The following is a 102293-nucleotide window of genomic DNA, read 5'->3' on the forward strand; positions in this document are numbered from 1 at the left end:
AGCTTTTGAGGCATCTCATGAATTTGTTAGAATTGCACAAGAGATTTCAAAACAAAAACTGAACTCGACTTTTTCTCTCGATCTTTCGCACATCGGATTATCATTATCAAAAGATCTGTGTTTAAACAACTTAGATTTGATCTGTAAAGAAGCTAAAAAAGAGAATATTGAAGTAACAATTAGTGCCGAAAATATCGAAGTAACAGATGCTGTTATCGATGTATACAAAACTGCTTCTAAAATGTATGATAACGTTTCTATTACTTTACAGGCCTATTTGCACAGATCGAAAGATGATTTTGAAGATTTGGTCCAGCAAAACGGCAGAATAAGAATCGTAAAAGGAGCTTTTGCTACACCCGAAGGCGTTTCGATTGCCAGAGGTCACGCACTGGATGAACGATATTTATATTATATAGATCAACTGTTTTCAAGAAAACATAAATGTGCTATTGCCACTCACCATGATTTAATTCAGAAAGAAGTTGTCGCACTGATCGAAAACTACAAGCCCAACAAAGATTTATATGAATTTGAAAGTTTGTACGGCATTCAAAATGAGCAATTAAGAATATTAAAAGACCAAGGTTATCCAACAAAAATTTATTTTGTATATGGCAAAGAATGGTATTTGTACCTTTGCAACAGAATTGCCGAATATCCTTTGAATATATTTCAGGCTTTACACGATATTGTCAACTAAGATTCTTATTATCAATACATTCCGATAATATTAATCGCTTTTATAAATTTCAGAAAAACAAAAAATCCTATTTNNAAATAGGATTTTTTGTTTTTCAACTGTAAAAAACAGAAGGTATTTATTCTTCAGGAAGTAAATCATCTAAGTCTGATAACTTATAAAACTTAAGATCATTCTGTTTCATATACTTACAAATAAACTCTAAGGTTTCAATTTTTGTCTGATAATTTTCGGTTACATTTTTTACCGGTTTATGACCGCAAAGAAGTAAAATTTTATGGTGTTTTTTAGCATAATCCAACAATTCTAAAACATACGGAATACTAAAATGAATGTGACTGTTGTCTATATCAAAAGCAAAAACAATTTTCGAATTATTAAAGAAACTATCTTGTTTTTCAGGTGCTTCGCCTCCAAAAGCTCTTCCTCTTATTATTTTAAAATCTTTGGATAATTCTTTATCCAATGCCTGAGATCTTTCGCCATAAGGATAGGCAAATGAGGTAACATTAAATGATAATCTTTTCATAGAAACAATCATAGGATCTATTTCCTGTTTCATATAAGCATCGATTCCATGTTGCTGAACAAACTTAACGGCATTATAATGATGGTATCCATGACCTGCAATTTCATGGCCTTCTTTTTGCATTTCAAGAAGTTTTTTTATTTGTGGAGCTCCAATAGAATCTATTCTGCACACATTAAAAGTAGCTTTCCATCCGTATTTTTTCAAGGCCTGATCCGCTTCATACCATTCATCGACATAAGCATCATCAAATGATAAAAGCACACCCGCTTTATAAGGTTTTGATTCTGGCAGTTGCTTTTTAGTTTCGCAGGAAAAAAAGGTTAAGAACATTAAAAAAAGTATTGCTTTTGTGTAGAATAGCTTCATATAGTACTTGTAGTTAATAGTTTTGGCTCTTAAAAAAATATATTTCTACTTCAAATATATAACATTCCAACACAGCATTTATTCTTGTTTCCGTAATTTTTATATAAACTGTTATTATATTCCTGTATCATTTTTTTGCAATAGCGATTACTTTTTAATTACTTTTATAACGACAAAATTTGACCCAATGCTCTGGGTTTAGACACGATTTTGCAAATGGTAGAAAAATGTACTTTTAGAATAAAATAAAAAAAGTAATCCCATTACAAAATACTGCTAACTACTGCATTACTTACTGTACACTATAAAGTTTTCTATTATAACTCGTTATGAATAAAGTATTATTAGTTGAGGACGATCCCAGAGTAGCTTCTTTTATTACAAGAGGACTTGAGGAACATCTCTATGAAGTCAAAACGATTGCAAAAGGTTTTGAGGCTATAAAAGAAGTTATGGAAAATGACTATAATATCATTATTCTTGATATTATGCTTCCGGATATAACAGGATTTGAAGTTTGCGAAGTGTTAAGAAGCAGAAAAATAATCGTTCCAATATTAATTTTGAGCGCTCTCGATACGCCACACGAGAAAGTAAAAGGTTTACAAGCCGGCGCTGACGATTATTTAGCAAAGCCTTTTTTGTTTGAAGAATTACTGGCCAGAATAAACGCTCAGCTTCGCCGTGCAGAATTCAGTACCGGAATTCTGGATTTTCAGTCCTATGCCGGAATCCAAATTAACATGAAAGAACAAAGCGCCACAAGAGATGGAAAAGAACTTAATTTATCTTCCAGAGAATTAAAGCTTTTGATTTTTTTTATGAAAAACCGCGAAAAGGCATTATCCCGAATCGCTATCGCACAAGCGGTTTGGAATATCGATTTTGATACTACATCAAATACAGTTGATGTCTATATTAATTATTTACGCAACAAAATAGATAAAAATTTCCCTACTCCGCTTATTCATACTATAAAAGGAACAGGATATATGCTCAAACAAAAGAGTTATGAATCTTAAAAACAAATTAGCGGTTAATTCTACTTTGCTGTTTGCTTTTATAGTGGGACTGCTTATGGCGGGTTCTTTCCTTTTTTTCAGAAGTCATATGAAGGACCTTTATTTTGACAATCTGGAAGATCATGCGATGATAACGGCGTTATTTTATTTTGAAAAAGATGAGATAAAAGAAATGAACAGCACTCGTTACAACCAAATTGAACTTCAGTACAAACGAATAAACAACGAATCGATACGGGTTTATGATGCTAAAACCAATAAACTTTATATACACGATCATATTGATTTTGATTTAAGCGAAAAAGACTTAAAAAATATCGCCAAAGAAAAACTGCAAACTTTTACAAGGGGCAAAAGACAATTTGTAGCATTATTTTATAAAGACAATCAGGGTGATTTTATAATTGTAGTTTCAGGAATCGATCGCGCGGGTAACCGACAACTTGAGATTCTTGGATTTATGTTTATTCTGTTTTATCTGGCAGGAATTCCATTAAATTATCTTTTAGGAACATTCCTGGCAAAGCAAACTTTTCGTCCGTTTACAGATGTGATCGAAAAAGTAAACACCATAACTACAGAAAATCTCCATTCCAGATTAGATGTCCCTAATAAAAATGGTAAAGATGAAATTAAAGAACTCGTTACCACTTTTAATTATCTTCTTGAAAGATTAGAAAGCGGCATAATGATCCAGAATAATTTTCTAAAAAATGCGTCGCACGAATTAAAAACTCCGCTTACTATTATTATTGGAGACATCGATGTATCACTCCAGCAGCCCAGAACAAACGAGCAATACGAGCAAATATTAAAATCCCTCAGAAAAGATACGTTACATCTTAAGGCAACTCTCGAAGGACTTTTGGTATTATCAGGACTTGAACTCTCTGAACCTCAGCAAATGGAAATCGTTAGAATCGATGAGATCTTATGGAATGTTCTCGAAAAGAAAGCGATAGAATATCCGGAATCCAAAATCTCTGTAAATCTTGATGCTATTGCTGATCATGAAGATTTACTTTCTGTATCTGCCAATAAACACATGCTTTTTATTGCGCTGTACAATATTGTAGATAATGCTGTAAAATTCTCCTCTCCTAAACCCGTAGAAATATTTGCACTTTCAGACCAAAATAAACTTGTGATTAAAATTTCAGATCATGGTTCCGGAATTTCAGAAAGTGACCAGAAATCTATTTTCGATCTTTTTTACAGGAGCGATAATACACGACATATTCAGGGACAGGGATTAGGTCTTTTTATCACGATGCAAATACTCAAACTTCATCATATTAATCTAATAGTAGATTCTGAACTTGGCAAAGGAACTTCATTTTCTTTAGTGTTTCCTTGAGTTATCGGGAAAAATGGTTAAATGATTTTTTCTCTCGCAGATTCCGCAGATTGAGCAGATCTAATTTTTTTAATTAAGCTCCAGCGGAGCAAAATATCTATAGAGAATATATTATGCTATTTGCATCAAAGCTCCAGCAGAGCGAAATATCTATAGAAAATATATCCGTTATCCGCATCAAAGCTCCAGCGGAGCGAAATATCTATAGAAAATATATCCGTTGTGACATCAAAGCTCCAGCGGAGCGAAATCTATATTATACCTAATTATTAAATATATCGCCCCGATGGGGCTTTTCGAAATATGGAAATTAAATTTCTATAAATATAGCGTCCCGCTGGGACTTATTTCCCCGCAAGCTTAAAGAATTTAATAGAATTAAAGTTATGTCTCTATGTTTTAAATAATAGCTGCTAATTATAAAATAAAAATCTACCCAATCTGCAAGAGCTGTGTGAAAAAAATTCAACACATAGAAATATAGATCGTTATATTCTTCATAAAGATAATTTCAAAAAAATCTAGATTTTCACACATAGCTTTGTCAATGCTGTTATGTGATAATATTAAAATTGAACGTCGTTTTTAAAGCTCCAGCGGAGCGAAATATCTATAGAAAATATATCCGTTGTGACATCAAAGCTCCAGCGGAGCGAAATCTATATTATACCTAATTATTAAATATATCGCCCCGATGGGGCTTTTCGAAATATGGAAATTAAATTTCTATAAATATAGCGTCCCGCTGGGACTTATTTCCCCGCAAGCTTAATGAATTAATAGAATTAAAGCTATGTCTATGTTTTAAATAATAGCTACCAATTATAAAATAAAAATCTGCCTAATCAGCAAGATCTGTGTGAAAAAAATTCAACACATAGAAACATAGATCGTTATATTCTTCATAAAGATAATTTCAAAAAAATCTAGATTTTCACACATAGCTTTGTCAATGCTGTTATGTGGTAATATTAAAAGTGAACGTCGTTTTTAAAGCTCCAGAGGAGCAAAATATCTATAGAAAATATATCCGTTGTGACATCAAAGCTCCAGCGGAGCGAAATCTATATTATGTCTAATTATTAAATAGGTCACCCCGATGGGGCTTTTCGAAATATGGAAATTAAATTTCTATAAATATAGCGTCCCGCTGGGACTTATTTCCCCGCAAGCTTAATGAATTAATAGAATTAAAGCTATGTCTATGTTTTAAATAATAGCTACCAATTATAAAATAAAAATCTGCCTAATCAGCAAGATCTGTGTGAAAAAAATTCAACACATAGAAACATAGATCGTTATATTCTTCATAAAGATAATTTCAAAAAAATCTAGATTTTCACACATAGCTTGGTCAATGCTGTTATGTGATAATATTAAAAGTGAACGTCGTTTTTAAAGCTCCAGAGGAGCAAAATATCTATAGAAAAATATTACGTTATTCGCATCAAGCTCCAGCGGAGCGAAATTTATGTTATATCTAATTATTAAATAGGTCACCCCGATGGTGCTTTTCGAAATATGGAAATTAAATTTCTATAAATATAGCGTCCCGCTGGGACTTATTATCTGAAATCTAAAAGAGTTTAAATAGAAATAAAGCTTATGTTTCTATGTGTTTAACAATAGCCAATTCCACTTTAAGATTATCCGTTTTTTGTGATCGGTAACATTTGCTTAACACTCTAATCTTTTTCTAATCTACTTTAAATCCAGCTTTAATCTACTTGTTTTTAGCTTTTTACTCAAGTAGTTGATTTTAAAGAGCTAATTGATTTCTTATGAAATAACATCTTGATAATCCTTAGTTAACAATGAATTGTTTTATGATTTTAAGTTAACAAAAGCGTTAAATCTGATCGAAACAAACCGAGTTTCTTTGTCAAATAAAAACTAAACAACAATGACAAAACTAAAACTCTTTTTTTCGGCAGTGATGCTTCTCGTAATGGGAAACATTTTTGCCCAAATTACAACCTCATCCTTATCTGCAAAAGTAAATGATGGTACAAGCCCTCTTAACGGAGCTGAGGTTACATTAACACATTTACCTACCAATTCAGTTTACAGAGCGGTAACTGATAAGCAAGGCAGGTTTAGTTTCGAAAATTTAAATGCCGGCGGTCCTTACGAATTAGAAATTAAAAGTCCGGGCGCAAAAGATTACTCTAACGCACAAATACACTTAGCACTTGGCGATAACGATTTGCCAACAATTGTGGTTAGTAAAGCAGACGACAATGTATTAGACGAAGTGGTAATAACAAGTTCTAAACCTTCATCTAAAAATAACGGTACAAGTATTAATGAGAAAAAAATTAATGGTTTACCATTAATCAACAGAGGAATTCAGGATGTTACAAAACTGGTTCCTCAAAGTTCTAACAATTCGTTTGCAGGAACCAATTTTAGATATAATAACGTAACAATTGACGGTTCTATCAACAATGATGCAATTGGTTTTAGCCCGTCTTTAGGAGGACAATCCGGAACATCAGGAATGCCGGGAAGCAGTACACGTTCAAACTCTATAAGTTTAGATGCAATACAGGATATTCAGGTTTATATCGCTCCTTATGATATTAAATTAGGTAACTTTTTAGGAGGAAGTGTAAATGCAGTAACCCGCAGCGGTACAAATGAAGTAACAGGATCTATTTACAGTTATGGCAGAAGTGCTGCTATCACAGGTCCTAATAATGCCGGCGATGGTTCTAAAATGCCAAGTTCTTTTGGTGATTATCAAGTTGGTTTCAGATTAGGTTTACCAATCATCAAAGATAAATTGTTCTTTTTTACCAATATGGAATATGCAGAGCGAACAGATCCTTTGTTTTATAATGCAGGACAAACAGATTCTAACGGAAAATTAACTTCGTTAGTTGATAACGCCACTGCTGAACAAATTTCAAACTTCGTAAAAACAAACTACGGATTTGATCCGGGAAGTTATGGTGCATACAACAACTTTGCAAAGAGCCAGAAATTCTTCAATAAATTAGATTGGAAAATTAATGACAAACATTCCCTTTCGTTAAGAAACAATACCGTTATATCTCAAGCTTCAAACTTAGAGCGCGATGCAGCAAATTTCAGGTTTTCAAGCATGGATTTTACTCAGAAAAACCAATCTGTTAGTACGGTTTTAGAATTAAAAAGCCATTTTAACAGCCAATGGTCCAACTCCTTTATTGCAAGTTATTCAGCCATTAAAGATTATCGTGATCCAAAATCAGGAAATGCTATGTTTCCTCAAGCAGAAATTGGCTATAACGGAGGAACAATTTTCTTAGGAAACGATCGTGAGGCAACTGTTTTTAATATGAAACAAAACACAGCCGAAATTACAGACAACCTTACTTACAAAACAGGAAACCATACTTTGTTGTTTGGTACGCACAACGAATTCTATGATATTAATTACGGATTTGTAAACGCCCTTAACGGAAGAGTTTCATACAAATCCCTGGCAGATTTTTACAGCAAAACTCCTACCCGCGTTCGTGGAACATATCCTTTTGACGGTTCTACTAGAGATGAGATTTTTAATAATCCATATGCTAAATTCAAAGTAAATCTTTATAGCGTTTATGTACAGGACGAAATTAGAATTGGCAACAAATTAAAAGTTACTCCGGGTGTCAGAGTTGATTATACAGATTTGCCAAATAAACCAAAATTAAGCCCGCAGGTTCAAAATTCTCCAGCTGACCCAAATTACGGAACAACATATAATTATACTCCGTTAAATCAAATTAGCAACAACTTTTTTACTACTGCATTAGTTTCTCCAAGAGTAGGATTTACGTATAATGTAGACGAAGATAAAACGCTTGTTTTAAGAGGCGGATCCGGAGTATTTACAGGCAGAATTCCGTTTGCATGGTTAGGATATGCGTATTATAATGATGGTGTAGGTTACGGAAGTTATGATAAAAACAACCTTACTCCTGCTCAGGTTGCAGCAGCTGGTGATCCTTTAGCAAACAACGGTTTAAACGGATATCACGATGCAACGCCAAAAGTTCAGGCAGATTTAGTAGACAATAAATTTAAAATGCCGGCAGTTTTAAGAAACTCATTGGCTATCGATAAAATTATAGACGGATATAAATTTACAACAGAAGGTATTTATACAAAAGTAATTCGTGATCTTGAATTTCAACAAGTAAATAAACTGGATAACCCAACTTATTTCTCTTATGACACGAATCACCAAATGCCAATTTATGCTGCAAACATTAATCCGGCTTTCTCAAATGCTTACTTGCTTTCTAACACAAGCAAAGGTTACAGATACAGTATTACTGAGATGATCTCAAAAACATATGATTTTGGTGTAAACTTTATGGTGGCATATACTTATGGAGATTCTCGTGACGTTACAAACGGAATTCGTAACTCTATGGAAAGTAACTTCCAGATGAACCAGTCCCTGACACCTAATGATCCTCAATTGGCAACTTCTAACTTTAATATCAAACACAGAATTGTTTCTAATGTAGGATATGCAGTAAAATTAGCTGATAACAATACTTTCTCTGCTAATGTATATTTTAATGCCCAATCAGGAAATCCGTTTTCATGGGGATTTGTAAACTCTACAATTGCAGGAACAGGACAAGCAGCAGGTTTGGCATACATTTTTAAAGATGCAGCAGAAGCAGCTAAATATATTGGAGTAAATGCTGCAGGTGTACCATCAGCTACAGCAGCTCAGCAAGTTGCAGATTACGAAGCTTTTATTAATGGAAATGATTATTTAAAAAGCAGAAGAGGAACATTTACACAAAGAAATGGCGATACGACTCCATGGAATATTCAGGCAGATTTGAAATTAATGGATGAAATCAAAGTTACAAAAGTAGGTACATTTCAAGTTTCATTTAGTATGGCAAATATTGGAAACCTTATCAACAAAGATTGGGGAAGAAGTTACTCTGTTCCAAACACTTACAATTCAACAGCAAACCTTGGTTTAACAAAATCAGGAAACTTAGGCGGAGTTGCTACTGGCGACCCAACATATACTTTCCAGAAACCAACGGCTACACCTTATACGATAGATCAATTAGCATCAAGATTTCAAGGACAGCTTGGTGTTAGGTATTCGTTCTAAAGATTGTGTTTTTATTTTTTTATTATCCCCCAGTTTCATGCGGTTTGAAACTGGGGGATTTTTCATGAATTTTACTCCGGAATCTTTCTGATATCACAAAAAAAAGATACCATTTATGATATCTCTCTTTTTGCGACTATTCAATTTTTATTGATTTGATTTCTATTTTATTATACTGGGCAATAGATTTTGGTTTGCTCCAGTATTCTATAATCGTCTTGATTACCTGCTTGAACTTATCATAGTCAAAAGGCTTCACAAAATAGCTGTGAGTAGGCAGCGAATAAGGATCGATTACAAAACTCTGCTCAAATAGTGTTGTAAAAAACAAATACGGACAGTTAAACATCGTTCCTACCCCATTGTCAGGATTTGTTTCCATAACCTTGTAATTCATAACATTCAACAATACAATATCAGAGAAAACCAAAAAAGGTTTTATTTTGTTGCGCAACATATAACTGCAAGCTGCTTCGGCAGTATTAAAATATATAATCGAGTTGGTGTAATTTAACTCCATAAAAACCTCAATAAATAATTTACGGTCTTCCTGCTTATTCTCGATTACTACTATAGGTCCTTTTTTATTCATAGTAATAAGTTTAAATTCTTATTTAAATGGGCGATAATTACACGCACAAATTCTATGTAAATATTTTAAAATAAGCTCAAAAAAACTTACAAAATCCTTTGTTCAAATTATATAATTTTCATTCTGACAGTTTTCACCTTCACTTTACTTAATATGCTGAAAATTATATAATTACTGCGTATAATCGTATAATTAAAAAACTATGGGTTGCTAGTAATTTTGGATTAACCTTTTAGTATTCAACAAAATGAAATAAAAGGAAATTTATATACATATTAATTTAACATCTAACATTATGAACACTTCAAACCACAAAAACAGCAGTACTTCAAGTACAAAATCAACAGATAAAAAAACAGGTACTTCAAAAAGTACTACAAAATCTGCTGATACTAAAAAGTCTCCAATGACTAAAAAGTAAAAACCTTTAAATCATTATAATATGATAATAGGAAATAGTGAGAATTACGGTCGGGATGACCGTAATTTTTATCATTCAGAAGATGATATCCGTCAGAATCCTGATAAACAAGAAAACGGCCTTTATGCTGTAAGTCACAATAACGACGAAAGTTATGTCGATGAATATCAAAAAAGAAACGATGAAGAGTATGAAGACGATGAGGAAATCTTTAATCAGACTGAAGATGAAAATCAGGATGATTTAGATCAAAATTTCTCTAATGCTCTTGACAGGGAAAACGAAGATGATGAATATTCTGATGATGATCTCGATGAAGACGATGAAGACCTTGATGAAAGCGATTTAGATGATGATCTTATAGAAGATTATGATGAAAATGATCGTGATCCTGAAAGTTTTGCTACAGATAACCTGAAGCAGGATGAACTGGATCAGGAATACGACATTGATCAGGATCTTGAAGAAAAAGATCCTGTAAATAATCCCAGAAAATTTTAAGCAGTATGCTTTAAAAATAAACCATTCGCGACGAATGGTTTATTTTATTTTACCCAATTACAGACTACAATTTGAATTTGCAAATTATCAATGTATAAATCAACTTACCATGGATATTTATATTTTTTTACAATTAATAATAGTTTCGATCGCAGCCACATCGGCCATGACATTATTTAGCTATGCAGCATCAGCAAGCTTTCGGGAATTGTATAAAGAACCCGTTTTACTGACATTTATGCTAACCAGACTTCATCTGGAATTAGCTCCTCAGACAAAATCAATATTAGCCTGGTTACTTCATTATTTTATAGGCTTTCTATTCGTGCTGGCGTATCATTTTTTATGGGTCAGGGATATTTTACCCATTTCATTTCTAAGCGCCTTTTTACTGGGATTTATAAGTGGGGTCATTGGCATTCTGGGCTGGATAATTATGTTTAAGCTGAGTGATCATAAACCTGAAATTGATTTTAAAGGATATTATTTTCAGCTGCTGCTTGCACACATCATTTTCGGTTTTATTGCAACCGCAGTTTACTCCCTTTCAATAACGATATTAATATTAGCAAAATCATATGTCACTGTCTAAATACAATCAAAAAAGAGATTTTAAACAAACCAAAGAACCTAAAGGTAAAGTCGAGAAATCAGCAAGCGAATTGATTTTTGTAGTTCAAAAACATGCCGCTTCCCATTTGCATTATGATTTCAGGCTCGAGATGAACGGCGTTCTTAAAAGCTGGGCAATCCCGAAAGGTCCGTCGATGAATCCTGATGATAAACGGCTGGCGATGATGGTAGAAGATCATCCCTACAGTTATAAGGATTTTGAAGGAACAATTCCTGCCGGAAATTACGGTGCCGGAAATGTTATCGTTTGGGATAATGGTACGTATACACCAGATGAAAAAACGACAAATCCCGAAAAAACATTAGTAGCTGATCTTAAAAAAGGGCATTTAAGTTTTATTCTAAAAGGAAAAAAACTCAAAGGAGAATTCTCTTTAATAAAACTCAAAGGAAAACAGGAAAATGCCTGGTTACTTATTAAAAAAAGTGATCCGCATGCTTCTGAAAATGATGTATTGAATAAAAACAAATCGGTACTTTCTGAGAGAACATTAGAAGAACTCGAAAAGAATTCAAAAAAATTAAATGAAGATATCAGCGAAAAGAAAAGCGTAAAAAAAGAAAGCATTTCAACAAAAGAGAAGCATTCATCTCAAAAACCAGCAGTTTTTATCAAACCCATGCTGGCCACGATACGAGAAAAAGCATTTGATGATGCTCAATGGATTTTCGAAAACAAATATGATGGTTACAGGGCAATAGCTGTAATTAATCCTGATGATGTACAATTATTTAGCCGAAATGAATTGTCGTTTAATCTAAATTTTAAACCCGTTGCAGATGAATTACATAAAATAGATCATATTGCGGTTTTAGACGGCGAAATTGTTGTTGAAGATGAAAACGGAAAAGCCAATTTTCAGTTGCTTCAGAATTATCTAAAAACAGGCTTGGGTACTTTGAAATATTATGTTTTTGATTTACTGAATTTAGATGGAAATCTAATTACGGATTTATCTCTGCTGGAAAGAAAAGAATTGCTTAAAATCTTGTTTAATAAATATGATTTCAAAAACATTTTTTACTCGGAACATACCGTCGAAAAAGGTCTTAATCAATTTGAGCTTTCGATAAAAAGCAAAGGCGAAGGTATAATTGCAAAAAAAGCAGACAGCACTTATATATCTAATAAAAGAAGTAATGACTGGCTTAAAATTAAAACTTCGAATGCAGAAGAAGCTATAATTATTGGAATTACGGAACCTAAGAAATCCAGAAAATATTTTGGCGCCATTTTACTGGGGCAATATTATGGAAAAAGACTTGAGTTTATTGGAAAATGCGGAACAGGTTTTACAGATTCTACGCTTAAGGAATTGTATACAAGCTTAAAACCTTATTTTGTAAATGAATCTCCGCTTAACGAAAAAATTGCGCTAAAAGATGAAATTCAATGGGTTAAACCTAAATTAGTCTGCCAGGTTAAATTCTCAGAATGGACCAATGACAAACATTTGAGACATCCTGTGTATTTGGGATTACGAATTGATAAAAAACCAAATGAGGTTTTTGTGCCTTCGAACATTAAATCAGATGTTAAACCGGAAACGAAATTAAAAGAAGATACAATGAAAGAAAAACCAACTCAAAAAACAGAAAACGATTATGATTTAAAAATAGGAAAAACCACTTTGCATCTTACCAATCAAAACAAAATTTATTTTCCTGATGATGGTATTACCAAAGGAGAAATTGTGCAATATTACAACGAAGTGGCTGATTTGATCCTTCCGTATCTCAAAGATCGTCCGCAATCTATGAATCGCTTTCCTAACGGAATTGAAGGTTCGAGTTTTTACCAAAAAGATGTCGATGTAGATAAAGTGCCAACGTGGTTAAAAACAGAAAAAGTTTTTTCTGAATCGAATGAAGAATTTCTCGATTATTTGCTTTGCAATGATAAAGCGACGTTACTTTATATGGCAAATTTAGGCTGTATCGAAATGAATCCGTGGAATTCTACTATAAAACACATCGAAAATCCGGATTGGCTTGTTATAGATATCGATCCTGAAAAAGATAATTTTGAAGAAGTGGTAAAAACCGCTTTAATGGTAAAAGAAGTTCTGGATGAACTGGAAACCGAATGTTACTGCAAAACTTCGGGCGCAACCGGATTGCATGTATATATTCCGCTTGCAGCGCAATATGACTATGATTCTATTAAAATTTTAGGAGAATTACTGGCAACAGAAATACAATCGCGTTTGCCAAAAACAACTTCTCTCGAGCGAAGTATCAAGAAAAGAAACCATAAAATATATATCGACTATTTACAAAACCGACGCGGACAAACGCTCGCAGCGCCTTATTCTGTAAGACCAAAACCGGGAGCAACAGTCTCAACACCATTAGAATGGAGCGAAGTAAACCTGCAACTGCATCCTTCACAGTTTACGATTAAAAATGTGATGAAACGCTTTGAGAAAAAAGGGGATTTATGGAAACCTGTTTTAGGAAAAGGTGCCAATATTAAAAAGATACTACACAAACTCGAAAATAGAAATCCTCCTGATTAAGAGGATTTCTTTTTTTCCAGACTTGCTTTTAGCATTGCCATTAAATCATCGTTTTGTTTATGAACGACTTTTAATTTTGGCGCAGTTTGTTTTTTGCCTTTTGCTTTGTTTTTTATAATTTGCAAAAGCTTGGCGGTATATTCGTCTTTATAAGCGCTGATATCAAATTTTTCTGTAAGCTGATCGATTAATTTTTCGGCCATATCCATTTCCTTGGTGGCTTTTTTTGAAGCTGCAGGAAGTTTTAAGTCAGATGTATCCCTGATTTCCTGTTCAAACCTGATTCTGTTTAATAAAATCACGTTTTTATAAGGTTTTAAAATCGCCAGACTTTCTTTGTTGCGCAAAACAAAACTCGTTACCCCTACTTTACCGGATGCTTCAAGCGCATCACGAAGCAAAGCATATGCATTCATGGCACCTTTATCAGGCTCAAGATAATACGGTTGTTCGTAGTAAATACTATTGATTTCGCTTTCTAAAGCAAAACTCTGAATATTGATAGTCTTTGTTTTTTCGGCATCGGCAGCTTCAAAATCAGCATCTTCCAGAATGACATATTTATCATCGATTTTGTAGCCTTTTACAATATTGGCATAAGCAACTTCTTTGCCTGTATTTTCATTTACCCTTTTGAATTTAATGTTGGCATGATCCTTTTCATCCAGCATATCCATATCGATACTGCTTTCCTGCACGGCAGAAAATATTTTAATGGGAATATTAATTAACCCAAAACTAATTGATCCTGTCCATATTGCTCTCATAACCTTATTTTATAAAATTGAATTTCCTTCGACCCATTTCAGGGCTTTATTGAAAGCTAATTTTTTAAAACCACGTAATTCACCGGTACTGTTAAATGTAAATCCGTCATTAAAATTAATTTCTTCAGAGTCAGAAACAATAGCAACCCTGTTCCAGTTGTCAAATTGCTGTAATCCCAGAACGGCATCCTGAAACCATACATTTTCAGTAAAATTCTGAACATCAGTATCCAGCGCAAACAAAAAATTAATTTCATTTGATTGTTTCGATAATCCTTCTAATTCAGGCAAAATGACGCTTTTAAAATCATCTGTTGTAACCTGACCAAGTGCTCTAAAAGCAATTAAATTATTTGCTGTTTCTATTTTATGTATCATAATGATTATAGTTTGTTTTGTTCTTCTAATATTTTCTTTTACAGAGGGTTAAAATTAATTCACAACCTGTCAGAAAATCTTACACGATTATGGGCAGAGATTACAAAACTTCAATAATGTATTTATCAGTTAAAAACAGTGCAAGATTTTTTCACGCAGATATAGCAGATTAAAGCAGATTTTATTTAAATAATAATCCGCGGGAATCTGCATAAATCTCATTTTAAATCTGCGTGAAACTTTTATTTAAAAAAACACTCCGAAATAAAACTTCATAAAAAAAGCTCCAAATCAAAATGACCGGAGCTTATAATTAACTTAAAAAAATTATTTCTTTGCAGTAGCTGCTTCTTCAATAATACGCAATACTTCTGTTGGGTGCGAAAGCATTACTACGTGACTTGCTTCGATTTCTGTAGTTTTAGAGTGCGCTCTTTTTGCCATAAATCTTTCTAATTCCGGGCTTATTGCTTTATCGCTTTTTGCCAGAATATACCAGCTTGGTTTTGTTTTCCAGGCAGGTTCGCCACTTTTGTCAGCAAATACACCTTGCGCTGCAGGAGTTTGGGTTGCATGAATCAGGTTTTGGTCTTTTTCTTTAAGATCTTGTGCAAAAACGGTTTTTACTCCTTCTTTAGACAAGTACATAAAACCATCAACCGGTTCCAGATAATTACTTAAAGTCACTGCAGGACCTTGCGCAGATAATGATGGAAGTGTTTCTCCTAAATCAGGAACCAAAGCTGCTACAAAAACCAAACCTTTTACTTTAGGATCGTTTCCGGCTTGTGTAATGACAAAACCTCCCCAGGAATGCCCTACTAAAATCACATTTCCTTTTGCCTGGGCAATGGCTCTTTTGGTAGCCGCAACATCATCTGCTAATGAAGTAATCGGGTTTTGAACTGAAATTACCGGATATCCTTTTGCCTGCAAAGCGACAATCTGGTTCGTGAAAGAAGATCCGTCTGCCCAGATTCCGTGAACAAAAATGATAGTTGGTTTATTAGAAACTGTTTCTTGTGAATACATTTTAATAGTACTAAAAGAGACCAAAAGTGCGAAAGCTAAAATTTTAATTGTTTTCATTTTTATAATATTTAGTGTTTAATACACTGCAAATGAACAACTGTTTACCGCATGAAATCAAAGAAAACTGTGCGAAAGGGAAAAAATGAACTTAAAAGGGAATAAAAAGAGGGGAACAGAAATTGGCTTAATTTAAAAAATAATAATTCGTAAAATTTTAATCTCTAATTTGAAATTTTTGCTGCTTTTTTTGCCTTAAAAATAATTGCATCCAACCCATTATTATTAATTAAATTTGGCTGTCGAATACAAAACTTTCACATGAAAAAAGACAAGCTTTATCTTTTTACTTTTTTATCCTTACTCGTTGTCGTTTATATCTGCGGCTATTTTAGCATGAACTATCTCGTGGGTTTAAGTACAGAGCAATTTTTGAAAATACAAATCGAATCCAGTAAAAGAGAAGCCAAAGAAATGGCAAACCTTATTTCGTATCAGGCAGAACAAAACAAAGACAAACAAGTTATCATCAATAACGTTCAGAAAAGTATTGAGAAAACCGATACCCAAACCGGTTTTATCTGTATGTTCGACCAGAATGGCAAAGAGATTTGTCATCCTGATCCGGCAAGAATTGGCGCCATGACATTGCCTAATGAATCTTATATTTCGAAAACACATAACGAAGTAAACTCAGAAGACTTTTATACTTATTTAAAAAACAAAACAGAAGGTGGCGGCGTTCGGAATTTTAATAATCCTGAGATCGATTCTGAAATTATATATCTCTATCCGGTTAAAAACACAGATTGGATTATCGCCTCGCATGCCAATCTGCAAAGTATCAACAAACAGGTTCAGGATTTAAAATTCTACTTTATCATCGTTTATATCAGTACAGGAGCTTTGATTGTTTTACTTTCTTTTTTTATGATCCGACTTTTTGGAAGCCGTTATGAGAGAAAACTGGAACAGAAAAACGAAACACTCTTTAATGAAGTATTAAGTCTTTCGAAACTGAATTATGACCTGACCAGTTACAAATCGAAATTAGAATCGAACGAGCAATTAAAAAATACGGATGTCTCTGCTCCTGCTTTAAATAAAAAACGGATTTTAACGAACCTGAAAAACGAAATCGTCACACTCGAAATAGAACAAATCGCCTATATCTACATGGAAAACACGATCACTTACGTGAAAGATATAAACGGGAAAATATCAACCAGCAATAATAGTCTGGAAGAAATATACAGTGAACTAGACAACACGATCTTTTTTAGGGCAAACAGACAATTTATTCTGGCTATAAAATCAATCGACAAGATTTTAAAATACGGCAACAACCAACTCAAAATTGAAGTCATACCAAAATCTGCCATCGATGTAATTATCAGTAAAAACAAAGCCGCCGAATTTAAAGCGTGGTTGAATAAATAGAAAAAATGTAGATCATTTTTTCGCTTAAAAACACAATACACTATGCGGTAATATTATAAGTGAAACGCCTTTTTTGAGCAATCCTAAAAGCTATGTTTCTATGTGTTTAAAACCTCACAGAGATTAAGCAAAACCCACTACCCTTTCCTGCCGTAAAGCAAAATCCTCTTAAATGAATAAATCGCCGGAAGCTTTGGGAAATGCGCTGCAATTCGCTCTTTGTAAATCTGGATAAAAAGTGCTTTCTGCTCGCCTTCTAAACGTTCTATGTACGGAATCAAAGCTGAACCCGAAATAAAATTGTAAAGCTTTTCGTGATCGTTCGCGATTATAGGATATACTTTTTGCAGGATCTGCAGTTCTTCGAGTCCGCCATCAAAGAGAATTTGTGCATAATTGTCGATACTTAAAACCGGGGAATCTCTTTTGTAACCTTTGAGATAAGATTTAAAAGGTTCTTCATCAACCAAATCTGCCAGTATTTTATTGAGTATATTTTCCGGCTGAACAGGCATTTGAACTGCAAATTGTCCTTTTGGGTTAACCAGTTTTATCAATTCTGTAAACAACGTTTCATGATCGTTCGACCATTGCAAAGCGGCGTTACTAAAAATTAAATCCCATTTTTCGCCAGATGCTATTGTTTCTTCTGTAGTTGCTTTTCTAAAATGCAAATTATCTGTTTCTAAAGCCTTTGATTGTTCCAGCATTTCTACCGAAGAATCAACGCCCAGAAAATCTGCATCTTTAAATTTATCAGCCAAAATAGCTGTTTGTTCGCCCGTTCCGCAACCCAAATCAATTGCTTTCATTCCGTTTATTGGCTCAATAAATTCGGCCAAATCATAAAATGGCTGATAACGAATATTTTTAAACTTATTATATATTTCAGGATTCCAAGGCATTTGTCTCTATTTATATTTTATTTTGATCTGATAAAAGTTCTGGATCAAAGCAAAATTGGGTTAATATGACTAAGATACAAAATTATTATGGGTTTTATTTGGAGCTTTATCCAGCCATTCGCTTTATCTTTTTCTTGCTAAAGAAGCAAGAAAAAGGATAATTTATTGAATTTCTTATCTGATTTTAAATTAGTTTGATCAGGATATTTTTTTGCTTTTAACCATTTCATGTCTCAAAAATCGTACTTTTGTTTAGCAGAAAATGGTGATTATACCAAATGATTTTGCTTGTATCGTACCCGGCAAAATATGTTTTTTATATATTGCCTGTTATTACCCTTAATATTATCTTTGAATTATGAGCACACTAACAAAACAAAATCATATAGGGCGAAAAATTAGCCGTATTCGTGAACTTCGTGATATGAAACAAGAAGCTTTGGCACAGGCTTTAGGAACAAACCAGCAAACGATATCTGCTCTGGAAAACAGCGAAACCATAGACGATGATAAACTTGTAGATGTAGCAAAAGCTTTGGGAGTAAGTGTTGAAGCGATTAAGAATTTTTCTGATGAAGGCATAATTAATTATTTCAATAGCTTTAATAACTTTAATGATAATACTTCTGCAACCTTCAATAATCATTGTACATTCAATCCTTTAGATAAGTTGGTTGAATCTTACGAAGAAAATAAAAAACTTTACGAACGTTTAGTTCAGGCTGAAAAAGACAAAGTTGAATTTTTACAAAATATAATAAACAATAAATAATACTTTGTAAAAAACATATATAAAAGAAAAAAGAGACTTGTAGGTCTCTTTTTTTATGCGGGATTTGTTTGATATAGTTTGTTGGGATGGATTGTAAACGTGGGTTTTCGGGTTCATAATCTGTCTATATATTTAGCTCACATTTAAATATTTATCAATGGCAGAATAAGCAATGTGTTTACTCTTCTTAATCTGTTTTTTAAAAGAATCTGTTCCAAATTCTTTACAACAGCGTTTGATATAACTGTGATAATTAGCTTGTTTTTTATTATTTCGTTCAGTAAATTTAAATTCGTAAAATCCTCTTTCATTTAAAATAAGATTATATCTCATTTTCTTATTTACCTTTTTTTCAGTCAAATCTCCATCTTTAAATTTTACTGGTAAATTATAAATTTTTCTAACTTGATTTATAAAAATCGCCTTCTTTGTATGGGGATTCACTTCAAGTAAGTTTAAAGTTCTTTTACTCTTTCTTTTAACAGTTGAAATAATCTTTCTATAATATTTTGCAAGATTTGTAGATTTTATACCAGTATGATAACCCCTAAATTCAAAACCTAAATAAGACATAGCTGATGAAATCTCCTTCCCATCTTTTAAAACTCTAAAACATTCTAGTCTTTCGCTATTTTTATAATTTACATTTCGAAAAAGAAATTTCTCAGTTTTATCTGTACTAATTTTTATTTTATATTTTTTAATTAAGTCATGAATGTCTTTTTCAATTTCATCGCAGAGACCTTTTTCACACACAATAAATATATCATCTGAATATCTTCTATAATAAACATTTTTAAGTTTTACCCAACGATTAACAATGTCTAAATCGAAATCAAAAAGATAGAGATTAGCTAGTACAGCACTAATAGGTAAACCTTGTGGAATTCCTTCTTTGACGGTTTTACCATTATCCAATTTTTTCGAGAATGGATTTGAATAAATAGGTAATTTCCCTTCCTTTATATATTCTCTGAAATCTTCATTTGATTCGAAAAAACATCTAAATCCTTTTGTTTTACGAATGTTAGCTAGTTTACTTTCGTCGTAAGGTGCTTTTTTACCATTTTTCTTTTTTTTTATTCTTAAATCATCTAATAAAACATATTTAAAATTTGTACATGCTTTGAAAACATTATAATGATCTTTAGGTAAATTATCGGTTTCTAAAATCTTTATCCATTGTGTTTTTAAAATTTTATGATCTAAAGTAGAAAAGAAACTTTTTAAATCGATTGCTAAAACAGCAACTTCTTCATTATTTTGTGTTCTATTTTTAATTTCTTCAAAACATTCCTTTGCAAAATGAATATTAGACTTACCTATACCTGAACTTTCAGATGTCTCAATTTTTCTATATGCTATTACTGCATCATCTTGTAAAGGTTCTCTTTTTAATAAATATTCATATTTATCCCTTAATATACTTGCATAATATCCATATACTAAAGCATCTGTATGACTTGCATAATGTAATGGTCTATCTTTTGAATTCCTAACAGGATGAAAAGTTTTTATGCGATAATGCGTATGCTTTCTCTCACCAGTGGTGAATTTTTCAAAATTCCCTTTTTTAAATTTTCTATCGGAAAGTATAGTATGGATTAAAGGATAAAAAGCATAGCTTTCAATATACTTTTTGTTAGTAATTTTTTTTTCGGTTTTATACCAATTATTTCCTAATTCTAATGATGGAGATAAGTGTACATATCCTTTTTCTTTTAGCCAGCTTGGTTTATTATCCATAATTAAAAATTAAAAAAGAATCTGCGAGAAGCAATAGCGCAAATAATTACATACCTCATAAATATGAGTTGGATCGGTACCCAATTACTGAGTCATTGGTGTTGCGAATAAATATAAAAGAACAATTATGAAATCAACTATATTAATACTACCTTTAATGAAATCATGCATTACACATGATGTATTTGGCATATTTATTGATGTTATTACTCTTCTATTACAGGCGGGTTTATTATTAGTAAACAGCCCGAAATTTAATAAATCTTTCTTCCTCAAATATCTTAATATATAAGAGTAAAACAGAAGAAAATTCTGTTTTATGATCCACTCAGCTGTAATTTACTCTTCACGCAGATTCTATTCAAATTTAACATTAAAATTCATATATTCGTTATCTTAACTATAAAAAAGATAATATGTCTGAAATTAAACTAGGAGATTTAATCTCATTTAAAACACATCCATTTGTAAAAAAATTAACTAATGTTAAAATTTCAGCTTATGCTGATTATACTTCGCCAATTTTAGTAGTTAAAGAAATAAAAGAAAAAACATTTGATAAAGTAACTGGAACTGATGTCGGACAACAATTACATTGTATCTATTATAATTCAAAAGATGGTAAATTTTTAGATAAATGGATTAACAGTAATTTAGTTAACAAAATTTTTTTTTCCATAATAGATAATAAATTTCTTTATGAATTTAATTTTCAAAAAAAAACAGAAGAGAATAATAAAGATCTTTCTGTTAAAAATTACGAGAGTCTAATCAAAGAAAATTATTTAAATAAAAAGGTAGTTCTAAAAAGTGTTGATGTTGAATTATATAAAAAAAAAATAAATCGTACTGCTGAAAATGGAGAATTAGTAGAAACAAATCATTTAGAATTTTTGCCTCCTATAATGACAGTAATTGGATATAAAATTGAAGACATTAAAAATAAGTTTTGTGAAAAAACAGGTGTAGCCTTAAAACCCCAAATTGAATTAAAATGCAAGTGGTATAATTCAAACTCTAAATCCTTTTCAGAATCTTCATTCCCGCATGAGATATTATATCTAGTTAAAGATATACAAGATTTATTTTTAGAAAGAGATTTATTATCCGATATAGCTGAATCGATTGAAGAAAATGCCTTCTTTAATTTACCTTTAAGTAATACTTTTCTTTTAGAAGGAAATATAAATATAGCTATAACCCATACTATAGGACATTCGGAATCAACTATCTACAAACATTATTTTTATCAGATGAATTATTTTGACTATATATCGCAAAATAAAGCTGTAATTACTATTGATAGTGACTTCTCGAAAAAAACTGAAAACAGTATTTTTGGAAGAAAATATCCTGACTATCACAATGGATTTAGATTAAAAATAACTGATTGTAAATTTAATATTGATGCATACTATTTAATTGTTTACAGAGACACATATAAAAATATTACTAAGCGAATTGTAAAAATCACTGGTTTATATATGTATGTTAAAGATTTCAATGAATTTAAAGATACTTACACAAACTTAAGGTCTTGGACTCTTGATCACAATCCTTCTTTTATTAATTATAATTATCATGATGATGGTAATATATTTATTCATGTTGACGGTGAAATAATTCCTGATAATACCTTACCAAAAACAATTTTTGAAGATCAAAATGTTGAAATAATATTAAAAACAAATTGCCTTTTAAGAAAAGGAAAAATTCGTAATTTCAAAATCAGTAATATATTAGAAGTACGAGAAATAATTAATGGAAATTTTCTTTTTGAAGAATTATTCTAAAAAAACATTCTAGATAGCTTGATTTTATAAATCTGAGCTATTTAGAATTGTTAATTCATAATGCCATAAATTAATTTGTATATGATTTTGTAAGCAATAATAAATATCACCAATTCCCTAAGTTTACGGAAACCCATAATCCATTAAACTAAATTTAATGGATTATAATAACTAAATAAAATCCAACAATACGGGTTTTAAAAGAAACTCGAAAAACAGAATTAAACCATTATTTTTGTTCCACTAAAAGCGTTTAGAAACTCTAAAATGGAAAAAGCGATATCTACGGTTTATTTTTACATTCCCAGGCAAGTTACTTTACTTGATTTGAGTGGCGTTTTGCAGGTATTTCAGGAAGCGATACTTTTAGGATTCGAATATAAGTTGCAGTTTATCAGTAGTCAATCATCTGTAATTTGTTCTTCGGGATTAGAATTGGCATCCCTTACTCACTTTTCTAAAACGAAACCGCAGAAAGAGGATATTATTTTTATTTCGGGATTTAGCACGCACCAAATCGATTTGAATCATGAAGATCCTTCTTTTTTTGAATGGCTTCAGGAAGTAAATGCGAATCAAATCACGATTTGCAGTATTTGTTCCGGAGCGTTTCTTTTGGCGAAAGCCGGACTTTTAGATCACAAACAATCTACAACGCACTGGAAACTGGTTGATAAACTCCAGAAAGATTTTCCGCTTACGCAAACGCAAAGCAATACTTTGTTCTCACAATCCGGAAATATTTATACCAGTGCCGGAATCACAACCGGAATCGATCTCGCTTTGCATATTATTGAAGAACGCCACGGCAAACAAACTGCCGCTGTAATTGCAAAAGAATTGGTGGTCTATAAACGACGAAACGGAAATGACGAACAAGAAAGTGTTTATTTGCAAAACAGAAACCATCATGACGAAAAAATTCATATTGTTCAGGACTGGATTATTTCGAATATCGATAAAACGTCGACAATTGATTTTCTTGCTGATTTAATACATATTGGTCCCAGAAACCTGACTCGCATTTTCAAGAAACAAACCGGAATTACAATCGCCGAATATCGAACAAAACTAAGAATCGAAAAAGCCAAAAGCCTACTCACTAATACTGATTATAAAATAGAACATATCGCACATTTATGCGGTTACAAAACCTCTAAACAATTGCGCATTGTTCTCGAAAACCATCTGGATGCTTTGCCTACAACAATAAAAAACAGATTGTCTTAAAACGACTATTGTTTGTCCTTTTTTGATTGGGAATACAAAAGTAAATTTGCGTCTAACAATCTAATTTATAAAAAGATGAAGCTTAGAGACCAAAATACTGCCTTGCTTTTAATTGACGTTCAAAAAGGTTTTAATGAAGAGGATTATTGGGGCGGAAATCGAAATAATAAAAATGCCGAAACGAAAATGTACCAGATTCTCGAACAATGGAGAAAGGTTAAACTGCCTGTTTTTCATATTGTTCACAGTTCTGTGCATCCGGATTCGAGATTGCACAATTCAAATCCCGGATTCGAAATAAAAGACGAAGTAAAACCTATTATTGGCGAACCTGTGATTACAAAAAATGTCAACAGCGCATTTATAGGAACGGATCTAAAAGAGCAATTAGACGCATTGGGAATTCAGAAACTGGTTATTGTGGGTCTTACCACCAATCATTGCGTTTCTACGACCACCAGAATGGCGGGAAATTTTGGGTTTGACGTTTATTTAATTGCTGATGCAACTGCAACCTTTGACCGAATTGGAATCAACGGCGAAAAATATGATTCTGAACTTGTGCATCAAATATCGCTTGCGAGTTTGCATAACGAGTTTGCAGAAGTTATGAATACGCAAACGCTGCTTGAATTAGTTTAAAACCAAAAAAATCCTCTAAATAAGATTATTTAGAGGATTTTAGTTTTTGTAATTTTATTTAGGATAAAACTTAAATTACGGTAAATTCAAATCTTTAAATCCGGAAACTTCGGTAGAAACTTCTCCTAACCAGCCTCCATCAGCGTTGTTAGAGTTGTATACTTTTATAAAATTAATACCTTTAAGTTTCACTGATTCTCCTTTTGCATTTACAGCCCAGCTAAGATCAATTTGTCCTCTTACATCAGCATTTGCCCAGTTGTCTGTGTATCCCCAATCATAAGCAGGATTTGCCCAATTGCTTCCTGTTCCAGATTTATCATAGATATTCGATTTAAGAAAAGTTCCTTTAAAAGTGATGGTATTTGCCCCTTTCCACATTGGGTAATACGTTTGTTTATGATACGTATTTTTAGCAATATAACCGCTTTGTCCCTGATTATCTGTCCAGCGAATGTAGTTACGCTCATTTGCATTTGCCGGTTCTGCATCTGGTTTATAATACGTTATTTCGTAGTTTTTGATCGTTGTTGCTTTTCCATGTTCTGATCCCGCAATTTCGAACCATTCATCATCCGCTTTTCCGTTACCGTTTGCATCGTATGAAACCATTACAATTCCAGGTTCTGACCAATCTGCAAAAGCGTTTCCTAAAACCACAAAATCATTACCTTCTTTGTTGATAATCGTATGGTCAAAACCAAATTGCACATAACCGCCAAATCCTCCAAGACTTACCATGCTTCCTGATGTTAAAGCTGTTTCGGCTTTTACGCGCATTGTTTCGTCAGTATCTGCAGCTGTTGCAGCCGGTAATGAATTTGTAAATTGTCCCGGTGCCGGAAGAAAGTCAAATACCTGCGTGATTCTGTTCAGGTACGTTTTATCTGTTACCACAACAGTAAACGTTTTTGTGTTTTCTCCTACTCCGTTTTTTGCTTTAAACTCAACATTATAAGTTCCCGGCGTTGCAAACACAGAAAATAAATCTGTCGTTGTACCCGCTTCTTCTTTGTTAATGAACCATTTGTAAGTCGCTCCCGCAGCATTTGTTAATTGAGGCTGAACTCTGAACCACTGCATTTTATCGATCGTAAAACCACCTGTTGGTATTGCAATTGCAATTTCTGGCGCACTGGCAACAATACTAATCGTACGGCCATCAGCAAAAGTAAAAGTCATAATACCATTTGCTATTGCTACAGCGGTAATTTCTGCAGCATCTTTTCCTTTTTGGCCAGAAGCCGATATTCCGCTGTCTACATCGTTTATAATCCAGTTTCCGTTGCTTCCAATAGCGATTTTTGGAGTATCACCTTTTGCTCCGTCGGCTCCGTTTGCGCCATTTTGACCGTTACTTCCGTTTTCGCCGTTTGCTCCTTTATCACCTTTTGCAGGATTTCCGGTATCAACGCCATCGATCCACCAATTGCCATTTTCTCCAATTTTTATAAATGACGAAGTATTGCGAACAGAAAGTTTCGTCCCGTCGCTCATTGTAATAACGTAGCTGCCATCTTTTGTTTCATAACCTGTTACATATAGGCGTTTATTAAGTACATCAAGCAAGTTTTCGTATTGTGCCATTCGGTTTTTCAAGTCGTTGACATCATTTTTCAGGTCATTAATATCATCTTTATAACAGGCTGACAAAAGCAGGACAACCGACAATACAAGTAAAATTTTCTTCATTTTAGAATTTTTAAGGGTTAATTAGTTTTGATTATTTTTCTGTTTAAAAGGCATAATGCAACTACTCAGATTACAATCATTTGTAATCTGATGCATAAATGCCGATATTAAAAAATCTGACTCTTTAATAACTCCATAAAAGGCTTTTCTATAAAACAAGGTATCATACACGAATGCAGCAGAAAATAATGCTTACATATGCGCACAACAAAATACCCTATTTATTAAATAGCGATTTAAGGAAAATTAAAATCAAATGTTAATTTGATAACTGTATTGTTTCAAAACTCTGGTCCACGAAAGTTTGAAATTATTTGCATTGGCAGGTCTCCTGACTTATTCCCATTTTGATCGGCCTTCCCACATTTTAAAATGCAGTGGCAAAAGATTAGATTGTAATACTTTAAAGTATTTAAATCTGCCAAAATGTTGCATGGAACTTACAGTAACGGGCTTGCTCAGGATTTGCACCTGATTCCCTCTTCGTTGACTACATTCGAAAAAATGCAGCCAAACCATTGCGGGGCAAATGTAAAACAACAAAGACTTTAAAAAAAATCAAAAACTTGTTTTATTGACCTATATCAAACTTTTGCGTTTGAAACAACTTTAGATTTGTCGCTTATTAATTTCAAAAGCATTTAGAATAAAATGATCAGCACACTAACATATCCACTAGAAAAATTTGGTTTAACCAGCTTAGAACGTGTAGAAAACGCACTAAGACATTTACAAAACGGAAAAGGAATTTTATTAACCGATGATGAAAACCGCGAAAACGAAGGCGACTTGATTTTTTCTGCGCAACATATAAGTGTTTCCAATATGGCAATGATGATACGCGAATGCAGCGGAATTGTTTGCCTTTGCCTGACGAACGAAAAAGCAGATGAGCTCGAATTGCCGTATATGGTCAAAGAAAATACAAGCAGTTTCCAAACGCCATTTACCATTACAATCGAAGCAAAAAATGGCGTTACAACCGGAGTTTCGGCAGCAGATCGAATTACGACTATCAAAACGGCATCAGCAGTAAATGCAAAAGCATCTGACTTGGCAAGACCGGGACATATTTTTCCGTTACGTGCCAAAAATAATGGTGTTCTGGAACGCAACGGACATACAGAAGGCAGCGTTGATTTAATGAAATTAGCCGGTTTAAAACCCGAAGCTGTTTTATGTGAGTTAATGAATGAAGACGGCAGTATGGCTAAACTTGACAAAATCATTAGCTTTGCAGAACAACAGGATTTGGTAGTATTGTCTATAGAAGATATTATTTATTACCGCAAATTTGTGAGAGATTATAAATAGCAAATGATATACGAGCAACTTGGTGATTATATAAAAAATCGTATTGAGGTTTCTGATGAAAACCTCAATACGATTTTATCTTATTTTAAGCCTTTAAAACACGATAAAAACGAATTATTGGTTTCGGCTGGACAAACCAGTCAGAATACTTATTTTGTGGGTAAAGGCTGTTTAAGGATTTATTATATTAATGAAGAAGGAAAAGATGTAACCCGATATATTGCTTTCGAAAACCAGATTGCTACAGCATTGGTGAGTTTTATTACTAAAGAACCTTCGGCAGAATACATTCAGGTGATCGAAAAATCGGAACTTTTGTATATTAGTCACGAAGATTTTAATCACTTACTGCAAACCATTCCGGAATGGATGCAGTTTTATTGTCGCTATTTAGAAAGGGCTTATGTCAATAATACCAACAGACTCATGTCGTTTACCACAATGGATGCCTTAGAACGATATCAGTTATTACTCAAAATAAATCCAACTATTGTAAAGCGTTTGCCTAATAAAATTGTGGCTTCGTATATTAATGTCTCACAGGAAACGTTGAGCAGATTAAAATCTAAAGTTTGAGTTTAAATCAAACTTAATTCAAGCGAATCAAAAGTTGGAATGTGCCTTTAGGCACTCAATATTGGTAGAAAAGAGAATAAGAGCAAATACAGCGTGCCGTAGGTACGCAATAGTTAGTTTGATTGCGTACCTACGGCACGCAAAATTTATTTGAAGATAATTTTTACCAATATTATGTGCCTAATGCACGAATTTCAAACTTTCAACTCTCGATAATTAAATTCAGAATATTTTTAATGAAACAATGTTGCATTTATAAATAAGAATTTTATATTTGCAACAACATTGCATTATCAATGTCAATTCATCAGAATGAAAAAGAAATTTAAATTCCTTAATATCTTTATGCCGCTAATAGTAGTATTTGCTATACTATTTCCGGTGCTGCATTCATATGAACACATACAAAGTCATAATGTTTCGCACAAAAGTATAAAACAGGTTCACCATTCTGATAAAAGCGAATTTAAAATACTGGATCATTCAAACGAAGAATGTGCCATTTGTCATTTTAAATTTAGCGCCGTTGGAACTTTTTCTTTCGAAACTTTTCAATTCTATAAAAACAGTACACTAATTCATTCTGTACATTTTTACTCAAAATCACTTTCTGAGTTTTTCAAAGGTTCCTTATTTTCCCTTAGAGCACCTCCAATTTTCTAAAACCATAAAAGTAAATCAATTCAATTTTGGCTTGATGTGTATTTATATGTTTTAGATTGAATAATGTCGAAAAAGCAATTCGTTTTTTCCAGATTCTTTACTATTTATTTTTCTCGCAATTATAGTCTGAAAAACAGCTTTTTCTTTTTGTGATCCTGAAAGTTTTTCCCTTTTCGGAATAAAACTATTGTGCTCAAAATCAGATCAAAAAGCTTTAGTATTATACATTATCTTCTATCGCTATTAATTTCAATATCAACAAATTGAACCTTGCCGAATGCCGTTTCTAATCGGTTAGTATTTTACTTTTTACATTTTACAACTTTCAGTATTTACTTTCTAAAAATCGATAAAAGAAAATCTCTTTTACGTCCTGTTGCTATGGCGTAAAGTCAACATTCTTTTTCTTTTTCCTGTGAAGAAGATTCCTGTTCCGTAACTCAATTTTTATACATACGAACCTTTAAAATCAAACAAAATGAAAAGAACCAACTTTCTCGTCGCTGTTTTTATATGCGTCATTGTGCTTGCATCTTGCAGCAGTGACAATAACGACATCGACACGGAATATCCGGTAATAGATATCTCGGCAGCAAACGTATTTCCTATACAATGCAGTGAAATTACACGAGGACAAAAAATAACGTTCAGGGCAAAATTCACAGATAATACTGCTTTAGGATCCTACAGTCTGGACATTCACCACAATTTTGACCATCATACACACAGCACCGAAGTGAATAATTGTACATCAGATCCTGTCAAAAAACCTGTGAATCCGTTGTTGTACATTAATTCGGTTATGATTGCAAGCGGACAAAAAAGTTACGAAGCGGTTCAGGAAATTACTATTCCTGCAGATATTGATCCGGGTGATTATCATTTTATGATTCGCTTAACAGATAAAGAAGGCTGGCAAACGATTAAAGGTTTAAGTATTAAAATTTTATAGTTGATTTGATGAACAAAAACAAATCGAATCGATTACGGATTTTTTGTCTGTTACTATCTTGTTTTGCTATAATTACAAAAGTTTCGGCACAATCTGATGCAAAAGAATTGCAGGAAGTAGTGATTAAAGAGGACTATGAAAAACGTCGTAAAAAAGAAGAATCTCTTAATATAGAAACCGTCAACAGTAGTTTTATCCAGCGGAATCTTGGCGGAAGCCTGATGCAATCGCTGCAAAGACTTCCGGGAGTTAAAACTATTTCTATAGGTTCTGGAGGTTCAAAGCCTTTAATTAGAGGATTGAGTTTTAATCAGGTTATTGTTGTAGAAAATGGTATCAAACACGAAGGTCAGCAATGGGGCGCAGATCATGGTCTTGAAATCGATCAATATGCTGTAAATCGTGTAGAAATTATCAAAGGCCCGGCTTCGTTTATGTACGGATCTGATGCAATTGGCGGCGCAATCAATATAAAACCAGTGCCTTTTCCTGCTCAAAATATTTTAGGCGGAAGCCTTGATTTTACAGGCAAAAGCAATAACGAGCAATATGGAGGATCATTTAATTTATTTGGTCGAAATAAAAAATGGTTTTTCGATTCCAGAATTACCGCTATGGAATACGGCGATTATCGTGTTCCCACAAATATTGTACAGGTTTACAATTACGCCGTTCCGTTATACAAAAATCATTTGCGCAATACCGCAGGAAAAGAACTGGATTTGCATGGAAGTTTGGGTTATATTACAGATCGGTTTAAATCGGTTTTTTATGTAAGTTCTGTTTACACCAAAAGTGGCTTTTTTGCCAATGCGCATGGACTTGAACCCAGAAATGTAGATACAGGACTTCATGATAAATCAAGTCGTGATATTCTGATGCCTTTTCAGGAAGTTACGCATACTAAAATTAGCAATACAACGTCATTTTCTTTAGGAAATCATACACTGGAAACACAATTGGGTTTTCAGAAAAACTTCCGTCGTGAATGGAGCCATTATGTCAATCATGGTTATATGCCGCCTGTTTATCCTGACGATATGTATGCACCACAAGATTTAGAAAGACAGTACGATAAAGAAGTTTTTTCAGTAGCGGTTAAAGATGTGTTTTCAATAGGTCAGCATCAATTTACTGCAGGTTTAAATACTGAGCAACAGCAAAATGCAATTAATGGCTGGAGTTTTTTGATTCCTGCTTTTAAACAATCGAACGCCGGATTATTTGTGTATGATAAATTTCAGCTCAATGATTTATGGTTACTTCATGGCGCAATTCGGCTGGATCATGGTCGAATCGAAATGAAACAATATACAGATTGGTTTCAAAGCGAAATCACAGAAAACGGACAAACGACACAACAATACTTAAAACGATCTGAAGAACTTACCAGAACATTCGATAGTTTCAACTGGTCAGCGGGCGTAAATTATACTCCGGGACAATGGTCGCTTAAAGCCAATATGGGGACGAGTTTTAGAATGCCAATTGCCAAAGAACTGGCTTCAAACGGGGTGAATTACCATTATTTCAGGTTCGAAAAAGGAGATCCAAATTTAGCAGCAGAACGTTCGTATCAATTAGATCTGGGTATCGATTGGCAGCAAAATAAATGGTTTGTGCAACTGAGTCCGTTTTTTAATTATTTCCCCAATTATATTTACCTCAATCCCACTTCGCAACATGATATTTATTACGGCGCAGGCAATCAGGTATTTGAATACGAGCAAAGTAAAGTCATGCGTTATGGCGGCGAACTGCAAACGCGTTATCAGTTTCTGAAGAATTTAAGCGGTGAGATTCTGGCTGAATATCTGTATTCGGAACAATTATCAGGAAGCAAAAAGGGTTATACACTCCCCTTTTCTCCGCCTGCTTCGGTTTTATTTGGTTTAACCTATAATCCGGAAATAAAACATCTAAAAAATACTTATTTCTCGCTTGATTATCGGTATACGGCTGAGCAAAATCAAATCGTTCCGCCAGAAAAGAAAACCGCCAGCAGTAATGTGTTCAACATTGCTTTGGGTACAAAAGTAAAAGCCGGACAACAGGATTTTATCATAAGTATGCAGGTTCAGAATTTGTTTAATACAAAATACCTCAATCATACCAGTTTTTACAGATTGATCGAACTCCCTGAAGCAAGCCGAAACATTATCGTATCTGTAAAAATTCCCTTTTTAATACATCAATAAATTTAATATGAATTCAATTAACAAACCCAAATCCCTTATGAAAAGAACAAAATTATTTCTGCTGTTTTTTGTTGTCGCCGCTGCATTTACGGCTTGTGATAACGATGACAACAACGAAGTTTTGAAACCAACCGCTACCAATGTAGAAATTGGAACCGCCAATAACAAACGAGCCTTAATTGGTCGTGATTTTCATTTTAATGCCGATGTAATTGCCGGAGATAAAATCGCCGATGTACAACTCAAAATATTACCTAAAAAAGGGGAAACTTATACCAAAGACTGGAAATTTGAATTGTCATGGATTGAATATAAAGGCGCAAAAAACACCAATGTGCACAAACATTTTAATATTCCTGCCGATGCTCCGGAAGGTAAATATGATTTCTCTTTTATTGTTTTGGATGAAAACGGATCCCAGCTCGAAATCAAGGAAGAAATTACCATTACAGATCCCGCAAATATGCCTGCTGATCCGTTAATTGGTCGTGATATGCTTTCGCGAAATGATGACTTGATTTATTATATGGAAACCTGGACAGAACCGGAATTAATCTTTAAAAAGAATGATAAGATTACGGCTCACGCGCAAGTAAGCCAGATTGTGGGCGACGGAATCCTGTATTCTGTATTAATAAAAAAGAGCCTTAATTATCATCCGGAAAGCATTGATAACCTTGATTTAAAGAAAGTTATCGTGATCACAAAAGTAGAACACAAAGGACTTGCACCAGCGTCTAAAATTGCTACGTTACAAAAGATCAATGAGGTTTGGGGAGGTGAAAGTATCGTTGTTGGAGCAGACAAAGACGCAGACGGAAACCCAACAACTGCAGACAAATCGTGGCAATCCGGACAATACAATTGGGTGATTCTCTATAAAAACACGACGTATAATATGAGTGTTTACAAATCAATGCCTATTACTATTAATTATTAATCAGTACGCTTTCTCCTGCCGGGAATTCAAAAATCTGATAAAAAGAGTTTGATTATGAAAACAAAAAAAATGATTCCGTTTTATTTTAAAGCGATAATTCTTTTGTTATTGCTGAGTTCAAAACAAAGCTTTGGACAGCAGCAAACACAAGAAACGAATATAAAAATATTGCCTGTTTTATGGCAACAAACATCAGCAGAATATCGGGCATTATGTTATCAGGCATTTAATTTAGCTTCGCTTCGTCTTAAAGAAATTCCCAACCAACAAATTAAAAAACGAAACTTAGCCATTATCACTGATCTGGATGAAACTATACTGGATAATAGTGGTTTTGAAGCGCATTTGATTAAAGAAAAAATACAAATCAGCGACCGTGAATGGAATCTCTGGACAGATCAATCAAGAGCATTAGCGGTACCCGGAGCTGTATCTTTTTTGCAGGAAGCCAACAAAATGGGGATTACTATTTTCTATGTTTCAAATAGAGATACAAGTGCAGTAGAGAGTACTATAATTAATTTACAAAAACTCAAATTACCAAATGCAGATGCCCAACATTGCCTCTTTAAAAAAGAATCATCTTCTAAAGAAGAACGACGATTGGCAGTTGAAAAAAACTATAATCTTATCATGCTTCTTGGTGATAATTTAAATGATTTTACCGCTGCTTTTGAAAAAAAGAATATTCCGCAACGCCTTACTGAAACGGATAAGGAACAAAATCAATGGGGCAAAAAATTTATTGTGCTTCCAAATCCTGTTTATGGTGAATGGGAAAATGCACTTTATAATTATGTCCAAAATAAAACAGAACACGAAAGAGAACAAGATCTTCTGAATCTTCTTGTAGAATAATTCGGCATTTAAAGTATTGTTTTCGAAACAATATCCATATTTTTTTAACCATTAATCCCAATTTACAATGAAAAACAATTATTTCAAACTGATTTTCCTATTTGCTTTAGCAACTTTTACAGTATCGTGTAGTAATGACGACGATAATACTGCTGAAACGCCCGAAGAAGCTCTCGCCGAATATAAATATTTAAGAGTATTGCTTTCTGATGAAAAAACAACTGAGCTTACGCTTGTAAATCCGGTTGATGCAACAACAGCTTCTTTTAATGCAAAATTTGCCAAATCTGCTCTTTACACTACAGAATCAGGTCGATATGCGGGAATTATACACCGGGCAGACAATACGGTTGAAACTTTTGACAGCGGATTCGAAGGTCACGGTGATCACGTTGACGTAGACGGAATTCCGAAATTTGGTGCTTTAACAGGACAATCGCTTTTGCCGACTCATTTTAAAAGTAAAATAGGAGAATTATTGACTTTTAATGACGGAGACGGAACTTTATCCGTAGCAAAAGAATCTGAAATTAATACCGCCGGAGCAAAATTTAAAACTATAAATGCCGGTTTATTAGCGCATCACGGTGCTATGGCAACTTTTTCTAACGGAACTTATGCCATTACCCAAAAAGACAATTCTGTTGCAGGAACATTGCCTGAAAAAGTAAAAATTATCGATAATTCCGGTAAAACACTTTTCGAATCTACTGTTGTAACAAAAGGAATCCACGGAAATGCTTCTGACGGAACATACGCTGTTTTTGGTTCTGCAAGCGGTGTTCTTGTTGTAGAAAGTTCCGGAAAACAAAAACTAATTGCACTTCCTGAAGATTTTGGAACTGCTTGGTTTGGAAGTATTTTAGAAACAAAAGCCAAAGGAAAATTTATAGGATTCACTGCCGCAAAAGGAGCTTATTTAATTGATGTTGTAAATGCAACCATAAAACCAATTTTGCAAAGCACTACAATTACACAATGCAAAGTAAGTTACAACGCCAGTAAATTAGGAATTTTATTGCTTTCAGGTGATTTTAAAGTTTTCAATTTAACCAGTTTACAAGTAGAAAAAGAAGCGAAAGTAATTCCTGAAACAGCAAGCGATGCTACTTCGAAACCGCAAATTCAGCTAACAGAGAATTTTGCTTATATCACTTCGCCAACTACAGGAGAATTATTACAGTTAAACTTATCTACAATGACAATTGCAAAGAAAATCAAGGTTTCGAACACGCCACATATGATTACTATTCTGGGTTTTGAGAATAGTAAAAGTCATTAAAATTTAGGGAGGTTGTTTATGAAGAGGCTGCCCCTAAAAAGGCAGTCTTTTTTTAGTTCGAATTGTAAGTATAATGTTTGTCATCTCGACCGAAGGCAGAGATCGCACACTAAGCTCGACAAAGATTGGCGATTTTCTTTACGGCATTTCTTGTGTGATCTCTCCCTCTGGTCGACATGACAAGATTGTGTTAAGCTACTTTCGGAGATCTCTCCTTCGTCAACATGACAAGATTGCGCATAACAACTTTAACAAAGATGCCAGTACATTAAAAAAAACCAGCGAAAACCCGTTTAATCCGTATAATCCGCGGGCAAAAAATACTGCATAAAAAAGCCGGATAAAATCCGGCTTTCCTTTTTATGATTCGCAACTACTGCAAGTAACCAAACTCGTAACTAGTTCTTTAGATACACTCTGGCTTCGTTGGTAATATAAACTTTTGATTCCTAATTGCCATGCTTCTATAAGCAAACGGTTTACTTCTTTAATTGGTAAATCCGACGGAATATTCAGGTTGATACTTTGTCCCTGATCGACATATTTCTGACGAATAGATGCTTGCTGTACAATCTCTAACTGACTGATTTCTTTAAAGGTTTTAAAAACATCTTTCTCATTTTGGCTCAATTGGCTCATGTGTTGAACACTTCCTCCGTTAAGCATAATTTCTCTCCAAACCTCTTCATTATCAAGACCTTTTTCTTCTAATAATGTTTTTAGGTATTTGTTTTTACGCATAAAGTTACCTTTGCTCAAACCCGCTTTATAGTAATTACTGCTAAAAGGTTCAATTCCAGGTGAAGTTTGTCCCAAAATAGCCGATGATGACGTTGTTGGAGCAATTGCCATTGTGGTTGTATTACGTCTTCCGTATCCTTTTAGCAATTCTGGTTCACCATAAATTCGGGCAAGATCCTGCGTTGCTTTATCCGCTTTGTCACTAATATGTTTGAATATTTCTGTCGTTTTCATTTTGGCTTCAAGCCCTTCAAACGGAATCATATTTTTTTGCAAATACGAATGCCATCCTAAAACTCCAAGTCCAAGTGCACGGTGTCTTTTTGCAAAACGATTTGCAGCAGACAAGTAATAATTACCTTCTGTTTTTTCTATGAATTCCTGTAATACAGCGTCCAGGAAAAAAATTGCCAGTTTTACAGCTTCAGTATCTTTCCATTCTTCATAAAGTTCCAGGTTCATTGATGATAAACAGCAAATAAACGATTCATCGATACTTGATGGCAACATGATTTCGCTGCAAAGATTACTCGCGTTAATACGCAGGTTTTTATCTTTATAAACTTGTGGTTTGTTCTTGTTTACGTTGTCACTAAAAAAGATATAAGGTAATCCTTTTTGCTGACGGCTTTCGAGAACTTTTGCCCAAATTTGTCTTTTATCACTATCTCCGTCAATCATTTCCTGCATCCAGTAATCCGGTACACAAATTCCGGTAAACAGGTTCTGAATTGGGTTTCCTATGCTTTTTATCTTCAAAAACTCCTCGATATCCGGATGATCGACGTCTAAATAAGCTGCAAAAGCTCCACGACGAACTCCACCTTGAGAAATGGTATCCATTGTAGTATCAAAAAGTTTCATGAAACTTACTGCTCCACTACTCTTTCCATTATCGGTTACGGCGCTTCCTCTTTCTCTTAATTCTCCAAAATATCCTGACGTTCCGCCACCAATTTTGGTTTGCATGATTACCTCACCCAATTTATGTGTGATTCCTTCGATTTCATCCGGAACGTGAACATTAAAACACGAAATTGGCAATCCGCGTTCTGTTCCCATATTCGCCCAAACCGGTGAACTGATACTCATCCAGCCACGTTCGATCATTTCTACAAAAGAATCTTTCAATTCAGGTTTATACAATCTTTTTGCTGCGGCAGTACAAATTCTGTCAATTGCGCCTTCTACAGTTTCCCCTTTTAAAAGGTATCCACGATTTAAAATTTGCTCACTTTCAGAGTTTTTCCACCACATTTTATTATCTGCTTCGCTCAAAGGAGCGCTATTTCCTGAAATTGTATCTATTGTATTCATAATTGTAATTTGCTGTTTAGAAAAGGTCGTTTGCGGTAATACTTTTGTCGTGTTTGGTATATTCTACAGGTCTTTTCGCAAAGAAATCATCCAGACTATTGGCAAAAACTTCTTCTTCAAACCATGCCATGGCTTTATAGTCATCGGCAGGAACATTAAATACGGTTTCAATGCCTATTTGAGTTAAACTTTCGTCTAATCTAAATTTCATAAAATTCACCAAATCTGCTTTTTTGATACTTTCGATTTCACCTTCTTCAAATATCCAGTCTAATATATCTGCTTCTACGGCAATAGAATGCTTAACGGTTTCTCTGATAAGAGCCAACGTTTCTTCATCAAAAAAATCAGGGAATTCTTCTCGTATTTTATTGATGATATAAATTCCGCCATTCGCATGAATTTGTTCGTCTATTGAGGTCCATGCAATAATGTTGCTTACATTTTTCATGTATCCTTTAAATCTTGTAAAAGACAATAAGATCGCAAACTGACTAAAAAGAGATACATTTTCGATCAGGATACTGAATAATATCAAGGAAACCACATACTTTTTATTGTCCTGTGATTTTGTATCCTTAAGCACATCAGACAAATAATCAACACGCTTGCGGATTACCGGAATGTCCATTAATTTTTCGAATTCATCATTATATCCTAAAACCTCCAAAAGGCGTGAATAAGCCTCAGAATGCCTGAACTCACATTCGGCAAAAGTGCTTCCTAAACCGTTGAATTCCGGTTTTGGAAAATGCTCGTAAATATTACCCCAAAAACTTTTTACAGCTACTTCTATTTGTGCAATTGCCAATAAACTATTTTTGATAGCCGTTTTTTCAGCAGCATTCAGATGCGAATGAAAATCCTGAGTATCAGCCGTAAAGTCAACCTCAGTATGCACCCAATAAGCTTTATTTATGGCTTCTGTAAATTGTAATACCTCTGGATATTCAAAAGGTTTATAATTGATTCTTTTATCGAAAATAGACATATGTATAGTATTAAATGGTGACTTATTCTGAATAAAAATGATTCGATAATTGGGGGATTTTAGCGACATTTCTATAAGTGCAAAATTAACCCACAGTTCTTCTTTTGACCAAGATTTGATGTTAAAAAACCATGCAATTATCAACAGGTTACAGACTGTTAAAATCAATCTGAAATCCGTTTTTATCAACAGCACTATAATATTCTGTAATCATCGACGCATCAGCTATTTGTACTAAATCTAAATAGAGTTATCAACATAAAAAAGCACTCAAATGTCCGTTTGCAAAAAAACAGTTATCAACAGGTAAGTTTAAAAAAGTACTCTTTTTACTATAAAATCTTCCAAATTAAAAAAATAATTATAGTCTGATTACTCATTTTCAAAATTTAGCTGTAAGACACAAAACTGATTTATTTTTTACTTTCATAATTAAATAACAGACTGATTTAAAGACATTTAACTCGTAAATAAAATCACTTTCAATTGCTCTCATTTTGATTAAAATCTAAAAAAAGCTACTATTTTCAGCATTATCTCAATGAAAATCGCTCATAATTAAAAGTTACCGTAATTTTGCACAACTTAAAAAGAGAAATCATGATTATCAGAAAAGCAACAATTGAAGATTCAGAATCAATAGCCGCACTTTTATTGTTAGCGATGGAAGAAATTATCTATAAATTTATTGGCGAAAGAGATCCTAAAACGGCTTATTATTTTGTGCTTCATTTTGTTGAAACCGAAAAAAACCAATACTCGTATCAAAACTGTTTTGTGGCAGAAGATAATGACGAAATTGTAGGCGCAGTTTCTATTTATGAGGGAGGAAAATTACAGGAATTGCGACAACCAATTGTAAATTATGTACAACTAAATTTTAATCCTGATTTTGATCCTGAAAACGAAACCCAAAGTGGTGAATTTTATATTGATTCATTGGGCGTTAGCCAAAATCATCAGGGAAAAGGAATTGGTTCTAAACTATTGCAATTTTTGATTGAAGAATTCGTGACCCAAAATAACCTGACTTTGGGTTTATTGGTCGAAGAGGAAAATCCAAATGCTAAAAAATTATATCTAAAATTAGGTTTTAAAGTTGTTGGAGTGAAAACGCTGGTTGGGAAAAAACTTGAACACCTTCAGATTTCTTAAAGTTTTTTTTGTTTCAGGTTTCAAGTTTCAGGTTTGAAATGAGAATTACTTTATGGTTTTTACCGCAAAGAGCGAAGATTTACGCAAAGTTCGCAAAGTTTAAATACAAAGCTTTGCGAGCTTTGTGTTTTCTAAGCATACAGTAAAATAAAAATCTTTGTATTCTTTGCGGTAAAATTATTAAGTCTACAAAGTTCGCAAAGCTTTGTGTTGAACCAGCTTTGCGAACTTTGTGTTTTCTAAGCGTACAACAAAATAAAAATCTTTGTGTTCTTTGCGGTAAAATTATTAAGTCTACAAAGTTCGCAAAGCTTTGTGTTGAACCAGCTTTGCGAACTTTGTGTTTTCTAAGCGTACAGCAAAATAAAAATCTTTGTATTCTTTGCGGTAAAATGACATAGAAATTCTATTCTCATTTCAAACCTGAAACTTTAAACCTGAAACTTTAAAATCTGAAACAAAAAAACTATTCTTCTTTTAATTGGGCTCTTATGATTTGAATCATAAAACAGAGCTTTAGACGAGGTTTAAATTTGTGAAAAATAAATTCTGAAAGAGTTTATAGACACTTAAAAATTTAAATCCAAATAAATGAATCCACATCAAAAAGAGCTTATTAAAGCCACTATTCCTATTTTAAGATCAAACGGCGAAGATCTTACCACTTATTTTTATGCCCGAATGTTTAAGAATCATCCTGAATTGAAAAACATATTCAATATGGGAAATCAGGCAAACGGAAGACAGAAATCTGCTTTGGCGAATGCTGTTTTGGCTTACGCCGAAAATATCGACAATCCAGGTGTTTTGATTCCTGTTTTAAAAGGAATTGGTACCAAACACAGAAGTTTAAATATACAACCGGAACAATATAAAATAGTAGGTACACAATTGCTCGCGTCTATTGCAGAAGTCATTGGAGAAACTGCAACACCTGAAATTCTAGAAGCGTGGACGGTTGCTTATTATGAGCTTGCACAAATTATGATTGATATCGAAAAAGAAATGTATCAGGAAAATGCCGCGAAACCCGGAAGCTGGAATGGCTGGAGAAACTTTATAATCAAAAAAATAGTTACGGAATCAAACGAGATCAAATCGTTTTACCTGTATCCGGAAGACGGAAAAGAAATCACCAATTTTTATCCGGGGCAATTTATAAGTCTTCAGATTTTTGTTAAAGAATTAGGTCTATTACAACCAAGACAATATAGTTTATCAAGTGCTTTTAATCCGGAATATTACAGAATCTCGGTTAAAAAAGAAACCGGAATGGCTTCAAACCCATCCGGATTGGTTTCGAATACACTTCATGCAAAATCTGAAGGTGATGTTGTTGCAATTTCTGCTCCGGCAGGATTGTTTCACTTAGAAAAAGATGCTGAAAATCCGTTGGTATTAATTAGTGGCGGTGTTGGTTTTACGCCAATGTTGAGTATGTTAGAAACAAATCTAAATACGATCAGAAATAAAAAAACAATTTGGGTTCACGGCTGCAGAAATGAATCTGTTCATGCTTTTAAAGATCAGATTGCTGCCTTAAAAAACGAAGTAAAATGGCTTGAAACATTTACTTTTTATGATACAATAGAAAATTCAGGTAATTCGTCAAACCAAATTATAGAAGGCCGCGTTGATCTTTCCAAATGCAAAGATTCGATTTTATTAGAAGATGCCAAATTTTATATCTGTGGACCGGAAGTGTTTATAAAAACGCAATATGATGCTCTTATCGATCTAAAAGTAAATCAGAAAAATATATTTTATGAAGAATTTGGTCCACAGCTTATTCAATTGAACTGATTTTTTGTTTGAAGTTTCAGGTTTCATGTTTCAAGTTGAAATGTGAGTAGAAGCACTTTGTAATTTTACCGCAAAGTCCGCAAAGATTTTTCGCAAAGCTTAATTTAATACAAAGCTTTGCGAACTTTGTGTTTTTATAAAATACTTGCTTAATAAAATCTTTGCGGACTTTGCGGTAAAATGTAGGTAATCTTTTAAGTTCATTTCAAACCTGAAACCTGAAACTTGAAACAAATTTTAAACCCTTTTCCTCCTTAACAAGATTTTTACTAAACGAACCTGCGAAATTTGCGCTATATTTTCATAACTAAAAGGGTATCAGACAAAAAGTTTTATATTTGCACACAAAAAAAACGAATACCATATTGCAATAAGGATTTAAATTTTTCCTTATTTTTTAAAAATTACCCTTGAAATTTACTTTTAAAAATACCTTTTCCGGCAGGAACTTTTTCATTTTAGGAATCATTTTCGTTTTTCTTACGCTGCTTTCAATTTATATATTGAGTGGATTAATGACTCAGGTTACCGAAAAATCGAATGCAGAAACCTCACAACGCAGTTTTGTAAAAAAACAAGAAGTAATTGCTCAGGAATTATCGCGCTTTTTGGAGACGAAAAATGAACTAAAACGAATTGTAGATATTAGCAACACTAAAAACCTATCTGATAATTTAAAAGTTCTAAGTAATATTCATGCCAATGATAGTCTGGTAAAAAATAACTGGTTTCAGATCAACAATCAAAAGATAGCATTTACCGTTTCTAAAAGTAATAGCCATCTGGAAAGTTCTATAAAAGATTTTGTGGCTAAAAACAGAGATCTTAATCAATCTAATAGGATTGTCGAAGATCCTGAAAACTTTTTTTGGCGCATTTATTATAAATATACCGCCGCAAATGGTACTGTAGTACGATACGGTTATGATATCGATTTGAAATCACTTCAGACTTATTTCTCAACGATTGATCAAAAAGCGCCTAACTATGCTTTTGTCTTTGATAAAAAAGGAACTATCATTTATCATCCTGAAGTAAAATTACTTAAAAAGAACATTTTTAAACTCACAAATATAGCGCCTCAGGATACTACTTTTACTAAAAGAGAAGGTTTTAGTAAGAGAATTGCAACATCAGAATATTTGCTTTTAGATATTGTAAGATATACCAAACGGTTGAACGTAAAGGGAACACACTGGTATATAGCAGTAAATTTTCCCAGGGAAATTTCGAATGAGGATGTAAATGCGGTAAAACAATACGCTTATCTCATTTATATTATTACAACAGCAATTTTGATTGTGTTCTTTTATTTGTTTACCATTTTTACCCGAAGAACTTTTCAGGAAAAAGAAATCTTGTCGCAGGAAAAAAACAAGCTTCTGCTAGAAAATGAAATGATTAATAAAGAGAAAGCGCTAATCCAACTGCAACAATTAAAGGAGCAGATAAATCCGCATTTTCTTTTTAATTCGCTCAATTCGCTTTATATGCTTATTGAGAATAATACCGGAGTTGCCAGAAAATTTACATTGAACCTTTCTAAAATTTACAGATATCTTATTAATCCACCGCTAAACAATATTGTTACGGTTCAGGAAGAACTGCTTTTTATCGAGAAATACATTTTTCTGCAGCAAACCCGATTTACAGAAGAATTTGTTTTTACTATTAGTATAGAAAACGAGAGCATTCTGGCGAAAAAAGTGCCTTATCTCGCTTTTCAGATTGCGGTAGAAAATGCCATAAAACACAATATTGCTTCGGAAGAAAGTCCTTTAAAAATCACAATCGACATTAAAGAAAACGTTGTAATTATTACCAATAATTTAAACGAAAAGCAAAACTTCGAGAAAGAATCCAAGTTTGGTCACAAATACTTAGAAAGTATCTATAAATACTACTCTAAAAACAACTTTAAAGCTTATAAAAAAGACGGTGATTTTACTTGCATTTTACCATTAATTGGATAAAAAAAAACATTCACTCCCGAAAAAAAGCCACTCACTCCATTTTGCTTTTTTTAACGTAATCCCTGCAATATTTTTAGCGAAAAATTAACCTAAACTTAACTTTCTATGAGAGAAAAGGCAATGTTGAGAAGTCTAAAAAATATCGCTTTATTGATATTGGTACTGAATACGAGTACTGTGATTTCTCAAAAAAAGAACAAAAAGAATAAAGAAGACAAAACAGAACAAGTAAAGGATTCCATAAAAAATTCGAAAGGACAAAAATACGACGATCTTATAAAAAAAGGAACTTTCAAAAAAGGGTTGTTCAATACGATTCAGGTAAAAACAGATCTGTATCTGGAAATTAATGATTCGCTTTTTCAGAGAGAATTTCTGGTTGTCAATAAAATTTCAAATGTTCCTTTGCCGGTTAATGATGCGGGATTAAATAAAGGAATGAATTATGAAAATAAAATCATCACATTTCATAAAGATCTTGTTGCTAAAAAAGTTTGGGTAAAATCATCTGTACCAAAGGTTTCATCTCCAATTGGCGATGCTATTACAGCCTCTGTAAACAGTAACTTTTCTGAATCTATTATTGAAGTCTTTGATATCGAAACCAAAAATAATGATTCGACATCTGTAGTAATCAAAGCCAATAAGGTTTTTGACGGAAAACAAAAAAGTTTCAATGATGTTTTGAGCAACATTGGTTTTGGAGGATCTGTAAAATCGGAACTTTCGTATATAGAAGGTGTGAAAACTTTTCCTAAAAATATTGTTGTTAAATCTCAGCTTACCACATCTGTTAGTGAAGGCGGACCTTCGTTATCGGTTACGCTTGGGGTAACTTCAAATATTATTTTACTGGATAAAGTACCAATGCAGGCTCGTTTTGCGGACAAACGTGTTGGATATTTCTCTGAAAAACACTGGTATTTTAGCGACAGTCAGCATGCAATGCTTGAAAAAGAATTAATTACCCGTTGGAGATTAGAGCCTAAAAAAGAAGATATCGAAAAATATAAAAATGGTGAATTAGTAGAACCTAAAAAACCTATTGTTTATTATATCGATCCATCGACACCCAAACAATGGCGCTCATATATTATAGAAGGTGTTCGCGATTGGCAGGCCGCTTTTGAAAAAGCAGGATTTAAAAATGCTGTAATTGCAAAAGAACCTACTGAAGAAGATACAGATTTTGATATTGACGATGTTCGTTACTCGGTTATTACTTATGTGGCTTCACAAAAATCAAATGCTATGGGACCTGCGGTTGTAGACCCAAGAAGTGGTGAAATCATTGAATCAGATATTATCTGGTGGCACAATGTAATGACTTCATTACAAAGCTGGATGCGTATTCAGACCGGAGCAATTGACCCAAAAGCTAGAGGAAACAAATTTAGTGATGAACATATGGGAGAAGCAATTCGTTTTGTTTCGTCGCATGAAGTGGGACATACTTTTGGTTTAAAACACAACATGGGCGCTTCATTTGCTTATCCGGTAGAATCACTTCGATCTGCGGCTTTTACGGCAAAAATGGGCGGAACAGCTCCGTCAATAATGGATTATGCGCGTTACAATTATATTGCCCAGCCGGAAGATAATGTAGAAGCAATTACGCCAAAAATTGGTGAATATGATAAATATGCTATCGAATGGGGTTACAAATGGTACGCTGACCAAACCGAAGAGCATAATGCATTAAACGCATTGATTGCAAAACACCAAAATGATCCCATTTATTTTTATGGAGAACAACAAGATGGTGACAGTACGATAGATCCGCGTTCACAATCTGAAGATTTGGGAGATGATGCCATGAAAGCCAGCGAATATGGACTTAAAAATTTAAAAAGAGTTGTTGCGAAAATCCTGGAATGGACGTATGATAAAGACGAATCTTATTACCAAACCGGTAAACTTTATATTGGCGCAATTGGGCAATGGAATCTTTACAATTACCATGTTTTAAGCAATGTTGGTGGTATTTACCTCAACAATACGGTTCACGGTGATAACAAACAAAGTTATGTGGCGGTTCCGGCTGCAATCCAGAAAAGAGCGGTTTCGTACTTATTAAACAATAGTATCAAACTTCCGGAATGGTTGTTTTTTAATCCAATTCTGGATAAGACAAATCCGTTGAAAGATTCTCCTCTTGGACCTTACGAGTACACACCTTATACACTTGCGAGAGAATTACAATATGGGGTTTTATATAGTTTATTAAGCGATGACCGTTTGCTGAGAATTACTGAAAACGAGTTATTTCAGCGTAACGAAGCTAAAGAAAATGTATATACAGTAACACAGCTTTTCAAAACGATTCACCAAAGCATTTTTGCTGCTACAATCCAGAACAAATCACTTACGATTATGGAACGTATGACTCAGAAAAATTATGTGGATATATTGATTGTTTCTACCAATAAACTTTTTGAAAAAACAGATATTAAGAAAACTATTCAGCTAGAAGAAACCTTGAGCATGCCACATTTATGCGATTATCTCGAAGAATCTAAAATGGCGCGTAACATTAATCAGTCGTCTTTAAAAAGAGTTTCTGAAGTTACTTCTGACAAAAAAGGAGAATTGAATCAGATTTTGCAATTATTGAAAACGAAGAGAAACGTGGGTAATCAGGAAACGAAAAACCATTATTTCGATTTGATCCAGCGTATTGAAAAAGCCTTAAACAACACATTATAATTAACACAAATCCAAAAACAACCCAATGAAGAATTTATTTTACATGCTGAGTTTCCTTCTTACCCTGTCCGGGTATGCGCAGGAAAGGACTATTAAAGGAAAAGTACTCGATGCCAAAGACGGACTGCCAATCCCGGGAGTTACCGTTTTTCTTGAGAACTCTTCTGTATCAAACAACACACAACAAAAAGGAGTTATTCAAAGTGCCAGCTTAGGAACCGTTACTGATTTTGATGGTGCATTCGAATTTAAAATAAACAATAATATCAAAAGTCTGCGCGTAACTTATATAGGTTACTTACCATACACAATCGATATTACGGCACAAAATAATTATACTATTTCTTTGAAATCTGATGTAAGTGAACTTAAAGAAATTGTAGTAACAGGTTACCAAAAGATCGAAAAAAGAAAACTGACATCGGCTGTTGCACAAGTTGAAATGGCAGATATCAAACAAGCGGGTGTTGCGAGTTTAGATCAAATGTTAATTGGTCAGGTTGCGGGTGTTGCGGTAACACAGCAAACGGGAGCTCCGGGAACAATCTCAAAAATCAGGATTCGTGGTACTGCATCTCTTAATGGTGCTCAGGATCCGTTATGGGTTCTTGATGGTTTACCTCTTGAAGGAAATGATGTTCCTCAAAACTACGACAAAGACAATATTGATGTATTAAACAATTTTTCTATTGCGGGATTAAATCCTGAGGATATCAAAGATATTACCATATTAAAAGATGCCGCTGCAACTGCAATTTACGGAGCAAGAGCTGCAAACGGAGTTATTGTGGTAACGACTAAAAAAGGAAGAAAAGGAAGTATGAAAGTAGATTTTAATGTGAATACTTTCGTAACCCAAAAACCTGATTTTTCTAAATTAAACCTTATGAATTCTTCTCAAAAAGTAGATTTTGAACTTTCGCTGGCTTCAAGAGAAGATTTGACTTACAGAGACGCAAACGGAGAAATTTCCCGTATTCTTAATCAGGCTAATGAATTAGGAGCCTATAGATCGGGAGGTTTTTCGTCTCTAAGTTCAACAACACAAAATTCTATCAACGCTTTAAGAAACAATAATACCAATTGGGGTGATTTATTGTACCAAAGTGCCATCAACAAACAATATTCATTAAGCTTATCCGGTGGTGGAGAAAGGTCTGATTATTATTTCTCTTTAGGCGCATATGATGAAGAAGGTGCAACTATTGGAACTGGTTTTAAAAGATACAATCTTACCTTAAAAAACAACTATGATGTAACAGATAAATTGCATGTAGGTGTTGGTATTTTTGGTACACAAAGCAAAAAACAATCTTATATTACAGATGCTGATGCTTATACAAATCCATCGAATTATTCTAGAAACGTAAACCCATATTTAACGCCGCTAAATGCTGACGGAAGTTATAATTATGACAAGGATATTAGCGGATATGCCGGTAATTATGTTCCTTTTAATATTTTGGAAGAAAGAGCTAATACCAATTATGAATTAACGACAAGATCTATAAAAGCTTTACTTGATATTGATTACAATATTACCAAAGGCTTAAAAGCAAGTACACAAATTGGTTTACAGTTTGACAACAACTCATCTGAAAAATATGCGGGTCAGGAAACGTATTTTACAAGAAAAGAAAGAGAAAAATCACGTGTATTTATTGATGATGTTGATACTTATTTCCTTCCTGCAGGCGGAATTATTCAAAATTCAAACACAGACTTTTTTCAGTACAACTGGAAAACCATGGTAAACTATAACACTACTCTTGGCGGAAAACATGAGATAGAAGTTATGGTGGGTAATGAGTTAAGAAGAAACAACAGTACTTCGATTGCTACAAAAGGTTTTGGTTTTGACCCAAAAACACTGACTACAACTCAAATCATTTTTCCAAATGCAAATACAGCTGCAAGTGCAAACTGGAGAACTTATTTGAAAAGTGAAAATGAAAATGCATTTGCTTCCTTTTTTGCAACAGCATCTTATACCTATGACAGAAAATATACTTTCTTTGGAAGTGTTCGTTACGACGGATCAGATTTATTTGGTGTAGACCCTAAATACAAATACTTGCCATTATGGGCTGCTTCAGGTTCATGGTTAGTCTCTGAAGAAGATTTCTTAAAAGACAGCTCTGTAATTTCTAATTTAAGACTACGTGCTTCTTACGGATTACAAGGAAATATCGATAAAAATACTTCTCCCTATGTAGTTGGGGTAAATCAGACAACGGTTATTTTACCGGGACAAACAGAGCCTGTTATTTCAGTAAGTTCTCCTCCTAATGATAAATTAAGATGGGAGAAAACAACAAATACCAACTTTGGGATGGATCTTGGTTTGTTCAACAATCGTGTAAACATTGTAACCGATGTTTATGGCAGAAAAAGTACAGACTTAATTGGTTTACAATCGCTTCCTCTTGAAAACGGATTTGAATTTACAAATGCTAACTGGGCGCAGGTAACTAATAAAGGTTATGAAATTGCTTTGTCTACACGAAACATTGATCATCCAAATTTTAAATGGAATACAACGATTAATTTCTCTCACAATAAAAGTAATGTTGATCGTATCGAGATAAGATCAAACAGTTATTTGCCTTCAAGACAAGGACTCCCGGTTAATGCGGTATTCGCATTAAAAACTGCAGGAATTGATGAAAATGGCTATCCTTTATTTGTAAATAAAAAAGGAGAAACCGTAAACTCACAAACCTTTTTTGCCCTTTATGACCCATATGCAGAATTATTTCCGGGAGTACTTTCTACAACAAAACTTACTGATGCTGAGACAAGAGATTTGTTTACTTATGCAGGAGATTTAGATCCTAAATTTACTGGAGGTTTTACAAACACATTCAAAGTTCATAATTTTGATCTTACAATTGCGACAACTTTCAACATCAAGCAAACTGTTGTAGAAAAACCAACTTTTAACGGTACAATTTTAGACCGTGGTCAAAACTATACTACAGATGCACTTAATGTATGGTCACCAACAAATACAAGTTCAAATATTCCCGGAATCACAAGTGAGACTTCAGGAACGGGAGATTCATGGATGGCATACCAATGGTATTCTGGCGGAAACCAAATTCAAATGTATAACTACTTAGATACATGGGTTCACGAAATGAGTTTTATGCGTTTAAGCAGTGTTCGTTTAGGATATTCGTTACCTAAAAAAGCAACAAATACCTTGTTTATGGATACTGTAAGATTTAGTATTGAAGGTAGAAACCTATTCGTAATCAGCTCTGATTACAAAGGCTATTTTGATCCTGAAACATACGGAAATATCTATGCACAACCAATCCCAAGATCAATTTCTTTAGGATGTAACCTAACTTTTTAAACTGATTCAAAATGAAAAATATATTAAAATACGTATTCTTTGCCAGCGTTGCCATCACGACTGTAAGCTGCGATCATTATCTTGATGTTCAGCCGGTGGGTAAAGTAATTCCGGAAACCTTAACAGATTACAGAGCTGTATTAACAAAAGGATATTCTGCTTATCAGGCTCATAAATCATTATCAGCTTTAAGAGCCGATGAATTATTCCTGAATGAAGACAATGATAATTCTGTTTTCTATAAAGATATTTTTATCTGGAAAGATGCCAATCCTGATAAGCTTACAAACGTTTTTCCATATGCGGGATTGTACACCAGGATTTTCTATACGAATGTAGTTATCAATGAAGCAAGCCAAAAACTGCCTCCTTCTGCAGAGAAAGATCAGTTAATTGGAGAAGCTTATGCCTTAAGAGCCTTAACTTATTTTGATTTGATTAACCTTTTTGGAAAACCTTATAATGCCGCAACAGCTGCAACAGACAAAGGTGTTCCGTTAGCTTTAAAAATAGATTTAGAACAAGCTTATGTTCCGGAAAGTGTCGCTGTAATTTATGATCAGATTCTTTCTGACAATCAGGAAGCACTAAAATTGCTAAACCTGGACACTCAGGCAGCCGGTATGAATTATCGTTTTTCGAAAGTTGCCTTATATACAATGGAATCCCGCATTTTCCTCTACAAAAAAGAATGGGCTAAAGCAATTGAAGCGGCAGATAAAGCCATGACCTACAAGAATACGTTAACCAACCTGAACACAACAGCGGTTTTACCTAACTTGTATAATGGTGCAGAATCGATATTAGCGCTTGAAGATACTTTTATCAATCTTCTAAAAGGAACTTCATATGTATCACCAGCATTAATTGGTGCATATGATAAAACAAACGATTTGCGTTTTGCATTGTATTTTCAGGCAAGCGGAAGCAGGTTCAGATTTAAAAAAGGTGGTGATATCAATCAGAAATGTACGTTTAGAACCTCTGAATTATACCTGACAAAAGCAGAAGCATCGGCTCAGTTAAGTGATCTTCCAACGGCAAGAACAACCGTATTGGCTTTTATCAAAAATAGATATAAAGCTACAGCTTTTAACACTTTAAGCACATCGATTGCTGCAATGACACAAACCCAAATTCTTGATTTTATAGCTCAGGAAAGACAACGTGAGTTTGTTATCGAAGGTCAGCGTTGGTTTGATTTAAGAAGAAATAATCAAAAACAAATCATTCATACCTTCAAAGGTGAAGATTTCACCCTGACAGAAAATGATCCGCGTTATACGCTGCCATTTCCCCAAGAGGCACGTTTAAACAATCCTGAATTGTGATTGAATCAGCTCCGTTTTTTAACGGAGCTTTTTTTTAACTTTACCGAAAATTAAATGCCATGAAAATAGTTATTATTGAAGACGAACATCTTGCTTCAAGCTATCTCAAATCAATACTGGAACAACAAAATATACTTTCAATACGTGAAATAACAGTGCTGAAATCCGTAAAAGATTCCGTTGCTTTTTTTACAGAAAACAATGTTGATCTTGCTTTTATGGATATTCATTTAGGAGACGGTAAAAGTCTTGATATATTTGAGCAGGCAACCATTTCATGTCCGGTTATTTTTATTACTGCCTATGATTCTTATGCCGTAAAAGTATTCAAACATTTTACCATAGATTATCTTCTAAAACCTTATGAAGAAGAAGAATTATTAGAAGCTTTAAAGAAATACAAAAACATCAAAGAAACCTTTAATACAAATCTTATTGTAGAATCTCTGGTCGAAATCGAAAATCAAAGCAGCATCCAGCATCATTTTTTAGTGAATCACAGAGATAAACTCATATCTGTAAACGATACTTCGATTACGTACTTTTTTGCCACAGGAAAGCATATGTTTATTTACACCAATTCCGGAAGCAGCTATTTATACAACAGTAACTTAACAGATTTAATCAACAAACTTAATCCTGTTATCTTTTTTAAAATAAACAGAAAATATATTATTAACCGTCATCATATTCAGGAAATTATCAAACATTCGAGCCAGAAAATAGAGGTTTTATTAAATGTCGCAATTCCAGATACAGAACCAATTATTTTAAGCAAAAAGGAAATTAATAATTTCAAGAATTGGCTGGATTCTTAAAATCTTTTGTGTTTGATCTATTTTAAAATATAAAATATCAATAAATATATCGCTCCGCTGGAGCTTTGGCTACAATTGTATTTTTATTTTTGCTATAGATATATCGCTCCGCTGGAGCTTTGGCTATGATAACGAATATATTTGCTATAAATATAATACTCCTCCGGAGCTTTCTTTTTTATGTTTCTAGGTTAATGATAATAGAGTCCCAGCGGCACATAATATTTATAGAAAATCAGAAATTTGTGAAGTAAAGTCCCAGCGGGATGTAATATTTATAGAAAAAGCCCCAACGGGGTGAAATATTTATAGAAATCAAAAATCCGTGAAATAAAGCCCCAGCGGGGTGAAATATATCTCAACTATTTCTCTATTTTTTAATTTTTTTTCTCGCAGATCTGGCAGATTGAGCAGATTTTAAAAAATCATTTTAATCTTTTAATCTGCAGCAATTATTTATCATACAGCTTCGCAATTATACTATGCGGTAATATTCTAAGTGAAACGACTTTTATACAATCCTAAAAACTATGTCTCTATTGTTTAATTTTTTTTACGCAGATCTGTCAGATTGAGCAGATTTAAAAAAAATGTTTTAATCTTTTAATCTGTGGCTATTAGTTTTTCTTCAATCCTAATTAAAATTTATTGATATTTGTAAAAGCACTTCTCTCCTACTTTCAAAACAAATGAAAAAAATAATCTTAATTTCCGTTATCAGTTTAATCGTTTTTTATCTCATTCGAGAAAAGGTTTACAAACCCTACATGTGGAAAAAAGCAATCCAGACAAAAGAACATCAACTGCAATTAGGAAGTTTTATTTTTAGTAAAGAAACCGGCATTAACGGAAGCCAGAGTTACCAGAAATATTATTTTGTATTTAAAGTTATCGAAATCGACGGCGATTATGTCCGACTTTCGGTTATCAGGCAATTGTCAGAAAAAGATAATCTAAAAGAATCTGATTTTTCTATAACTTCAGATCAATACAAAAGTTTAAAACAAAATATTAAAAGTCTGACCATAACCCCCATTTTGTCTGAAGATTTATATAAAGGCGATGGTGATTCATTTACGTTAAATGATTATTTATTGAATAAATATCCGGTTTTAAAGCAATCCCGATATTATTATGAAGATATTCCTCAAGAATCAAAAAATAAGGGTATACCCAAAAAACCTGATGATTATGAAATGTATTTCAGCATGGTTTATTCTAAAAAAGAAATCATAGAAAAAGGACAACTTATTCCGTGGACAATGACCAATAGTTTTAATAACAAACCTTTACTATCTAACTATTCAAAAGATATAGATTTAATTATAAACTGAAAACCCTTGTAAAATCAAGGCTTTTAAAAATAATTGAAAAAATTTAATATTTTTTTTCAAAATTTTGTCCAATCTCGAAAGTTCAGTTGTCATTAGGGTATAACATTTAAAATTATACATTATGGAAACTAGAATCAATGCATTCGAAAAAGGACAAAAAGCTTTAAGCACATTATTTGCTATTACAGGTTATATCAAAAAATCAGGACTTGAAAAATCATTATTGGATTTAGTCGATTTTAGAGTATCACAAATCAACAGCTGTGCATATTGCTTAGACATGCACTCAAAAGAAGCTTTGGCAACCGGTGAAACCACGCAGCGTTTATTTGGTTTAAGCGCCTGGAGAGAAACTCCTTATTACACTCAAAGAGAAAGAGCTGCTCTTGCCTGGGCTGAAGCCGTTACCGCTTGTGAGGTTCATGATGAAGTTTACGCCCTTGTAAAAACCGAATTCTCTGATGAAGAGCTTATCGATCTTACACTAGTAATTACAACTATCAATACCTGGAATCGTTTTAATCTTGCTTTTCCTAATACTCCGGGAACTTACAGAGTGGGACAATTTGGATAAATAATTCAGGCTGTTTTTTGTCTGAGGTAAAACACTAAATTTATATCTCAGATAAAAAATGGCTTTTTTTATTAAAATAAATAGCAATCAATAATTTTTAAGATATAAAATAATGAACGAATTCATATTAATTTTCAGAAGGGATTTTACGACCAAAGAAAATCAGCCTTCACCTGAAGAATTGCAGCAGCATTTACAACAATGGCAAAACTGGTTTGGCGGTCTGGCGGCACAAGACAAACTCGCAAGACCTTTGCAACGCTGGGATGGTCAGGGAAAACTAGTCAGCAAAGCCAAAGGAGTTACTGATGGACCTTTTGTAGAAATAAAAGAATCTATTGGCGGATTAATAATCATAAAAGCCAAAGATTACGACGAAGCTGCCGAAATTGCACAAGGATGTCCGGTTTTAAATTTAGGCGGGAATGTAGAGATACGTCAGGCAATGTAGAAAGTTAGAGAATAGAGGGAAGAATATAGAGTATAGAAAAAAGAAGCAAGAAGCAAGAAGCAAGAGTCAAGATTTCAGATTATGGATTATGGATTTTAATTTTTTTATGAACTATTTATTATAAATCTTATCTCTATACTCCATATTCTATGTTCTAAAATCTTGCTTCTATTCTCTATATTCTATGCTCTAAAATCTATATTATATGTTCTAAAATCTTGCTTCTTGACTCTTGCTTCTATTCTCTCTATTCTATTCTCTAAAATCTTGACTCTTGCTTCTTTCCTCTATATTCTAAACTCTAAAATCTAAACTCAATTTATGAACCAGGAACTAATCCCCAACTTATTCAGGACCGAGTATCAGAAAATCGTTTCGGTTTTATGCAATCTTTTTGGTATTCATCATATTGAAATTGCCGAGGATATTGTGAGTGATACTTTTTTGACAGCATCAGAAACCTGGGCGATTAAAGGGATTCCTGAAAATCCAACAGCTTGGCTTTATACAGTAGCTAAAAACAAAACCAAAAACTATTTTAAACGAAATGATGTTTTTGAAAAGAAAATTGTAACCGAGATAAAATACAATTCTACATTAAACAATCCCGAGATTGAACTTGATTTATCTGATAAAAATATTACAGATAGCCAGTTGGCGATGATATTTACGGTTTGCAATCCCTGTAATTCTGACGAAGCACAAATTGCACTTGCCTTAAATTTATTATGCGGTTTTGGAATCAATGAGATTGCCGATGCTTTTTTATCGAATAAGGAAGTTATTTATAAAAGAATAAACCGTGCCAAGGACAAACTCAAAGAGGAAAACATTAGAATTCAAAATCCAAATGCAACAGAAATAAAAGAACGAATCGATACGGTTCTTAAAACCATTTATCTTTTATATTCTGAAGGCTACTACTCTACTTCTCAAAACACGACTTTACGAAAAGACCTTTGTGCAGAAGCGATGCGTCTTGCCTATTTATTGATTCAAAATCAAACGACAAATTTACCCGCAACAAATGCATTAATGGCTTTAATGTGTTTTCACTCGTCGAGATTTGAAGCCCGAACAACTCAAAACGGTGAAATTATTTTATATCAGGATCAGGATGAATCTCTTTGGAATCGGGAATTAATAGACAAAGGAACGTATTTCCTGAGTCAGTCTTCAACAGGAAACACACTTTCTAAATACCATCTTGAAGCCGGAATTGCCTATTGGCATACCCAAAAAAAGGATACGCCTGAAAAATGGCAGCATATTTTAGAATTGTATAATAATCTGATTATTTTAGAATACTCTCCAATCGTGGCTTTAAACAGAACTTATGCCTTATCTAAAGTAAAAGGCAAACAGGAATCAATCGCTGAAGCCGAAAAACTGAACCTTACAAACAATCATTTTTATTACTCTTTACTCGGCAATTTATATTCCGGTTATGACAATAAAAAAGCCCTTCAGCACTTTCAAACAGCACTTGGCTTAGCCAAAACTATTTCAGATAAAAACGTTATAACTAAAAATATGAAGCAGCTTTGTTTAAAGAATTAAGAACTCTTTGGTTATACCCCAAAACAGCTATTTATTTTTTTTGTCTTTATTTATCAATATTATGCTGTTTAGCTACAAAATCTTTCAAAAAAAGATTTAAAATTTATTTGAACAGCTGTTAAATCTTTAATAAATATTAATTGTTAATATTCTAGGAAAACGTATATTTGAGTGAACAGAATATTAAATAGCGTGCAAGAACAATCAAAATCACATAGTTTTATATTTCCCAAAACTCCTACAGGAGTAGACGGCCTAGATGAGATTACTGATGGCGGATTTCCGAAAGGACGGCCTACATTAATCTGCGGCGGTGCCGGCTGCGGAAAAACATTGTTATCAATGCAATTCCTTATTAAAGGTATTACAGAATATAACGAACCCGGAGTTTTCATGTCATTTGAAGAACCTTCGGATGATCTTACTTTAAATGTAAAATCCCTTGGCTTTGACCTCGAAAAACTCAAAAAAGACAAAAAACTGGTCGTAGATCACGTAAGAGTAGAAAGATCTGAAATTGAAGAAGCTGGAGAATATGACCTCGAAGGTTTATTTATCAGGTTAGGACATGCAATAGATTCAATAAAAGCGAAACGTGTCGTACTTGATACCATAGAATCTCTTTTTGCAGGTTTGGATAATCAGGCAATTCTTAGAGCAGAGTTGCGCAGGTTATTTCACTGGCTTAAATCAAAAGGAGTAACAGCAATAATTACAGGAGAACGCGGCGAAGCAACGTTAACCCGTCAGGGATTAGAAGAATATGTTTCTGATTGTGTTATCGTTCTGGATCATAGAGTTATAGAACAGGTTTCTACAAGAAGACTTCGAATTGTAAAATACAGAGGATCTACTCATGGCACAAACGAATACCCATTTCTTATTGATGAAGACGGTATTTCGGTATTGCCCATTACCTCATTAAAATTGGATAATGAAGTTTCTTCGGATGTAATTTCGACCGGAGTTCCCGGATTAAACGAAATGTTTCAGGGTGGCGGATTTTATCGCGGAAGCAATATTTTAGTTTCCGGAACAGCAGGAACTGCCAAAACCACTATTGCGTGTTATTTTGCAAATGAACAATGCGAAAAAAAGGAAAAAACAATCTATTTTGCGTTTGAAGAATCACCACAGCAATTGGTTCGAAACATGAAATCTATAAATGTTAATCTTCAAAAACACATCGATAATGGTACTTTACAAATACATTCATCACGTCCGTCATTAAACGGTCTGGAGCTGCATTTGCTAACGCTTCGCAAGTTAATCAGGGAATTTAAACCTACTACAATCATCATTGATCCTATTAGTAATCTGATTACAGTAGGAAGCGAACACGAAGTGCGTTCGATGCTTGTAAGACTTATTGATATGCTGAAAGCAAACAATATTACGGCACTTTTTACGTCTTTAAACAAACAAACAGATAATCTTAGACCTGATCTTGCAGAAGAATCTGTATCATCATTGGTAGATACCTGGATTACGGTTCGTGATATGGAAGGAATTGGCGAAAGAAACCGTGGGATATTTATTGTAAAAGCCAGAGGAATGGGACATTCTAACCAGGTTCGAGAATTTGTAATTACAGATAACGGGATAGCATTGCTGGATGTAGAATTAGGACCACAGGGAATCCTTACCGGTGCTGCAAGAAAAACATATCAGTTCAAGAAAACAATTTCGGATATTAAGCTTCAAAATGAAATTAGCAGAAAAGACAGGGAAATTGAGCGTAAACGAAAAGTTCTTGAAGCAAATATAGAAGCACTTAAAAATGAATTTGAATCTGCAGAGGAAGAATTAAGTATCCTGAAAGCTACAGAAGAATTACAGGAAAAACTGTCTTCTAAAAAAAATTAGAATAAAATGAAAAAAGAAGCTGTAGCCGAATGGCAATTACGATTGTATATTGCAGGCCAAACGCCAAAATCAATAACGGCGCTTGAAAATATAAAAAAATATGCCGAGGAACATTTAAAAGGAATTTATAGTATTGAAATTGTAGATTTGCTTAAAAATCCGCAATTGGCAGAAGGGGATCAAATTTTTGCTGTACCTACATTAGTTAGAAAATTTCCAGAACCTATCCGTAAGATCATTGGTGATCTTTCGAATGAGGAACGAGTACTTGTCGGGCTTAATATAAAACCCTTAAACTCTTAAAAAAATGGATGACTCATCTGATGGCTCAAGTACAACCAAACATAAATTTATGCTTTTTGTTTCGGGTATGTCTGTTAAATCGGGTCATGCTATCGAAAACCTGCGTAAAATCTGCGATCAGTATCTGAAGGATAATTATGAATTAGAAATTATAGATATTAGCCGGGATACAGAACAGGCTGCGATACATCAAATAGTGGCAATACCCACATTGATAAAAACAGATCCTGCTCCAAGGAGGATTATTCTGGGCGATTTATCAGACAAGGAAAAGGTATTAAGAATCCTAAACATACGCAAATAATTTGAAGGACAATAATACAAATATAGAATCCCTAAAAGCTGAAATAGCTTCCTTAAAAGAGCAACTTTACGAATCTAATAGTATTGTTGATGCTATAAAAGAGGGAGATGTTGACGCATTGGTAGTAAATGCAAACGGAACGCCGCAGCTTTATTCGCTTGAAACCGCAGATTATACGTTTAGGCTCCTGATCGAAAAATTTGGACAAGGGGCATTGAGTATTTCCAGAAATGGACTTATACTATATTGTAATGATTATTTTTCAAAACTTATAGGTATACCTGCCGAAAAAATAATTGGAAATTACCTGTATCAATACTTTAATAGTATGGACAATTTTGTGCCAATTATAGAAGCTTTGAAATATGGCATTACCACGCACGAAATTGTATTTAAAACACAAACGTACAGAAAAACTTTTCCTGCCTATATCGCCGTTACTGATCTTGAGCCTGCCGTTCAGGGAATTGGAATCGTAATTACGGATCTTACAGAGAAGAAAAAACACGAAGATGCATTAATACAGCATCAAAAGGAACTCGAAGAAAAAATTCATGAGTTAAATAGAATAAACGCTAATCTGGAGGAATTTATTCATGTAATATCACATGACCTTAAAGAACCGCTTAGAAAAATTGTGATGTATAACGGAAGAATAGATGCAAGTTATCTTTCTGAAGCTGATGCCAAATCTATGAATGTGATGAAATCAGCAGCTTTAAGATTAAATTCACTTGTAGATGATCTCGTTAGTTATTCATCGCATACGGCACAGGAAGAACGTACAGAAATTAACCTGGTGGATGTAATTAGAGAAGTTACGGATGATTTGGAAATTATAATATCCGATAAAAAAGCAGAAATCAAAATAGGAAAACTGCCTACATTAAAAGCTTCAAGAGTACAAATGCGCCAGCTTTTTTCTAACCTTATTTCAAACGCCATAAAATACAGCAAGAAAGATAGTTTTCCTCTTATACAAATTTCTCAAATTGATAATTTTGAGACTGAGATTTCAAATCAAAATCATCAGTTTATTAAAATTCAGGTAAAAGATAACGGTATCGGGATGGAACAAAATCATCTTCTTAAAATTTTTACCATATTTCAGCGCCTGCATGCCAAAAATGAATATTCCGGTAACGGAATTGGCCTTGCGATTTGTAAAAAAATCATGGAAAATCATTCCGGAAATATTACTGTGGAAAGTAAACCGAATGAGGGCACTACGTTTAACCTTTATTTCCCAATATTATAATGCCACACTTAAATAATCTACATATTATTATTGCCGAAGATGATATCGATGATGCTGATATAATCTGTCACACTTTTACTAAAAACCCGGATTTTGCAAAAGTAAGTCTTGTGGCTAATGGTGAAGAACTTTTAAATTATTTAGAAGATGCGTCAAATGAAACTCCGGACATTATCCTTACAGATATCAATATGCCTATATTGGACGGCATTGAAGCATTACAGCAAATTTTGAATAACAACGACTTAAAAACAATTCCGTGTTTTGTATATTCAACAAGTATAAATCCTGTTTATAAAGAAAAATGCGACATGCTGGGTGTAAAAGCATATCTTATTAAACCATATTCTATTGAAGGTTTTGACGAAATTCCTAAAAGTATACTTTCGATTATCGAACAATAATACTGAAATAATAACTACATAATAGCAAAAGAGCTGGTCTAACGATCAGCTTTTTTTTATACCTTATCAATTTTTAGTTATTCTATACTAAAACTACAATTTCATTCTGTTTTCTTCAAAATCCAATCTCGAAGAATTTACTATGCTAACATAGGAAATTACTTAAATAATTGTTTACTATTTTAAAATAAATAAGAATTTTTTCAATATATTTAGTAAAACATCTTACTTATACTACAATGTTGATTTGTTAAAATATTGCGGAATATTCAATTTTAATACAATTCACTAGGTAAAATTTGTAACATTATTTTATGATTTAACACATTGTTCTATTATTATTTCGAAGCTAAAAAATTTCATATCAACCTCATTTCCATCAAAATACAATATTAAAATGATACGTTCTTATATTTTATAAAATTATTCTTACCTGATTATTTTTCAGTATCGTAAGAATAACATCGTTTTATGAATTTTTATTCCCCAATCTAAAATTATCATATGAAAATCAGAAAGTTAAAATTACTATTAGCCTTATTTCTTTGCATGGCTTTTAAAAGTTATGCCGCTCCTTCCCCTCCACGACCACAAGCAATTCCTCCACCGGTAGGTGATCCGGCCCCTATAGACAGCGAAATTTGGATATTATTCGCAAGTGGTCTTTTGCTTGGCATATTTTTTCTGTTTAGAAATTCAAAATCGACAGTATAACTATCACAAATGTAAATCAAGATGAACCGCAAAAATCCAAATCTATTACTACTCTAAAAAGTGAAAGTTATGAAAAAAACAACATTACTTATTTTGATACTGGCCACTACAAAATGTATCTCACAAATTTATTTTAGTCCTAACGCAAACATGTACGTAAAAAACGAGGTTTTATATGTACAGCAAAATATAAATTTAGACGCGACTTCAAATTTATATTTACGAAATAACGCGCAATTGCTGCAAGGATCTGCCGGAAATTCAACCAATCTTGGTGTAGGTTTACTCTCTGTTTATCAAGAAGGCACATCAGACAACTTTGATTATAATTATTGGTGTTCTCCTGTTGGAAATGCCTCCGTAACTCCTGGAAATGAAAACTTTGGTATTGCAATGTTAAGCAGACCAACAAGTTCAACTGTTTCTACAACGGCAACCATTTTACCTGCAACCAATTCAAACGGAACTTCAAACCCGCTTGCAATTGCTTCAAAGTGGATCTATAAATTAATTAATGCCAATAATTATTCGCAATGGCTTTTTGTTGGCGGAGCAGCAACTCTGGCTCCCGGCGAAGGTTTTTCTATGAAAGGAACGAGCGGCACTGATGCTGTCGATCCGGAAGGAACCGGTGTAACAAACAATCCCGGAAGTGCCCAGAGATATGATTTTAGAGGAAAACCAAATGATGGCAACATCACCATTACTTTAGGTATCAATAATGCCACATTAACCGGAAACCCGTATCCGTCAGCTTTACACTTAAACGCTTTTCTTTTAGATGGTTCTAACACTGCAACCGGAGGCGTCGCCTATTTTTGGCAACAGGATAAAACAGTAAATTCTCATACTCTTATAAGTTATAGAGGAGGCTACGGATCTTATTCTCCTGTAGATCTCGTTTCCCCGGGTGTATATGTACCTGCATTTTTTAGTTCTTATAATGCAGATGGCTCCGTAAACAATACCGGATCATCATCCGGAATTGTAATAAACAGACAATATTCTCCTATAGGACAAGGTTTTGTTATTAGTGCCACCGCCACCGGAACAGCAACTTTTAAAAATAGCCACAGGATATTCATGAAAGAAGGTTCAGGATCATCACAATTTGAAAGACAGGTTCCAAAAGAAAAAACGACTCAAAAAGAAGATTCTGCTCAGGAAACTACCGAAGAAGTTGTAGAAGAAGTTCCACATTTTAAATTCAATACGATCATTAACAATGAATTTACCAGACAATTAGCACTGGCTTTTGTATCACAAGCGACAGATGGTATCGATATAGGTATTGATGCCCTAAACATGGATGATTCAGTGCCTAATGATGTGACTTTCTGGTTAGAAAACGGCAGTTATGTAATTCAGGGCGTTAATTTTGATGAAACAAAGAAAATTGCGCTTACTGCAAAAGTCGCTACAAATACTACTTTTAAATTTTATATTCCTGAAGTGGTAAATTTCGATAACTCCCAAATGATTTACCTGTATAATGCTCTTGATAACTCTTATCATGATATAAAAAACGGATCATATGAAATTAGCGTTGCTCCGGGCGTTTATCCTGACCGATTTAAAATTGCATTTAAAAACGAACAAACTCTTGGTACCGGCAGCGAAACATCTAAACAATTCTTTATAATCCAGGATAATACCAATAGTAAATTAAGAGCTGAAAATCCTAATAATCTAGCCCTTAAATCATTTAAATTATACGATGTTTTAGGCAAAACAGTATTATCCAAAAAAGACCTTGGAACAGATCAAAATTATACTTTTTCGACTAGCGGGTTAAGTAACGGAATTTACATTGCAGAATTCTTAACCACCAATAACGAAAGACTTACTGAGAAAATTGTAATCTCAAATTCAGGCAAATAATTATATCCTTTAAATAAAAATATACACCAAACTAATATTAGAAATTATGATCAACAAACCTACTCTTCAAAATCATAAAAAATTACTATTGCTATTTTTAATCCTTTTAAGCTTAACAGTAAATGCACAAATAGGAATTGGGACAACAACACCAAATGCAAGTTCTATTTTGGATGTTACCTCAACAACAAAAGGAATGCTAACACCCAGAATGACTACTGCCCAAAGAAACGCCATTACTACACCCGCTGACGGATTAATGGTGTATGACACTGATTTAAAAGTATTTTACTATTACTCTGCAGGTACCTCAACATGGTTGCCAATTGTGAGCGGTTCACCAGGAAGAATCAATTTTAAGCGTATAAAATCTACAGATGTTTTGGCGACGGTTTTAGCTGCTGAACTTGCTGCAGGCGGCGGATCAAAATATCTTTTAAGTTCTACTACTTTATATGAAATTAATGGTACGGTATCTTTTAATTTTCCTATTGATTTAAATAATGCTTATGTACAAGGATTAGATGCAAATGATGATATCATAATCAGACCTTCAGGAAATATTTTTGAAGGTGCGACCGGAGGAAGTATTCGAGGTGTAACTCTTATTGCTACAGCCGGAAATGTGTTTAACCTTAGCGGAGCAGCAACTCAAAACTTAATATTTAGAGATTGTATTGTAGCTAATTCTAATACGGTGGGTTCAATATCAGGTTTTGGATTAGTATTTCTAAGCATTATTCAATTTTCAGGAAATACAAACGGAATAACCTATAACAACATTACACAGTTATTATTAAGCAATTTAGGATGGTTTGGTAATAATACAGGAACCTACGAAAAACTAACGGGAACTTTTATGTTGGTAGAAAAACAAGGCGGTTTTAGTCAGGTTGATGGCTCTGCTATAGGTTTTGATGTATCCGGAAACCCTACTGTAAGTGGCGATGCAGTATTAGAATCAGTTGTCTTTACTGGTACAAATGCTACAGGTTATGTGAAACCTTATACCGCAGGAGGAATTTATACAGGATATAATTTTACCAATAGCTGGAATGTGCGATCTGCCGGAATACCAACAGAAGCAGATGCAAGTGCTGTTGGAGATTTTTCTATGGATTATATCGTTGGTTCTGGTGCCAGTACTGTATTTAACACCTCTAATCCTAGTAATATTACAAAAGTACTTGGAACTTCAGCATCGTATAATTTATTTAGATTTGCGCTTGATGCAATTCCAAACGCCAATAACAGATTACGATATATGGGTAAAAAGAAAAGAATTTTTCAGCTAGCAGGTTCTATCTCTTTTCAGGTTACAAACGCAGGAACTTATATCATTTATGTTGCTAAAAACGGAACTCCTTTAACACAATATAAAATTTACGGAAAAGGTTTGCAGGCACTTGATATTGTTGTACTTCCGTTGAATGCATCATTTGAATTATCAAATAATGATTATATCGAAGTATATGCACAGCGTTATACCGGAGGTATTACAGATGGTATTATAACGCCAAATATGACTGTGACTATCAAATAAATAAATAAATAAATAAATAAATAAAGCAGCCGTATCGATAAAGAGACGGCTGCTTTTATTTAAAATACAAACTAAATTGTTTATTATAACTTAATTGCAATTTTTCCAATCGTTTTGCCAGATTCAAGCAATTCATGCGCTTTTTTAAAATTATCTGCTGTAAGCCCAATAAAAGTTTCTTTTAAAGTTGTTTTTAGCGTTCCATCATCCAGAAGATCAGCAATTTTATTCAGGATATTGTGTTGTTCCTGAATATCATCAGTTTCAAACATAGAACGTGTGTACATTAACTCCCAGGAAAATGAGGCGCTTTTGTTTTTTAGTTTATTTAGAGCCACAGGATCACTGCTTCCGGTAATCGATGCAATATGTCCCTGAGGTTTAATTAATTCGACCATTGCATCCCAATACGAATTTGTATCTACAAAGTCCAGAATAAAATCTACGTATTCAAATCCGGCTTCTCTCACTGAGCTAATTAAATCTTTGTGATTCACTACAAAATCAGCACCTTGCTGTTTGCACCAATCCATAGTTTCCGGACGCGAAGCAGTTGCAATAACCGTTAATCCGGCAACTTTTTTTGCCAGTTGAATTGCGATTGAACCCACTCCTCCGGCACCGCCAATGATTAAAATAGATTTACCTTTGTCTTTTTCAGGATCGATCCTAATACGATCAAATAATATTTCCCAGGCCGTTAAACCTGTCAAAGGTATTGCTGCAGCTTCTTCAATACTTAGCGATGTTGGTTTTTTGCCCACAATTCGTTCATCAATAATCTGATATTCAGCATTGCTTCCTTGTTTTGTAATATCTCCTGCATAAAATACGGGATCACCTACCTCGAACAAACGCACCTTTTCTCCTACTGCTTCGACAATTCCTACTGCATCCCAGCCAATAATTTTTGGAGTATCGAGTATCGTATCTTTTGCACTATTCTGGCGAATTTTATAATCAACCGGATTAACAGATACAGCACTAATTTTTACCAATAAATCACCTGCGCCCGGAATTGGCTTTTGAGTTTCAAATTCTATAAAACTCTCTTTTTCAGTTATGGACAATGATGTTTTGAATCCTATAGCTTTCATATTTATAATTTTTAAGGTTGTAATATTACAAAGATAACAGCTCATTGAATTTTATAAATGGTATAAGTTGATCGTATATCTGTATAATTTTGTCAACGTGAAATCATTTACTTTTAGAAACAAAAAAAAAGCTGATTTTACAATCAGCTTTTTTTATAAAAATTAGAATTTAGCAGCAAATTCCTTTGCAAAATCTTCCAGTTTAATCTTGCCTTCAACAGAGAAAGTATTGCTTAAAAAGTGTGCCTGAATTTTACCGCTTCTTAAACCTGAACCCATTTCCTGATATAATCCAGCAATTTCTTCCGGTAATCCGGCTTGTTTCATTCCGCCAAGAGATTGCTCATCAGTAAATTCAATCCAAGGTAATTCCGGTTTATCAATTGCTTCCCCTAAAACTTTTGCCACATCACTTGCCGTGCGAACGTCACTTATAATGTAACGTACATTTTTACCTGAAGGTGTTTTTTGCAATTCTTCAGCAACCGCATCGGCAATATCTTCCGGATGTACAAAAGGAATCGTTGCTGTCGCTGGATAATTAGACCCAATAATTCCCCCACCTTTTATCATAGGCACATCATTATACAAATTCGTGAAGAAAAATCCGGCACGTAAAAAAGTAATCGATACGTTTTCTAGTGTTTCGTATATTTTCTCGATATTATAAAGCCCTGCAATTGGACCATTCCCTGTTGGTAAATCTGCACCAATACTACTTAGCATTACCACACGCTTTACTCCTGCTCCTTTTATAGCTTCTGCTAAAGCTTTACCGGCAGTTGTTGTATTGGCAATAATATTCGATCCTCCTAAATTTGGCGGAGTCATAGCAAAAATAGCATCAGCTTCTGCAAAGGCATTTTTTAAAAAAGCAACATCATTTACAGAACCTATTACTGCTTTTGCGCCTAAAGCTTCGATAGCTTCAACTCTGTCTTTATTGCTGCTAATTACCGTTACATCGTGTCCTGATGCGATTAATTTTGTGGTTAAAGGTTTTCCAATATTTCCTAATGAACCTGAGATTGTAATTTTCATATCTAATTTATTTTTTTATTATCTGTAACAAAGGTATATTTGTACTTACTTTTATACAAGTACTTACCCTAAAGTATGCGCAAATGACAGCAATCAAAGAATCATCGACAATACAGGAAAATAAGCAATATGCTTTAGAAAAATGCCCTGTAACATATGTAATGGAAAAAATTGGAGGATACTGGAAACCCATTATTATCTACCATCTTTCTGGCGGAAGCAAACGTTATAGCGAACTAAAAAGAGCGATTCCTGCGGTAACAGAAAAAATGCTGATTCAGCATTTAAAACAACTCGAAGCAGACAATCTTGTTATTAGAGAAGCAAAACCTGTTGTACCTCCTTATGTAACCTATAGATTAAGCAATGCCGGAAATGGTTTGATGCCGGTTATTGAAGCCATGGCAACCTGGGCTTTTAAAGATAAAGAAAACGGATTTACCCAATCTTCGCAAAATCATGAATAAGCGACATTATAATTTTAAAACATAATGAAGCCCTTCACGGCAAATTCTCTGAGATCTTTCTATTTTTATGTAAAAATACATCCACATGAAAAACATATCAATACCACAAGCAGGTTTAATTTTACGAATAGTACTGGGAATCACAATGCTTTCAGCCGTTGCAGATCGTTTTGGACTTTGGGGCGCTCCAGGTGATCCGGGAGTAGCATGGGGAAACTGGGAAAATTTTATTGCCTACACCCAAACCCTGAACCCTTTTGTAAGCAAACCTATTGCCGGAATATTAGGCATTTTAGCAACATCGTTTGAAATTGTATTTGGTATTTTATTAATCATAGGATTCAAAACCAGAATCATAGCTCTAGGAACTTCGGCATTAATGTTCCTTTTTGCACTTAGCATGGCAATTTCAGTTTCGATAAAAGCACCTTTTGATTATTCGGTTTTAACAAGTTCTGCCGCCGCATTATTGCTTGCTGCAATTGGTAAAACTTCTTTTTCTGTAGACAATAAATAAATTGGAATATTTTTTTGATTAGAAGCTAATCCGGCCATCCGCTATATCTTTTCCTGCCTAAAGAAGGCAGCAAAAGGATGTCGCTCCTGTCCGGGCTAGGAAATATATTTTCATAACATATTTTGGAATTAAGAAAGACCAATTACTACAAAGAACTATCAATGAGTATTTTATAAAAAAAAATTGAGAATAATGTAAATGATTAAAATCTTAAACGGCTAATTTTGAAGTAATTAATTATTAACGAAATAATAAAAATTATGAAAACTCTATTCAAAACCAAAATTGCATTTCTTTTTATTTTAATTGGACTTGCGTTTTCCTGCAAGAAAAACGAACCCGTTCCGGCAGATACAGATACTTATGTGGATTCGACTGAAACAGCCATTGACAGCGTAAATACCACTGTAGACAGTAGCGCAGTACTTGTTGATACAGCAACTGTAAAAAAAGATTCGATCACAAAGATTAAAAAATAGATTTGAATGCTGTATTGTATAATACAGATCATTATTTTATAAAACTCTGTCATATGTTTATGATGGAGTTTTTTATTTTATCTAGATTAAAAAGAAAGATTTAACTTATTAAAATTGTATTTTCGTTAATTAATTTTAATTGATGGATTATCCAAAATATGATTTAAAGGCAAATTCAAATTCTACGATTTTTGAATTTATAAGCTCAGGGACACAAGGAGATATTCTTAAAGTAATTAAATATACTTTAATGCAAAATCCCGAAATTGTAAATCTGGGTTTTGGAGATAAAATTAATATCAATGAGAATATGGGAACTTTTGATATTGATGATGTTAATATAACTGATAATGGTGATCGGAATATTATATTAGCAACCGTTGCAAATGCAACTTATATTTTTACAGAACTCTATCCTGATAAATTTATTTTTTTCTCAGGTAGTTGCAAGATTAGAACCAGACTATATAGAATTGCAATTTCAAGCAATTATACTGAATTAGTAAAAACTTTCTTTATCTTTGGTATATTACAAAATTCTCATACAGGAAAATATTATAATGTATCTTTTAGAAAAGATATAAATTTTATTGGATTTTTAATTAAAAGGAAATGATAATGAAAAATTTAGATAAAAAAATAACTGGAAATAAAAATCTTTCAAAGATTAACTCGACTGTATCCACTGACAAAAAATTAGATCAAATTAAAAACGTAAATTTTGTTTCAAATAAAATAGAAGAAGTAAATAAGATCGTAAATAAATTGGAATTAACTTTTTAAATAACATATAAAAGGAGCTTTAAGCTCCTTTTATATGTATCCTACTTCTTCAAGATTTCTCCGTTTTATAGCCTGAGAAATTATTATAAAACTATCCTAATCTTTTTCTAATCCTGCTAAGCGACTGACTCGTAATCCCCAGGTAAGAAGCAATATGATACAAAGCAATGCGATTTAAAATTTCAGGCTGTTCTGTTTGCAATTTAGTATAACGCTGTTCTACCGTATTAAAAAGAAGCGCTTCCATTCTGGATTGCGCGTAGATAAAAAATAATTCTGCTAAAACCCTTCCTGTATTTGCCCAGCCTTTATTGACATCATATAAGTTCTGAAGGTCTTTATATTTTATAGCATACAACTCTGAATCCTCCAGGGCTTCGACATAATAAACACAAGGATATTGATATACAAAACTGGCAAAAGACACAATAAATTGACCTTCTGAAAAGAAAAACATATTTCGATCTTCCATTGCTTTTTCATCATAATAATAGATTCTAAAAATACCTTTCCGTATAAAACCTAGATCAGAACATACAAAATTTTGCATATTAAAAAACTCCCCTTTTTTAATTGTTCTCGTATACCAATATTGATTTCCCTTTTCAAAATCCGGTGTAGAAAGATTGGAGAAATTATGCAAAAAATCAAATAATACTTTTTTATCATCCATAGAGAAACAGGTAAACCCAGCTTTAGTAAACCGGGTTTAAAAGTATGTAATAAAGTATTACTTTGCTTGTTTTAAAAAATCCAATACTTCTTTTGCATGTGCAGCGCCTTTGAAAAAATCCCTGAATTTATAAATTACAATTCCCTCGCTGTTTAGAACAAAAGTTTCTCTACCCGTTAAAAACAATGCCTTTTTTACTCCAAATTGCCTGATTACTTTATTTCCGGGGTCACTTAATAATTTAAAGGGTAATCTGTTTTTTTCGGCAAAAGTTTTATGGCTTTCTATACTTGCTCCATTAATTCCTAAAACCTGTATGCCCGCATCTGTAAAATCCTGAAAACTGTCACGAAAAGCGCAAGCTTCTTTTGTACAGACACCACTTTCATCTTTTGGATAAAAATAAATTACAGTTGTACTGCCTGTAATATCCGTACTGCTGTCAAATTTATTTCCGTTTTGGTCTTGAAGGGTAAAATATGGTATTTTATCTCCTACTTTTAATTCGTTTATCATTTTATTTTAGTTTAAATTTTATACTGCAAATTTGATTCGAAATAAAACTGACCGAATTAACTTAAGTTAATTAATATTCAAAAAAAGCAATTTTACAAAACACAAATACTTCTATCATACTGGTTATAAAAGTCTTATTTTGATTTAAAAATAACTCATCTCATTTTTAAGGTATTATTAAGGTCGTAATTTTTCCAGAAACTAATATCAATTCGTAAATTAGCCATAATAAAATTTATCCGAATGACAGTACTTACATTTACCCTGATTATGATTCTTGGTGCTTTTTTAGCAGGTTTTATTGGTTCATTATCAGGCTTGGGTGGCGGAATTATCATAATTCCCCTTTTAACAGTCATTCTTGGCGTTGATATACATTACGCAATTGGTGCGGCTTTAGTTTCAGTAATTGCAACCTCATCAGGTTCTGCCGCTGCTTATGTCAGGGAAGGAATCACCAACATGAGATTGGGAATTTTTCTCGAGATTGCTACAACAATTGGTGCGGTTTGCGGAGCTTTACTTTCTACCATTGCGCCTACTTCATTCATTGCCGTATTATTTGGACTTACCTTAATTTTCTCTGCTATTAATTCGCTTCGAAAAAAAGAAGAACATATTGTTTTACAATCAAGTCCTCTGGCTAAAAAACTGAGATTAGAAGGAACTTATCCTTCGCACGATGGAGAAGTAATTAGTTACGGAACCAAAAATGTAGTTGGCGGTTTTGGCATGATGGGAATTGCGGGTATGATGTCCGGATTATTGGGGATTGGTTCCGGGGCTTTTAAAGTAATTGCAATGGATAATATTATGAGGATTCCGTTTAAAGTTTCTACCACAACCAGTAATTTTATGATGGGCGTTACTGCAATGGCTAGTTCTGTAATCTACATTCAAAAAGGATATATCGAACCCGGAATTTGTATGCCAGTTGTCATTGGTGTTTTATTTGGCGCAATGGCAGGAGCAAAAGTGCTGGTAAAAACAAACCCTAAAAAACTAAGAATATTTTTTGCATGCCTGATTTTTGTGCTTGCAGTAAACATGATATACAACGGAATTAATGGAAAAATCTAAGGTTATGCAACACGAAAAATTTGGAGAAAAAGATTTTCAATCCATTATTGGTAATTTATTACGCTACGGAGTCTGGATTTCATTATCTGTAGCATTTCTTGGCGGAGTCGTTTATTTAATGGGGCACAGCAGCGATATAGAAAACTACTCAGTCTTTAAGGAAAATGACCGTAATATTTTTGAAGTTATTACAGCAATCTATAATGGTGCAATTCAGGGAAAAGGAGAGTCGCTAATATTTGTTGGGATCATATTGCTTTTTCTAACGCCGGTATTACGTGTTTTACTATCATTGTTCTCTTTTCTTCTGGAAAAAGATTATCTGTACGTAGTAATCACATTAATCGTAATTTTGATAATCCTTATTAGTGTTTCCTTTGGATTTTCGCATTAAATATGGACATTAAGCTTTAAAAAAGCACCAATAATTGCTCTAAGTTATCAATATATGCGCTTTGCAAAAAAGCTTAAAGCGCTACAAACAAATAATTGCTAAAAGCAATAAGCCGCACGCTTTCTAAGCTTAAAGCCTATTGCATAAAGCCTAAAGCTAAAAAAAATGGAAATAGGTATAGACAGTTTTGCATCGGCAATGTACGGAGACAGCAACACTTTGAGTAGTGTAGATGCTATGGAACAATTGCTTCAAAGAATCGAGTTGGCAGATCAGGCCGGACTTGACGTTTTTGGTATTGGAGAACATCACAAGAAAGAGTTTTTAGATTCGGCAACAGCCGTAATATTAGGTGCAGCCGCAGCAAGAACAAATCGCATAAAGCTAGCAAGTGCCGTATCAGTTCTTAGCGCTGCTGATCCTGTTCGATTGTATCAAAATTTTGCAACATTAGATTTAATATCAAAAGGAAGAGCAGAAATTGTCGTAGGTCGCGGATCAGCGATTGAAGCATATCCGCTTTTTGGATTTAGCTTAAACGATTACGACGCGCTTTTTAGTGAGAAATTAGACCTTTTACTTCAAATTAGGGATAACGAATTTATAACGTGGTCCGGAAAATTTCGTCCCGCCTTGAATAATCTTCCAGTTTACCCAAGGGCTTTACAGGAAAAACTGCCTATTTGGTTAGGAGTTGGCGGAACTCCGGAATCTTTTATCAGAGCAGGATCTTTGGGTTTACCCTTAATGGTTGCCGTTATTGGAGGGCAAACATATCGTTTTCGTCCGCTTGTTGATTTGTATCGTGAAGCAGGAAAAGCTGCAGGTTACAAACCCGAAGAACTAAAAGTAGGTTTGCATTCCCCTGGTTTTGTTAGCAATACAACTGCAAAAGCAATCGAGGAATATTATCCCGGTTATGCTGAGCTTTGGACAAAATTAGGAAGAGAACGCGGTTGGCCGCCTGTAACAAAAGACAAATTTGATGGGCTTATTGATGATCAGGGCGTATTAGTTGTAGGTGATCCGGAACGTATTGCCGAGAAAATTTTACGCCACAGCGAATCATTGGGAGGGATTTCGAGATTTACTTTCCAGATGGATAATGCAGGACTTACACATACACAATTAATGAATGCTATAGAACTTATAGGATCAAAAGTGATTCCTTTAATTCAGAAAGCATAATTTTTGCCAAGCTATAACGAATAAAACGGATTTTCGCTGGTTTATTTTAATATTAGAGTTTTTTTGCCACAAATTAAAATGATTTTTTAATCACTTTCTCTTAGAAAAAAACCAGCGAAAACCCTTTGAATCAGTGAAAATCTATAATAAACAAAAAAGCATCCGCCAAATGACGGATGCTTTTTTATGTAAACTCTTCTCAAAGGAGAAATATTCTTAGAATTTATATGTTACACCAACCCTAAAATTTATAGGCTGTTCTGTTTGCCAGTAATAAGCATTAAGATAGGAGTAATAAGAACCGCTGTAAAGATATTCATTAAGAATATTGTAAATGTTTGCAGTGATTTTGAACTTTTTGACATCATAAGATAGTCCTCCATCCATTTTAAAATAATTTGGAAGTTTTTCTAGCCCCACACTCCATGTATCTGTTAAACGTCCTGCAAGATAAGTTCCTCCTAAAGAAGCTCCAAATCCTTTAAAAGTTCCGTATTGAACGGTATAGTTTAACCAAGCATTTGCTGTATGTTTAGCATATCCGGGAACAATATCTCCCACTGCAATCCCCGGAATAGTTCCGTTTAATTTCAATACAACAGATTCTGTGAATGCGTAATTTGCAACCACATTAAAACCATCAAAGATTTTTCCTCTTAAATCAAATTCAGCACCTCTTGCTCTTTTTTCTCCCAAAACAATACTGTATTGTTCTCCTGGTGTATTAGCAGGATCAGATGCCAGCTCATTTTGTTTTAAGATACTGTAAGCAGATAATGTAGTACTCCACGATCCATCAAACCAGTCTTTTTTAATACCAATTTCAGTGTTGCTGCCAGTAAGCGGTTTTACTTTATCTCCATTTTTTATAATACCGGATTGTGGTATAAAAGCCTGATCGTATAATCCGTAAAGTGCTAAGCTTTCAGTAATAGAGTAACTAATACCTAGACGCGGCGTAATATGACTGTCAGCAATTGGAGCTCCACCCCAGCTTGCATTACTAATCCATGTATATCTTCCTGCAAGGGTTAGTCTAAGTTTATTTTCAAAAAATCCCAGTTCATCCTGAACATATCCGGCTGCATAATTCGTAGTCATTAAACCACCTGCAGTTGCAGCTCGTATAGAAAGAGGTGTTGTATGGTCGAAAGCAGGAAAACCGTTAGATGGCGTACCATAATTTGGATTGTAAACATTAAACGGATTATCCACAGTATCAAGATCGTGAGATTGTCCCCAATCTGCCGCATAATCTTTACTTGCCAAATCTACACCGGCTAATATTTTATGAGTAACTGATCCGGTAGTGAATTTTCCGTTCAAAAATATCTGCCCTAAATACATATTACTTTCTGCATCCCAGATACCAACATTTCTGATAATTTCACCTTTTTCAAGTGTACCTTCCGACATTCCGTCAAAATCCCTGTCTACAGGTCCTGGTCCAACAACGCCTGGCCATGAGCTATAACCTTGTTGTATATATTTAAAATATGAAGTTTGTGCGGTCAATTTCCAGTGATCATCAAACTTGTGTTCAAACATTAAATATCCGCTATGGTCCTGAATATTGGTATCAGGTAATCCCGGTTGTGTCATTGTAAATCCAACTGGCAAAGTTGCATATCCATCAGATTCCGGACCAAATACGTAGTAAGATCCTACTTCGGTCATATTAGCATACTGAAAATTATATTCAGCTGTAATTTTAGTTTTATCATCAATCTGGTAGCTGATAACCGGTGCAATTACGTAGCGGTCATTGTGCTCAAACGGACGATGAGAACCTTTTTTTTGTGCAGCAGCATTAAAGCGATATAATAATTTTCCCTTTTTGTCTAATTTTCCGTCTAAGTCAACACTTGCTCTGTAAAAGTCATAGCTTCCTGCCATAACATTCACTTCACCTTTTGTAATTCCGGTTGGTTTTTTAGTCACTACATTATAAAGTCCGCTTGGATCACCGCTGGAAAGCATGAATCCTGCCGGTCCTTTTACAAACTCAATATGATCGACAAAACTCATATCTTCGGTTAATGGTCCCCAGAAAGACGAAACCACATTAAATCCATTACGGAATGCCTGAATTTGAGATCCACGCATTGTAATATTAGTATACAAATCACCCCAGTGTTCTAAGCGTACTGCTCCACTCACATTACGGATAACTCCGTCACTCATACTTATAATCTGCTGGTCTTTTAAAGTCTGACCACTTACAATTTGAATGTTTTGAGGAATTTCAAGTACCGGAGTCTGAAGACGCAATGACATTGAAGGCTTGTCTTGCTTGTATTTATTTTTTGTAATAACTACTTCATCAAGATCTTCCTGGCTTTCAGAAAGCATAAAATTTTTAGTCGTAGTTTGCCTTGCAGTAACTATAATCTGATCTTCGATTGAATGTATTCCTACAGCATGAATACTAATAGTATAACTTGCAGGTTTTACATTTTTAATTTCATATTGTCCCTTTTCATTGGTAACGGCACTATATTTTGTTCCTCTTAGAACTACAGAAACATTCTCTGCAGGAACATTGCCGCTCAAGGAAACTTTTCCTGTTACTTTTCCTGATTCCTGACCTATCATGGTTAATGAGGTCAAAAACATCAGGCAAAATAAAGCTTTTTTTATAAACATTATATTCATTATTATTTGGTTTTGATTTCGCTCGCAAAAGTAGTAGCTAAAAATCTGTTTTCCAAATTATTTTTAATCATTCTAAATAAAAATTAAAGCTCATTCTGAATTGTCATAAGAGATTTAAAAAAGTTTACAATATATTATTTGAGAAAATATCTTATTACAAATAAGTCTGCTTATCTTTAATCTGTTAAAATAAAATTGTCTCCCAAAACCAAAATCAGATATGAATAATACCACCACAATTAGAAAAGTAGCCATTGTAGGATACAACCGAATACCGTTTGCAAGAGCAAATACAGCCTACTCCGAAGTTGGAAACCAGCAAATGATGACCGCAGCGCTCGATGGTCTTATCGATAAATATAACTTAAAAGGAAAACTCTTAGGCGAAGTCGCCGGCGGAGCAGTAATCAAACATACTTATGATAATAATTTGATTAGGGAATGTGTCATGAAAACTTCTCTTGATCCTGCAACTCCTGCTTGCGACTTACAACAAGCCTGTGATACCGGAATAGAAAGTGCCATTTATATTGCCAATAAAATTGCTCTTGGGCAAATAGAATCCGGAATTGCCGGCGGTGTTGATTCTATTAGTGATATGCCAATTGCCGTAAGCGAAAAACTAAGAAAAATTCTATTGAATGCCAGAAAGGCAAAATCATTAGGCGAAAAAATAAAATTGTTCTTAAAATTACGTCCCAAAGATTTGTCTCCTTTAGTTCCGCGTAACGAAGAATCTCAAACGGGACTTTCGATGGGCGGACATACTGAAATCACAGCAAAACACTATAAAATATCCCGTGAAGATCAGGATAATCTCGCACTTAAAAGTCATTTGAATATGGCAAAAGCATACGACGAAGGTTTTTTTGATGATATGATTACACCTTTTAACGGACTTGAAAAAGACAATAATCTAAGAAAAGACAGTACAATCGAAAAACTGGCAAAACTTAATCCTGCCTTTGATAAAGCAAACGGAACGCTTACTGCCGGAAATTCTACTCCGCTTACTGATGGTGCGTCTTGTATACTTTTAGCCAGCGAAGAATGGGCGGCTGCACAAGGACTTCCTGTTTTGGCTTATATTACTTTTGCCGAAGTTGCTGCTATTGAATATGTAAAAAACCAGCAAAATCTATTGTTAGCGCCTTTATTTGCTGCCAGCAAAATGCTTGATAAAGCCGGACTAACTTTGCAGGATTTTGATTATTATGAAATTCATGAAGCTTTTGCTGCACAGGTTTTAGCTACTTTAAAAATTTGGGAAAGCCCGGAATTAAGTGCTCAATTAGGTTTAAAGAAAGCCTTAGGAACTATTGACAGGGAAAAATTAAATGTAAAAGGAAGCAGTCTTGCAGCAGCGCATCCTTTTGCTGCAACCGGAGGAAGGATCATTGGTGTTATGGCAAAACTGTTAAATGAAAAAGGTTCTGGACGAGGATTTATCTCTATTTGTGCGGCCGGAGGTCAGGGAGTTACGATGATAATCGAGAAATAAATAATTATCAATGACAAACCCGACAGCTTATACCGATGCTTCGGAACTGTCGGGTTTATTGTATACGAAAATGTCTAACTAACGTATTATTTCTATTTAAAAAGCAAATTCCTTAACAGCAGTCAAAGCCTTTGGCAAAGCATTTTCAGCAAAATCAGGAATTGCAGTTCCTTCTACACGAAAAGTAGTAATATCTGTTATACCTAAAAAGCCTAAAACAGTGCGAAGATATGTTTCTGAAAAATCATAACTTTTGTAAGGTCCTTCAGAAAATATAGCTCCTGAAGCAATAGATAAAAATACTTTCTTATCTGTTAGCAACCCTTTTGGGCCGTTTTCATCATAACTAAACGTTTTTCCTGCCCTTGCAACCTGATCGATCCAGCCTTTTAATACAGCAGGAATTCCAAAATTATAAAGTGGTACACCAATTACAATAATATCAGCTTCGATAACGTCTTTAGTTGCTTCATCTGAGTATTTCAGTGCTTCTTTTTGTGCTTGTGTATGTTGATCTGCAGGCGTATAAAAAGCACTGATATCTACCGCACTCAAATAAGGCAAAGGCGTTTTTGAAAGATCCAGGGTTTCTATCTGTGTTTCTTTATATTCTGCCTTCAGTTTTTCCAGAATGGCATTTGATAATTGGTTACTAAATGATGCATCTCCTTTGATGCTTGTTATTATATTCAGAATCTTTTTGCTCATGTGTAATGTGTTTTGATTATGATACAAACTTATCTACATTTGCTATCCCTTTTATAGTACTATCCTCAAGGATAGCGCTATCCTTGAGGATAGTAACGCATAAAATAAAAACAATACCTCAATAAAGTTTCACAAACCTTAATACCTTTGCTGATTATGAATGCAAAAACAAAAGAATTAGCTTGTGAGCCTGAAGAATGTCTGGCAGCATTGCGTCCGGTAAGAGATGCATTAGAGGTTTTAAGCGGAAGATGGAAATTACCCATATTGATCGCTTTATCTAACAGACCAAAAAGGTTCAAAGAAATTTCGAAAGACATTAAAGGAATAACGGATAAAATGCTTTCGAAAGAGCTGAAAGACCTTGAAATAAACAAGCTTGTTACCAGAACTGTTTACGATACATTCCCGCCAACAGTAGAATACGCATCAACAGAGCACAGCAAATCTTTGTCTGATGTTATTATGGCGCTAAAAGACTGGGAAACTTTACATCGCAAAGAAATTATTGGTCACTAAATAATTTCAGAAGATCTAAACCCGACAAGAATTAAAAAGCTGTCGGGTTTAATTTTTTAATAAAAACTGTAACAAAATCAAAAAATAAGTCTCTATAATAAAAAAGTCATTATAAAATCAACCTTATATCCTTTATTATGAGAACCTTAAAATCAGTTACTTTACTTCTTTTTACTTTCATTTCATTTCTAAAAATACATGCTCAATCGACTCAAAATGATAGTATAAAACTCGATTATATCAAGATTTATTCTCTCGCATTAGACGGAAATCCTGTATTGGCTTTACCATTAATACAAATAGATCCATCAAAAAAAATAGCAGCAAAGGACTTACAATTCAAAACCAATTTTGAAAACCGTTTTAAGTTCAAAGACGACCAAAGTGATTTTCTGGAAACCCGAAAATCTAAAATAGATCAATTATTAAAAATCTACAGAGATTACTGGCGATTTTCATTTTTAAATAAAGAAAAGAAAAACGACACGCTGATCATGAAAAATGTATCTGATTTTCTTAGAAAAAACTTTCCATCCGCAGAAAAACTAACTACTAACGAAGACAGCCTCAATGTCTATCAAAAAAAATACATCGCCAGTTTAGGTTATCATACAACAGGATTTGGGAAAACCGGAGGTCTTTATGATTTATTGGTTTGGAAAACAGAAAAAGACACCATTTATAAACTCAATTATGACGGAAAAGAAACTCCTGTAAAAGTTTATTTTATGGATGATTTTATAACGCTGGGCTGGAGCGAATATGCCACTTTAAGCCGTTATTATCCTGCTGGCTGGACCACTAAAGAAGCTTTGTTTTGCGTAAAAAAATCATACGATTTAAAATCAGAAACCTTTAGAGTAAGTTATATTGGTCATGAAGGAAGGCATTTTGCTGATTATAAATTATTTCCCAATTTAAAAGGAGTAGGTTCTGCCGATTTAGAATACCGCGGAAAATTGACTGAATTGTCTCTTTACTCTCCGGATGGACTTTATAAAAGAATTCAGTTTTTTATTAATAATGGTAATTACGATAGCGAAAATGGTCATTCGATTGCCGCTTTTTGTGTCATCAGAGATTTATCGAGAGTATTATTTCAAAACGATTACGAAAAAGATTTAGAGAAATGGAAAGCAATTCCATCAAAAAAAATAAATGAAGCTGCGGCTAAAATTCTCGAAGAAAACACAAAATCATTACAGAAAATTCCGAATGTAGAAAAATTTATCAAGTAATAATTTTGACTAAAGAATACATCAAATCCTTACACAAAATCATAAAAACAATTAATAATCAACATTTTATACAATAAAGATAATATCGAAAACTAAAATAATTATAAAGAAAAAGATTAAATTTGGTTACCCAAATTATAAATTCATTCTTAATAATTATGAAAAGAAACCTACTTTCCTACTTTCAAAAAAGGCAAAAGTTAAAGCATTTATTCTATGCTTTTTTTCTTTTGCTGTCGTCTCAGGCAAATTGCCAGTACATTACACAAAACCTCGCTCCTACTGCTGTTATTAAAGAAGGGCTTTCGTTAGAACAATCTTCTGACGGACGAATATTTATAGCAGAAAGAGCCGGAATTGTAAAAGTATTTCAAAACAATACCGTTTCAAATGTTTTTACCGTAAACACCGTTACAGACAATGAACAAGGTTTACTTGGATTGACTCTGCATCCTGATTTTGCTACAAACGGATACATTTATGTGTTTTATTCGATCAATGACGGCGTGATCAGACATCGAATCGAAAGAATACAAATCGACAATGCCAATCAGGTTTTAAACAGACAGGAAATTTTATTATTAGAACCTATTGGCGGCGGATTTCATAACGGTGGTGATCTAAAATTCTTTAACGGATTTCTATATGTAACCGTTGGAGACAGCCAGCAGAATACAAATTCCCAAAATTTAGATACTTACAAAGGAAAAATCCTCCGACTTACGGAAGACGGACAACCTGCGCCCGGAAATCCATTTTACGGAACTGGTTCTGTACAAAGACAAAGCATCTGGGTGTATGGCTTTAGAAATCCGTGGAGACTTGTTGCCAATAAAAAAGCCAATAAATTATTTGTTCTGGATGTTGGAACTTCATGGGAAGAAATCAATGAAATCAGTAATCCAACGATTCGCAATTATGCGTGGGGACATCCTCAGGGTGGCGACGGAAAACAAACCGAAACTGATTTGTTTACCAATCCCATATTTACTTATGCAACCGGAAGTATTGGAAACGCTTTAACAAACGGAGTACTTTATAACCCAACTACACCGCGATATCCTAATCTTGATGGTAAATTTATCATCAAAGATTTTGTTCGAAATGAAATCCGTTCTTTTGATCCCAATATTGCCGATCCTGTTTCAACCGAATTTTACTCAGCTCCGCAACAACAAGCACTTGGTATGATGTTGGGCAACGATGGTTATATTTATTATTGCGCTTATGGTAACAACGGTTCTTTAATTAAACTCGATTATATTGCCACTGCGGCTCCAACAATAGTAAATCATCCCATTTCTCAGTCTATCATGCAAACTACTCCTGTAACCTTTACAGTTTCAGCAAGTGGCGTGGGACTTAGTTACCAATGGCAATTTAACAATGTTAATATTCCCGGAGCAAATGCAATAAGTTATACAATCCCAAGTGTTATGCCCGCAAATGCTGGCGCTTACAGGGTTATTGTAACCAATACTGCCGGTGATGCCACCAGTAATGCTGCAACATTAACCGTTACACCGTTTAGCAATGCACCAACAGTTACGATTGTTTCGCCACTGCCTACTTTAAAATGGAATGCTGATGATGTAATTCATTTTGAAGCCAATGGCACTGATATAGAAGACGGAGCATTACCTGCAAGCGCTTATTCATGGAATATGGATCTTTTTCATGAAGATATTCCCGGAGCAGGACATTCGCATCCCGGCGCAAGTCCACAAGGCGTGAAATCAGGAAATTTTACTGCTTCTAATCAAGGCGAGAAAACACCAAATGTCTGGTATCGATTTACCGTAAAAGTTACAGACAGCAATGGTTTAACAGGAACTGCATTTGTAGATGTAAAACCTAATCTGGTTGATGTAACGGTAACGAGTTCTCCGGCTTTACTGGCTTTAGAATTCAATCAAAAACCGGTTGCGGCACCATCGACAAAACAAGTGGTAGCCAATGCAGCTTTGCAGACTTTGAATGCTCCTACTCCGCAATACATTGAAAATATAAGATATGATTTTGATCATTGGAATCATGGCGGAGCTGCCAACCAAACTTTTAAAGCGCCTGCAAACGGTACAATAACATACACTGCTGTTTATACTGCTACAACCTTGCCTAATGCGCCATATTTAGGAGTTGCAGCGCAAATTCCGGGCGTTATTGAAGCTGAAAATTATGATGTAGGCCCAAATGCTTATTTTGATAGTAATGGCGGCGGAGATACAGCTTACAGAGCCGGCGATGGCGTAGGAACTGAAGTTTGTAACGAAGGCGGGTTTAATCTTGCTTACGTTGCTAAAAACGAATGGCTTAAATACACCACAAAAGTAAATACAACAGGCAATTACACTATTAATTTAAGAATTTCATCCCCTTATGCCAATAGAAAGTTACATCTTGAAGTTGATGGCGTAAATGCAACCGGAACTGTCAATATTCCTAATACAGGAGGTTTTCAGGCTTGGCAAACCACTGCAATCCCCAATATTCCATTAACTGCGGGTACGCATGTTATTACTTTATTTTTTGAAGAAAATGATATCAATGTCAATAAAATGGAATTTGTATTAACCGGAAGCACAACTGCCCCAACAGCAGATTACGAAGTAAATACACAAATGGGATGTTTGAATACGGCAGTCACTTTTACCTCTGTTTCTATAGGCAATGTTGATAATTATGTCTGGAATTTTGGCGATGGTGCACAACCCGCCACCGCAACAGGAGTTGGTCCCCATACTGTAATTTATGGTACCGAAGGAACGAAAACTGTTTCATTAACCGTAAGCAACACAATTGGAAATAATAAAAAAGAGACTGCTTATATGATTCATAATTGCACTCTTGGTATCGAAAACCCAAATCAGGAATCAAATAAAATCAACATTTTTCCTAATCCTTCAACAGGAGTATTTCATTTGTCAAAAGCATTAGAATGGACTGTTTATTCTCCTTTGGGAATTAAAGTAAAACAAGGATCAGGAGATTTAATTTCTATTTCAGAACATCCGTCAGGGATTTATTTTGTAAAAACAACTGCAGGAACTAAAGCAATTTCGATTAGTAAACAATAATCAAAGGCACAAAAGTTTTGTATAAAAGCAAAAATCCTAAATCTAATTAAGATTTAGGATTTTTTTTTGCTTATAAATTAACCCATTTCATGATTAATCTTTTTTGTAGATTCGTTCCTGTCCGTCCTGATATATTCTTTTAATTCCTGTGATAGCATTATTTTCTAAAATTACTTTTATTCTAAATTCGTCTATTCCATCTATCTTAAATAAATCCTGTTCAAGAGGAATCAATAAAAAAGTGGCTATATTATTCCAATTATAATACAGACTATTGCCTTCATATCTCAATTCAGATTTGCCATATTTTCCCTGATATGATTTTAAAATTACACCGTCAATAGTTTGCGGTTTTTGCCTGTTCTTAACGATAGGAATAAACCAATCCAGATTATTTGCTTCTTCTTTATTTTTTGATGCTAATTTTTGTAAAGCAAGTAAATGAGACGTATTTACAGCTTCTTCGCTTTTGCATAAAACATCCGGCATAACCCCTTTTCCTTCAAAATCTGTATTAGTAATTGGATCTTTTACTTCGCCAAAAGGGATATTTACAGTAAAACCATTTGGCAATACCTTTCGATCAATTGGATGCGCTCCGCCAGCCGTTTTTTCGCCAACAATAGTAACACGTTTCAAATTTTGAAGAGAATAACTCATCCATTCAGCTGCAGAAAATGTAACTGAACTTGTCAAAATATAAATATCGATATCCTCCAGACGTTTCCCGGGAACAGAAGGTAACAGCCACATCTCTCTTTCTACTTTTTTCCTGTTTTTCTCGTAATAATAATATTTATAAAGCGGTAATTCTTTGTCTGAATAAAAATAACTGCTTAGAAATTGTCCCATTTCCATAGCTCCGCCATTATTCCTGCGCAAATCTATAATCAGGGCATCTGTATTGTTTAAAAACTGCATCACAGCTGCTGCTTTTTCACTTGCTATATTGGGATCTTCAAAATAATCAAATTGTAAATAACCAATATTTCCCTCTAAAATCTGTGTCTTTTGAAACCCGAAATTTTTCTTTTTAGCTTCTGATAATTCCTCAGCCTTAATTTTTTTCTGTATTTCCTTATCCTCTTTTTTAAGCTGATTTTCTGACCATTCCGGATCATAACTTACAGAAAAATGTAAATCTTTACTAACCTCAATAAGATCTGCGCTTATTTTACCGGCAAATTCATTTGGTTTGACAATGTCTTTATAAATCCCTTTTTTATAATTTTCATTCAGCTTCTTTTTAATATCTCCAATAGCATTGGGCCGTATATAGAATTCTTCGAGTTGTTTCATAAGTGAATCAATAATTTGTTTTTTATTTAATTCAGTAAGATGAAGATTTTCTTTGAGAATAGACTCTTGAGCATAAGAACCAATTGAAAATGTTAGAAATAATAAGGCTAATAGTTTTCTCATCATTATGAAGTTTTACAGTTTAAAATTATTTTGTTTAGGATTTTGTCCAGTAATTCGATTTCATCAGCTGATAATCCGTCAAGGGCAGTTTTACGATTGAGTTTAAAAACCGGAGTTAGCAAGACAATCGTTTTTTTTCCTTTTTGAGTGATATCCAGTTTGGTTTTTCTTTTATCCAATTCATCTGTTTCCCTTGTTAGATAATCTTTTTTAACCATCAATTCAATTATTCTTGTGACCGATGCATTATCCTTAAAGATTAATTTGGCAATCTCTATTTGAGAAATTTTTGCATTATCATTCAGGATAATTAATACCAAACATTGGTCAACCGTAATATCACTCACAACCTTCTGGATATTTTTTTGACAAACTTTCCTGTATTCTTTTATCGCCTGTTCTATGGTATAAAGAACCGTTCCTGTTGGGGTTTTCTGACTCATATTAAATTTCTTAGAATTAAACTTATTTGATATATCAAATATAATTATTTATTTGACATATCAAGTATTTATTTGAATTTTATCCATACAATAAACCCGACAGGTTTTAGAAACCTGTCGGGTTTGGAATATTTAAGTCAATATCTTTTATAAATGCTAACTGTTTTAAACAGTAAAATAAGGAGTCAGAATATCTTCAAAATTGTATAATCCTTTTTGTTTGTATTCTAAATTTTCTGCGACAAAAACAACCCCGTTTCCAAAAGCTTCTCTCGAAATCGATTCGTGGATCAAGCGAACGGTTTGATACGGAAAACCAAAGATAACCTCGTGCTTTCCAACGATTCCTCCTGCCCTTACCGAATTGATATTTTCTTTATCGATATCTAAGGCTTCTGCAATTTTTACTGCTGTTCCTGATGTTCCCTGCTTCATTTTAAAATGCTCTTCATTGACTTCAATATCAACCCAAGGGGCAATTTTCTTTAGAAATTTAGCCGCAAAAAGTAAATAATTTACACCAAGTGTAATATTTGGAGACCAGAATACAGTCGTTTTATGAGCCAGCTTTTTTAGTAATTGCAACTCTTTATCTTTATAATGCGAGATTGCCGAGATGATTTTAATGTTTCGGTTTGCTGCAAGTTCTCCGTAAGTATAAATGCCTTCATTTGACGAAAAATCGATAATTACATCAACCGGATGTTTGTCCAGCAATTCTTCCATCGTCGTTTTAGAACTGGAATATATTAATCCTGGTTCGTCTGACTGAATTCCAAAAAATTCGGGAACTGATCTATGTTCCAAAACAGTACTTTGTCTTAAAACCCACTCCAAACAAAATTTCTTGTTTTCCAGTAGTATTGATGCTACTGATTTTCCAGTCTTCCCGAATCCGATTAATCCTATTTTCATAATTTATTTTTTTTATTGAGCAGAACGCCCGTTAACAGAAATTGACATTTTTTGAAATCAATGTCAAATCAAAAAATTTAATTATTATCTAAGTCGATAATTTAGTTGATTCGTAAAAATAGAAATATTATAACGGTAACACCCCGGATTATTGAGATTTGTAACAAAAAACAGTATTGTTAACAGGAATAATAATGTGAAATTTTTTACTTTCCTGAAATTTTATGCTACTGGATTTTCTTAATTGTAATCTTGTCATTTTCGGAATAATACACAAGCGATAGTGAACAGACGAAGTAAATCGCATAAGTTAATCGACAAAAATTGATATTTTTTACGGAGTTACATATGTGTCCTTCGACTTCGCTCAGGATGACAAAAGTGAGATTAATTTTTTCCTGATTTTTCTCTAATTTTTAGTTCCTGTTTTTAGTAATTCAATAAAAATTTCCGATTAATACTACAGATAATTTCCCGCTTAATATATACAAAAAAATAGATGTAAAAAATACTTTAGAAATGTACAACTACATTTATTTTCAGTAGATTTACGACCTGATTACCTCAAATAAAATCAGTAAATAATGGCTTACAATAATAAAGAATTGGTTCGTTTTTTAGACGCTCAAAATAAATTATACCTGTCTGCACTTTCAGAAATCAAAAAAGGAAAAAAAGAATCTCCATGGATGTGGTTTATCTTTCCTCAGATAAAAGGACTTGGATCTTGTGATATTTCAAAATTCTACGAAATAAAAAATGCAGATGAAGCAATAGCCTTTTTAGAACATCCAATACTGGGAAAACATCTTATTGAAATTACGGCTGAATTAATCAAAACTGATGAAAAAACAGCAGAAGAAATATTCGGGAATCCCGATAATGAAAAATTACAATCCTGTATGACTTTATTTGCCAGTATTCAAAATACAGAACCTGTTTTTAATGACGTATTGGATAAATATTTTGACGGATCATCTGATTTTCATACGCTGCAATTGCTTTATAATTTTTAGTTTTCCGAAATAAAAAAACTGAAATAATTTTAAAATAATATATAGCTTTTAGCGTATTTGCAAATAAGATTTTTATATTTGCAACCAAGTTGCATTAGATAAAAACTCAGAAAGTCCGCGTAAACAGTAGGATTTTAAATCAGAATGAAAAAGAAAATTATCTTAATTAATCTTTTTATGTCTTTAACCGTATTGTTCGCAATGCTGTTTCAGACCATACATTCTTACGAACATGTTTATAAGCAATTAACAGAAAAACATTGTGATCATCAATATGTTGAGGGTCAAAAGCAAATCACACACAGTCATACGGTTGATACAAATTGCCATGTTTGTCACTTTGCTTTTAGTACGTTTATCCCAAACACATTTCAGGCTTTATCTTTTTATAAAATAACTATTGAAACCTCTTCTGTATCCTTTTATACAAAAGATGCTTCTACTTTCTTTAAAGGCAGCCTTTTTTCTCTTAGAGCGCCTCCTGCTTTAATTTAGTTTACTACATTTTATTTTTCGAAAATTAAAATTACCTCCTTCCTATTGTCATAATCAGAAAAGGAAATGGATCGCATATTTATTTGACACATTCTATCCATACAGAAAATGTGCTGAATAAGACGACAATGTTATTCTTATTTTTCAATACTAACTATTTTCTCCCAAAGAAATCGTAATAACAATCCCCATTCCCGCAATTTATAAGTCCCGAGACTGTCACTGAGACTGAGACTGTCACTGCGACTAAAAAAACTAAATAAATCCCAAATACATAAAACTATGCTTATAGCTGAAAATCTGACCAAAAAATATGGCGATCATATTGCTTTGAATAAACTGAACCTGACGATTAAAGAAGGAGAAATCTTCGCGCTTCTAGGTCAAAATGGTGCAGGAAAAACTACCACGATTAATCTTTTCCTGGGCTTTATAGAACCAACAGACGGTGAACTGAAAATCAACGATATCTCAGTGATCGAAAACGCGCAGGAAACCAAAAAATATGTCGCTTATATTCCTGAAACTGTAATGTTATACCCAAATCTAACGGGTTTAGAAAACCTAAAATTCTTTTCGTCACTTGCCGGATTTAAATATTCTACCGGAGAACTCACCTATTTCCTGACCAAAGCAGGATTGCAAGTTGCTGCACACGATCAGAATCTGGTTAGATATTCTAAAGGAATGCGTCAAAAAGTAGGCATTGCCATTGCGATTGCAAAAAAAGCAAAAGTGCTGTTATTAGATGAACCTACGAGCGGCTTAGATCCTAAAGCATCAAACGAGTTTTCTCAAATCCTGAAGGAACTTTCTGCAGACGGAACAGCAATTTTAATGGCGACACATGATATTTTCAGAGCCAGAGAAGTCGCTTCTCATATTGGGATTATGAAACAAGGAAATCTGGTTACAGTAATCGAAGCTGATAAAATCTCGGCAAATGAGCTGGAAGATTTGTATTTACAAACGGTATAAAGGAAGTATAATTTCCATCATCATAAAAATGAAACACATATATCCCTTTTTATTATTAATTATTGGCACACAATATTTACAATCTCAAACAATTAATAAAAAAACGAATGACAGCATTGTTTCCGATTCTATAAAAATGGCAGGAAATGAATTGCAAACGGTTGAAATCGTGGGCCGTTCATCAAAAAAGTACAATAGTGACTATTCATTTGCAGCGACAAAAACGGCAGCTTTAAACAAGGATATTCCGCAATCAATATCAACAATTACAAAAGAATTAATTGCAGATAAAGGTGCTTTTTATCTAGCCGATGCTGTAAAAATGGCAAGCGGCGTGATTCCGGCAAGTTATTACAATCAATATACCATTCGCGGAATTAGTCAAAATGAGGAAGGTCAGATCATCAACGGAATGCGAACGCGCCAATATTACTTTTTACAGCCTTTAACCAATAATATCGAACGTGTAGAAGTGATTAAAGGACCTTCGAGCGCCACATTTTCCTCTGTAGATCCAGGCGGAAGCATCAATCTGGTGACTAAAAAACCTTTAGCCATTGATCGAAAGGAAGTGAGCCTGAGCGTGGGGAGTTTTAGCACTTTTAGAGGAAGTTTAGATTTTACAGGACCTCTAAACGAATCAAAAACTCTTTTGTATCGTGTAAACGGAGCGTATCAGGAAGCAAAATCATTTCGTGATTTAGTGAGCAATAAATCATTTTTGATTTCTCCGTCTTTTAGTTATATCCCAAACGAAAAAACGGCTATTAATACGGAGTTGATTTTAAGCGATATGACCGGAATTCTTGACAGAGGTCAGCCTATATTTGGCGCCGTTGCAGGAGTTACAAGCTTAAACAAAACACCAATCAGTTTAAATCTGGGCGCTCCAAGTGATTTCTTTAAATCAAAAGAAATGATTTTTACGACCAGTTTTGCACATAAATTCAACTCTAAAATTGGTTTTAATGCCCAATATATGAAACAATCCTGGACAGAAAACCTGCAGGAACACAGAACCACAAACGGTTTTGCAGTTAATATGAACAATCAGCCTGTAACCAGTCTGGCAATGATGCAATTTGTACAGCGCCAGCAATATTGGGATATTGATAATTTGAGTACTTATTTTAATTTTGATTTAAAAACCGGAAAACTCAAACATAAATTGTTGGCAGGATACGATTTAAGTTCCTGGAATAAAACCAAAGGCGGCGGACAAAATGCAGCAAGAGGTTATCTCTTAAAAGACGGAACTGTGGCCAGTACTTTTATTGCGGCAAATGCTGCCAATTATCAAACCACGACGATTGACGGAGTCGTTTTGCCAAAACCAAATGTTAGTTATTTCAATCTAAACAACCCAACTTATACGGTAACAAGCGCCAATGATTATACTTTGAATGTGAGAACGGCGCTTCCGTCAGCATTAACGACTACAAATGCAATTTATATTCAGGATCAGATTTCGTGGGAAAAATTTACTTTCTTACTGGGTTTGAGACAAGAATGGTTTGAAGACATTACCAATTATGAATCGAATAATGAATTAACGGTCAAAAAATCGGCGTTGTTGCCTCGTGTTGGGGTGACTTATGCAGTAAATAATGAAATTAATGTTTACACGACATATCTTGAAGGTTATCAGCCCCAATCGAATACGGTTACATTAATGCCTCAAACCGGGTCTTTACCAGCCGGAAGCTTGTTTGATCCTCTTGAAAGCAATTTGAAAGAAGTAGGTGTAAAAGCAACTTTCTTCAATAATTCGATGAGTTTTAATGCCGCGATTTATGAGATTAATCAACGTAATATTTTGATGAATGCCAATGATCCTGCAAATCCTGATTTACTCGTAACCAGAGGCGCTGAAAGAAGCCGTGGTTTCGAGTGCGATTTAGCGGGTTATATCACTGCAGACTGGCAAATAAACGCGTCTTACAGTTATATCGATGCTCAAATTACCAACGATCGGGATGCTTCGCTAATTGGCGCCAGAAAACAAAACACACCAAAAAACAGTGCGAACTTATGGACACGTTACAATTTTAGCTCAGATTCAGCCTTAAAGGATTTGGGAGTTGGTTTAGGAATGCAATATCAAAGCAGTAAAGTGCCTTGGTTTACCAGAGATTTTACACTTCCGGATTTTACTGTTTTTGATGCGGCTGTTTATTACAAACCCAACAAAAGCAATATGCAAATTGCCCTGAATGCAGGCAATTTATTCAATAAAACCTATTGGTTAGGCGCACAAAATTATTTGAGACTATTTCCCGGAGCTCCTCGAAATTTCAGCCTGACTGTAACTTATAAATTTTAATTGGTATGAAGTTATTACACATAGAAATTCTAATCGCCAAACATTTAAGGAACTCCGTTTTTAAGAATTCGGCTGTTTTTATTATTACGCTTTTTATAGGGATTATTTTGCTTTATGCCGCTTTTTCTGGTTGGGAAAATTACACCAATCAAAACGAAACCAGCGAAAAATACCAACACGAATCACGCGAGGACTGGCTAAAAAATCCGGACAAAAACCCACACCGAATGGCGCATTACGGAAATTTTGCGTTTAGAAAAAGTACGCCTCTGAGTGTTTTTGAATTTGGAATGGAACCTTTCTTTGGAAATGCTATTTTTCTCGAAGCGCACAAACAAAACACTGCCAATTTCTCTGAAGCCGGATTTTCGAATAGTATGCTTCGTTTTGGAGAAATAAGTATTGCCATGGTTTTACAAATTTTATTGCCTTTACTGATCTTTTTTCTGGGATTTAATGCAATTGCATCCGAGAGAGAAGACGGAACCTTAAAACTGCTTTTAAGCCAGGGAATTAGCTGGAAACAATTATTAAGGGGAAAAATATTAGGCATCGCAAGTGTTATTATGCTTTTGTTTATTCCAACGATTATCGTTTTGGTTTTTATCTGGCTTTTACTTCAGGATTTCACGATTTCAGCAGATGAAACGATCAAAATGCTGTTGTTTATTGGGTTTCATTTTATTTACCTGATTTTCTTTTGTGTCTTGGCCGTTTTGGTTTCAGCCTCGAGCAAAACATCTAAGAAAGCTTTAATTTCTTTGATTGGAATTTGGTTGGTTTTTACCATTATTTTACCAAGGACCACTCAGGCAATTGGAGCCTATATTTATGAAGCGCCATCAAAAATTCAGTTTCAGAGTGATATCGAAAAAGACATTCTAAAACAAGGAGACAGCCATAATCCCAATGATTTGCATTATAAAGCCATTAAAGATTCTCTTTTGAGGGTTTACAAAGTCGATTCGGTACAAAAACTCCCTTTTAATTATTCGGGATTTATCATGACCGAAGGCGAGAGAATAAGTTCTAAAATATACAATGAGCATTTAGCAGGTTTACTTCAGGTTTACGAAAAGCAAAACCGTTTTTCTAAGACTGTTTCTTTTATAAATCCTTATATCGCCATGAAAAATTTATCGATGGGATTATCAAACACAGATTATGATTCGTATATCGATTTCCAGAAACAGGCAGAAAAATACCGTTATAACATGGCGCAGAAAATGAATGCTTTGCAGGTAAAATACATCAGTAATAAAAAACCCGGACCCAATGATAAACCGCTCACGATCAACAAAGAACATTGGGCTGATGTGGCTGAATTTCATTATGAACCAAAAAGAATTTGGGATGTTTTAAAATCCGAAATTGTATCTGTTCTCTCTATCACTCTCTGGATTATTATGCTGTTTGTTTTGATTCGAATTGCAGCTAAAAACCTTAAAGCCATTTAATATGTTAGCATTACTTTTTAAAAATTTCATACGATCTAAAGGAACCAAAATTGGACTTATTTTCCTTTTGGTTATCTGTTTTATAAGTCTTTTAATTGGACAGCAATTTCAGCAAAAACAACAAAACAATATTAGAGAAGCGGCACTGTATCAAAAAGAGCATATTGCCAGAAATGCTGCTTTTCATAAAGACGAAATGGGACTTCTGCTCTACTACATCAAGTTTTCACTGGTCAATAAAACATTGCCTGTTAACAGTCTGGCAATTGGTCAGAGAGATGTAAACCCATCGATACAAAGTGTTACGATTCGTGGGCTGGAAGGTCAGAAATATGATGCGGAACTCAATAACCCGAATAACCTTTTATCTGGAAATATCGATTTTAGTTTTGTGCTTATTTATCTTTTTCCGCTTTTAATTATTGCTTTTTCATACAATCTGGTTTCAGAAGAAAAAGAAAGCGGCACCTGGAAAATTGTCGCCACTCAAAGCAATAACACTTTTTTATACATTCTTAATTTATTCTATATCCGAATTTTAATGCTGATTGCCTTACTGACAATCGTGCTTTTTATTGCCGCATTGTCTCTCAATATCCCATTTGATAAATCTTTTTTTGCTTTTTATGGACTCGGTATTTTATACATTCTTTTTTGGTTTGCCGTAAGCTTTTTTATTGTTTCGCTACAGAAAAACTCCAACTTCAATGCCGTTATTTTACTCACGATCTGGTTGTTTTTTATTATCATTTTGCCGGCAATAATCAATACATACATCGTTACTAAATATCCAATTCCTGAAGCTTTAGAACTTACTGTAAAACAACGAAATGCTTATCATGAAAAATGGGATATGGATAAAAAATTTACCATGGATAAGTTTTATCAGCATTATCCTCAATTTGCACATTATCCGTTGCCAAATACTGAGTTCAGCTGGCTTTGGTATTATGCCATGCAGCAAGCGGGCGATGATGACTCGGCAAAACAATCTCAGGAATTAGAAACTAAATTGCAGCAACGAAACAGAGCCAGTCAGCTTATTGCGCAATTCATTCCTACTTTGCATACTCAGCTTCAGCTCAATGAAATTGCCCAATCTGATTTAGGAAACCAGCTTTTGTTTTTGAAAGCAACAAAGCAATTTCATGAAAAAATGCGTTTGTATTTCTATCCAAAAATCTTCGATAATGCAGCAGTTAATCAAGAAAACTGGTCAAAATTTAAAGTTGAGACATTCAATGATCCTTCAGAAATAAGTTTTGCAAAAGCATTTTTACCATTGCTGCTTTTCAATTTGTTACTGATAGGTTTTGGATGGAGGAATTTTAACCGTAACGGTTTTTAGATTTTTAAATTAAAAGAGCCCTGACAAATTTTTGAAATCTGTCAGGGCTTTTATTTATGCTTTTGTAATCTTTAATACAACGCTTGTATTTGCAGCATTTACATTTGGATTAATCCCAACATGCATTAAAAAATCACCCGAATAAATAGCCATTTCTACCGCTGGTTTTTTGTCCGGATACACATTTATTTCTTCTATTTTATAGTTTTGTTCGGCTTGTAATCCTTTTAATTTTACAGGAAGATGTGTTCCTGCATCATAACGCGAATTAACCGCATAACTAAATACAACCGCTTCGTTACCGTTTTTATTCACATACATTATCGCTGCAGCATCATTATCCCACGGATTTTGCAAACGATATTGATCTCCTTGCCAGATAGTATTACTCAATGCACCATAATTTTTTATGGCCTGCTGGCAAAAAGCCAAATCTTTTTCGTTTAGATCTTTAACTACAATATCAAAACCAAGTCTGCCCATCATGGCAACATCTGTACGGAATTTTATGGGCTGTTTTCCCCAATCTGTTACGTGTGCAGCAAGAGTAATCGCAGGATAAAAATACGAGTATTCCCATTGTATAAAAACACGCTCTAAAGGATCTGTATTATCACTTGGCCAGAACTCTGTAAAGTATTTCAAAGCGGCATAATCTACCCTTCCGCCTCCTCCGGAGCACAGCATCATAGGCACTTTAGGATATTTTGCACGAATGCGTTCTAAAACTTTATAAAGTCCGTTTACATAATCCGTGTAAAAATTAGTTTGTTTGTCTTTGAGATTACTGGAATATGCATTGTAGATCACAGCATTACAATCCCATTTAATATATGCCAATTCCGGATTTTCAGTAAAAAGATGGTCTACAACACCATAAACAAAATCCTGAACTTTTGGGTTCGATAAGTCCAGAACCAACTGATTACGGAAATAATGCTCCGCTCTTCCGGGTTGTTTAATGACCCATTCCGGATGTTTTTTATACAAATCACTTGCCGGATTCACCATTTCAGGTTCAATCCATATTCCAAATTTCACCTGATTGTCTTTTGCCGTTTTGACCAAAGTTCCAATTCCGTTTGGCAATTTCTTTTTGTTTACTTCCCAATCCCCTAAAGCTGCTGCATCATTGTTACGCGGATAATTGTTGCCAAACCACCCGTCATCTAACAAAAACATATCTACGCCCAATTTTTTACTATCGCCAATAAGTACTTTGAGTTTCTCTTCGTCAAAAGTAAAATAAGTGGCTTCCCAATTGTTCAATAACGTTAAACGGGTTCCTTTACCGTCTAATATTTTATAATTTCTGGACCAATCATGCAAATTGCGACTTGCATTTCCTTTTCCTTTTGTCGATAATGTGTACCAAAATTTAGGCGTTGTAAATACTTCATTTTTAGCCAATATATACGCAGCTGCAGCATTATTGATTCCTGAAATTACACGTAGATTGTTTAATGGATCGAGTTCAAGATCAGTTCTAAAATTTCCTGACCATTCCAGACCGGCAAACAATACTTTTCCTTCGTCTTCTGTAGCCGGTTTATCCAGGGAAACCATAAATACTGATGGTTGAAATAAATTGGCACGCGTTCCCAGTTTCGAATCCAAAACTTTTATACCATGAGTCAGTTTCGTTTCTTCCGGCTGCATTTCTTTTGCCCATTCTCCGTGATACTGGTTCAGCCAGAAATTGCTGTAACCTTTTAAATATAAATTTGCCGAAGCATATTTGTTCAATGTAATATTTGCTTTTTCATTGTGCTTAATCGTTGTCCATTGCTCGATAACATCAGTGTCATAATAAGCCAGAATAAACAAATGAACTTCAACAGGATAAACATTGTCTTTGAGTATAATTTCTGTCTGGGAAATTCCTGTACTTATCGTTGTTGTTTTATGATCTGCATATAATAAATCCAGCGAATTATTGCCGTCAGCATGCGTTATTGCAATTGCAGGTTCTAACAAGTTTTTTGAGCCCGATGGTGTGTAAACGGAGTTGTAAATCCCGGTGTAATCTGTTCCCTGACGAAACTGATTTTCTATTTTTACATAATCAAAATCGTTTGCTAATTTCTCTCCAAAATAAATTGTATTCACTTCTTTTCCCGGAGTTACCTGCAAAATAAGCGCATTGCTTTTTGTTTTAACTGCAATAATCTGTTGTGCCAAAACGGTGTTGCAATAACTAGCCAGAATAAAAAATGCAATCGTAAAAGAATGCTTTAAAGTGATACTGTATTTTTTCATTTTTATTATTGTTTTATTATATATGCATTCAAATCAAGGTTGGTTTGTTTAATTTGACATAAAAGTCCCGTTTAAATTTAATGATATAGATATCGAATTTAAAAAAAAATTACACTTATTCTGAATAATATTTTTCCAAACGATCTTTATTTGAATTTTATTTAGAATTAATATAAATAAACTTTTATATTTGCCGCTTTCTAAGCAAAAAATAGCCTTTTTTAATAGAGTTCTTATCTTGCTCCCACAAAAGTGATTCTTTATAATGAATGATAATACCAGTTTCGAATTAAATCTTTTTGAATCTTTCAAAGAAGGAGACGAAACTGCTTTCACGTATTTCTACGACAAATACTTTCACAGAATCACCGCTTTCAGCGTTCAGTTTATTTATGATAAGGACGAAGCCGAAAATCTGGCGCAGGAAGCATTTTTACACTTATGGCAAACCAGAGAAAATGTGGAATCGATAAACGGCATACCATCTTTTTTGTATACGTATGCCAAATCAAAATGCCTCAACATGATCCGACACAATAAGGTGAAGGATAAATTCAAGAACGATATTTTAAATCAAAAAGAAAGAGAACTGGATATTGAAATCCTGAACTCAGTACAATTTGATACTTTAGAATTAACAGAATTAGAACGTTTAATTCACGAATCAATAAGCGATCTTCCGCCTAAAACCCGTGAAGTTTTTATAAAAAAACGTTTCGAGAATAAAAAAAATGCAGAAATCGCTGAGGAAATGCAAGTAACGTTAAAAGCTGTAGAAGCCCATATGACAAAGGCTTTGAAGATTTTGAAAACGAAATTATCCGATTATCTGTTCTTGATTTTTATTCTTATTTGTAATAATTAAAAATAAAAGGTAGGGTATTTTATTTCTGGAGTGTACTTACTAAAACGAGAAGTTTAAAAACTCAAAGATGACATCAGAAATAATTTATAAATACCTTTCTAATGAAGCTTCAGAACAAGAAGTTCAAACACTTTTTGAATGGATTGATGCTGCTGAAGAAAACAAAAAGCACTTTATCGCTTTAAAGAAAACCTGGGCTTTAACAGCACTTTCTGAAGATGTTTCGAAAGAATTAACTCCGGTAATTTCAATTAAGCCAAAAAAGAAATCAGTTCAGTATCTAAAATATGCTGCTGTATTTTTAGTTTTATTCGGGTTAGGAAAATTAGCTTTGGACTTTAGTCAAAAAACAAAATCAGCTTCAAAAGAAATTGTGCTGGAATGGGCTGATGGACGTTCAGAATATATTACGAAAAACAATCAAACGAAAGTAGTAAACGATAAAGGTGATTTGATAGCAAAGAAGTTTACAAATCACATTATTTATTTTGGGAAAGTACAGGATCAGGAAGTAGTTTATAATACGCTTAAAGTTCCTTACGGGAAAAAATTTACACTTACACTTTCTGACGGAACTGTTGTGAGTTTAAATTCCGGCACAACTTTACGTTATCCGGAGCAGTTTGGCATCAACGGAAAAAGAGCTGTATACCTGACCGGAGAAGCTTTTTTTGAAGTTGCCAAAGACAAAAAACATCCATTTGTCGTAAACGCCAATAAGGTTGATATTGAGGTTCTGGGTACAAAATTCAACATAAGTGCGTATCCTGAAAATCCAAGTGTAAACAGTACTCTGGTCGAAGGAAGTATCAAAATGTATGAAGTCGAAAACAAACTCAATGCAATTTTGCTTACGCCAAACCAAATGGCAACATGGAATAATAAGTCCAAAAAAATTACCACAAAAGCGGTTGACCCTACTTTTTATTCTGCATGGACAAAAGGTGAACTTGCTTTTAAAGATACCCCATTTTCAACAATCGCTAAAATTATTCAGCGTACTTACGACGTCGAAATTATCAATGAGAATACTGTTTTGGCCAAGCAGAATTTTACTGGTAGCATTAAAATTAGTGAATCAAGTGTCGAAAACATTTTAGAACTTCTAAAACGTGACACGCCGTTTAATTATTCGATTAAAGAAAATACGATTACCATTACCAATCTTCCATAACTAAATAAACATGACTTTTACGATACCCAATTTAAGGAAAATGCTATTTTTCCTAGCCCTGTTCATATCCTGTTTTAAAGGTTTTTCTCAGAATAAAGGAATAACATTACAAGTAAAAAATAAACCTATCAGCTTGATTATTAAATCAATTGAAGAACAAACCGATTTTAGGATTATTTATAATGCAAGAAAAATTGATGCTGATCAGTTGGCAGATATTAATGTTCAAAATGCGTCTTTAGAAACTGTTTTGACGCAATTATTTGAAGGAAAAAATATTTCGTTTTATATCCAGAAAAAGCAGGTTTTATTAACGAACTCTGCTCCTGCCTCTACTTCTGCTATTTCTTCTGATGAAAAAGAGAGATTCATTACCGGAACCGTTTATAATGCCAGAGACAAACAGCCGCTTCCTGGAGCAACAATTCGCATAAAAGGAACCGGAATGGGTGCTATAACAGATTTTAACGGGAAATTTGTTTATCAGTTAAAAGGAAACAACATCAATAATATGGTGCTTGAAGCCGGCTTTTTAGGGATGATATCCCAAACTGTAAAAGCAGATAATAAAAAAGAGTTTACATTTTATCTGGAAGAATTCACAGATGAATTGAATCAGGTGGTCATTACTTCATCGTACGGAACTACAAAATTAAAAGAAGAAATTGTTGGGAGTATTTCGAGCATAAATGCAAAAGATATTCCGGTGCAGCAAGCCTCTGAAAGTATTGATAAAATGCTTGAAGGGCAAGTTGCGGGTGTTTTAATCGAAAATACATCAGGAGTTGGCGGACCGGTAAAAATCAACATTCGCGGACAAGGAACCTTAAAGTCTTTATCAGGATCTATTTTAGGAACTTCGACACAGCCATTGATTATTGTTGATGGTGTAATCATGAGCGAACAAAGTGGTATTGATAGTGCATATTTTGATGGAGGAAGATTAGCAGAAGGATTATCAAATCCGTTAGCGATGATTTCTACTGATAATATTGAGGATTTTACGGTTCTTAAAGATGCTGCGGCAGTTGGTATTTATGGTGCTGATGGTGCAAATGGTGTGATTTTAATTACGACTAAAAAAGGAAAAGTGGGTAAAACCAAGTTCGGATTTTCAAATCAGTTGGGGGTTTCATCTGCAATTAATCAGATTAAATACTTAAACGGAGATCAGTATACGGAACTAAGAAACGATTATCTAAAAAATACTTCTCCTGGAAGTGCACTTCTTCCCTACAACGGCGTGGATACAAACTGGTTTGATTTATTAAATAAAACAGGAATTTATAACAAATATAATTTTAGTGTTTCTGGAGCTAATTCAAAGTTTTCATATCGAACAAATCTAACGTATTTAAACATTGACGAACCTCAATTGGGTAATACAACAAAACAACTTAACGGAGGAATTAATTTAGGATACAGACATTCAAAATGGAATGTGAATTTATCTTTGAATCCAAGTTTTATTAAGAAAGATGCGCCAAATGTTTTTTATGACTTTGCTTATCTCCCTACGATCTCGCCTTATAATGCTGATGGAAGTTATTCGAAATTAGGTGTTTCGGGCGGAAATACCGGAGGAAACCCATTTGCTGCGATTGAGCAAAACAGAAATCAAACGGAAACTTTTGGAATTCTAGGAAGTCTAAATTTAGGGTATAAATTAAATAAAAACATAAAATTTGCTACCTTATTTGGTATTGATTATGTCGATAAAGAACAGGATCGTTATTTTTCCGGAGAAAATGAAAGCGGACAAAATAACAGCACATTTGTATTAGGAGGAGAAACATATCCTAACTGGGGAAGAAGGCTTTTTAATAACCGAAATTCAACAAAATGGAACTGGCAGGGACAAATGTTGTTCGAAAAAGAAATCAATAAAAACAACAAAATTGATGGTGTAATAGGTTTTGAACTTGGCGAAGAAAAGATAAATTTTGATTACGCTTCAGCATCCGGTTTTGTGAACCCAAATGTACTTAACAACATAGAAGACGCGTTGCAGGATGATAATACTGCAACTCCTAACATCGATGAATCAAAAGCAAGACAAGTGAGAGGCAATGAAATAAGTTATAATTCGAGAGTTTCAGCATTTGCCCAAGTCAATTACAATTATAAAAAGAAATACTATGCCCTGGCAAACATCAGACGTGACGAAAGTTCTGTTTTTGGTGATGATACCAATGTTGCCTTAAACAGCGGTGCAGGTTTAGCATGGATCATGAGCAACGAAAATTTTCTACAATCAAGTTCATGGGTAGATTTCCTGAAATTAAAAGTTAGTTATGGTTCAACCGGTAACTCCAGAATTGGTTCCTATCGATCAAAAGGACTTTATACTATTGTTCAAAATGGTTATAATGGCGATTTAAGTGCCGGTTCGAGCGTTTCTCCTAATGGAAATTTAAGCTGGGAGAAAAACTTAAAATTCAATACCGGAATTGAGTTTAATGTTTTCAATACCGTAGAACTTTCGCTTGAATATTATTATGACAGTTTATCTGATTTAATTACATCACGCGATATTCCAACAGAAACCGGATACAGCACTGTACAGTTAAATGCATCTGATATGTACAATAAAGGTTTTGAATTAACAACCCGATTTAAATGGTTTCAAAAAGACAATTTTAAATGGAATACCTCTTTTAATATCTCTACGGTAGAAAATAAAGTGACGAATTTAGTTGGTTTAGGAAGTGATTATTCTTTGGCAAATCTTGCACTGGCACAAAAAATAGGATACAGCACATCGACTATTTGGGGCGTAAACTGGATAGGCGTTGATCCTGCGACAGGTCGTGATTTAATTAGAAAAAACGGTCAGGTTTATGATGCGGCAACGTATAACAGATTGTTTACCAATGCCGATTGGGAACCAATTGGAGATACTCAGCCAAAAGCTTTTGGTGGTTTTAGCAATATGATTTCATTTAAAGGCATTACTTTATCTGTAAATGGCGCTTTTCAATTGGGCGGTGATAAATTAGTTTCGGATGAAATTATTTCTAAATACAACATTACTTCTAATAGAAATATGTCTGTAAATGCATACGATTACTGGAGAAATCAGGGAGATATTGTCTCACAGCCTGCTCCCGGCAATAATACTTTGCTATCTAATATGAGCAAATATGTTTATGATGCTACTTATGTCAAAATCAGCAACATTAACCTGAGTTACAATGTTCCTGTAAAAAATACTTTTCTCGATACGTTAACGATTTTTGCAGATGTTTCTAATGTGCTGTATTGGTACAAAGAAAAAAGCCCGTCAGGAATGAATGGCATTAGAGAATTCAGTTACAATTATCCACAAGCCAGAACGATTTCATGTGGCATTAATACTAAATTTTAAAAACGATGAAATACTTTAAAAATATAAATACGTTTAAACTCACAGCTTTTGCTCTTGTATTTTTATTGCACGGCTGCAGTGACTTTTTAGAACAAGAACCCGGAACACAAATTTCGATCACAGAACAGTTAAAAACAAAAGAAGGTGTTCTGCAAGCTGTAAACGGCATGTACAGATCACTTGAATCTACTTTGCGCGGCGGGAATTTTGCAGTCTACGCTGATCTTCAGGGTGGAAATCTAAAGTTTACCCCTTCACGAAGCGAAAGTTCAAAAGGACAAGTTAGTATTCTCGAAAGCGTATCAAATCTATATTCATTTGATGATCAGCCCAACAATTCTAATCTTGCTGCTTTTTATAATAATAGTTATACTGTAATCAATCAGTCAAATTTAATATTAGAATTTACAGATGCGCTGACAGATGCTACCGAAGCAGAAAAAAATCAAATAAAAGCCGAAGCTTTGACCGTTAGGGCCTATGCACACTTTTTATTAAGCGAAGTATACAGTCAAAATTATGATTTTACAGCAGATGCTTCACATTTAGGCATTATTTATACAAAAGCTTCTATAAACAAAGGGCTTGTATATCCTGCAAGAGAAACTGCAGCAAATACTTATGCTTTTATTATCGACGATATTAATACCGCTTTAGGTCTTTACTCTGATACAAAAATTTTAAGTGGACCACTTTATTCATATTTTAATAAAACAAGCACAAAAGCATTATTGGCAAGAGTTTATTTATCTAAAAAAGACTGGAAAAATGCCTATGACACAGCCAATGATGTTATTACAAATTCAGGCGTAACTCTGGTAAGTTCTGCTAATTACATTTCACAATGGGCAGAACCAGATCTTCCAATTTCAGAAATCCTGCTGGAATTCACGATACCCAGAACTACCGAAGGTGGAGCAAGCGGTTCGTTATCTGCGTTTTACGGATACACTTCTACAGCAGTTTATGGCAATTATGCGGCTTCACAAGATTTAATAGATTTATACGAAACCTCAGACATTAGAAAGCAATTATTTTTGGTACAGCCTATTTCGACCATTGTGAATTTACAGCCTGTAAGTTTAAATTATTATTTTACTAAAAAATTTCAGGGAAATCCCGGTTATGCTGCTTTTAGATTAAGTGAACAATACTTAATTCGTGCCGAAGCTGCTTTTGAACTTAATAATACAGCTCAGGCAAAAAGTGATATAAATACGATCAGAAACCGATCGAATGCAAGTGCTGTAAAAGATTCTGAAAATCTAAAAGACGCTATATTCCTGGAAAGAAGAAAAGAACTTTGTTTTGAAGGACAGCTGCTTTTTGACATAGGCCGAAATAAAAAAGATATTTCAAGAATCGATGGCTGTATTTCCCTTAGTTGTGGTCTTACTTATCCGTCGCCAAAATTTGTATTGCCAATACCACGAAGTAATATTAACCTTAACCCAAACCTGAAACAAAATGAGTCGTATTAAAATCATATCTCTATTTAGTATTATTATAGCACTTGCATCTTGTTCAAAGGATGATTACAGGCTAGATGCGCAAAACATAGATCCGTTTGTAAGGTTTAACTTTTTGACAAGCGGCGCCGGAGTTCCGTTAGAATATCCTGCTGTAAGTACCACAATTCAGCCTGCTGCCAGTTATGAAAATAAATCAGTCAAAATGCTGAAAGTTCCTGTTACTTTAACTTCAACTACCTTAAAAACTCCTGTTACAGTAAATTTTAGCGCTGCTACTTCCGGAAATCAGGATAGTTTTACGCTGGAACCTGCAAGCGAATTAGTATTTCAGGGCAATAAATTAACAGATACTATTTATTTGTCTTTTGATAAAAGATGGGCAAACAAACAAGCTATTACCTTAAAATTAGAGCATGCATCTGATGAAAACATTCACATTGGAAACCTAAATACCTATGCGCCAAATGATATTTTTACCATTAATTTAGGAGATATAAGCACCACTTATACTTTTCCGGTAGCACAATACCTTGTAAAAGGACAAGTTGGCGAAACAATCGATTTTAAAGTCAATTTTCCTAACGGATTTTTCCCTTCGGAAATAGAAAATGCTTCTATTTTTAAATTCCAAAATGGTTTCGAATATTCTTTAACGCATGATGATTACGGCGATAACAGAAGTTCTATAACCTATCACTTAAAGCTCTTGGAAGATATTCAGAATGATGATGCGCGTTATGAGACAAAAATTAATTTAATCAATATTCCCAATTACACCGCTACAGGAAATGTGGGCTTGACGATTGTAAAACCCATAAAATCACCACGTGATATTCTGGCAAATCCTGCATCAAAATTCTCTGATCCTACAAATGCATTTTACCTGACTTATGGCGAACACTGGTTTAACAACAATGGTACATGCTCCTGGCAGACTTTTAATGCGCTGACTTTTCCGGTTGTCGTAACAAAAGACAACGAAAATGCGATATTGTATAGTGATAAAGGAACAGCAAACCCAAATGATGATGTGTATCATGATGCCTTCAAAATTGGTTTTAACGTATCAACCGGAACTAATACAGTCAATTCTTTTGGTTTAAAAAGATGGTTTTCTAACGAGAGTAATGCTGCGGCGGTTTCTCCCGGATTTAATATTATCTCAGCATTAGAATTTTTCCCGGCAAACGGAAACAGCAAAACTCAGGGAACCGTATTAGTGATTCCGCAAGATATAACGATTGGGTCCAGTGCAACAAATACACATGTAATTGCCATTTCAGGCGACGGAACATACAAAGAAATCAGCGCTGGTTTATATGAGATTTCTTTTGAATTAAAACTAACCAACGACAAGCTTTTTGGAGGAACCGTTTCTACACAATACAGAATGTATAACAACAGAGTTTATCCAAAACCTGCTGCATTAAATATTCCTTGCCCTAAAGAAGTTACGCTTTAAAAAAAGTTTTTCAGTCGCAGTCGCAGTCGCAGTC

General features: G+C 34.0%; 82 protein-coding genes and 1 riboswitch (1 of these 83 running past the window's edge). Of the genes, 62 read left to right on the forward strand and 20 right to left on the reverse strand.

Annotated elements, in window-relative coordinates:
• Positions 1-703, forward strand: the 3' portion of a protein-coding gene (locus tag BXU01_RS00905; protein WP_165689744.1) for a proline dehydrogenase family protein. It extends 239 nt beyond the left edge of the window; the window shows 703 of its 942 coding nt (coding positions 240-942); its start codon lies off the left edge, out of view; it ends in the stop codon at positions 701-703.
• A 118-nt stretch (positions 704-821) separates the two neighbouring features.
• Here BXU01_RS00905 and BXU01_RS00910 read toward each other — a convergent pair whose 3' ends face one another.
• The gene (locus tag BXU01_RS00910; RefSeq protein WP_083691285.1) at positions 822-1601 is read right to left on the reverse strand and encodes a polysaccharide deacetylase family protein; all 780 of its coding nucleotides are present in this window, start codon (positions 1599-1601) and stop codon (positions 822-824) included.
• Between the two features lie 329 nt (positions 1602-1930).
• Here BXU01_RS00910 and BXU01_RS00915 point away from each other — a divergent pair, with 329 nt between their 5' ends.
• From BXU01_RS00915 to BXU01_RS00925, 3 genes are all read left to right on the forward strand, one after another.
• Complete coding sequence (locus BXU01_RS00915; protein ID WP_083691286.1) at positions 1931-2623, forward strand: response regulator transcription factor; 693 nt, start codon at positions 1931-1933, stop codon at positions 2621-2623.
• A complete protein-coding gene (locus tag BXU01_RS00920) occupies positions 2613-3980 on the forward strand; it encodes a HAMP domain-containing sensor histidine kinase (protein ID WP_255373676.1) in 1368 nt (455 codons plus the stop codon). The genes BXU01_RS00915 and BXU01_RS00920 overlap by 11 nt, the downstream gene beginning before the upstream one ends.
• Before the next feature lie 1903 nt (positions 3981-5883).
• Entirely contained in the window at positions 5884-9099 is a 3216-nt protein-coding gene (locus BXU01_RS00925) for a TonB-dependent receptor (RefSeq protein ID WP_083691287.1), read from the forward strand.
• A 136-nt stretch (positions 9100-9235) separates the two neighbouring features.
• Here the strand turns inward: BXU01_RS00925 and BXU01_RS00930 are convergent, their stop codons facing one another.
• Positions 9236-9691, reverse strand: a complete 456-nt coding sequence (locus tag BXU01_RS00930) for a hypothetical protein (RefSeq protein ID WP_083691288.1) — start codon at positions 9689-9691, stop codon at positions 9236-9238.
• Between the two features lie 295 nt (positions 9692-9986).
• Here BXU01_RS00930 and BXU01_RS23795 point away from each other — a divergent pair, with 295 nt between their 5' ends.
• The 4 genes from BXU01_RS23795 (at position 9987) to ligD (ending at position 13765) form a co-directional block, all read left to right on the forward strand.
• Complete coding sequence (locus BXU01_RS23795) at positions 9987-10112, forward strand: hypothetical protein (RefSeq protein WP_255373677.1); 126 nt, start codon at positions 9987-9989, stop codon at positions 10110-10112.
• 21 nt (positions 10113-10133) lie between these two features.
• Entirely contained in the window at positions 10134-10613 is a 480-nt protein-coding gene (locus tag BXU01_RS00935) for a hypothetical protein (RefSeq protein ID WP_083691289.1), read from the forward strand.
• Between the two features lie 109 nt (positions 10614-10722).
• Positions 10723-11205, forward strand: a complete 483-nt coding sequence (locus BXU01_RS00940) for a hypothetical protein (protein WP_083691290.1) — start codon at positions 10723-10725, stop codon at positions 11203-11205.
• Positions 11192-13765, forward strand: a complete 2574-nt coding sequence (gene ligD, locus BXU01_RS00945) for a DNA ligase D (RefSeq protein WP_083691291.1) — start codon at positions 11192-11194, stop codon at positions 13763-13765. The genes BXU01_RS00940 and ligD overlap by 14 nt, the downstream gene beginning before the upstream one ends.
• Here the strand turns inward: ligD and BXU01_RS00950 are convergent.
• The 3 genes from BXU01_RS00950 to BXU01_RS00960 all read right to left on the reverse strand — a co-directional run bounded on the left by BXU01_RS00950 (position 13762) and on the right by BXU01_RS00960 (position 15999).
• The gene (locus BXU01_RS00950; protein WP_083691292.1) at positions 13762-14532 is read right to left on the reverse strand and encodes a Ku protein; all 771 of its coding nucleotides are present in this window, start codon (positions 14530-14532) and stop codon (positions 13762-13764) included. The genes ligD and BXU01_RS00950 overlap by 4 nt on opposite strands.
• Positions 14533-14541: 9 nt before the next feature.
• Positions 14542-14910, reverse strand: coding sequence for an STAS/SEC14 domain-containing protein (locus BXU01_RS00955; RefSeq protein WP_055092821.1), 369 nt, complete (start codon positions 14908-14910; stop codon positions 14542-14544).
• Positions 14911-15237: 327 nt separating this feature from the next.
• Complete coding sequence (locus BXU01_RS00960) at positions 15238-15999, reverse strand: alpha/beta hydrolase (protein ID WP_083691293.1); 762 nt, start codon at positions 15997-15999, stop codon at positions 15238-15240.
• Positions 16000-16260: 261 nt separating this feature from the next.
• Here BXU01_RS00960 and BXU01_RS00965 point away from each other — a divergent pair, with 261 nt between their 5' ends.
• On the forward strand, positions 16261-17379 hold the full coding sequence (locus BXU01_RS00965; protein WP_083691294.1) for a LytTR family transcriptional regulator: 1119 nt from the start codon (positions 16261-16263) through the stop codon (positions 17377-17379).
• A 137-nt stretch (positions 17380-17516) separates the two neighbouring features.
• On the opposite strand, the gene BXU01_RS00970 is transcribed toward BXU01_RS00965, so the two are convergent.
• Positions 17517-18284 (reverse strand): methyltransferase domain-containing protein, encoded by a 768-nt coding sequence (locus BXU01_RS00970; protein WP_083691295.1) that lies wholly within the window; start codon positions 18282-18284, stop codon positions 17517-17519.
• Positions 18285-18642: 358 nt separating this feature from the next.
• Between BXU01_RS00970 and BXU01_RS00975 the strand changes: the two genes are divergently transcribed.
• Entirely contained in the window at positions 18643-19056 is a 414-nt protein-coding gene (locus BXU01_RS00975; protein ID WP_083691296.1) for a helix-turn-helix domain-containing protein, read from the forward strand.
• Between the two features lie 132 nt (positions 19057-19188).
• Here the strand turns inward: BXU01_RS00975 and BXU01_RS00980 are convergent, their stop codons facing one another.
• A complete protein-coding gene (locus BXU01_RS00980) occupies positions 19189-20802 on the reverse strand; it encodes a reverse transcriptase domain-containing protein (protein WP_083691297.1) in 1614 nt (537 codons plus the stop codon).
• 416 nt (positions 20803-21218) lie between these two features.
• Here BXU01_RS00980 and BXU01_RS00985 point away from each other — a divergent pair, with 416 nt between their 5' ends.
• From BXU01_RS00985 to BXU01_RS00995, 3 genes are all read left to right on the forward strand, one after another.
• The gene (locus BXU01_RS00985; protein ID WP_083691298.1) at positions 21219-22595 is read left to right on the forward strand and encodes a hypothetical protein; all 1377 of its coding nucleotides are present in this window, start codon (positions 21219-21221) and stop codon (positions 22593-22595) included.
• A 267-nt stretch (positions 22596-22862) separates the two neighbouring features.
• The gene (locus tag BXU01_RS00990) at positions 22863-23825 is read left to right on the forward strand and encodes a GlxA family transcriptional regulator (RefSeq protein WP_083691299.1); all 963 of its coding nucleotides are present in this window, start codon (positions 22863-22865) and stop codon (positions 23823-23825) included.
• A gap of 75 nt (positions 23826-23900) precedes the next feature.
• The gene (locus BXU01_RS00995; protein ID WP_083691300.1) at positions 23901-24467 is read left to right on the forward strand and encodes a cysteine hydrolase family protein; all 567 of its coding nucleotides are present in this window, start codon (positions 23901-23903) and stop codon (positions 24465-24467) included.
• A gap of 75 nt (positions 24468-24542) precedes the next feature.
• Here the strand turns inward: BXU01_RS00995 and BXU01_RS01000 are convergent, their stop codons facing one another.
• Positions 24543-26159 (reverse strand): PL29 family lyase N-terminal domain-containing protein, encoded by a 1617-nt coding sequence (locus BXU01_RS01000; protein WP_083691301.1) that lies wholly within the window; start codon positions 26157-26159, stop codon positions 24543-24545.
• A 303-nt stretch (positions 26160-26462) separates the two neighbouring features.
• Positions 26463-26694, reverse strand: a riboswitch (cobalamin riboswitch).
• Between the two features lie 116 nt (positions 26695-26810).
• On the opposite strand from BXU01_RS01000, the gene ribB reads away from it, so the two are divergent.
• The 8 genes from ribB to BXU01_RS01040 all read left to right on the forward strand — a co-directional run bounded on the left by ribB (position 26811) and on the right by BXU01_RS01040 (position 34942).
• A complete protein-coding gene (gene ribB / locus BXU01_RS01005; protein ID WP_083691302.1) occupies positions 26811-27473 on the forward strand; it encodes a 3,4-dihydroxy-2-butanone-4-phosphate synthase in 663 nt (220 codons plus the stop codon).
• 3 nt (positions 27474-27476) lie between these two features.
• Positions 27477-28049, forward strand: coding sequence for a Crp/Fnr family transcriptional regulator (locus BXU01_RS01010; protein ID WP_206196596.1), 573 nt, complete (start codon positions 27477-27479; stop codon positions 28047-28049).
• Positions 28050-28394: 345 nt separating this feature from the next.
• Positions 28395-28712, forward strand: a complete 318-nt coding sequence (locus BXU01_RS01015) for a hypothetical protein (protein WP_255373678.1) — start codon at positions 28395-28397, stop codon at positions 28710-28712.
• Positions 28713-29190: 478 nt separating this feature from the next.
• Positions 29191-29664, forward strand: a complete 474-nt coding sequence (locus BXU01_RS01020) for a DUF4625 domain-containing protein (protein ID WP_083691304.1) — start codon at positions 29191-29193, stop codon at positions 29662-29664.
• Positions 29665-29672: 8 nt separating this feature from the next.
• Positions 29673-31862 (forward strand): TonB-dependent receptor, encoded by a 2190-nt coding sequence (locus BXU01_RS01025; RefSeq protein ID WP_083691305.1) that lies wholly within the window; start codon positions 29673-29675, stop codon positions 31860-31862.
• Positions 31863-31899: 37 nt separating this feature from the next.
• Complete coding sequence (locus BXU01_RS01030; RefSeq protein WP_083691855.1) at positions 31900-32802, forward strand: DUF4625 domain-containing protein; 903 nt, start codon at positions 31900-31902, stop codon at positions 32800-32802.
• A 54-nt stretch (positions 32803-32856) separates the two neighbouring features.
• Positions 32857-33660: a 5'-nucleotidase, lipoprotein e(P4) family gene (locus BXU01_RS01035; RefSeq protein WP_083691306.1), complete on the forward strand. Its 804-nt coding sequence runs from the start codon at positions 32857-32859 to the stop codon at positions 33658-33660.
• A 67-nt stretch (positions 33661-33727) separates the two neighbouring features.
• Positions 33728-34942 carry a hypothetical protein gene (locus BXU01_RS01040; RefSeq protein ID WP_083691307.1) on the forward strand — a complete coding sequence of 405 codons (1215 nt, stop codon included), beginning with the start codon at positions 33728-33730 and terminating at the stop codon, positions 34940-34942.
• A gap of 360 nt (positions 34943-35302) precedes the next feature.
• On the opposite strand, the gene BXU01_RS01045 is transcribed toward BXU01_RS01040, so the two are convergent.
• Together BXU01_RS01045 and BXU01_RS01050 are read right to left on the reverse strand one after the other, a co-directional pair.
• On the reverse strand, positions 35303-37000 hold the full coding sequence (locus tag BXU01_RS01045) for a ribonucleoside-diphosphate reductase subunit alpha (RefSeq protein WP_055092866.1): 1698 nt from the start codon (positions 36998-37000) through the stop codon (positions 35303-35305).
• 16 nt (positions 37001-37016) lie between these two features.
• Positions 37017-37991 (reverse strand): ribonucleotide-diphosphate reductase subunit beta, encoded by a 975-nt coding sequence (locus BXU01_RS01050; protein WP_055092868.1) that lies wholly within the window; start codon positions 37989-37991, stop codon positions 37017-37019.
• 600 nt (positions 37992-38591) lie between these two features.
• Here BXU01_RS01050 and BXU01_RS01055 point away from each other — a divergent pair.
• From BXU01_RS01055 to BXU01_RS01140, 18 genes are all read left to right on the forward strand, one after another.
• Positions 38592-39146: a GNAT family N-acetyltransferase gene (locus BXU01_RS01055; RefSeq protein WP_083691308.1), complete on the forward strand. Its 555-nt coding sequence runs from the start codon at positions 38592-38594 to the stop codon at positions 39144-39146.
• A gap of 591 nt (positions 39147-39737) precedes the next feature.
• Positions 39738-40949, forward strand: a complete 1212-nt coding sequence (gene hmpA / locus BXU01_RS01060; protein ID WP_083691309.1) for an NO-inducible flavohemoprotein — start codon at positions 39738-39740, stop codon at positions 40947-40949.
• Between the two features lie 410 nt (positions 40950-41359).
• Positions 41360-42922, forward strand: a complete 1563-nt coding sequence (locus BXU01_RS01065) for a histidine kinase (protein ID WP_083691310.1) — start codon at positions 41360-41362, stop codon at positions 42920-42922.
• A 105-nt stretch (positions 42923-43027) separates the two neighbouring features.
• The gene (locus BXU01_RS01070) at positions 43028-45628 is read left to right on the forward strand and encodes a zinc-dependent metalloprotease (RefSeq protein ID WP_083691311.1); all 2601 of its coding nucleotides are present in this window, start codon (positions 43028-43030) and stop codon (positions 45626-45628) included.
• A gap of 25 nt (positions 45629-45653) precedes the next feature.
• The gene (locus BXU01_RS01075) at positions 45654-48989 is read left to right on the forward strand and encodes a SusC/RagA family TonB-linked outer membrane protein (protein ID WP_083691312.1); all 3336 of its coding nucleotides are present in this window, start codon (positions 45654-45656) and stop codon (positions 48987-48989) included.
• A gap of 11 nt (positions 48990-49000) precedes the next feature.
• The gene (locus tag BXU01_RS01080) at positions 49001-50320 is read left to right on the forward strand and encodes a RagB/SusD family nutrient uptake outer membrane protein (RefSeq protein ID WP_083691313.1); all 1320 of its coding nucleotides are present in this window, start codon (positions 49001-49003) and stop codon (positions 50318-50320) included.
• Between the two features lie 59 nt (positions 50321-50379).
• The gene (locus BXU01_RS01085) at positions 50380-51138 is read left to right on the forward strand and encodes a LytTR family DNA-binding domain-containing protein (protein WP_083691314.1); all 759 of its coding nucleotides are present in this window, start codon (positions 50380-50382) and stop codon (positions 51136-51138) included.
• Positions 51139-51827: 689 nt separating this feature from the next.
• On the forward strand, positions 51828-52472 hold the full coding sequence (locus tag BXU01_RS01090; RefSeq protein WP_083691315.1) for a hypothetical protein: 645 nt from the start codon (positions 51828-51830) through the stop codon (positions 52470-52472).
• Positions 52473-52593: 121 nt separating this feature from the next.
• Positions 52594-53046 carry a carboxymuconolactone decarboxylase family protein gene (locus BXU01_RS01095; RefSeq protein WP_083691316.1) on the forward strand — a complete coding sequence of 151 codons (453 nt, stop codon included), beginning with the start codon at positions 52594-52596 and terminating at the stop codon, positions 53044-53046.
• Positions 53047-53158: 112 nt separating this feature from the next.
• Positions 53159-53497, forward strand: a complete 339-nt coding sequence (locus BXU01_RS01100) for a YciI family protein (RefSeq protein ID WP_083691317.1) — start codon at positions 53159-53161, stop codon at positions 53495-53497.
• Positions 53498-53818: 321 nt separating this feature from the next.
• Complete coding sequence (locus BXU01_RS01105; protein WP_083691318.1) at positions 53819-55057, forward strand: RNA polymerase sigma factor; 1239 nt, start codon at positions 53819-53821, stop codon at positions 55055-55057.
• A gap of 171 nt (positions 55058-55228) precedes the next feature.
• On the forward strand, positions 55229-56923 hold the full coding sequence (gene kaiC, locus BXU01_RS01110) for a circadian clock protein KaiC (RefSeq protein WP_255373679.1): 1695 nt from the start codon (positions 55229-55231) through the stop codon (positions 56921-56923).
• A gap of 6 nt (positions 56924-56929) precedes the next feature.
• Positions 56930-57226, forward strand: coding sequence for a circadian clock KaiB family protein (locus BXU01_RS01115; RefSeq protein WP_055092894.1), 297 nt, complete (start codon positions 56930-56932; stop codon positions 57224-57226).
• A 4-nt stretch (positions 57227-57230) separates the two neighbouring features.
• Positions 57231-57530 carry a circadian clock KaiB family protein gene (locus tag BXU01_RS01120; protein WP_083691320.1) on the forward strand — a complete coding sequence of 100 codons (300 nt, stop codon included), beginning with the start codon at positions 57231-57233 and terminating at the stop codon, positions 57528-57530.
• A gap of 1 nt (position 57531) precedes the next feature.
• A complete protein-coding gene (locus tag BXU01_RS01125; RefSeq protein ID WP_083691321.1) occupies positions 57532-58788 on the forward strand; it encodes an ATP-binding protein in 1257 nt (418 codons plus the stop codon).
• Complete coding sequence (locus BXU01_RS01130; protein WP_083691322.1) at positions 58788-59192, forward strand: response regulator; 405 nt, start codon at positions 58788-58790, stop codon at positions 59190-59192. Before BXU01_RS01125 ends, BXU01_RS01130 begins: the two co-directional genes overlap by 1 nt.
• Positions 59193-59975: 783 nt before the next feature.
• Positions 59976-61787 (forward strand): T9SS type A sorting domain-containing protein, encoded by a 1812-nt coding sequence (locus BXU01_RS01135; protein ID WP_255373680.1) that lies wholly within the window; start codon positions 59976-59978, stop codon positions 61785-61787.
• Between the two features lie 46 nt (positions 61788-61833).
• Positions 61834-63330: a hypothetical protein gene (locus BXU01_RS01140; RefSeq protein WP_165689745.1), complete on the forward strand. Its 1497-nt coding sequence runs from the start codon at positions 61834-61836 to the stop codon at positions 63328-63330.
• Between the two features lie 83 nt (positions 63331-63413).
• On the opposite strand, the gene BXU01_RS01145 is transcribed toward BXU01_RS01140, so the two are convergent.
• Together BXU01_RS01145 and BXU01_RS01150 are read right to left on the reverse strand one after the other, a co-directional pair.
• Positions 63414-64427: a zinc-binding alcohol dehydrogenase family protein gene (locus tag BXU01_RS01145; RefSeq protein WP_083691324.1), complete on the reverse strand. Its 1014-nt coding sequence runs from the start codon at positions 64425-64427 to the stop codon at positions 63414-63416.
• 162 nt (positions 64428-64589) lie between these two features.
• A complete protein-coding gene (locus BXU01_RS01150; protein ID WP_083691325.1) occupies positions 64590-65468 on the reverse strand; it encodes an NAD(P)H-binding protein in 879 nt (292 codons plus the stop codon).
• Positions 65469-65551: 83 nt separating this feature from the next.
• On the opposite strand from BXU01_RS01150, the gene BXU01_RS01155 reads away from it, so the two are divergent.
• The 5 genes from BXU01_RS01155 to BXU01_RS23590 all read left to right on the forward strand — a co-directional run bounded on the left by BXU01_RS01155 (position 65552) and on the right by BXU01_RS23590 (position 67714).
• Positions 65552-65935 (forward strand): helix-turn-helix domain-containing protein, encoded by a 384-nt coding sequence (locus BXU01_RS01155; protein WP_083691326.1) that lies wholly within the window; start codon positions 65552-65554, stop codon positions 65933-65935.
• Positions 65936-66020: 85 nt separating this feature from the next.
• Positions 66021-66452 carry a DoxX family protein gene (locus BXU01_RS01160; RefSeq protein WP_083691327.1) on the forward strand — a complete coding sequence of 144 codons (432 nt, stop codon included), beginning with the start codon at positions 66021-66023 and terminating at the stop codon, positions 66450-66452.
• Between the two features lie 260 nt (positions 66453-66712).
• Positions 66713-66931, forward strand: coding sequence for a hypothetical protein (locus BXU01_RS01165; protein ID WP_083691328.1), 219 nt, complete (start codon positions 66713-66715; stop codon positions 66929-66931).
• A gap of 142 nt (positions 66932-67073) precedes the next feature.
• The gene (locus BXU01_RS01170) at positions 67074-67547 is read left to right on the forward strand and encodes a hypothetical protein (RefSeq protein ID WP_083691329.1); all 474 of its coding nucleotides are present in this window, start codon (positions 67074-67076) and stop codon (positions 67545-67547) included.
• Between the two features lie 2 nt (positions 67548-67549).
• Positions 67550-67714: a hypothetical protein gene (locus BXU01_RS23590; RefSeq protein WP_165689746.1), complete on the forward strand. Its 165-nt coding sequence runs from the start codon at positions 67550-67552 to the stop codon at positions 67712-67714.
• A gap of 91 nt (positions 67715-67805) precedes the next feature.
• On the opposite strand, the gene BXU01_RS01175 is transcribed toward BXU01_RS23590, so the two are convergent.
• Complete coding sequence (locus BXU01_RS01175) at positions 67806-68387, reverse strand: Crp/Fnr family transcriptional regulator (RefSeq protein ID WP_083691330.1); 582 nt, start codon at positions 68385-68387, stop codon at positions 67806-67808.
• A 57-nt stretch (positions 68388-68444) separates the two neighbouring features.
• Positions 68445-68903: a peroxiredoxin gene (locus tag BXU01_RS01180; protein ID WP_083691331.1), complete on the reverse strand. Its 459-nt coding sequence runs from the start codon at positions 68901-68903 to the stop codon at positions 68445-68447.
• Between the two features lie 243 nt (positions 68904-69146).
• Here BXU01_RS01180 and BXU01_RS01185 point away from each other — a divergent pair, with 243 nt between their 5' ends.
• From BXU01_RS01185 to BXU01_RS01195, 3 genes are all read left to right on the forward strand, one after another.
• Positions 69147-69983: a sulfite exporter TauE/SafE family protein gene (locus tag BXU01_RS01185; protein ID WP_083691332.1), complete on the forward strand. Its 837-nt coding sequence runs from the start codon at positions 69147-69149 to the stop codon at positions 69981-69983.
• 4 nt (positions 69984-69987) lie between these two features.
• Complete coding sequence (locus tag BXU01_RS01190; protein ID WP_255373681.1) at positions 69988-70377, forward strand: DUF1634 domain-containing protein; 390 nt, start codon at positions 69988-69990, stop codon at positions 70375-70377.
• A gap of 165 nt (positions 70378-70542) precedes the next feature.
• Positions 70543-71565: an LLM class flavin-dependent oxidoreductase gene (locus BXU01_RS01195; protein WP_083691334.1), complete on the forward strand. Its 1023-nt coding sequence runs from the start codon at positions 70543-70545 to the stop codon at positions 71563-71565.
• Positions 71566-71781: 216 nt separating this feature from the next.
• Here the strand turns inward: BXU01_RS01195 and BXU01_RS01200 are convergent, their stop codons facing one another.
• On the reverse strand, positions 71782-74220 hold the full coding sequence (locus BXU01_RS01200; RefSeq protein WP_083691335.1) for a TonB-dependent receptor: 2439 nt from the start codon (positions 74218-74220) through the stop codon (positions 71782-71784).
• 220 nt (positions 74221-74440) lie between these two features.
• Between BXU01_RS01200 and BXU01_RS01205 the strand changes: the two genes are divergently transcribed.
• Positions 74441-75721, forward strand: a complete 1281-nt coding sequence (locus BXU01_RS01205; RefSeq protein ID WP_083691336.1) for an acetyl-CoA C-acetyltransferase — start codon at positions 74441-74443, stop codon at positions 75719-75721.
• A gap of 96 nt (positions 75722-75817) precedes the next feature.
• Here the strand turns inward: BXU01_RS01205 and BXU01_RS01210 are convergent, their stop codons facing one another.
• Positions 75818-76429, reverse strand: a complete 612-nt coding sequence (locus BXU01_RS01210) for an FMN-dependent NADH-azoreductase (RefSeq protein WP_083691337.1) — start codon at positions 76427-76429, stop codon at positions 75818-75820.
• 156 nt (positions 76430-76585) lie between these two features.
• On the opposite strand from BXU01_RS01210, the gene BXU01_RS01215 reads away from it, so the two are divergent.
• The 3 genes from BXU01_RS01215 (at position 76586) to BXU01_RS01225 (ending at position 81263) form a co-directional block, all read left to right on the forward strand.
• A complete protein-coding gene (locus BXU01_RS01215; protein ID WP_083691338.1) occupies positions 76586-76948 on the forward strand; it encodes a helix-turn-helix domain-containing protein in 363 nt (120 codons plus the stop codon).
• Between the two features lie 137 nt (positions 76949-77085).
• Positions 77086-78186 carry a hypothetical protein gene (locus tag BXU01_RS01220; RefSeq protein ID WP_083691339.1) on the forward strand — a complete coding sequence of 367 codons (1101 nt, stop codon included), beginning with the start codon at positions 77086-77088 and terminating at the stop codon, positions 78184-78186.
• A 158-nt stretch (positions 78187-78344) separates the two neighbouring features.
• The gene (locus tag BXU01_RS01225) at positions 78345-81263 is read left to right on the forward strand and encodes a PQQ-dependent sugar dehydrogenase (protein ID WP_083691340.1); all 2919 of its coding nucleotides are present in this window, start codon (positions 78345-78347) and stop codon (positions 81261-81263) included.
• A 93-nt stretch (positions 81264-81356) separates the two neighbouring features.
• On the opposite strand, the gene BXU01_RS01230 is transcribed toward BXU01_RS01225, so the two are convergent.
• The 3 genes from BXU01_RS01230 to BXU01_RS01240 all read right to left on the reverse strand — a co-directional run bounded on the left by BXU01_RS01230 (position 81357) and on the right by BXU01_RS01240 (position 84043).
• On the reverse strand, positions 81357-82685 hold the full coding sequence (locus tag BXU01_RS01230; protein WP_165689747.1) for a S41 family peptidase: 1329 nt from the start codon (positions 82683-82685) through the stop codon (positions 81357-81359).
• A gap of 2 nt (positions 82686-82687) precedes the next feature.
• Entirely contained in the window at positions 82688-83128 is a 441-nt protein-coding gene (locus BXU01_RS01235; RefSeq protein WP_083691342.1) for a MarR family winged helix-turn-helix transcriptional regulator, read from the reverse strand.
• A gap of 165 nt (positions 83129-83293) precedes the next feature.
• Positions 83294-84043 (reverse strand): 4-hydroxy-tetrahydrodipicolinate reductase, encoded by a 750-nt coding sequence (locus BXU01_RS01240; RefSeq protein ID WP_083691343.1) that lies wholly within the window; start codon positions 84041-84043, stop codon positions 83294-83296.
• Positions 84044-84627: 584 nt separating this feature from the next.
• Between BXU01_RS01240 and BXU01_RS01245 the strand changes: the two genes are divergently transcribed.
• The 6 genes from BXU01_RS01245 to BXU01_RS01270 all read left to right on the forward strand — a co-directional run bounded on the left by BXU01_RS01245 (position 84628) and on the right by BXU01_RS01270 (position 91660).
• Positions 84628-85059 (forward strand): DUF1810 domain-containing protein, encoded by a 432-nt coding sequence (locus BXU01_RS01245; protein ID WP_083691344.1) that lies wholly within the window; start codon positions 84628-84630, stop codon positions 85057-85059.
• 144 nt (positions 85060-85203) lie between these two features.
• Positions 85204-85554 (forward strand): hypothetical protein, encoded by a 351-nt coding sequence (locus BXU01_RS01250; RefSeq protein WP_083691345.1) that lies wholly within the window; start codon positions 85204-85206, stop codon positions 85552-85554.
• A gap of 282 nt (positions 85555-85836) precedes the next feature.
• Positions 85837-86532, forward strand: coding sequence for an ABC transporter ATP-binding protein (locus BXU01_RS01255; protein ID WP_083691346.1), 696 nt, complete (start codon positions 85837-85839; stop codon positions 86530-86532).
• A gap of 28 nt (positions 86533-86560) precedes the next feature.
• A complete protein-coding gene (locus tag BXU01_RS01260) occupies positions 86561-88855 on the forward strand; it encodes a TonB-dependent siderophore receptor (protein ID WP_165689748.1) in 2295 nt (764 codons plus the stop codon).
• Positions 88856-88860: 5 nt separating this feature from the next.
• On the forward strand, positions 88861-90312 hold the full coding sequence (locus tag BXU01_RS01265; protein ID WP_083691348.1) for a DUF3526 domain-containing protein: 1452 nt from the start codon (positions 88861-88863) through the stop codon (positions 90310-90312).
• 1 nt (position 90313) lies between these two features.
• Positions 90314-91660, forward strand: coding sequence for a DUF3526 domain-containing protein (locus BXU01_RS01270; protein WP_083691349.1), 1347 nt, complete (start codon positions 90314-90316; stop codon positions 91658-91660).
• Between the two features lie 54 nt (positions 91661-91714).
• Here BXU01_RS01270 and BXU01_RS01275 read toward each other — a convergent pair whose 3' ends face one another.
• Positions 91715-93919 (reverse strand): alpha-galactosidase, encoded by a 2205-nt coding sequence (locus tag BXU01_RS01275; RefSeq protein ID WP_083691350.1) that lies wholly within the window; start codon positions 93917-93919, stop codon positions 91715-91717.
• A gap of 265 nt (positions 93920-94184) precedes the next feature.
• Here BXU01_RS01275 and BXU01_RS01280 point away from each other — a divergent pair, with 265 nt between their 5' ends.
• From BXU01_RS01280 to BXU01_RS01300, 5 genes are all read left to right on the forward strand, one after another.
• The gene (locus tag BXU01_RS01280) at positions 94185-94784 is read left to right on the forward strand and encodes an RNA polymerase sigma-70 factor (protein WP_083691351.1); all 600 of its coding nucleotides are present in this window, start codon (positions 94185-94187) and stop codon (positions 94782-94784) included.
• 67 nt (positions 94785-94851) lie between these two features.
• A complete protein-coding gene (locus BXU01_RS01285; RefSeq protein WP_083691352.1) occupies positions 94852-95958 on the forward strand; it encodes a FecR family protein in 1107 nt (368 codons plus the stop codon).
• Between the two features lie 133 nt (positions 95959-96091).
• Positions 96092-99325, forward strand: coding sequence for a SusC/RagA family TonB-linked outer membrane protein (locus tag BXU01_RS01290; protein ID WP_255373682.1), 3234 nt, complete (start codon positions 96092-96094; stop codon positions 99323-99325).
• 5 nt (positions 99326-99330) lie between these two features.
• Entirely contained in the window at positions 99331-100806 is a 1476-nt protein-coding gene (locus tag BXU01_RS01295; protein ID WP_083691354.1) for a RagB/SusD family nutrient uptake outer membrane protein, read from the forward strand.
• Entirely contained in the window at positions 100793-102259 is a 1467-nt protein-coding gene (locus BXU01_RS01300) for a hypothetical protein (protein ID WP_123773904.1), read from the forward strand. The genes BXU01_RS01295 and BXU01_RS01300 overlap by 14 nt, the downstream gene beginning before the upstream one ends.
• Positions 102260-102293: the final 34 nt, after the last annotated feature.

The sequence above is a fragment of the [Flexibacter] sp. ATCC 35103 genome (assembly GCF_001975985.1).
GTDB lineage: Bacteria > Bacteroidota > Bacteroidia > Flavobacteriales > Flavobacteriaceae > Flavobacterium.

Bases quoted from the DNA above. Each gene is read 5' to 3' on its own strand.
- BXU01_RS01140 (WP_165689745.1), top strand. From the start codon at position 61,834: ATGATCAACAAACCTACTCTTCAAAATCATAAAAAATTACTATTGCTA.
- BXU01_RS01145 (WP_083691324.1), bottom strand. From the start codon at position 64,427: ATGAAAGCTATAGGATTCAAAACATCATTGTCCATAACTGAAAAAGAG.
- BXU01_RS01070 (WP_083691311.1), top strand. From the start codon at position 43,028: ATGAGAGAAAAGGCAATGTTGAGAAGTCTAAAAAATATCGCTTTATTG.
- BXU01_RS01085 (WP_083691314.1), top strand. From the start codon at position 50,380: ATGAAAATAGTTATTATTGAAGACGAACATCTTGCTTCAAGCTATCTC.
- BXU01_RS01270 (WP_083691349.1), top strand. From the start codon at position 90,314: ATGTTAGCATTACTTTTTAAAAATTTCATACGATCTAAAGGAACCAAA.
- BXU01_RS00975 (WP_083691296.1), top strand. From the start codon at position 18,643: ATGAGCACACTAACAAAACAAAATCATATAGGGCGAAAAATTAGCCGT.
- BXU01_RS01170 (WP_083691329.1), top strand. From the start codon at position 67,074: ATGGATTATCCAAAATATGATTTAAAGGCAAATTCAAATTCTACGATT.
- BXU01_RS01050 (WP_055092868.1), bottom strand. From the start codon at position 37,991: ATGTCTATTTTCGATAAAAGAATCAATTATAAACCTTTTGAATATCCA.
- BXU01_RS01010 (WP_206196596.1), top strand. From the start codon at position 27,477: ATGATATACGAGCAACTTGGTGATTATATAAAAAATCGTATTGAGGTT.
- BXU01_RS01230 (WP_165689747.1), bottom strand. From the start codon at position 82,685: ATGAGAAAACTATTAGCCTTATTATTTCTAACATTTTCAATTGGTTCT.
- BXU01_RS00915 (WP_083691286.1), top strand. From the start codon at position 1,931: ATGAATAAAGTATTATTAGTTGAGGACGATCCCAGAGTAGCTTCTTTT.
- BXU01_RS01035 (WP_083691306.1), top strand. From the start codon at position 32,857: ATGAAAACAAAAAAAATGATTCCGTTTTATTTTAAAGCGATAATTCTT.
- BXU01_RS01040 (WP_083691307.1), top strand. From the start codon at position 33,728: ATGAAAAACAATTATTTCAAACTGATTTTCCTATTTGCTTTAGCAACT.
- BXU01_RS00995 (WP_083691300.1), top strand. From the start codon at position 23,901: ATGAAGCTTAGAGACCAAAATACTGCCTTGCTTTTAATTGACGTTCAA.
- BXU01_RS01080 (WP_083691313.1), top strand. From the start codon at position 49,001: ATGAAAAATATATTAAAATACGTATTCTTTGCCAGCGTTGCCATCACG.
- BXU01_RS01115 (WP_055092894.1), top strand. From the start codon at position 56,930: ATGAAAAAAGAAGCTGTAGCCGAATGGCAATTACGATTGTATATTGCA.
- BXU01_RS01195 (WP_083691334.1), top strand. From the start codon at position 70,543: ATGGAAATAGGTATAGACAGTTTTGCATCGGCAATGTACGGAGACAGC.
- BXU01_RS01225 (WP_083691340.1), top strand. From the start codon at position 78,345: ATGAAAAGAAACCTACTTTCCTACTTTCAAAAAAGGCAAAAGTTAAAG.
- ligD (WP_083691291.1), top strand. From the start codon at position 11,192: ATGTCACTGTCTAAATACAATCAAAAAAGAGATTTTAAACAAACCAAA.
- BXU01_RS00920 (WP_255373676.1), top strand. From the start codon at position 2,613: ATGAATCTTAAAAACAAATTAGCGGTTAATTCTACTTTGCTGTTTGCT.
- BXU01_RS01260 (WP_165689748.1), top strand. From the start codon at position 86,561: ATGAAACACATATATCCCTTTTTATTATTAATTATTGGCACACAATAT.
- BXU01_RS00960 (WP_083691293.1), bottom strand. From the start codon at position 15,999: ATGAAAACAATTAAAATTTTAGCTTTCGCACTTTTGGTCTCTTTTAGT.
- BXU01_RS01285 (WP_083691352.1), top strand. From the start codon at position 94,852: ATGACATCAGAAATAATTTATAAATACCTTTCTAATGAAGCTTCAGAA.
- BXU01_RS01240 (WP_083691343.1), bottom strand. From the start codon at position 84,043: ATGAAAATAGGATTAATCGGATTCGGGAAGACTGGAAAATCAGTAGCA.
- BXU01_RS00985 (WP_083691298.1), top strand. From the start codon at position 21,219: ATGTCTGAAATTAAACTAGGAGATTTAATCTCATTTAAAACACATCCA.
- BXU01_RS01100 (WP_083691317.1), top strand. From the start codon at position 53,159: ATGAACGAATTCATATTAATTTTCAGAAGGGATTTTACGACCAAAGAA.
- BXU01_RS01200 (WP_083691335.1), bottom strand. From the start codon at position 74,220: ATGAATATAATGTTTATAAAAAAAGCTTTATTTTGCCTGATGTTTTTG.
- BXU01_RS01250 (WP_083691345.1), top strand. From the start codon at position 85,204: ATGAAAAAGAAAATTATCTTAATTAATCTTTTTATGTCTTTAACCGTA.
- BXU01_RS01165 (WP_083691328.1), top strand. From the start codon at position 66,713: ATGAAAACTCTATTCAAAACCAAAATTGCATTTCTTTTTATTTTAATT.
- BXU01_RS01300 (WP_123773904.1), top strand. From the start codon at position 100,793: ATGAGTCGTATTAAAATCATATCTCTATTTAGTATTATTATAGCACTT.
- BXU01_RS01280 (WP_083691351.1), top strand. From the start codon at position 94,185: ATGAATGATAATACCAGTTTCGAATTAAATCTTTTTGAATCTTTCAAA.
- BXU01_RS23590 (WP_165689746.1), top strand. From the start codon at position 67,550: ATGAAAAATTTAGATAAAAAAATAACTGGAAATAAAAATCTTTCAAAG.
- BXU01_RS01150 (WP_083691325.1), bottom strand. From the start codon at position 65,468: ATGAAAATTACAATCTCAGGTTCATTAGGAAATATTGGAAAACCTTTA.
- BXU01_RS00940 (WP_083691290.1), top strand. From the start codon at position 10,723: ATGGATATTTATATTTTTTTACAATTAATAATAGTTTCGATCGCAGCC.
- BXU01_RS01130 (WP_083691322.1), top strand. From the start codon at position 58,788: ATGCCACACTTAAATAATCTACATATTATTATTGCCGAAGATGATATC.
- BXU01_RS01025 (WP_083691305.1), top strand. From the start codon at position 29,673: ATGAACAAAAACAAATCGAATCGATTACGGATTTTTTGTCTGTTACTA.
- ribB (WP_083691302.1), top strand. From the start codon at position 26,811: ATGATCAGCACACTAACATATCCACTAGAAAAATTTGGTTTAACCAGC.
- BXU01_RS01045 (WP_055092866.1), bottom strand. From the start codon at position 37,000: ATGAATACAATAGATACAATTTCAGGAAATAGCGCTCCTTTGAGCGAA.
- BXU01_RS01055 (WP_083691308.1), top strand. From the start codon at position 38,592: ATGATTATCAGAAAAGCAACAATTGAAGATTCAGAATCAATAGCCGCA.
- BXU01_RS00910 (WP_083691285.1), bottom strand. From the start codon at position 1,601: ATGAAGCTATTCTACACAAAAGCAATACTTTTTTTAATGTTCTTAACC.
- BXU01_RS01220 (WP_083691339.1), top strand. From the start codon at position 77,086: ATGAGAACCTTAAAATCAGTTACTTTACTTCTTTTTACTTTCATTTCA.
- BXU01_RS01205 (WP_083691336.1), top strand. From the start codon at position 74,441: ATGAATAATACCACCACAATTAGAAAAGTAGCCATTGTAGGATACAAC.
- BXU01_RS00980 (WP_083691297.1), bottom strand. From the start codon at position 20,802: ATGGATAATAAACCAAGCTGGCTAAAAGAAAAAGGATATGTACACTTA.
- BXU01_RS01160 (WP_083691327.1), top strand. From the start codon at position 66,021: ATGAAAAACATATCAATACCACAAGCAGGTTTAATTTTACGAATAGTA.
- BXU01_RS01255 (WP_083691346.1), top strand. From the start codon at position 85,837: ATGCTTATAGCTGAAAATCTGACCAAAAAATATGGCGATCATATTGCT.
- BXU01_RS01075 (WP_083691312.1), top strand. From the start codon at position 45,654: ATGAAGAATTTATTTTACATGCTGAGTTTCCTTCTTACCCTGTCCGGG.
- BXU01_RS01275 (WP_083691350.1), bottom strand. From the start codon at position 93,919: ATGAAAAAATACAGTATCACTTTAAAGCATTCTTTTACGATTGCATTT.
- BXU01_RS00930 (WP_083691288.1), bottom strand. From the start codon at position 9,691: ATGAATAAAAAAGGACCTATAGTAGTAATCGAGAATAAGCAGGAAGAC.
- BXU01_RS01215 (WP_083691338.1), top strand. From the start codon at position 76,586: ATGAATGCAAAAACAAAAGAATTAGCTTGTGAGCCTGAAGAATGTCTG.
- BXU01_RS23795 (WP_255373677.1), top strand. From the start codon at position 9,987: ATGAACACTTCAAACCACAAAAACAGCAGTACTTCAAGTACAAAATCA.
- hmpA (WP_083691309.1), top strand. From the start codon at position 39,738: ATGAATCCACATCAAAAAGAGCTTATTAAAGCCACTATTCCTATTTTA.
- BXU01_RS00970 (WP_083691295.1), bottom strand. From the start codon at position 18,284: ATGCCTTGGAATCCTGAAATATATAATAAGTTTAAAAATATTCGTTAT.
- BXU01_RS01030 (WP_083691855.1), top strand. From the start codon at position 31,900: ATGAAAAGAACAAAATTATTTCTGCTGTTTTTTGTTGTCGCCGCTGCA.
- BXU01_RS01245 (WP_083691344.1), top strand. From the start codon at position 84,628: ATGGCTTACAATAATAAAGAATTGGTTCGTTTTTTAGACGCTCAAAAT.
- BXU01_RS01015 (WP_255373678.1), top strand. From the start codon at position 28,395: ATGCCGCTAATAGTAGTATTTGCTATACTATTTCCGGTGCTGCATTCA.
- BXU01_RS00935 (WP_083691289.1), top strand. From the start codon at position 10,134: ATGATAATAGGAAATAGTGAGAATTACGGTCGGGATGACCGTAATTTT.
- BXU01_RS01235 (WP_083691342.1), bottom strand. From the start codon at position 83,128: ATGAGTCAGAAAACCCCAACAGGAACGGTTCTTTATACCATAGAACAG.
- BXU01_RS01120 (WP_083691320.1), top strand. From the start codon at position 57,231: ATGGATGACTCATCTGATGGCTCAAGTACAACCAAACATAAATTTATG.
- BXU01_RS00965 (WP_083691294.1), top strand. From the start codon at position 16,261: ATGAAAAAAGACAAGCTTTATCTTTTTACTTTTTTATCCTTACTCGTT.
- BXU01_RS01105 (WP_083691318.1), top strand. From the start codon at position 53,819: ATGAACCAGGAACTAATCCCCAACTTATTCAGGACCGAGTATCAGAAA.
- BXU01_RS01295 (WP_083691354.1), top strand. From the start codon at position 99,331: ATGAAATACTTTAAAAATATAAATACGTTTAAACTCACAGCTTTTGCT.
- BXU01_RS01210 (WP_083691337.1), bottom strand. From the start codon at position 76,429: ATGAGCAAAAAGATTCTGAATATAATAACAAGCATCAAAGGAGATGCA.
- BXU01_RS00955 (WP_055092821.1), bottom strand. From the start codon at position 14,910: ATGATACATAAAATAGAAACAGCAAATAATTTAATTGCTTTTAGAGCA.
- BXU01_RS01175 (WP_083691330.1), bottom strand. From the start codon at position 68,387: ATGGATGATAAAAAAGTATTATTTGATTTTTTGCATAATTTCTCCAAT.
- BXU01_RS01190 (WP_255373681.1), top strand. From the start codon at position 69,988: ATGCAACACGAAAAATTTGGAGAAAAAGATTTTCAATCCATTATTGGT.
- BXU01_RS01135 (WP_255373680.1), top strand. From the start codon at position 59,976: ATGAAAAAAACAACATTACTTATTTTGATACTGGCCACTACAAAATGT.
- BXU01_RS01155 (WP_083691326.1), top strand. From the start codon at position 65,552: ATGACAGCAATCAAAGAATCATCGACAATACAGGAAAATAAGCAATAT.
- BXU01_RS01265 (WP_083691348.1), top strand. From the start codon at position 88,861: ATGAAGTTATTACACATAGAAATTCTAATCGCCAAACATTTAAGGAAC.
- BXU01_RS01185 (WP_083691332.1), top strand. From the start codon at position 69,147: ATGACAGTACTTACATTTACCCTGATTATGATTCTTGGTGCTTTTTTA.
- BXU01_RS00990 (WP_083691299.1), top strand. From the start codon at position 22,863: ATGGAAAAAGCGATATCTACGGTTTATTTTTACATTCCCAGGCAAGTT.
- BXU01_RS01090 (WP_083691315.1), top strand. From the start codon at position 51,828: ATGAAAAAAATAATCTTAATTTCCGTTATCAGTTTAATCGTTTTTTAT.
- BXU01_RS01095 (WP_083691316.1), top strand. From the start codon at position 52,594: ATGGAAACTAGAATCAATGCATTCGAAAAAGGACAAAAAGCTTTAAGC.
- BXU01_RS01180 (WP_083691331.1), bottom strand. From the start codon at position 68,903: ATGATAAACGAATTAAAAGTAGGAGATAAAATACCATATTTTACCCTT.
- BXU01_RS00925 (WP_083691287.1), top strand. From the start codon at position 5,884: ATGACAAAACTAAAACTCTTTTTTTCGGCAGTGATGCTTCTCGTAATG.
- BXU01_RS01000 (WP_083691301.1), bottom strand. From the start codon at position 26,159: ATGAAGAAAATTTTACTTGTATTGTCGGTTGTCCTGCTTTTGTCAGCC.
- BXU01_RS00950 (WP_083691292.1), bottom strand. From the start codon at position 14,532: ATGAGAGCAATATGGACAGGATCAATTAGTTTTGGGTTAATTAATATT.
- BXU01_RS01020 (WP_083691304.1), top strand. From the start codon at position 29,191: ATGAAAAGAACCAACTTTCTCGTCGCTGTTTTTATATGCGTCATTGTG.